This window comes from Clostridium aminobutyricum, from assembly GCF_017255415.1.
Classification (GTDB): Bacteria; Bacillota; Clostridia; order Peptostreptococcales; family Anaerovoracaceae; genus Aminipila; species Aminipila aminobutyrica.
On record NZ_JAFJZZ010000006.1, the window covers coordinates 1 to 115,343 of the forward strand.

General features: G+C 38.6%; 89 protein-coding genes (1 of these 89 running past the window's edge). 8 read left to right on the forward strand and 81 right to left on the reverse strand.

Features of this window, described 5'->3' with window-relative positions; genetic code table 11:
- Positions 1-655 precede the first annotated feature (655 nt).
- The 16 genes from tyrS to JYB65_RS11725 form a co-directional block, all read right to left on the reverse strand.
- Positions 656-1,981 (reverse strand): tyrosine--tRNA ligase, encoded by a 1,326-nt coding sequence (gene tyrS / locus JYB65_RS11650; RefSeq protein ID WP_206582862.1) that lies wholly within the window; start codon positions 1,979-1,981, stop codon positions 656-658.
- A gap of 14 nt (positions 1,982-1,995) precedes the next feature.
- Entirely contained in the window at positions 1,996-2,625 is a 630-nt protein-coding gene (gene upp, locus JYB65_RS11655) for a uracil phosphoribosyltransferase (RefSeq protein WP_206582863.1), read from the reverse strand.
- A gap of 149 nt (positions 2,626-2,774) precedes the next feature.
- Entirely contained in the window at positions 2,775-3,206 is a 432-nt protein-coding gene (gene rpiB / locus JYB65_RS11660) for a ribose 5-phosphate isomerase B (RefSeq protein ID WP_206582864.1), read from the reverse strand.
- A gap of 64 nt (positions 3,207-3,270) precedes the next feature.
- Positions 3,271-4,314 (reverse strand): L-threonylcarbamoyladenylate synthase, encoded by a 1,044-nt coding sequence (locus JYB65_RS11665; protein WP_206582865.1) that lies wholly within the window; start codon positions 4,312-4,314, stop codon positions 3,271-3,273.
- A gap of 57 nt (positions 4,315-4,371) precedes the next feature.
- Positions 4,372-5,433, reverse strand: a complete 1,062-nt coding sequence (gene prfA / locus JYB65_RS11670) for a peptide chain release factor 1 (protein ID WP_206582866.1) — start codon at positions 5,431-5,433, stop codon at positions 4,372-4,374.
- 232 nt (positions 5,434-5,665) lie between these two features.
- Positions 5,666-5,866, reverse strand: coding sequence for a 50S ribosomal protein L31 (gene rpmE, locus JYB65_RS11675; RefSeq protein WP_206582867.1), 201 nt, complete (start codon positions 5,864-5,866; stop codon positions 5,666-5,668).
- Between the two features lie 186 nt (positions 5,867-6,052).
- On the reverse strand, positions 6,053-6,913 hold the full coding sequence (gene prmC, locus JYB65_RS11680; RefSeq protein ID WP_206582868.1) for a peptide chain release factor N(5)-glutamine methyltransferase: 861 nt from the start codon (positions 6,911-6,913) through the stop codon (positions 6,053-6,055).
- A gap of 115 nt (positions 6,914-7,028) precedes the next feature.
- Positions 7,029-8,114, reverse strand: a complete 1,086-nt coding sequence (locus tag JYB65_RS11685; protein ID WP_206582869.1) for a DUF1385 domain-containing protein — start codon at positions 8,112-8,114, stop codon at positions 7,029-7,031.
- A 47-nt stretch (positions 8,115-8,161) separates the two neighbouring features.
- Positions 8,162-9,589: a transcription termination factor Rho gene (gene rho / locus JYB65_RS11690; protein ID WP_206582870.1), complete on the reverse strand. Its 1,428-nt coding sequence runs from the start codon at positions 9,587-9,589 to the stop codon at positions 8,162-8,164.
- 203 nt (positions 9,590-9,792) lie between these two features.
- Positions 9,793-11,016 carry an S-layer homology domain-containing protein gene (locus JYB65_RS11695; protein WP_206582871.1) on the reverse strand — a complete coding sequence of 408 codons (1,224 nt, stop codon included), beginning with the start codon at positions 11,014-11,016 and terminating at the stop codon, positions 9,793-9,795.
- A 92-nt stretch (positions 11,017-11,108) separates the two neighbouring features.
- Complete coding sequence (locus tag JYB65_RS11700; RefSeq protein ID WP_206582872.1) at positions 11,109-12,245, reverse strand: LCP family protein; 1,137 nt, start codon at positions 12,243-12,245, stop codon at positions 11,109-11,111.
- Between the two features lie 468 nt (positions 12,246-12,713).
- Positions 12,714-13,709, reverse strand: a complete 996-nt coding sequence (locus tag JYB65_RS11705; RefSeq protein ID WP_206582873.1) for an LCP family protein — start codon at positions 13,707-13,709, stop codon at positions 12,714-12,716.
- Positions 13,710-13,883: 174 nt separating this feature from the next.
- Positions 13,884-14,732 (reverse strand): 3-hydroxybutyryl-CoA dehydrogenase, encoded by an 849-nt coding sequence (locus tag JYB65_RS11710; protein ID WP_206582874.1) that lies wholly within the window; start codon positions 14,730-14,732, stop codon positions 13,884-13,886.
- A 275-nt stretch (positions 14,733-15,007) separates the two neighbouring features.
- Positions 15,008-16,288, reverse strand: a complete 1,281-nt coding sequence (locus tag JYB65_RS11715; RefSeq protein ID WP_206582875.1) for a glucose-6-phosphate isomerase — start codon at positions 16,286-16,288, stop codon at positions 15,008-15,010.
- 22 nt (positions 16,289-16,310) lie between these two features.
- Positions 16,311-18,224 carry a polysaccharide biosynthesis protein gene (locus tag JYB65_RS11720; RefSeq protein ID WP_206582876.1) on the reverse strand — a complete coding sequence of 638 codons (1,914 nt, stop codon included), beginning with the start codon at positions 18,222-18,224 and terminating at the stop codon, positions 16,311-16,313.
- A gap of 139 nt (positions 18,225-18,363) precedes the next feature.
- A complete protein-coding gene (locus JYB65_RS11725; protein ID WP_206582877.1) occupies positions 18,364-19,266 on the reverse strand; it encodes a hypothetical protein in 903 nt (300 codons plus the stop codon).
- A 129-nt stretch (positions 19,267-19,395) separates the two neighbouring features.
- Here JYB65_RS11725 and JYB65_RS11730 point away from each other — a divergent pair, with 129 nt between their 5' ends.
- The gene (locus tag JYB65_RS11730; RefSeq protein ID WP_206582878.1) at positions 19,396-20,391 is read left to right on the forward strand and encodes a nucleoid-associated protein; all 996 of its coding nucleotides are present in this window, start codon (positions 19,396-19,398) and stop codon (positions 20,389-20,391) included.
- 377 nt (positions 20,392-20,768) lie between these two features.
- Here JYB65_RS11730 and JYB65_RS11735 read toward each other — a convergent pair whose 3' ends face one another.
- On the reverse strand, positions 20,769-23,708 hold the full coding sequence (locus tag JYB65_RS11735; RefSeq protein WP_206582879.1) for an O-antigen ligase family protein: 2,940 nt from the start codon (positions 23,706-23,708) through the stop codon (positions 20,769-20,771).
- Positions 23,709-23,733: 25 nt separating this feature from the next.
- Entirely contained in the window at positions 23,734-25,113 is a 1,380-nt protein-coding gene (locus JYB65_RS11740) for an undecaprenyl-phosphate glucose phosphotransferase (protein ID WP_206582880.1), read from the reverse strand.
- Between the two features lie 321 nt (positions 25,114-25,434).
- Between JYB65_RS11740 and JYB65_RS11745 the strand changes: the two genes are divergently transcribed.
- A complete protein-coding gene (locus JYB65_RS11745) occupies positions 25,435-26,493 on the forward strand; it encodes a stalk domain-containing protein (RefSeq protein WP_206582881.1) in 1,059 nt (352 codons plus the stop codon).
- A 54-nt stretch (positions 26,494-26,547) separates the two neighbouring features.
- On the opposite strand, the gene galE (JYB65_RS11750) is transcribed toward JYB65_RS11745, so the two are convergent.
- From galE (JYB65_RS11750) to JYB65_RS11840, 19 genes are all read right to left on the reverse strand, one after another.
- Entirely contained in the window at positions 26,548-27,549 is a 1,002-nt protein-coding gene (gene galE, locus JYB65_RS11750; protein WP_206582882.1) for a UDP-glucose 4-epimerase GalE, read from the reverse strand.
- A gap of 84 nt (positions 27,550-27,633) precedes the next feature.
- A complete protein-coding gene (locus JYB65_RS11755) occupies positions 27,634-27,933 on the reverse strand; it encodes a DUF4236 domain-containing protein (RefSeq protein WP_206582883.1) in 300 nt (99 codons plus the stop codon).
- Between the two features lie 27 nt (positions 27,934-27,960).
- On the reverse strand, positions 27,961-28,260 hold the full coding sequence (locus JYB65_RS11760) for a hypothetical protein (protein WP_206582884.1): 300 nt from the start codon (positions 28,258-28,260) through the stop codon (positions 27,961-27,963).
- A gap of 39 nt (positions 28,261-28,299) precedes the next feature.
- Positions 28,300-30,372 carry a membrane protein insertase YidC gene (yidC, locus tag JYB65_RS11765; protein ID WP_206582885.1) on the reverse strand — a complete coding sequence of 691 codons (2,073 nt, stop codon included), beginning with the start codon at positions 30,370-30,372 and terminating at the stop codon, positions 28,300-28,302.
- A gap of 11 nt (positions 30,373-30,383) precedes the next feature.
- Positions 30,384-32,879 carry a sulfatase-like hydrolase/transferase gene (locus tag JYB65_RS11770; RefSeq protein ID WP_206582886.1) on the reverse strand — a complete coding sequence of 832 codons (2,496 nt, stop codon included), beginning with the start codon at positions 32,877-32,879 and terminating at the stop codon, positions 30,384-30,386.
- 44 nt (positions 32,880-32,923) lie between these two features.
- Positions 32,924-34,144: a glycosyltransferase family 2 protein gene (locus tag JYB65_RS11775; RefSeq protein WP_206582887.1), complete on the reverse strand. Its 1,221-nt coding sequence runs from the start codon at positions 34,142-34,144 to the stop codon at positions 32,924-32,926.
- A 56-nt stretch (positions 34,145-34,200) separates the two neighbouring features.
- On the reverse strand, positions 34,201-35,529 hold the full coding sequence (locus JYB65_RS11780; protein ID WP_206582888.1) for a glycosyltransferase family 4 protein: 1,329 nt from the start codon (positions 35,527-35,529) through the stop codon (positions 34,201-34,203).
- Between the two features lie 9 nt (positions 35,530-35,538).
- Positions 35,539-36,621 (reverse strand): class I SAM-dependent methyltransferase, encoded by a 1,083-nt coding sequence (locus JYB65_RS11785; RefSeq protein WP_206582889.1) that lies wholly within the window; start codon positions 36,619-36,621, stop codon positions 35,539-35,541.
- Between the two features lie 44 nt (positions 36,622-36,665).
- A complete protein-coding gene (locus JYB65_RS11790) occupies positions 36,666-38,045 on the reverse strand; it encodes a radical SAM/SPASM domain-containing protein (protein WP_206582890.1) in 1,380 nt (459 codons plus the stop codon).
- Positions 38,046-38,074: 29 nt separating this feature from the next.
- A complete protein-coding gene (locus JYB65_RS11795) occupies positions 38,075-39,448 on the reverse strand; it encodes an ABC transporter ATP-binding protein (RefSeq protein WP_206582891.1) in 1,374 nt (457 codons plus the stop codon).
- A gap of 14 nt (positions 39,449-39,462) precedes the next feature.
- Positions 39,463-40,281, reverse strand: a complete 819-nt coding sequence (locus tag JYB65_RS11800) for an ABC transporter permease (protein WP_206582892.1) — start codon at positions 40,279-40,281, stop codon at positions 39,463-39,465.
- A gap of 17 nt (positions 40,282-40,298) precedes the next feature.
- A complete protein-coding gene (locus JYB65_RS11805) occupies positions 40,299-41,240 on the reverse strand; it encodes a GDP-L-fucose synthase family protein (protein WP_206582893.1) in 942 nt (313 codons plus the stop codon).
- Positions 41,237-42,253, reverse strand: coding sequence for a GDP-mannose 4,6-dehydratase (gene gmd / locus JYB65_RS11810; protein WP_206582894.1), 1,017 nt, complete (start codon positions 42,251-42,253; stop codon positions 41,237-41,239). Before gmd ends, JYB65_RS11805 begins: the two co-directional genes overlap by 4 nt.
- Before the next feature lie 36 nt (positions 42,254-42,289).
- The gene (locus JYB65_RS11815) at positions 42,290-43,243 is read right to left on the reverse strand and encodes a glycosyltransferase family 2 protein (RefSeq protein WP_206582895.1); all 954 of its coding nucleotides are present in this window, start codon (positions 43,241-43,243) and stop codon (positions 42,290-42,292) included.
- A gap of 69 nt (positions 43,244-43,312) precedes the next feature.
- On the reverse strand, positions 43,313-44,443 hold the full coding sequence (locus tag JYB65_RS11820) for a glycosyltransferase family 4 protein (RefSeq protein ID WP_206582896.1): 1,131 nt from the start codon (positions 44,441-44,443) through the stop codon (positions 43,313-43,315).
- 3 nt (positions 44,444-44,446) lie between these two features.
- Positions 44,447-45,775, reverse strand: a complete 1,329-nt coding sequence (locus JYB65_RS11825; protein WP_206582897.1) for a sugar phosphate nucleotidyltransferase — start codon at positions 45,773-45,775, stop codon at positions 44,447-44,449.
- Between the two features lie 48 nt (positions 45,776-45,823).
- A complete protein-coding gene (rfbB, locus tag JYB65_RS11830; RefSeq protein ID WP_206582898.1) occupies positions 45,824-46,843 on the reverse strand; it encodes a dTDP-glucose 4,6-dehydratase in 1,020 nt (339 codons plus the stop codon).
- Between the two features lie 59 nt (positions 46,844-46,902).
- On the reverse strand, positions 46,903-47,787 hold the full coding sequence (rfbA, locus tag JYB65_RS11835; RefSeq protein WP_206582899.1) for a glucose-1-phosphate thymidylyltransferase RfbA: 885 nt from the start codon (positions 47,785-47,787) through the stop codon (positions 46,903-46,905).
- 221 nt (positions 47,788-48,008) lie between these two features.
- Positions 48,009-49,313 carry a TolC family protein gene (locus tag JYB65_RS11840; RefSeq protein WP_206582900.1) on the reverse strand — a complete coding sequence of 435 codons (1,305 nt, stop codon included), beginning with the start codon at positions 49,311-49,313 and terminating at the stop codon, positions 48,009-48,011.
- A gap of 220 nt (positions 49,314-49,533) precedes the next feature.
- Here JYB65_RS11840 and JYB65_RS11845 point away from each other — a divergent pair, with 220 nt between their 5' ends.
- Together JYB65_RS11845 and JYB65_RS11850 are read left to right on the forward strand one after the other, a co-directional pair.
- Entirely contained in the window at positions 49,534-50,727 is a 1,194-nt protein-coding gene (locus JYB65_RS11845) for a glycosyltransferase (protein WP_206582901.1), read from the forward strand.
- Between the two features lie 137 nt (positions 50,728-50,864).
- Complete coding sequence (locus tag JYB65_RS11850; protein WP_206582902.1) at positions 50,865-52,862, forward strand: O-antigen ligase family protein; 1,998 nt, start codon at positions 50,865-50,867, stop codon at positions 52,860-52,862.
- Between the two features lie 68 nt (positions 52,863-52,930).
- On the opposite strand, the gene JYB65_RS11855 is transcribed toward JYB65_RS11850, so the two are convergent.
- From JYB65_RS11855 to JYB65_RS11975, 25 genes are all read right to left on the reverse strand, one after another.
- Complete coding sequence (locus JYB65_RS11855; RefSeq protein WP_206582903.1) at positions 52,931-54,109, reverse strand: LegC family aminotransferase; 1,179 nt, start codon at positions 54,107-54,109, stop codon at positions 52,931-52,933.
- 30 nt (positions 54,110-54,139) lie between these two features.
- The gene (locus JYB65_RS11860) at positions 54,140-54,379 is read right to left on the reverse strand and encodes an acyl carrier protein (protein ID WP_206582904.1); all 240 of its coding nucleotides are present in this window, start codon (positions 54,377-54,379) and stop codon (positions 54,140-54,142) included.
- 178 nt (positions 54,380-54,557) lie between these two features.
- Positions 54,558-56,300, reverse strand: a complete 1,743-nt coding sequence (locus JYB65_RS11865) for an HAD-IIIC family phosphatase (RefSeq protein WP_206582905.1) — start codon at positions 56,298-56,300, stop codon at positions 54,558-54,560.
- Between the two features lie 22 nt (positions 56,301-56,322).
- Complete coding sequence (locus JYB65_RS11870) at positions 56,323-57,378, reverse strand: ketoacyl-ACP synthase III (RefSeq protein WP_206582906.1); 1,056 nt, start codon at positions 57,376-57,378, stop codon at positions 56,323-56,325.
- 34 nt (positions 57,379-57,412) lie between these two features.
- Complete coding sequence (locus tag JYB65_RS11875) at positions 57,413-58,156, reverse strand: SDR family NAD(P)-dependent oxidoreductase (protein ID WP_206582907.1); 744 nt, start codon at positions 58,154-58,156, stop codon at positions 57,413-57,415.
- A gap of 29 nt (positions 58,157-58,185) precedes the next feature.
- Complete coding sequence (locus tag JYB65_RS11880) at positions 58,186-58,413, reverse strand: acyl carrier protein (protein WP_206582908.1); 228 nt, start codon at positions 58,411-58,413, stop codon at positions 58,186-58,188.
- A 17-nt stretch (positions 58,414-58,430) separates the two neighbouring features.
- Complete coding sequence (locus tag JYB65_RS11885) at positions 58,431-59,069, reverse strand: NeuD/PglB/VioB family sugar acetyltransferase (protein ID WP_206582909.1); 639 nt, start codon at positions 59,067-59,069, stop codon at positions 58,431-58,433.
- Positions 59,066-59,689, reverse strand: a complete 624-nt coding sequence (locus tag JYB65_RS11890) for a sugar transferase (protein WP_206582910.1) — start codon at positions 59,687-59,689, stop codon at positions 59,066-59,068. Before JYB65_RS11890 ends, JYB65_RS11885 begins: the two co-directional genes overlap by 4 nt.
- A 24-nt stretch (positions 59,690-59,713) precedes the next feature.
- Positions 59,714-60,916, reverse strand: coding sequence for a glycosyltransferase family 4 protein (locus JYB65_RS11895; RefSeq protein WP_206582911.1), 1,203 nt, complete (start codon positions 60,914-60,916; stop codon positions 59,714-59,716).
- A 48-nt stretch (positions 60,917-60,964) separates the two neighbouring features.
- A complete protein-coding gene (gene wecB, locus JYB65_RS11900) occupies positions 60,965-62,089 on the reverse strand; it encodes a non-hydrolyzing UDP-N-acetylglucosamine 2-epimerase (protein WP_206582993.1) in 1,125 nt (374 codons plus the stop codon).
- Positions 62,090-62,106: 17 nt separating this feature from the next.
- Positions 62,107-63,243, reverse strand: coding sequence for a polysaccharide biosynthesis C-terminal domain-containing protein (locus tag JYB65_RS11905; RefSeq protein ID WP_206582912.1), 1,137 nt, complete (start codon positions 63,241-63,243; stop codon positions 62,107-62,109).
- Between the two features lie 20 nt (positions 63,244-63,263).
- On the reverse strand, positions 63,264-64,292 hold the full coding sequence (locus JYB65_RS11910; protein ID WP_206582913.1) for a nucleoside-diphosphate sugar epimerase/dehydratase: 1,029 nt from the start codon (positions 64,290-64,292) through the stop codon (positions 63,264-63,266).
- Positions 64,285-65,352: a UDP-glucose 4-epimerase GalE gene (gene galE, locus JYB65_RS11915; protein WP_206582914.1), complete on the reverse strand. Its 1,068-nt coding sequence runs from the start codon at positions 65,350-65,352 to the stop codon at positions 64,285-64,287. The genes JYB65_RS11910 and galE (JYB65_RS11915) overlap by 8 nt, the downstream gene beginning before the upstream one ends.
- Before the next feature lie 23 nt (positions 65,353-65,375).
- Positions 65,376-66,596 carry a glycosyltransferase gene (locus JYB65_RS15220; RefSeq protein WP_206582915.1) on the reverse strand — a complete coding sequence of 407 codons (1,221 nt, stop codon included), beginning with the start codon at positions 66,594-66,596 and terminating at the stop codon, positions 65,376-65,378.
- Between the two features lie 33 nt (positions 66,597-66,629).
- Positions 66,630-67,718, reverse strand: a complete 1,089-nt coding sequence (locus JYB65_RS11925; protein WP_206582916.1) for a glycosyltransferase family 4 protein — start codon at positions 67,716-67,718, stop codon at positions 66,630-66,632.
- Positions 67,719-67,739: 21 nt separating this feature from the next.
- Positions 67,740-68,843, reverse strand: a complete 1,104-nt coding sequence (locus tag JYB65_RS11930) for a DegT/DnrJ/EryC1/StrS family aminotransferase (RefSeq protein ID WP_206582917.1) — start codon at positions 68,841-68,843, stop codon at positions 67,740-67,742.
- Positions 68,837-69,841, reverse strand: a complete 1,005-nt coding sequence (locus JYB65_RS11935; protein WP_206582918.1) for an NAD-dependent epimerase/dehydratase family protein — start codon at positions 69,839-69,841, stop codon at positions 68,837-68,839. The genes JYB65_RS11930 and JYB65_RS11935 overlap by 7 nt, the downstream gene beginning before the upstream one ends.
- On the reverse strand, positions 69,838-70,806 hold the full coding sequence (locus JYB65_RS11940; protein ID WP_206582919.1) for a hypothetical protein: 969 nt from the start codon (positions 70,804-70,806) through the stop codon (positions 69,838-69,840). The genes JYB65_RS11935 and JYB65_RS11940 overlap by 4 nt, the downstream gene beginning before the upstream one ends.
- Positions 70,807-70,819: 13 nt before the next feature.
- The gene (locus JYB65_RS11945) at positions 70,820-71,524 is read right to left on the reverse strand and encodes a WbqC family protein (RefSeq protein WP_206582920.1); all 705 of its coding nucleotides are present in this window, start codon (positions 71,522-71,524) and stop codon (positions 70,820-70,822) included.
- A gap of 53 nt (positions 71,525-71,577) precedes the next feature.
- Positions 71,578-72,537 (reverse strand): glycosyltransferase, encoded by a 960-nt coding sequence (locus JYB65_RS11950; protein ID WP_206582921.1) that lies wholly within the window; start codon positions 72,535-72,537, stop codon positions 71,578-71,580.
- A gap of 25 nt (positions 72,538-72,562) precedes the next feature.
- Complete coding sequence (gene murJ, locus JYB65_RS11955) at positions 72,563-74,107, reverse strand: murein biosynthesis integral membrane protein MurJ (RefSeq protein ID WP_206582922.1); 1,545 nt, start codon at positions 74,105-74,107, stop codon at positions 72,563-72,565.
- 600 nt (positions 74,108-74,707) lie between these two features.
- Positions 74,708-77,299, reverse strand: a complete 2,592-nt coding sequence (locus JYB65_RS11960; protein WP_206582923.1) for an S-layer homology domain-containing protein — start codon at positions 77,297-77,299, stop codon at positions 74,708-74,710.
- Between the two features lie 319 nt (positions 77,300-77,618).
- Complete coding sequence (locus JYB65_RS11965) at positions 77,619-79,019, reverse strand: S-layer homology domain-containing protein (protein ID WP_206582924.1); 1,401 nt, start codon at positions 79,017-79,019, stop codon at positions 77,619-77,621.
- Positions 79,020-79,037: 18 nt separating this feature from the next.
- Complete coding sequence (locus tag JYB65_RS11970; protein ID WP_206582925.1) at positions 79,038-79,652, reverse strand: S-layer homology domain-containing protein; 615 nt, start codon at positions 79,650-79,652, stop codon at positions 79,038-79,040.
- A 111-nt stretch (positions 79,653-79,763) separates the two neighbouring features.
- Positions 79,764-82,148, reverse strand: a complete 2,385-nt coding sequence (locus JYB65_RS11975) for an S-layer homology domain-containing protein (protein WP_206582926.1) — start codon at positions 82,146-82,148, stop codon at positions 79,764-79,766.
- Positions 82,149-82,423: 275 nt separating this feature from the next.
- Here JYB65_RS11975 and JYB65_RS11980 point away from each other — a divergent pair, with 275 nt between their 5' ends.
- The gene (locus JYB65_RS11980) at positions 82,424-83,647 is read left to right on the forward strand and encodes an acyltransferase (protein WP_206582927.1); all 1,224 of its coding nucleotides are present in this window, start codon (positions 82,424-82,426) and stop codon (positions 83,645-83,647) included.
- 105 nt (positions 83,648-83,752) lie between these two features.
- Positions 83,753-86,878 (forward strand): S-layer homology domain-containing protein, encoded by a 3,126-nt coding sequence (locus tag JYB65_RS11985; protein WP_206582928.1) that lies wholly within the window; start codon positions 83,753-83,755, stop codon positions 86,876-86,878.
- A 117-nt stretch (positions 86,879-86,995) separates the two neighbouring features.
- On the opposite strand, the gene JYB65_RS11990 is transcribed toward JYB65_RS11985, so the two are convergent.
- From JYB65_RS11990 to JYB65_RS12075, 18 genes are all read right to left on the reverse strand, one after another.
- A complete protein-coding gene (locus JYB65_RS11990; RefSeq protein WP_206582929.1) occupies positions 86,996-87,826 on the reverse strand; it encodes an energy-coupling factor transporter transmembrane component T family protein in 831 nt (276 codons plus the stop codon).
- Positions 87,819-89,519: an ABC transporter ATP-binding protein gene (locus JYB65_RS11995; protein WP_209010519.1), complete on the reverse strand. Its 1,701-nt coding sequence runs from the start codon at positions 89,517-89,519 to the stop codon at positions 87,819-87,821. The genes JYB65_RS11990 and JYB65_RS11995 overlap by 8 nt, the downstream gene beginning before the upstream one ends.
- 15 nt (positions 89,520-89,534) lie before the next feature.
- Positions 89,535-90,194 (reverse strand): ECF-type riboflavin transporter substrate-binding protein, encoded by a 660-nt coding sequence (locus tag JYB65_RS12000; protein ID WP_206582930.1) that lies wholly within the window; start codon positions 90,192-90,194, stop codon positions 89,535-89,537.
- A gap of 122 nt (positions 90,195-90,316) precedes the next feature.
- Complete coding sequence (locus JYB65_RS12005) at positions 90,317-91,261, reverse strand: AEC family transporter (protein ID WP_206582931.1); 945 nt, start codon at positions 91,259-91,261, stop codon at positions 90,317-90,319.
- Positions 91,262-91,346: 85 nt separating this feature from the next.
- A complete protein-coding gene (locus JYB65_RS12010; RefSeq protein ID WP_342366666.1) occupies positions 91,347-92,861 on the reverse strand; it encodes a DUF1846 domain-containing protein in 1,515 nt (504 codons plus the stop codon).
- A 333-nt stretch (positions 92,862-93,194) separates the two neighbouring features.
- A complete protein-coding gene (locus tag JYB65_RS12015; protein WP_206582933.1) occupies positions 93,195-94,346 on the reverse strand; it encodes a pyridoxal phosphate-dependent aminotransferase in 1,152 nt (383 codons plus the stop codon).
- Positions 94,347-94,374: 28 nt separating this feature from the next.
- A complete protein-coding gene (locus JYB65_RS12020; RefSeq protein WP_206582934.1) occupies positions 94,375-95,142 on the reverse strand; it encodes an SDR family NAD(P)-dependent oxidoreductase in 768 nt (255 codons plus the stop codon).
- A gap of 130 nt (positions 95,143-95,272) precedes the next feature.
- Positions 95,273-97,033, reverse strand: coding sequence for a cobalamin-dependent protein (locus JYB65_RS12025; RefSeq protein ID WP_206582935.1), 1,761 nt, complete (start codon positions 97,031-97,033; stop codon positions 95,273-95,275).
- A gap of 34 nt (positions 97,034-97,067) precedes the next feature.
- Positions 97,068-98,477 (reverse strand): glutamate mutase L, encoded by a 1,410-nt coding sequence (locus JYB65_RS12030; RefSeq protein WP_206582936.1) that lies wholly within the window; start codon positions 98,475-98,477, stop codon positions 97,068-97,070.
- Between the two features lie 189 nt (positions 98,478-98,666).
- Positions 98,667-99,797 (reverse strand): YkvI family membrane protein, encoded by a 1,131-nt coding sequence (locus JYB65_RS12035; protein WP_206582937.1) that lies wholly within the window; start codon positions 99,795-99,797, stop codon positions 98,667-98,669.
- 727 nt (positions 99,798-100,524) lie between these two features.
- Positions 100,525-101,664, reverse strand: a complete 1,140-nt coding sequence (locus tag JYB65_RS12040) for a YkvI family membrane protein (protein ID WP_206582938.1) — start codon at positions 101,662-101,664, stop codon at positions 100,525-100,527.
- A gap of 750 nt (positions 101,665-102,414) precedes the next feature.
- Positions 102,415-103,182 carry an SDR family NAD(P)-dependent oxidoreductase gene (locus JYB65_RS12045; protein ID WP_206582939.1) on the reverse strand — a complete coding sequence of 256 codons (768 nt, stop codon included), beginning with the start codon at positions 103,180-103,182 and terminating at the stop codon, positions 102,415-102,417.
- A 29-nt stretch (positions 103,183-103,211) separates the two neighbouring features.
- The gene (locus JYB65_RS12050; RefSeq protein ID WP_206582940.1) at positions 103,212-103,415 is read right to left on the reverse strand and encodes a hypothetical protein; all 204 of its coding nucleotides are present in this window, start codon (positions 103,413-103,415) and stop codon (positions 103,212-103,214) included.
- Positions 103,416-103,987: 572 nt separating this feature from the next.
- Positions 103,988-105,169, reverse strand: a complete 1,182-nt coding sequence (locus tag JYB65_RS12055) for a thiolase family protein (protein WP_206582941.1) — start codon at positions 105,167-105,169, stop codon at positions 103,988-103,990.
- An 84-nt stretch (positions 105,170-105,253) separates the two neighbouring features.
- On the reverse strand, positions 105,254-105,991 hold the full coding sequence (locus JYB65_RS12060) for a beta-ketoacyl-ACP reductase (protein ID WP_206582942.1): 738 nt from the start codon (positions 105,989-105,991) through the stop codon (positions 105,254-105,256).
- A 586-nt stretch (positions 105,992-106,577) separates the two neighbouring features.
- The gene (locus tag JYB65_RS12065; protein ID WP_206582943.1) at positions 106,578-107,516 is read right to left on the reverse strand and encodes a glycyl-radical enzyme activating protein; all 939 of its coding nucleotides are present in this window, start codon (positions 107,514-107,516) and stop codon (positions 106,578-106,580) included.
- 74 nt (positions 107,517-107,590) lie between these two features.
- Positions 107,591-109,960 carry a glycyl radical protein gene (locus JYB65_RS12070; protein WP_206582944.1) on the reverse strand — a complete coding sequence of 790 codons (2,370 nt, stop codon included), beginning with the start codon at positions 109,958-109,960 and terminating at the stop codon, positions 107,591-107,593.
- Between the two features lie 358 nt (positions 109,961-110,318).
- Entirely contained in the window at positions 110,319-111,215 is an 897-nt protein-coding gene (locus JYB65_RS12075) for a LysR family transcriptional regulator (RefSeq protein ID WP_206582945.1), read from the reverse strand.
- Between the two features lie 674 nt (positions 111,216-111,889).
- On the opposite strand from JYB65_RS12075, the gene proC reads away from it, so the two are divergent.
- Entirely contained in the window at positions 111,890-112,696 is an 807-nt protein-coding gene (gene proC, locus JYB65_RS12080; RefSeq protein WP_206582946.1) for a pyrroline-5-carboxylate reductase, read from the forward strand.
- Between the two features lie 156 nt (positions 112,697-112,852).
- On the opposite strand, the gene JYB65_RS12085 is transcribed toward proC, so the two are convergent.
- Positions 112,853-114,322 (reverse strand): sigma-54 interaction domain-containing protein, encoded by a 1,470-nt coding sequence (locus JYB65_RS12085; RefSeq protein ID WP_206582947.1) that lies wholly within the window; start codon positions 114,320-114,322, stop codon positions 112,853-112,855.
- Positions 114,323-114,757: 435 nt separating this feature from the next.
- On the opposite strand from JYB65_RS12085, the gene JYB65_RS12090 reads away from it, so the two are divergent.
- Positions 114,758-115,343, forward strand: the 5' end (the start) of a protein-coding gene (locus JYB65_RS12090) for a thiolase family protein (RefSeq protein ID WP_206582948.1). The gene runs 620 nt beyond the window's last position; 586 of the gene's 1,206 nt are visible here — the first part of the coding sequence; it begins with the start codon at positions 114,758-114,760; the stop codon falls past the right edge of the window.

Consider the following 115,343-nt stretch of genomic DNA (forward strand, 5'->3'; position numbering starts at 1 on the left):
TTACCAATCACTTTTGTGATTGCTGTTTGTACTTAATCTAAGAACAATTTAATGTTCTTTTGACTAATTTTCCATACTATGAAGTTTTCAAGGTTCATGTGCTCTTTCGAGCCGTTCCGCGTTAACGGAACTTTTCTATCATATCACCATCTCGTACCTTTGTCAACAACTTTTTTCAAATTTCTACAATTTGTTGTGGTTAACAAGTTAGGCTCACGTTCGTGTTTCACGAGACAGCTTTAATAGATTACCAAACTTTGCTTGCTCTGTCAACACCTTTTTTTGAAATTGTTTCGTGTTTTTTCAGAAAGTCTGCTGCAGGTTCAAATTTCAGCCTGCTGCAAGATTTAAAAGCTTGTCTGCTAAAGAATATTTTACGATTCTTGGAGTCCCGTGTCAACAAGAATTTATGCCGCTTTTTTACTATTTTTGTCGGGTTCAGTCTATTCTCTGCTGCCGATTCGCGGCATCCCCTTATACGGACTTATTTATTACATCAGCGTTGGTTATTTTACTTCGTATGTATGGATATCTTCTATATAAAAAACAACGGCACGTAGTAACGTACCGCTGTCCTCTGCATTTGTTATCCTATTATCTTCTCACAGATACACCATATTATCTATTGTACCTATATCGGGAATTTCAGATACATTTAGATCTGTACCATATGGAAAGTCTTTTTACCCTTCTTAATCAAGAGTTTGCCGTCTTTAAACAGATCTTTTGTAATCATCATCTTTGAGTCTGTAACCTTTTCATCATTGATCACAAGCCCGCCCTGTTCAATCGTACGGAAGCCTTCACTTCTGCTTGGTACCAACTTTAACTGCTGAATAAGAGCGACCACTCCCATTCCTTCTCCGTCAAAGCTTGTAGAATCCATAGTAGTAGTAGGGATGTTCTCCATCGTACCGCCGCCACCAAAGGCTGCACGTGCGCCTTCCTGTGCCTTTATTGCTTCCTCTTCACCGTGAACCAACTTAGTCACTTCAAAGGCAAGCACTTCTTTTGCTTTGTTGATCTCAGCATCCTTCAAATCACCTAAGCGATCCACTTCTTCCATCGGTAAGAAGGTAAGCATTCTTAAGCACTTGTGAACATCAGCATCTTCAACATTTCTCCAGTATTGATAGAACTCAAATGGAGAAGTCTTATTAGCATCCAGCCACAATGCCCCTTTTTGCGTTTTACCCATCTTCTTTCCTTCACTTGTTGTAAGAAGGGAGAAAGTCATACCGTAAACCTGCTTATTTACTTCACGTCTTGTTAAGTCCACACCGTGAAGGATGTTGGACCATTGGTCATTTCCACCAAACTGCATTTTACAGTCGATATCTCTAGCCATTACCATAAAGTCATAGGACTGCATCAGCATATAGTTGAATTCCAAGAAAGACAATCCCTGTTCAAGTCTCTGCTTAAAGCACTCTGCTCGGAGCATGCTATTGACTGAAAAATGTCTGCCGATATCTCGGATAAATTCTACATAATTTAAATTAAGCAGCCATGATGCATTGTTTACACAAATCGCTTTACCTGGTTCCGGTTCCTTATTTGCAGTAGCTTTGCCAACCGTCTTTCCGTCCCCGCCGGTATATACCCACTCATCGTCAAAGTCTAAAAACTTGTCAAAAAGTTTTTTAAAGGCATTGCAGTTGGCGTTAATCGTTTCAGGCGTCATCATTTGACGCATATCCGTTCTTCCGGAAGGATCTCCTACCATTCCGGTCCCTCCACCGATTAAAACGATCGGTGTATGGCCGAACTTCTGCATATACATCATGATGATGACCTGCATGAAGTGACCTACATGCAAGCAATCTGCAGTCGGATCAAATCCGATATAGAATTTAATCTTTTCCTTTCCAAGAAGGTCTCTGATTTCCTCTTCATTGGTCGTCTGCTCAATAAAGCCTCGTTCTTTCAACACATCAAATACGTTATCGTGTTTGCTAATATTATCTGGTATAAAGTTCATTTGCATTCCCTCACTTATTTCGTTCCGTATAATCTATCCCCTGCATCGCCAAGTCCCGGTACGATGTACGCATGCTCATTCAATCGTTCATCTTTTGCTGCAATGAAAATATCTACGTCAGGATGAGCCTGCTGTAATACTTCAATTCCCTCAGGTGCTGCAATTAAGCACATGAAGGTGATATTTTTTGCACCTTTTTCTTTAATGAAATCGATTGCTGCTGCTGCGCTTCCACCGGTAGCCAGCATCGGATCCACTACAAAGACTTGTCTCTTTTCAATATCATTCGGAAGTTTGCAATAATATTCAACCGGCTCGTGTGTCTCAGGGTCCCTGTAAAGTCCTACATGTCCGACTTTCGCATTCGGTACAAGTGCAAGCATCCCGTCAACCATTCCAAGTCCAGCTCTCAGGATAGGAATAATAGCGATATCTTCGCCCTTTAGCATTTTAACGGTTGTTTTACAAATCGGAGTTTCAATATCCACTGCCTCCAACGGTAAATTTCTAGTTGCCTCATATCCCATTAGCATTGCTATTTCTCTAACAAGCTCTCTGAAGTCCTTTACACTCGTTTCCGTTTTCCTTATCATAGCCGTCTTGTGCTGAATCAGCGGATGATCAAATACATATACTTTGCCCATTATTATTCCTCCCTTGCATTGCTTCCATGTTTGATTTTTATTTATAATTCAATTTGCATAAAATCTTTTTTCTAAAATATCCTTTTTCTATTGTGTTCGTTTCCCATTGAAACGGTGCTTCTACTATAAGTGATTGCACCTGGCATTCTTTACATTTGATTCAGCATGTCCACACGCCTTTGATGTCTTCCGCCTTCAAATTCGGTATCCAGCCATTTCTGTGTAATTGCCTTAGCCATCTCCGGATCAGTAGTTCTGCCGCCCATAGCCAACACGTTTGCATCATTATGCTTACGAGTCATCTCCGCCATCGGTACGTCTGTACAAAGCGCACATCGAATACCCTTTACCTTATTCGCTGCGATCGATATGCCGATTCCGGTGCCGCAGAAAACAATTCCCCTATCTGCTTTGCCGGACATCACTGCTTCTCCGCAAGCTTTTCCATACACAGGATAATCTACCGATTCTTCTGAATTGGTTCCAAGATCAAGCACTTCAATTCCTTGTTCTTCCAAGTATTTTTTTATTTGCTCTTTTAATCCCAATCCGCCATGATCGCTCGCCATCGCAATTTTCATTTTTCTTCTCCTTTGTTTCGATCGCACTACTTTATAAGTAAATGCTTCTATTCTTCATTAAAGATTAAAGTTTTATCACATTGTATCCCGCTGATTTCATCATTCGATTCATCACGGCAAATCCAATTCCATCCGAGTCATCCAAGGCTCCTGCTAAAATCAAATCCACCCCTTGTCCATCCAATTCTCGAAGTTTTGCGAAAAAGTCATGAGCTGCCCGTTGCAATTCTGTCTCTGCAAAAATAATCACACCTACTTTTTTGCCGTTGAGCTCATTTTCACTTTGGAGTTTCTCTATTTCAGCTTTTACCTTGCCCATTTCTCCGGAAATAATGATCATTTCTGCTTTTGGCGCGTAGTGCTTGTACTTCATGCCAGGGGCTTTCGGTTTAAAGTCTTCCGTCTCAACTTCCAATAGCTGTCCTTTAGACACATCCCTCGGTCTGTTTATGAATAGCGCCGGATCCATTTCTACTTTTTTACCTAAGCCTCTCACTGCCTGCTGCAATTCTTGTTGTGTTATAATGCCGGGCCTTAATAGGACCACGTTATCGCCTGAAACATCGACTACGGTAGATTCAATACCGACTTGGCAATCTTCACCCATCAGTATGGCATCAATCCGGCCATCTAAATCTTCTACCACATGTTTCGCTTTGGTCGGACTAGGCCGGCCTGATACATTTGCGCTCGGAGCCGCGATAGGGCATGTTGATTTTCTTATTAAATCTCTTGCCGTTTGATTGGAAGGCAGCCGAACGCCGACCGTATCCAGTCCTCCGGTCGTCACATCCGGTATCCCCGGTGCTTTATTTACAACCATCGTAAGGGGCCCCGGCCAAAAATGTTCCATTAATAGATCCATCAGCGGCGTTATCATTGGCGTCAGCTTCTGAAGGTCTTCTTTCTCCGCAATATGGACGATCATCGGATTGTCGCTGGGTCTGCCTTTGGCAGCATACACTTTGCCGACAGCAATGGCATCAAAAGCATTGGCACCTAGACCGTACACCGTCTCCGTCGGAAAGGCTACCAGCCCTCCCTCTTGTAAAATTTGTGCTGCCGTCTCTATATTTTCAGTTGTAACATTCAAATGCTTTGTTACCATTATTGTTTTCCCTACATCTAAAGCACTCCGTTCCTCCGCCGTTTGTTCTCGTCAGCATTAAAGTGCTTTCATTTTATCCGCCTGATCGCTCGTAATCAGTCCATCTATAATTTCATCTAAATCTCCATCCAGAAACGAATCCAGTTTGTAAAGGGTTAATCCAATTCTGTGATCGGATACACGACCTTGCGGATAGTTATAGGTTCTGATCCGCTCACTTCTGTCTCCGCTTCCCACCTGACTCTTTCTTTGATCAGCGATTTCTTTGTTTTGTTCCTGCATCTTTAGGTCATATAATCTGGAGCGCAATACCTTAAATGCTTTTTCTTTATTTTTAATCTGAGACTTCTCATCCTGACAAGTCACAACAAGCCCGGTTGGCACATGGGTCAATCGAACTGCTGAATCTGTCGTGTTTACACACTGTCCGCCATTACCGGAAGCACGGTATACGTCAACACGCACATCATTTGGATTTAAGTCTACTTCTAATTCATCCACTTCCGGCAGTACTGCAATCGTCGCTGCAGAAGTATGAATACGTCCGCTGGATTCTGTTTCAGGAACACGTTGAACTCGATGCGCACCGCTTTCATACTTCAATCTGGAATACGCACCTTTTCCCTTTATCAGCAACACCGCTTCCTTTACGCCGCCGATACCGGTATCATTCATTTCCATCATTTCCGTCTTCCAGCCGCGTCGTTCGGCATATCTCATGTACATTCTCAGAAGATTCGCACCAAACAAGGCCGCTTCTTCGCCTCCCGTTCCGGCACGAACTTCAAGGATAACGTTCTTTTCGTCGTTAGGGTCCTTCGGCAATAAGAGAATATTCAATTCCTGGGAATAAGTTTCAATCTTATCCTCCAGTTCATTGATTTCCGCCTTTGCCATTTCTCGAAGTTCTTCGTCCCCTTCCTCCAACATTTCCTTTGCATCCTGAAGGTCCTCTTTTGCTTTTTTATATTCTTTATACTTATTTACAATAGGCTCCATTTCGCCCATTTCCTTAATATGCTTCTGCCAAACCGGTTGATTGTTAATAACATCCGGATCAGAAACCTTTAAAGAAAGTTCCTCATATTTTTCTAATATAAAGTCTAACTTGTCAAACATTTATTTTTCTCCTATTTTTTATTGGGATCATCTATTAAAAACCACAAATAGGCCGTTTTTAAGCCTTTTCTTTTCTGTCCTAACTATTTAGTATAGCATATTTTGTTAGAAAAAAAAACTGGAAATTAAAATTTCCAGTTTGTTTAAAGCTACTTACTAGCTTGCTTTATTCGTTATGGAAACTGTTAGCAAGCTTTTCGAAAGACTCACAGGGCTGCCCCCGTTCATCTGATTAATCGATGTTGTACTTTGTCTTAAACTTTTCAACACGACCGCCACGGTTAATGAACTTCTGTTGTCCAGTAAAGAACGGATGGCAAGCTGAACAAACTTCAGTCTTGATTTCGTCCTTATTGGATTTTGTCATGAACGTGTTGCCGCATGCGCAAGTAACTTTACATTCCTTATAATCTGGATGGATTCCTTCCCTCATGCTATGCACCTCTCTTTTGCTCTTGGCCCCGCGGCCTCCGCATTATTTCTGTTTAATTTATTTCAAGAAAATCATCAATAGATTTTCCTAAACTACAGTTTTATACTATATCATAACCGTTTGTCTAAATCAATACTTTTTTGTAAGTTGCCTGTTCTTCCTTGGCAACCTCTTTCTTTTAAAGCGTTAGCTTCTGCAAATCGCTACTCGATCCAAGCCGCTATGATCTTTTTTGATTTCGACACTTACAAAAGGTCCTCTGAGGATTGCCAGTTCTTCCACAGCTCTCCCCTGATCATACCCAATCTCGAAGAGAAGCATGCCATGCTCACGAAGGTAGTTCGGTGCTTCCTCAATAATTCGCCGATAAAAGTCCAACCCGTCATTCCCGCCGTCCAATGCTAAATGCGGCTCATATTCCCGAACCTCTTTGTCTAAAGTCGGAATGATTGAACTCTCTATGTAAGGGGGATTGGAAACGATGATGTCAAATCTGGTATTTCCCAGTTTTTTCTTAAACGGTTCAAACAAATCGCCTAAGGCAAAACTGACATTGGATTTTAACAACTTCGCATTCTTTCTCGCCAGTTCGATGGCATCATCACTGATGTCGCAGCAAGTGACCTTCATGTTCTTACAAATTTTATCTAAACTGATACCAATCGCTCCGCTTCCGCAGCACAAGTCCAATAGATGCACTTTTTTCTTAAAATGACTCGAATAGTCCATAGCCGCTTCTGCTAAAATCTCCGTATCCAGCCGAGGTATTAAAACTTTTTCATTGACCATAAAAGGATATCCCATAAATTCCTGTATCCCTGTGATATACTGCAGCGGTAATCTTGTAGCCCGCCGATCAATCAGATCAAAATAGGTGTTGCACTGGCTGTCATCCAACATTCTAGACCAAATCATAAAAAGTCCAGCTTTATCAACATGCAACATATAGCACAGCAATTGCTCCGCATCTACTTTCGCATCATAGATTCCAGCCACTTCGAGAGCCCGTTGGCCTACCTGCAAAAGTTCCTTTACAATCATTGCCATATTCTAATCCTCCAATTTCATAGGTTTATATATTGAATTTTAGGTTCATGCGTAAACTCTTCCAATCATTTGAATCATTATGATATTTTGCAAATGATTCAGTCCTCGGTCTCAATCATTCTTTCCCCAGCAAAACATCCTCTGTATACTCTTCAAAACCAGCTCGGTAAATATTCAGTTCTTCTGTTTCAGACGGTACCATTACCGCTTTCATCGCAACAATAGCTACCTCCAGTTGTTTTTCATTCGGTTCATTCGTTGTCAATTTCTGTAGATATAACCCGGGCAAACTCAGTATTTTTACCAGCCCCGAATCACTGCCCCCAGCCCATTTCAGCAATTCATAAGAAAGCCCTGCGATGAACGGAATCAACAGCAGTCTTGATGTGATACGCCAAAACAAATTAGGCCATCCCAATAAAGAGAATAAGATTAAGCTGATCACCATTACAAACATTAAAAAGCTCGTTCCGCAGCGCGGGTGAAGCGTATAAAAAGGCATGCAATTTTTAGGTTTCAATTCTAATCCGTTTTCAAAGCAGTGAATGGTCTTATGTTCCGCTCCATGGTATTGAAAGACTCTCTTGATATCTTCCATCTTCGAAATCAATACGACATAGATAACAAACAATAGGATTCGCAGAACCCCTTCAATTAAATTCAGTACGATTTCGTTTGTTGTAAATATACTGCACCAGTTTACGGCCACCGTCGGTGCTATGATAAAAATTCCGACAGTAAAGACAAGCGCAAGAATGACCGAGATATAAATCATGATATTCCATGCCGCTTTTTCACCGAAATGTTTTTCAACCCACAAGGTAAGCTTATCTTTTTCGTAATACTCCGGCCCTTTGATAGTTCCGTCATCTGTTCCTGCGTCACGGGCAGCGTCACGCATTTTCTCTAGTTCTTCTTTATGCTCATTTTCATATTTTTCAAGCACTTCAGCGGAATACATGAGCGTCTTAGTGCCTGAAACCAAAGAGGAGCCAAAGGCAACGATGCCTCGAATAATTGGGAACTTCATCCATTTGCTTCTGGCATGCTGCTTCTCTGTTTTTAAATGAATCACACCGTCGGGCATTCGCATTGCTATCGCAGTACGGTCTTCCCCCTTCATCATGATTCCTTCCATGACAGCTTGACCGCCTACTTTAGTGGGGCAAGCCTCCTTTAAAAAAATCTTACTTAAATCCATACTATCTCCTATCGACAGTTTTAGCTATGATCGTTATATAAAATCAGCTATTTCTGCTCCCCTAATTTTGTTTTCTTAATCACTTGAAGGAAATCAGCATTATTTCTAGTATGTGCCAGATTATCGATAATCATCTCCGTCACTTCCTGCGTTCCCATATTCGCCATTGCCCGGCGCATCATCCAAACCGCTTCGATTTCTTCTTGACTCATGAGCAAGTCTTCTCGGCGAGTGCCTGATTTATTTAAATTAATAGCAGGGAATATTCGTTTTTCAGACAGTTTCCTATCCAAATGGAGTTCCATATTTCCCGTTCCTTTAAATTCCTCAAAGATTACATCATCCATTCGGCTTCCGGTTTCTACTAACGCGGTGGCGAGTATCGTTATGCTGCCGCCTTCTTCTAACTTCCTTGCTGCACCAAAGAATTTCTTTGGCTTATGCAGCGCGCCCGGATCCAGCCCTCCGGATAAGGTTCTTCCGGAGGCCGGTACAACCAGATTGTATGCTCTGGCAAGTCTCGTAATACTATCCAGCAAGATTACTACATCTTTGCCGTGCTCTGCCAGCCGCTGTGCTCTTGCTAAAACCATTTCGGCGACTTTAACATGATGCTGAGGCATTTCATCGAATGTCGAATAAATCACTTCTCCGCTTGATAAGGACCTCTTCATGTCCGTCACTTCTTCCGGCCGTTCATCCACCAGAAGAACAATCATTTCCACTTCAGGGTATTTTGCTTCTATTGTATTGGCTATCTTTTTTAGCAGGATCGTCTTACCTGCTTTAGGCGGTGCAACGATGATTCCTCTCTGCCCTTTTCCGATAGGCGCTATCAGGTCAATCAGGCGCATGGCCGTATCTCTGGAACCCGACTCGAGAGAAAGCCTCTGTTTTGGAAAAATCGGCGTCAAATCTTCAAAATCCGGCCGCTTGATTGCAACTCCAGGTTCATCTCCGTTCACTGTCAGGACATAAAGAAGCGCACCAAAACGTTCCCCTTCATTTGGCTTTCTTGAAATTCCCTTTATTTTATCTCCTGTTTTTAAATTAAACCTTCTGATCTGAGAAGGTGATACATAGACGTCTTTATCGCTGGTCAAAAAGTTTGAAAACCGAAGAAAGCCGAACCCCCCGTCTGCCAATTCCAATATGCCCTCTACTTCCGGCCGGTCCTCCCGATGAGTTGTTTCTTCTTCGCACGTTTTGCGCTCCTGAACAGGAGAGGTCGTTGCGGCTTCATGCCGTACATTAGCTGCCATTTCGATTTGAGCAGCAGCTGTCTCTGCTTCTTTCATAATATCCTCGTCCAAATAAACCTCAGCCGCTGGATTTGGTGTTGCTTTTTCATCATTTACGCCTAACACTTCCAGCAATTCCGACTTTTTCATCTTCTCGTAGCCTTCCACGGAAAAGGCCTTGGCAATTTCTTTCAGTTCAGCTATTTTCTTTGTTTTCAAAACATTTTGGTCCATAATAATTCCTTTCAGTATAATGACCGCACGAATACCCCAATCTAAGTTGCATCGATTTAGATTGTTTCCCGGGTTTGGGGTCATCTATTATAAGATAAGTTATTTAGATAAGATTTGCGAAATAGATTTGACTTACATCTCAATTATTTTATTCAATTATTTTATTCAATTTTGTTTGATCATTTCATATTAGATACCGTATCTTAGGTCATTTCAATAAGGTTAATTCCGTCTGCAATAAAAGTAATCGCTGCGCCTTCTTTCACCGTAGCCTTCGAAGTGGTTTTCGCATCCATTATATAATAAATCACCGGTTGAGTCTTATCTTCTCCTATAGCTATTCCAATCATTTTAACAGTAGCACTGACCGTCTTTATGCTTTTAATCGTCCCGGAACACGAAAATGGCTGTGTATCTATGTTTACTTGCTTTATCTCAGTTCCATCTGTTCCGGTCAACGAAGAAACAATTACTGTTTTCCCTGTGATGTCTGCTTTTATTCCAGACAATCCTTTCGTAACCGGTTCTCCATTATACACCAAGGCGGCACTTGAATCTACATAAATGTTCCTTGCTAAACCCGTAGCGGCATCCGTCAGTTGAATCAACTCCTTTGATTCCTCTACAGCAGTCACTTTTCCTCTGATGCTTACGGTTTCTTTCGCTGCATCATAATAGCCGCTGGTTCCTGCAGCTTTTTCACTTGCCACCGATTCATAAACACGATTGCTGATAGCCGCAAACTCCGAACGCTTGATTCCCTCTGCAGGCAAAAATGCAGTAGTACCGTCTGTTTGAAGGGATCCCTTCATGATCCCATGTCGATACAACATGTCAATGTATGGCCTGTCTTCTTCAGAAATAACAGCGGCATCCGAATAAGGAACCGAATACGCGGAAGTCAGCTTCATCCCCATCGCCTTAGCGGTCCAAAGTGCAGTTTGAAGTCTTGGCGCTTTCTGTCCATTCCCCTGGTCATCCGTAAACACCGCCAGCTCACTCGTATCTATAATGCCGAATTTCAAACAATAGGCAACTGTCGGCCTTGCCCATTCTGCAATCTTATTTTCTGTCAGTACGGATTCAAATTCCGATTGAAAATCATCCGTACTCTGAAGATCTCCTGCAGCATTTATGGCCCGATACAGCATCGTTGCCGCCTCTTCATAAGTAACTGCATTCTCCGGTTCAAATAAATAGGTACCGTCATATTGCTGATAACCCTTTATAATGGACTTTTCCGCAGAAAAATGGATATAGTCATATCCCCAATAGTCCTTTGGTACATCTTTAAATGTCACAGTATCAGCTGTATCCGCCACTGCATAACCAAACGTCCCTAGAATGATAGCCCCCACTACCGAAGCTATTAACAATTTGCCGGATATTACCCGCGCCATTCTCTTTAATCTTAATTCTGTTATCATCTTTTTTCCCCTTTTTCCCTTTTTTAAACTAAACTGCACCGTTAATCCCTTTTGTTCGATGCTTTTTTTCATTTATTGAGCAGACGGTTCCCTTACTGTTCTTGCGATACAGCTCCGTCTGTCGTTTGTTCTTCACTTGTCTTCCCGGAATAAATTTGAATAATCATCTCTTCGATTCCGTCCGCATCCGGATATACATAAAATGGCGGATCCGGATCTAAGGTGTTAGGCATAGTGTACGTAGTAATACTATCGGAGCTGATGCCTGCTGCACCCTTTGCAAGGGATAATGCGGTTCCGATGGTGATGTCCGAATCTACATTCTCAAATACCGTTTTTGTAACGGTCGGCAGCTTAAAACTTAAGCATTGCCGAAAGGCACTCTTCATGAACTCTTGTTGTGCCTTCACTCTTCCCATATCGCCTTCGGTATAGCCATGCCTATATCGCAGGAACTGAACGGCATGTTTCCCATCTAACACTTGCTCCCCTTTTTTCAGGTTAATATGGAGCGGCGGTTTATCATACGGATCGTCGTATTTCATATTAAACGGAATGTTCACCGGAACACCGCCCATTGAATCCACGATATTCTCCACGCCCTCATATTTAATAACTGCATAATAATTAATAGGAATCCCGCATAGTATTTTTGAAACTGCTTTTGCCGTGTTGACGGGATTACCTTTGTACGCTGCGTTTAATTTTTTTTCAGCCAGTCCATTATACCCTTCTCTATGATAATACGTATCTCGCGGAATCGATATGACATCCACTTTTTTATTTTCTCTGTCAAAGCTTACCAGCATGATGGTATCGGTTAAATTGCCGTTTACCCCCAGCAGTAACACATTGGCACGATCCGCATCTTTGATTTGATTATAAAGCGGGCTGTTTTCGTCTACAAGGGAGGCCAGTTCCTCTCTGTCATTATCCATCTCATCTACTATAATCGGCGTATATTGATCCTCTTTTTCAAATGGATTGAAATTCATAAATTTTGTATAGACTGAAGTGGCTCCTAGACTAATTGCCGTTAAAACTGCAAATGCAATAACAAATGTTTTGAAAAATATCTGTAGAGCAGAGGCCGGCTTCTTTGTTTTCGTTGTCGCCTTGGATTGAAGTGTTGGTTGGCTGGTATCCTCTGTATATCCATTTTGCATCTCACGCTGTCTTGTTCTTTCTGCTCTTTCTAATGCCCGCTGCTTCTTTTCAGATCTGCTCATTATCCTACTTAAATCCTCTCTACGTTCCACTATCCCGATTTTTCTCTCTGAAATTATATTTTAACCTATTTGTTAACAAAAATAAATAGGTTAAATAAGTAATATTGCGCGTTACAACAGTATTTTTCCAAAATATTGCAGTTTGGACCCTTTGCAAGAATATTTCTCATCGAATTTACTTCTTTTTAGGCATAAAAAATGTGGCTTCGCTCCCTGCTGTCCGGTTTGCCTTGCCAAGCAAGCTTGGGGCAAAAAGGCTATGGTTCCCTTCGGTGCTCTCTTTGTTCGCTGAGCACCCTCCTTCATAGGCAAAGAGGCTTCTGCCCCTCTGCACTTCCTTTTTTATTCAATAGGAAACGATATTTCCTATTGAATAAAAAAGCACCTCCAAATAGTAGGTTTCGTTTCTACCATTTGGGGTGCACTTCAATATTTCTTTTGACGATTCTCTGTCTATTCTGTTTTTTTCTATGAACCGGATTCAGTCTTGTTGTTATCACCCGAGTTGCCCTCATCACTTGATTCATCCGGATCCGCATAAATTTCTTCTATTAAGGCTCCAACCTGTTTCGAATCTATAAACCAGTACGAAGCCCCGTTTACTGTCTTTGGTCCTCCCGGAGCCAAATATGTATTCATATTTTCACTTTTTAAATTTACTGCCTTGGTTGCTATTTTTGCAGCCATGCCAAGTGTAATATCCGAGTCGACCGTTTTCAATCCCAAGGATACCGCCCCCGGCAAACCTGACTTAATCGCTTGTTTCATGGCAGATTTAATAAATTCCTGCTGCGCTTTTACTCGTCCAATATCGCCTTCCGGATATCCTTTTCGGAATCGCAGGAATTGTACGGCGTGCTTGCCGTCTAACGTCTGCTGCCCTGCCGGAATAGCAATTTTTAAAGGAGGCGTATCGTAAGGGTCGTTGTAATACATGCCGCCCTTATTGCTGATATTCGGAATGTTCATAGGCACACCGCCTATTTCATCCACTATGGCTTCCACATCGCTGAATTCAATGACCGCGTAATAGTTAATAGGAATTCCCATCAGGACCTCACTGACGGCTTTTGCCGCGCCTACTGCACCGCCATTCTGATAAACAGCATTGATTTTCTGTGCTGCGGCAGATTTATATTTGCTTCTAGGATAATAGGTATCCCTCGGCACCGAAATAATATCTACCCTCTGATTCTCCGTATCATAACTGGCAAGCATAATGGTATCCGTCAATTTATCATTATCCCCAAGTACTAAAATGTTGATCCTTTTGCTGTTTTTAAATAAATCGTAGTAAGGGCCATCCTTATCTACAAGATAGTCTATATTTTCTGCCAGAGATTCTGTCCCTGTAAAAATTCTTTTATTGGTGAATTGTTCCCATCCAAATTGTACCGGTACAAGAAGTACGGTAAATATGACGAAAAATATGATAAATTGTTTCCCAAATAATTTCAAGTTCATTACTACATTTCTCCCTTTTTCTCATACCCCTACGAATATATACCCTTTTGCTAGACTTTGCAAACCTTTTTTGCCTTATATTAAAAAGTTAAGAAAGTTGAAATAATCAGTAAAGCCACCCGCTTCCGGGTGGCTTTAGCTTATTTGCATGTATTAAGAATTGGTTACAAATCCTTATTTGCTGTAATCGAAGAAACCAACACCAGTCTTTCTTCCTAACTTGTTCGCTCTTACCATCTTTCTTAGCAATACGTGCGGTCTGTATTTTGTATCGCCAAATTCTTTATATAGAGTTTCCATGATTGCTAAGCAAACATCAAGACCGATTAAGTCTCCTAATGCTAGCGGTCCCATTGGATGGTTCGCACCAAGCTTCATCGCTTCGTCAATACCTTCTGCAGAAGCAACGCCATCAGCAAGAATACCGATTGCTTCGTTTACCATTGGGATTAGGATTCTATTTACAACGAATCCTGGAGCTTCTGCAACGTCTACAGGAGTCTTTCCAAGATCTGAAGTTAACTTAAGAATCGTTTCTCTTGTTTCATCGGAAGTGGTAAGGCCCTTAACGATTTCAACTAACTTCATAGCTGGAACTGGGTTAAAGAAGTGCATTCCGATAATCTTGTCCGGTCTGTTTGTTGCAGCTGCGATTTCAGTGATTGAAAGAGCTGATGTGTTTGTAGCGATAATTGTTTCCGGCTTGCAAAGCGCATCTAATTCCTGGAATAAAGCCTTCTTTGATTCCATTTCTTCTGTAGCAGCTTCGATGATTAGGTCAGCATCCTGAACGATGCTGATATCTGTGGAACCATGAACTCTGCTCATGATTTCTTCTTTTGCTTCAGCAGTAATCTTTTCTTTAGCAACTAACTTTTCTAAATTCTTGTTTACTGTAGCAATACCTTTTTCAACTGAAGATTCTCTTCTAGCTCTTAGAACAACTTCATAACCATTCTGTGCAAGAACCTGAATGATTCCAGCTCCCATAGTACCTGTTCCTAAAACACCAATTTTTTTCATTCCTCTTTGTCCTCCTTAAATTTGTAGTAAACTTGTCTCCATGTATAACTACTTATCTCAAACATAAATAGCACTCAACGCCATAGATTATTTTACCATGTTTCGGATTATTTTGTCACGTTTTTTTAGTCATACACAAAAGTCCGAAAGTTCTATCATTTTCTACTTTTTAGTAATTAAATCGATCTGTTTCAGACTTTTTATTGTCAGAATTTTTCGTCGCGCATGTCTTCCAGTATTCAGCTATGCTGTTTTTACTACGGCCAATCCGGTGATTATGCTTTACAAGGTTGAGACTGCTGTAACATTTTCTTCATCTCAGACTTGTACCGTTCCACTCCCGGCTGGTTAAACGGGTTGACACCCATCAGATACGCCGTAATGCTGCAGCTAGTCTCAAAAAAATAAATAAGCTGTCCGAAATAATACGCATTGATCTCAGGAATGTCGATTTTAACCATCGGAACACCGCTCGCTTCATGAGCCGCCAAAACAGCTTCTAAAGCCGCCCGATTCACCTCATTCATACTTTTTCCTTCGAAAAGTCCTCCGGCCTCGTTCGGTATCGGAAGATCCCTTGCCGGTTTCTTCACATTTAATATCGTCTCAAAGAAAATTTGATTTCCTTCCTGTAAAAATTGACCCATACTGTGCAAATCTGTTGTAAGATGAAGGGAGCTCGGAAACAGTCCCTTCCCTTCTTTTCCTTCACTTTCCCCAAACAACTGCTTTAACCATTCCGCAAAGAAATCAAGCTGTGGTTCATAGTATTCAACAATCTCAATCTGCTTCCCCGTCTTCATTAATTCGTATCGGGCAACCGCATAGTCTGTCCCGTTATAATCCCATTCCGTAGAAGAAGCCATAGCTGCTGCGCCAGCCAGCATGGATTTTATATCAATTCCGGCCGCAGCCATCGGCAATAGGCCAACAGAGGTTAAGACCGAGTACCGTCCGCCGATATCATCCGGAATTTCAAAGCTTTCATACCCCTCCCGCTCAGCCTCTTCACGCAACGAACCTGCAGCTTTATCTGTAATGGCATAGATTCTTTTAACTGCCTCTTCTTTACCATATTTTTCGATTAGCGCTGCTTTCAGTATCGCAAACGCAATGCTGGTCTCTGTGGTTGTCCCTGATTTAGAAATAACGCAGAGGCAAACATCTTTCTTTCGAATGTCCTCAAGAAGTTGACTATGATACGTACCGCTGATATTGTTTCCCGCAAACTTGATTTCGGGATAACTCTTAGGCGAAAGACCGCTGCCATAGATTTCATCCGGTCCAACCAGCGCGTGTACCGCTGCCCGGGTTCCAAGATAAGAGCCTCCAACTCCGATGACGATCAAAATCTCACATTGCGTTTGAATCAGTGCCGCCGTATTGAGAAGGTGTTCCAGTTCATCTTGTCCATATTGAAGCGGCAGTTTTACCCAACCGGTATACTCTTCTTGTCCGGACCAGAGTTTCTCCATCGCCTCCTCCACTTTAGGGGCACAATTTTTCAGTTGTTCTTTTGTGACACCGGTTCGAGAGATATCAATTTTTAAATCCATTCCCTTGTCCCTTTCTGAATGATTATTGTTGGGAAGACTGCTGAGGTGAATAGTTCGGAACAATTTCCTGCAGCCATTTTTTTACCTCGGCCTCTGTCATCGCAGAAACTCGTTTGATTTCCTCTTCTATTACAGCATGTCCGTCCGTTTCCTGCAGCATTTCCTTGAGAACGGGATTGGCAGGAAGAGGATGTCCTACATAAATTTTATTATGCCCCGTCTTTTCAATCCCCTCTTCATCCAGCAACAATTCTTCATATAGTTTTTCACCCGGCCGAAGGCCTGTGAGCGCGATATCAATATCCACATAAGGTACATACCCTGAAAGGCGGATTACATTTTCTGCGAGGTCTAAAATCTTCACCGGCTCCCCCATGTCGAGAATGAAAATTTCGCCGCCTTCCGCCATCGCTCCGGTCTGTATCACCAGCTCAACCGCCTCCGGAATCGTCATAAAATATCTCGTAATATCCGGATGGGTTACGGTCACCGGACCGCCCTTTTCAATCTGTTTTCTAAAAATGGGAATCACCGATCCATTGCTCCCTAATACATTGCCAAAACGAACGGCAGCAAAAGTCGTCCTTGCATGCGAACTTTTTTCTTGGAGCATCATCTCACCTACTCGCTTTGTGGCTCCCATTACGTTCGTAGGATTGACCGCCTTGTCCGTTGAAATCATCACAAACCGCTCTACGGCATGCTCTTCCGCCAGATCCAGCATATTTTTTGTTCCCATGATATTGTTGAGCACCGCTTCTTTTGGATTATTCTCCATGAGCGGAACATGCTTATGCGCTGCCGCATGAAAAATCACATGAGGTTTATACTTTCTAAAGACCTCATCCATACGGGTTTTGTCACGAATAGACGCGATGACAATCTCCAATTCTAACTTTGGATGAAGCTCTTTCAGTTCATTTGTCAATTCAAAAACAGAATTTTCATAAATATCTACCGCAATAATCCTTCTCGGCTTAAAACGGCCGATCTGTCTGCAAAGTTCTGAACCGATGGAACCGCCTCCGCCTGTTACCATAACAATTTTTCCTTCGATATAGCTTGAAATCTCCCGAAGATTGACATGCACCGGGTCACGGCCAAGAAAGTCTTCAATATCTACATCTCGAAGCTTACTAATGCTTACCTTTTCATTGATTAAATCAATTAAGCTCGGTAAAATCTTTATTTTGCAGCGAGTCCTCTTGCACTCGTCCATAATACTCTGTATGGCTTTCTTATTCGCAGAAGGAATCGCTATAATGATCTCATCCACCCCGTATTTACGGGCCACCAGGCGGATATCCGCCTTGCCTCCGGCGACTTTTACGCCGCATATCCGGTGCCCCTTCTTTATTGGATCATCATCTATCGCTACCACGACCTTCTTGCCGTATTCGTGATGGCTTTTTATTTCATTGATCATAGAAGCTCCGGCTTCTCCTGCTCCGATGACCATGACTTTTGTCACATGTTCCCCGATTAGATCCTTTCGGCCGATTCTCAGTACAAAACTATTGAAAGATCCCGGCGTACGCAGTCCTCGGACAAAGCGGTAGGACATTCGGAACGCGCCCAACAAAAATACCATAAATAAAAAACTGATGACATAAATTCCTTTCGGCATGTATAGACCCAGAAAGGTTACACAAGCGATGACCATCAACTGAGCGGTTGCAGCCGCTAAAACAATTTTGGTGAGTTCTTCCGTACCGGCATATCGCCACATGCTCGTATATAATCCAAGCAGCCAGAATGCTGCGATGCAAGCGAGGGTAATCGGAAAAATATTGCCAGCATAAATGTAAAACCAGGCATCAAATACTTTCGAATTCACATCAAAATCAAAGCGGAACAAGTATGCCATGATATATGAAAAGTTAACAATACAAATATCAATCAATAATAGTATTGCGATTCTTGAAAATTTAACCATCTATCTAACTCCTACTATCCCTCTTGGAGGAATATTATCCATAACACATAATACCGGGCCATAAAGTGCCCGGTATTATTTTAACCTTTGGAAAGCAATACTTCAAGTTAAGAATAGGTTACAAATAACCCCTTGCTTCTTATTGGAGTTTCCCCGTATTTTTCGCTATGATATAAGACAAATCCAACGGTTCAAGTTTTATGCTTGGCTGATTTGAATCCGTATAATATTGGACCTCTTCTTTCTCTAAAAATTGTTTTATTACATCCGCATGAACACAATGCCCAAAGCTTAAGGATCCGGTACTGCTTTGCATACCATATACGATCCCCTTCGCGTCAAATAATGGGCCTCCGTTTTGCCCTGTAAATCCCGGTGTACTCATCTCAATTCCTGCAATCTGATTGTCTGCCCCTATAAATCGGGTTACCATTCCTTCCGACGGAAATCGTGGGCTGGTTCTGTTTCCTTCATTTGTCCACGCGATTTCATCCCGCTGTGCATCGTACATATAATTCGTGAATTCAGGGAAAGGGAAGCCCAATCTGCACAAGAACTTTCCTTGACGAATTTCTTGTTCTTCTGCTGCAAAGGTAGCATATCCACTATAATTAATCTGATTAAATCCATCCAGTTTCAATATTGCTACGTCTGCTTTCGGATGAAACCTGCACTGAATTCCGGACAATGCGTCCACACAGTCTACAAACCGGATTTTCATTTGGGTGATCGTGTTTTCTTCGTATTCATATTCCTTCTCAAGAGATTTCAGTAGTTCTTCCAGAGCAGTATCCGCTGCCTCTGCCTCTGCCTGCTGCAATAATTGTTTTTTTGCCTCTTTAAATTTAAGATATTTCTCTTCTATCGCGGAGGCATCCATGATCATTTTGGCGGTTCCTTTTGTGGTCACAGCAAAGCCTTCTTCATTGACAAAAAATAAAGTCGACGAGCTAGGTAAAATTTTTGCAGAACCATAGGTTCTCATTATAGAAAAAACAGGACGGGTGAAGTTCCCAACCTTTTCAATCGCATCTTCAAACATGTACATTCCTCCATTTATCCCAAATCTCTTTCAATTTTATTGTACCACTTTCGAGAAGGCCTGTACAAGAATAAAAGGATTTATGACCCGTCCGTTTTGTGGTATACTCCTTTTCGAGGTGAAAATGAAATGAATGATATTATCATAGAAAAAGCAATTCTACATATTTTAGATACCAGTATCACCACTCCCGTCTTAGCGGACAAGCTTATGGCTTATAGTCAGCAAGCCGACGAATTTCTGAAGATTCATATTGCCCGGGCTATAGAGGATGCAGACATTAAGAAAGGTGCCTTTAAAAGTGAAGGGGAAGACATAAAAAAACTTATTTCCAATGTAGAGGATGCTGCTTTTATTCAAGGTTCGCAGCAATTGGCGCAGCAAATTTTTGAACTGGCTCTATCCAACCCCGGCATTCCTGCCGCAGACCTCTTATGCTGCCATTTTCGTTATGATAACGGACTGTATTTCGGGCTTCTTAAATTTAATTACAAGTCCTCCTACATACACCAGTTCAATATGGCAGACGAATTCAAAGAAACACGAATTCTCAAGCAAAATGCGACTATTGCAAGTGAAAATCAAAAGTTGGAGGAATTTGCCTTTATTCGTTTGGATGATTTCAGTGTATTGGTCAAGGAAAAAAAGGTGGAGATCAACGGTGCAAAAGACTATTATCTTTCCAGTCAACTATTGAAAGTTGATACAGACCTCTCCCCCAAAGCGAAGGTAAATATCGTGGAGAAAGCAGCTCAGAAGGTCATTAAGGAATTCTATGGAGAAGACCCGTTAAAAGTATCCCAAGTAAAAACGGAATTGAAAAGCTGCGTGGATGAAAGCAGCATCATAGAAATCGATCGCATTACGAATGCTGTTTTCGATGGAAATTTTTCCGCTCAGCAGCGCTATCGGGAAGAAGTCGCACAAAAAGGAATTTCAGGCAAGGCTTTTGAAGTCACCTCCGAAATTGAGAAGAAAGTGGCCAGAAAGCAAAAGATATTCACTGACAGCGGTATCGAAATCAGTCTGCCGGTTGATTATTTAGAGAACAAGAAGAAAGTGGAGTTTATCATGAATGAAGATGGTACCATGTCGATATTGATTAAGGCAGTGGTGCTCCGATAGAATAAATATAAATAATGTAATATCTGTAAATCCAATGTCATAGCTGCCATCGACGGATATTTTGAAGAATATTTATCTTTTCAAATTTCGTGAGCAAAGCTTTTAGCGAGTATGAAATACGAAGAAAAGAATTGTTTGAGCGTAGCGAGTTTGCTTTTCTATCTAAAAGCAAAGAACGGAATTTATGAAAAGATTTATTCTGAAAATTAATCCTGAGAATGGCAGCTATGACATTGGAATACCGTTTTATTTCTAGATATACAATATTTCGAAACTTCATTGGGACATTTAATAAAGCAATACCCTGCCATTTGGGATGCAGACTCTTTTCTGTTCCAACTGGCAGGGTACTATTTATTTCTTTTGATATATAATTTTTATTTAGTTACTGTTATTTTTTCTATCTGAGCCCCAGTCGGGAAGTTTAGTGTAAAGGTTTCTGAGCTTCCTGCTGTTGCCGTTACTCCATTTGCCTCATCCGCTGCTTGTGCGCCTTTTAATGTTGCTTTTACATAGGCGCCATTTTCGTCATAGTTGACAGATAACGTTTGTCCATCCACGGAAACCGAAAGTTCCTTTACTAAAGCACTTCCGTCTAAGCCTTTTAGCCCTCCTAATCGTAAGGTATATTCTCCGCCTTTTGTGCAATAGGTTTGCAACGTAAAGGAGGTCCCTTTTTCTATTTTGACTGTTCCGTCAAAATCCTTCGTAATCGGTTCTTTCGGATTCTTGGATTCTGCCGTTGTCAGCCCCCACTTCGTGCTTCCGGTAAGCACGATGATATTGTCCGGAATGCCGTCATTATTGACATCTACACCAAAATCCGAATTGAATATGGTATTAGAAAAAATATGAATACCAGTAGAAAGAGTCTGCGTATCTAAGTTTTCAATGCCAAGCATCTTGCCTACAAACACCACGTTACTTGGATCCAGCATCGCATCATCTAAATAGGTCGCATTCCTTTCCTGAAGCTGTCTGTAATACCCTAAAATATTGTCCACATAGTATTCTTTTTTACCGACTAAATGCATCAAAATTTCTATCGGGTTATCCCTTGTTGGATTAATCGCTGTATCAAAGATATTAAAAAGATTATTCCAAGTTTTAGGACTTGATTTCCAATCTTCAGCCGCAATGGATGCAGCCTCAAAAAGTTTGTCATCTTGTCCTGTGTTAAAATAAAACGGTAATACATAATTCAATACGGCATCCGTATTGTTTGTCACTTCTTTCGCGAACTTATTCGCTTGCTCTAAGTTTTCCTGTAATCCGTAGGTACTTACTGTCACTAGATATGATGTTTTATAATCATCCGCTTCAAATCGATCTATCTTTGCCAAGGTCTCTATTTGATCTATCGTACAATTGCCTGTAGATGCCTTATAGTGAGCAAATAAGTTTAATACTAATAATATGCCCATTATCAAAGAAAGTAGGATTATAATAACCTTTGCAATAGCCGGACCGGTAATCTTTAAATTTAAGTCTTCATATATTTCCGCTGCGCATTTTTCTACAAGGTCGGTGGCCTCCTCATCGCGAACTTCTTTCTCAAAAGGTTTTGATTGAGCAATTATCAACAATGACATTATAGCAAAAGTGATAATCAAGAAAGGTCCGGCGGACCATGTGAGATCCGTGATAGCTTGGCCAAATATTTGGAATACACAAGCTATAAACAATGGTAAAGTTGTAAATGCCAGACCTCCCTGCTTTCTTAGCTTTAACATTGACAGAATGCAAGCTACTAATATTCCTATAAATAAACCAAATCCAATCACTCCTAGGTCGCAAAGAGTTTGAATGTAATGATTATGAACATATAATGTTGCATAAAAGAAATTCTGAACCGAGGCCACGCCCTCCTCATATCCACTGATTCCATGACCTATTACAGGACTTTGTCTAAATAGTTTTAGACCATCTTCGAAGAATACTATACGTTGTACCATATTTTGGTTGGCACCTAAGTCTTGAATACGGTTTGCAACATTTTCAGGTAAGAGCTTATACGTTAATTTTACTTCTTCAGAAGTTCCTGTTTTAACGTTTTCGCAGACAACCTGCTTTAAAAGGCTTCCTCCTTCATTCCCGGTGAAATAGAGTTTAACAATTTTAGAGCCTTCCGGAACATTGAAGGAGGCCTTGTCCATCGTCCCGTCGTAAATAGTCGTAAATGTATGAACTTTTAAGTCCGTTTGATCTTGTGAAGTAATTTTTATTGTCGGCGCTTTTTCCGTTTCTGCTTGTAACTGATATTCTCCTGGCTCTAAGTAAGCCGCACGCATAACCGTTTCCGTAGGTTCTAAAGTCATTGGTCCTGTTACATGTATCGCTGCTAGAACGTAACCGCAAATTATAATTAGCACGATAGCTCCAACAGCTAATCCAGCTTTCATATTACCGGCTAATTTCGTAGAAATAGATATTCTACCATAGTTATCTACCGCCCATAATGATGCAGCATTCAAAACGATTGCCATCAGCGGTAAGATAAATGAATTATCAAAAGAACGCATCACTATTGCACCACAAACAAGTGTCACTATAACCGTTTCTGCCATTAGCATAAACAATTGAAGACGCTCGCCTTTTGGGGTCACCAAAATCATCAGAATGCAGGCAATCAAAAACATTACTATGGAACCTAAACTAAATAAAAGCAGGTAGGTCAATGCATGTATTGATAATAAGATAATGCCTAATGTACGTTCTTTAGCGCCTTCGCTACTTACTATCAAATATAAGCAAAGAAAAATGCCTAACGCTATAACCCCTGCAAAAGTATTGGCATTACCGAAAATACCAGTAATACGAATTCCCTGTTCTAGTACGCCAAAGTGCTGCATACTAGAAGTAAATAAGCCCATAAATGCCTTAAAACCTGTTGCAAGTGGGCCATCTGAAGCGGCATCGATGGATACTATTCCAAAAATAGATGTTACAATAGTTAAGGTAGCCGCAACCCTTCCAAAGCCTTTCTTGGTTGGAACCGCCAATACCAAAATAGTAAAAAAAACTGCCGCTGCAATAATCAATTTTGTAAATTCAAAAAGAGCAGCCTTTGGCACATCTGCATAACAAATAGAAATCCCATTCCAAATCAGGTAGGCAAGAATCATAAAGAATAATGGACCTGTATACACTTTTAAGGCATTCTTTGCCTGCTTCGTAAACATTAAAGCAGCTATCAGTATCAGGCCTGCCAAAGCACCCCACTTTTGTACAAGCGAATCAAAAGATCCAGCCGCTGTCGTAAACAACATGAGCAATATAACTGATGCGATAGGAATAATCGTTATTTTTTTTGTCATTTCTCAATACACCTTTCTCTTTCCCCTATATTTTTTCTTCATTTACGATACCCTTAAAAAGGGTACGAAATAGTATTTTTATATCAAATAAAATGGTCCAATTCTCTATGTAATAGATATCATGCTGAATGCGCTTCTCAATCGAAGTATCGCCGCGTAATCCGTTTACCTGTGCCCAACCGGTAATACCCGGCCGAACTTGATGCTTAACCATGTATAGGGGAATAGTTTCTTTAAACTGTTCCACAAAAAACGGTCTCTCCGGCCGTGGCCCAACCAGGCTCATATCCCCCTTCAGTACGTTGAAGAATTGGGGTAATTCATCTATTGAAAATTTACGTATCAATGAGCCGAATTTTGTCTTCCTCGGATCAGCCAGCGTCGTCCATGCAGTGCTTTCAATAGGATTTACTCGCATGGAGCGGAATTTATACATGGTAAAGAGGTCTTTGTTTAGCCCAACCCTCTCTTGTTTAAAGATAATCGGTCCTGGCGAAGAAATCTTGGTTCCTATTGCTGTAACAATCATGACTGGAGAAAGAATCAAAAGTAGACACAAGGATCCCATGATATCTATCGCTCTTTTAACCATAGCGTTTAAAATATTATCTAAGGGAATCCGGCGGATATTAATCAGCGGAATTCCTTCCATATCATCCATATATGGCTTCGAAGGCATATATTTGGAGTAAAACGGAATCACGCAAAGCTTTGTTCCCGCTTTTTCACAGCTATTTATCACTTTCGGCAAAAGTTGAAATTCCGCTGCCTCTAACGCTACTACCACCTCATCGGGGTTAAAGGTCTCAAGCGCAGCATCGATTTGGTCATAATTCCCTAAGTATTTTGCATGCATTAAAACCCTATCAGATGCCAGATAACCTATTGGTGAGAAGCCCAATGCTTTGTTTTTGTTTATCGCTTCCAAGTACTCTTTTGCAAGAGGGCCTGAACCAATGATAAGATTATGTTTTATGTTAAAGCCCTTTTGTCTGTACTTTTTTAACACAAACCGAACGAAATATCTTTTAGTTGCAGTACCCATGGTATTGAACAAGAGAAAGAAGACCAAGGTCCATCGTGATAGATCCAGCCACTTAAAAAAGAACAAGCAGGTTAAGAGAATAACAATACCTAAAAAATTAGCTTGAATAATAAGGGAGAATTCCTTGGAAAAGTCTTTTCGCCGAAACGATTCATATAGTCCAAATCCAGCATAAAGCAGCAAATATAACGGAATTACAATAAAGGCAAGCTGAATATAAATAGCCAGCGTTATATGTCCGGACTCCCCTTCCATAACAAAGAAACGAACAACGTAGGCAAGTGCCATTGCGATTAAAATAGCTACCCCATCCGTTAATATGTTGAAATCGTTGAGTATTTTTTGATTTTCCTTAATCATGTTCGATATACACCCTTTTAAAACATTACCCGCTTTGATTCTATCTATAAACTAAATTTCGATAAAAAATTACCTTAAAATACATTTTTATCACGCTTTAAAACAATAGCTTTTTAATTATAGCATAATGTTCCAAAAAATGAATGTCTTTATGTAATTAATTCTTGGCAATTTGATTTTTAAGGTGGTATAATAGTTAATTAATGGGATTTTATTAGGGGTATCGATGTTCGTATTTGATTAAGTTTCAACGTGTCATTGCACATACTACTTTACTTATTAAAAAACGCTGCCAAATGATTTTACAGGGGAGAACAGATTATGAAAAGGACAAAGAGGATTATAGGGATTGTTTTATCACTTTCTTTGATATTAGGGACGTCAACAGCTGCATTTGCTGCTTCATCAGTTTCAAATGCAGCTAAGCCTGCATCTACCAAAGTACTTGCTTACATTAAGCCTGATCTAAAAGTTCGTTTTAATGATGAGACGTTAACATTTAAGGATTCTAATAATCAAATTATATATCCTCTAGTATATAGAGGGAGTGCTTATTTGCCGATTCGGGCTATTTCCGCTTTGATTGGCGAAGATATTGAATGGGATAATTATAGTCAGACGGTTTTTATTGGTAAAACGCTCAGTAACCCAAGTAAATCAAAGATTAAAATGGGAAATCAAAATGCTTTTCAAATTATTTCTGCGTCAGCAATTTCCTCTATCGCACTGCCTTTTTTAGAAACTGTTTATGTAAAGCCAGATATTAATATTATGTATGACTTTGAATTGAAATCGTTTACGGATAGTAATAATCAAACAGTCTATCCTATTATATATAATGGGAGCACCTATCTTCCAATCCGTTGCCTCTCTAGTTTAATGAATAAACCGATTACTTGGGATAATGTATCTAAAACTATTATCATCGGAAATATCACTAGTGGAACAAGCACCATTTCAAAAAAGAGTCAAGCCATTCTTAACCTTGAGGCGAAATATGAATCAGCTATTGAACTATATGATCAAGCGACTGATAAGATTAAGTACATTCATCAATCTACGGATTCAGAAAAGTTAAACCTTATAGCAGCTGCGGTTACTGAAGATGTTGCTTTAGCGCAGAAACAAACGATTGATATTAAGAATATGAATACTGCGGATTTCACGGAAGATGAACTAAAAGCCAAAGACGTGCTATATGCTTTTGTAGAATCATCCGAGTATTATATCTTAGTTTTGGAAAATATTTCTTACTTAGCAGCTTCTTATTCAGACTATTCTATGCTTGCAGAGACTTTCATGGATTTGGCTTTACAGTCAAGAGATAAAATGGATGATGCTAGAACAGCTATTGAAAAGCTTCAGAAAAATGCACAATAAAATAGATTAGCTACATAAAAATCGCAATATGCTAGGTATTGCGATTTTTTTAATTCATTTATTATGCGTCTGTTTTATCAGTTCCCATTTGTAAGCACTGTTTACAATGTTTGATAAGCTTGAATAGATCGGATTCCAATTGAGCTGAGTAATGGCCTTGCTGTTATCTGCAACAAGAATTGGCGGATCTCCATCCCTACGATTGCAAATTCTCAGTGGAACTTTTTTACCAGTTATTTTTTCCGCCTCAGTAACCAACTCTAATACAGAAATTCCCGCTCCGGTGCCTAAATTAAAAAAGTCAAAACTCCCTATATTGGCCTCCGACCTTTTCTCTAACAGTTTTTCTACTGCCAGTACATGAGCCGTTGCTAAATCCTTCACATGAATATAATCCCTGATGCAACTACCATCAGCTGTATCATAATCTTCACCAAATAATGAAAATGTTTCTCTTTTCCCCGTAAGCGCTTCTAGGATCAGCGGAATCACGTGGCTTTCAGAGTTATGGTCTTCTCCCAGCCTTTCTTCATATGCAGCGCCAGCCGCGTTAAAATATCGAAGCGCAATGGAATTCAATCCGTATGCATTGCCATAATCCTTCAATATTTGCTCAATGATTAACTTCGTCCAGCCATACGGATTAATAGGTGCTTGCTTTTCCTTTTCTGTAATTGGAATCATTTCAGGAATTCCATATGTAGCACAAGTGGAAGAAAAAACAATCTTTTTAACACCTTTTGAAATCAAAACATCAAATAATCTCTTACTGCCAAGCACATTATTTTCATAGTATTTTGATGGATCGATTACCGACTCTCCGACCAGTGAACTCGCTGCAAAATGAATCACCGCCTTGATATTATGCTGATCTAAAACTTTCTCTAGCTGTGTAATATCAGCAATATCGCCTATTATTAATTCGCAATCTTTTACTGCCCATTCATGCCCCGTAGTTAAATTGTCATAAACAATTATGTCATAGCCTTTTCCAATTAGTTCTCTGACAGTATGGCTGCCAATATATCCGGCTCCGCCTGTAACTAGAATTTTCATTCACTTCTCACCTTTGTATCATCCCACTTTATAGAATAAAAGCTACTAAATAATTCTCATCACTCAGTAGCCCTTACGCATTGTTTATCTTAAAATCAAATATACCATTATAACCACCATTGCCATTGCGGCCACAATACTTGCGGTTTTCTTTACCTTGCTTCCTTTCGGAAAGCTTTTTTGTTTGGAATAGGATAATCCACTGCCTGGGATCCCAACACTACCACGAATTCCGTCCTTGTTGATAGACACTCGTGCCCCTTTTTTGCCAACACTTATGCTTGGACCGTTTTTGCTAACGGTAAGTCGTACGTTTTTTGATAAAGCTTTGGTTTTTCTGTAGTTGATTCCCATGTAAACTCCCTTTAATTCTAAAAGAAACATTACCGTTTCGATCACCTATTCTAGTTATTAATTATCTCTTTCTTCTGCCATTTTCAAAATATCTTCAGCTGTTAAAGTTTTTCCTTCTTCCATTGAATCTAAGCGAGATTCTGCCTTCGGTGGGTTGCTTTGCACTTTCTTACCAGTTACTGCTTTTTTAAATTTATGCCAATAAATTCCGATTGCTGTTCCAGCAGCGATTAGTCCCCCTGCAATAAGTTGAATAATATAGGTACTAGTGCTAGGATCTAAGTACGCAAAACTTTCAACTGTTCCAAATAGTATAAAACATAATACAAAATATGTAACTATTAAACCTTTTTTCATTTCCATTTTCCTTTCATTTAAACTTTTAGTATAGTCCTCTTAATTTTTTAATCTTGCTATTATATAGCTTGCACCGATCATTCCACTCCGGCCAAAATTGAAAATATATTTTTCTTCAATCTCTTTAATTTGTTTTTGGTATTCTGTCTTATTTCTTAAAAGCGTTTGTATCGAAGTGAATATCTGATTTGACACCTCACTTTTTTCAAGCTGTATTCCGATTACATTGCGTAGTGTTAAAGATAAAGGTGATAAAGGTATCTGCTCCCAATTCGGATTTGCTATTTTCATTTTAGTATTTATGAAAAGTGATGGTTTCAAAGTCGCTAACGAATATTCATAAGCTATCCCAGACCAATCCGTGATTAAAACATCTGAACTGTAGACTGTTTCATTTGAAGAGAAATCTGTTTCAAGCGTAAAAAGCTCCCCTGTCTTACGACCGTACTTGTCCATTATTTGATTCCAACGCATCGGAAATCTTTTTACATACTCAGGATGCGGCCTTATAATAATGTGAAATCCTTTATCTAGTAAATTATCTAATATCTCATCTAAACAACTGTCCAATATGTTGTCTTCCTGCCAAGATGGTGCGATAAGTATACGTTTTACTTTTTTATTTGAATAACCCTCCTTGTTATTTGCATAATGGATTCTCATGTTTTCAATAACACCATACCCACATTCAACTAGCATTTTAGGTTTCAAATTATATAGTTTTTCGCTTTCTCTTATTTCATGAGCTTGATGAATTCCCGTACAAAAAATCGTATCATAATTATCTAGCGCTTTATCTCTTATCGTCATAATAAAACTTAATGGAGCATGAAACATATAAATATATTCTATGTCTTTTCGTACCATTGACCGTTTTATATGAAAATTATCTAAGTCAGGCATAGTCATCACAACTATATCTGCATCCATTTTCATAAATAGAGGTATCAGCTTTTTTTCACCAACATAATAGGGTAAAATCCTCGGATTGTTCTTATTAAATATCGCATCATAAGGATCACTTGTAATATAATGAATGACTATATTTGATCGATTAATAATTTCATCTATTACATTCTCAAAATATTTATAAAAACCACTTTTTTCTGAGTAAAAAACTAATCTTTTACCTTCCGAATTTAAAAAGCGTTTATAATCTTGTCTTTCTCTTGGCTCATTTTTTTTAATCTCTTGCTGTTTCTGTTTATTTATTTGTTTCAGCACACGATTTGCTTCTTTTGAAGCTTGGAGGTATTCATAATCAATATATTTTTTCGGATTATAAATCCAATTTAATATGTAAATTTGTATTGTAGAAAGCACGTTGCTACAGATCCAGTATAAACCTACACCTGCCGGCACGATAAAAGTAAAATACAAAGAAAAAAGAACCAAAAAGATTGTCATTCCCCATTTACTTAATGCCCCTTGCTCCTGCTGTAATACATTCTCTCTATTTTGAACTAAACAAAGCAGCAAAGCACTTAGCGCAGACAAAATAGGTATTATCATTAAACTGCTCTCAAATGTCGGAGTCAACGATAAATTTAATCCCATAAAAGACGTATCAAATTGTCTTATTAAATTTATAATATTTTCAGAAGTTACTGCACTAAAAAAATGTGTATACTTCTGATTTTGGATTAGTTCTACAACCGTAAGCGTCCCCGAATGACCTAATTCATTAACTCCTAAAATTTTCATTGCTACTGAATTAAGCGCATTTATTGTTGTGGCATTAACACCAAGTAAATATTTTAAGGGATTATAAATTACATATATAATCCCTATTATTATTGGAATTTGAATCAGCATTGGTAAACAGCCTATGCCAGCATTATACTTCTCTTTTTTAAACAGTTCAATTTGTTCTTCCATAAACTGTTCTTTATCCGCTTTGTCAGGATACTTTCTCTTTAACTCATCAATCATTGGTTGCATCTTAACCATTTTAATTGAATTTTTCTGTATCAATACTCCAATAGGAAGAGTAATTAACTTTATTATTAAGGTAAATATTATAATGGTCCAGCCGTAATTTCCTATTAAATTATAACAGAATGCCATAATAGATCCAATCGGGGTCGTTATAATTATATCAATTAATTTCATTTATATTGCTCCTATTTAGTAATCTTAAATGCTATTTTTGTAACAAATATCCCAAGTTTCCGCTGATCCTCACTTAAGCCTAATTCTTTTGGACTCTTAGCATTTAATGTTTCAAAAGTAATTAATTGATTTTTTCCCGCATTTAATAAACCTTTAGGTATCACAATTTTAATAGGACTTGCCTCTTCTCCATTTATTTGTTTGACTTTTTCTCCATTAACATAAATTGTAGTCGAACCGCTTCCCAAAAATTTATTATAATACAAGTTCATTTGTATATCAGAAGCACTTTCTGTGTAGAACGTCATAGTTGATGATTCTGAAGTCCAAATACCATCCTCCTCTTGAGTATACCAATTTTCTAATTGTAATTGAGAACTCTGTCCTCCTGGTTTAAAAGAAATTTCTCCGTTATATTTTATATCTAAAATATCTTGGTATAAATTCTTTTGTGAAAGAACCATTGTTGTATATGCAACTGCTAACACTCGCGTATCAGTACTGGTTCCTAGACTTTGAGGTGATCTAGCATCTGGATATTGAAATACTATTACATTTTGACCTTTTCTGAAAAAATCTTTTGGAATAACAACAGTTAAGATATGTTCTGTACTGTTTATGTCTTTTTCACAAATGTATTTATTGTTAATAAAAAACTTAATTCTTTGTTTCTCTCCTAAAATAAATGGGATATTTAGTATTAGTTTCACATCACCTTTTGGATTTTTATTAATATTAAGCTTAAGCTCTGTTTTTTCTCCTAAAGACCATGCAAAATCTTTTTCAACAGGAGAAATCCCTTTCACTATAGCACTTCTATCATCTTTTTCAAGAAATGAGAACCTTTGTTCCCATTTATATTTACGTGGAATGCACCCATTAACTATTCCATTTTTTGTATATATTTTGCCCGAAAACTCGTTATCCCCTAATTCATTAGTTGTTTTAGTTGTTGTGTATTTCTTTATATCTGGTAAATATTGCTTATCCCAAGAATCATCCCATTCATAATAGTAAAATTCTCTTTTTCTATTATTCCCTTTCTGAATATCCTTAAGGCTTTCGCCATATTTTTTATAATCCCTACAAATTTGGGATATCAACGTCGGCATTAAGTCTGAGTAACTAGCCTCAACATCTGAAATATTAAAATTATGATGCTGCTTAGGATACTTAATCAAAAGGGTTGGTTTTTGGTGCAATTCTGTGGCTCCATGATCGGCCATAACAACTATCATGGAGTTATCATAACAGTTATTCTCTTTTAGTAACTTAATATAATCCTCAACTATTTTTAACGCTCCTTTCGTTTGTTTTACTGCAGATGATTTACTAACCTCATTTAAATTTTCATCAAGTGTAAACGGCAAATGAGAGCCTTCATAATGGTAAACCCTAAATATTTTTTCTTTACAAGGATTGATCCCACTATTTTTTAATAGTTTATAAATATTCCTAGTATCCATGCTATAAACATCTTGGGAACTATCTTTAAGATTATCGAAAGTGTCAAATTCTAAAACGAAGTATTTTTTAAGTATATCTGGAGAGTACTTAAATAAAACTAACTTAGCATACTCTTTATATAAAGTTTCATAAGATTTAATTTGAGGCGTTGACTGTTGCATATTTATCAAATCTGCTGATGTCGATATAAAAGAGCTACTTGTGTAAACTCCGCAATTAAAATTATTCTTCTTTAATTCTAATGCTAAAGGATTATTTCTCCATGCTTTTTCTATATATTCATTGTACGGTAAGCCATTCAAATATTTATCCCCAGTAAGTATATATGGTATGGCCCCCTTTGTTGATGGATACATACCAATTACATTTTTGTAATACGTAAAATCATTAAATGTTTTATTGAGCTCAGGATAAGTTTCTAATGCCTGATTAAAGTAGCTCGTATCCATTGAGTCAACAATAAATACGGCGATGTTTTTAGTAGTCGATACATCAAATATCCCTTCTGTTGTTAAAACAGTTTTATCTTTGCCGCCAACGCCTGATATCGCAATAAGTACGATTAATGCAATAACTTGAACTCCAGAAAGGACGGTTGATACAATAAAGGTAAATTTATTAAATTTTCCATAGATTTTTTTCGTAGCTATAATCGATGCTAAAATACAAAATGTCCACAAAACTAGGCTAATAATCTGCCATATAGTATATTGTTTCCATTCTATGGCTGAACCATCTAGAAGGCCATAATTTATTACTAGAAAATTACCCTGCAAATATGTGGATATTGCTATGCCAAATAGGGTTGCCTTTATATATTTATTAAGACTAGATCTATTACTCATTAAAAAATATAGTGATAGAAAACTTAAAGATCCCCCAATTATAATTATAGGAGTTAAGCTCATTATTCCAAACCATAATTCCTCTTTATTATCAAGATAAAGTTCTAGAGGTCCGAATACAAAAAGAGTAAACGATAAAAAAAAGCTAATCGATGCTTTTTGTTTAGATTCCAAATCATTTATTTTTCCAAACATTTCTCAATCCTTACATTCATTTAAACAACTAATTTTTCTTAATACTATTTATATTTGTTCCTTATTCTCCAATATAAAATCAATAATCCCAACGGGATAAATTGCTTTGTAATATACCTTATCCTTTTTGAGAAAGACTTTTTGTAATTGGTATGCATACAGTCATTTTTTATTTGAGAAATTAGATTTATATCTTTATCCTCCTCTGAGACAGGATACAAGTTATCCTGTAAATTCTCGCCTCCCTTTTTTTCCTCTTGAATTTTCTTTTCTAATGGCCCTAATTCTAAATCTGATTGCCCAATCTCTCGTCCATCAATCCAAACCTGATGTTGAAATTGCCAATGAATTTTTTCAATTAATGCTTCTGCTAGATATACTTTCTGTCTTTCAGTAAAATAGTCTCGTCTCATTAATGACTTTAAATGTACTAGCTGATTTCTATGTATTGGGAATCCCCAAGCTAAATCAATTACCGTTTCTGCTTCTTGAAAAGAAACATTTGGGTTCTGTTCATTAATAAGCTGGACTAGCTCCTGAACATTAAGTTTTGTATTGTTTGCAGACACACCGTCTGTTTCAAAATAGTGAATGACTTGATTTACAGTACAATGTTTAAATCCTTCCTTTATAAGCAGCAATTGCATCTTAAAATCTGCAACAATCCGATACTTCTCATCATAAAGTCCGATTGCCTCAAAGCACTTTCTTGATACAAACATCGTTGCATGTCCACAAGGTTGAATAGAAAATATAGCACGTTCATCAAAATGGGATAAAGGGAGCAACATTGTAGGCCTCCCTTTTATATCAACATATTGTGACAATGCCCCCGAATAATCGGCTCCATTCTCTAAAATTTTTTCGATAGAACACTTAACCGCATTTATATCAAAATAATCATCTGAGTTTACAATGCCGATATATTCACCCCTCGCAAGCTGTAATCCCTTATTCATGGCATTGTAGATTCCCTTATCCTCTTGGGAAATATAGTAATCAATTTTATCTTCATATTCTTTGATAACTTCCAATGTCCCATCGGTGCTTCCACCATCAATCAAAATATATTCAATATTTTGATATGATTGGCCTAATACAGACTCAATCGCCCTTTTCAACTTTTTCCTTCGGTTATACACCACAGTGATTATAGTAACCAAAGGTTGATTTTCTATCGAGCTTTTAAAAATGCTCTTAGTTCGTAGCCCCCCCTGAATAGACGCCTCTGGATATGTTACATATTTACCTATCAATGATTCCATTACAAATTAACCTCTTTTCTTTAACGATGCTATTCATTATTATTTCCAGTATCCCTTTATCGTCCTCTCGGGAATCGTGTTAAATTCTGAATCAAAGTCTCCTTCTCCAAGCATTGCTTTGTGAGCTCTTGAATAACAGCTTCTTTTTCAAGGCATTGCCTATCTAAGTCTTGAATCGTTGTTTCTTTTTCTATGCACTGGTTAGTTAGTTCCCTAATTGCGTTATCTTTCTCAGAACAGTGCTTCGCTAAGTCTTGAATAACAGCCTCTTTTTCTTCTAACCCTTGGAGCAATTGTCTATTTTCCCTTTTAATAAAGTTATTTTCTTCATTCAAAAAATCTGCTAATACTTCTTTTTCTGATTCTTGCAATCTTATCAATCTAACTCTTTCAGTTTGATTTTCGTTGTATTTGCTATTAGCAATATATCTGAGTTTTTTATAAAGTTCTTTTGAATCACTAAATAAGTAGTTAATAATCTCGATAGATTCATCTCTCCATTTTGGGAATCCCTCTTCTATCGTAACTCTAGCATTCCTACACACCGTCGCAATATCTTTAAAAGTTATTTCCCTAGGCTCTTCAACATCATATAAGTATCCGTTTACACCGTCTATGATGTATTCATTCATTGTCCCTAAATTGGGCGCAATAACACATTTTCCCATGGCCATCGCCTCTAAGAAAGACATCCCTATTCCTTCCGAAATTCTAGGTGCAATATATAGAGTCTTGCTTTGAACTTTTTCAATATACTCATTTTTAGTTTCAAACCAATTTGTAAATTCAATGTGATATTTTTCTATATCTTGCGGAGCTATTTCTTCAAGCATGGTTCCGGGGTCATTTGCCATATGAATATGAATGGATTCTAAGTCCAACTTTCCAAGTAAATCCTTTACCATATCCCAATTCACCATGCTTGAGTTTCTCTGCCAGAAAAAGGCTGATTTATTGACCTTATTACTTGCGAAATATTTCTCCGGATTAGGAAAATACTTAACATACTTACTTATTATTCCTATGCTAGACATGGCAACATGCAATGATTTTGAGAAATTTAAAACCTTAAAATTCTTAAGGATCTCCCATTCATTGCTATGCCTATATAATAGATTTTCGCTATCATAAGAATCTAACATGGGAATATATACTAAGTTGAAACAAGTTAAATCAGTATTTTCATCAAATTCAGGGAGTAACTGAAAAAAAATATATACATCAAATTTTCCTAGGTAGTCTGCTAGCCTTATTTTTTCTCCGCCCCGCCAAAAATCATCCCAAATGTATTCAACCTCAAAGTCCTTTTCCACTAACATATCAATTAGAAACTTTGTAGACAAGGTCTGTTTATGATAGGAATGATCAAAATATGCAATTTTCATATTTTTTAACTATCTCCTTTTAAATATTTTCTCTAGACCAACACCAATTGCATTTCGTTTTGTGAGGTTCTTAACATTATCAGCTGACTCTTTTTTTAATATATCATTCTCAGCTCTAAGCCTCTCAATTTCTGCTACTAAGCCATTGATAACATCTAAGCGATCTGCTCTATCTTTTTCACAAATTTCAAGATACCTACCTGCCTCTGCCAGTTGACTTCGTAAAGATATTTCACTTTCTCGAAGTGAAATCATTGCCTTTGTAAGCCTTCCAGTACCAAGGTTATTTAATATATTTTCAATGTCAATATCGCTGTTAAAATTAAATGGTGATTTACTTGCAAACAGAAACATATCATAATCATCCCCAAAAATTGGTGTTTCAAAGTTTATGTATTTAAAACCCCATTTATTTAATAAAAGTTTCATGGATTTTTTGCTGAACAAGTATAGATGTTCACCATCAATTAAGAGAGATTTAAATCGGGGCTTATCTCTTAACATTTCTTCATAATTCAGTTCCTCATCGTAAACAGGTGTCTGTAAACAGATTATTCCGTCTTGGGTAAGTTTTTTGCTTAAATCAAATATAAATTTTTCTGGTTCAATGATATGTTCTATTACATCAAATGCAACAATTGCATTAAATTTTTGACTTGAATTGCTTAATTCCCCGCAAACCACATTCACTTGCAAAGTAGTTCTTATATACTGGCAAATATCAGGGCTCAATTCAAAAGCAATTTGTTGAAAATCCATTTGTTTAAGTAGATATGAAAATGCTCCTATTCCGCAACCTATTTCCGCAATAGAATTACCCGCCTTCACATATTTTAATAGGTATTTAAACCAGTAAATTGCTCTCTCCTTTAAATATGCATCAATAACTTCGGAAAGATTTTTCACTCCAAAAAGCTGAACCATTTTTTCTTCCCAATAGCTCTTCCCGTATAAATCTTTTTCTTCATTTGAAACAATATAAATATCTTTTGGCACATCTTGATTGCATACCAAAGTCCCACATACGTTACACTTATGATAATCTCTCGAATAAATTTCTAATTCAGTATTACCACACCAACATTTTTTCATATTTTCCTCTTGGGTGCCTTCCCCATTTATTAAAATTCACTAAATCAAAACGCGCTTACACCATATACGGCTATACCTAATTCTCTGTTATCTGTTGACTCTGATATATCAGAAGGCTTCCAAACGTAGTTTGTTTTTAAAGTTACCTCTACAATTTCTTCTGCCTTATATTCATTTTTAAGCGGCAATCTCGCCTCATTTACCCCTAATTGGCACTGCATCGTTCCGCATAATTCATCATTAGCATATACACTCAAAATTAGCGGTTCCATTCCAATGCTTGAATCAATAAAGTTCATATATTTGAGATAAAGATCACCAGCACCCTCTGAATTGATTTTTAAGAAAACTTTTGCTTCTTTTGACTTTGTCCACCTAAAGCTCTCGCCCTCATACCATTCCAACAATTGCCACGACTGATTATCAATTGAAATCTCTTCTAGATGGCTCGCATTACCGAGCTTGTTTTTGATTGTTATAATCTCTTCTTTTGTTATTTTTGTAGACAAACCAAAGTGGTCAACTTCCCGCTCAGCGTCTCGGGGTAGCAAACACCCTTTGCAATTGGCAACCACTTTTTCGCATACTTCATACTTTTTTGCCGAGTTATAAACTTGGTCAAATCCATTTAAAATGCTACCGACTCTATAATCCTTAGGCTCTTTAGAATAAAAGCCACCATAGCAAGCATAGAAGTCTCCATTTGAATCTATTAACCAAGAATTTATTCCTGCATGGCAGTTTTTAATTATAAAATTACCTTTAGATAATAGATATTTGCGTTCTCTGGGATGTCGTACATAGTCAATAACTTTCGCAATATCAATATCTTCAAATTCAAAAGGCTCCCCTTCACCCAGAATTTTAGGGATAAACGAATATTCAATCGCCTTACTTTCAAAAAGGTCTTTTAATGTAGAAATCTGATTAATGTTTGATTTCTGAACAACTGTATTTATATGAACTTTGCAGCCACTTTCTTTAATCTTTATAGCCGATTCTAAAGCTCTTGAATAGGCACCAAGGCATCTTCTTATTGTGTCATGAGTTTGTTCATTTCCGTCTATTGAAACAGCGAAACGAACAATGTCTTTGCGTTTTAAGCGCTGAATTAAGCGCTCTATTCGATCTACAAAATAACCGTTCGTGGAAATCACACAAGGGATTTCTTTTTTCTCGAGATATAAAATATATTCATCCAAATCATCTTTTAAAAATGGTTCTCCACCAGCCACGGATACCGAGTTATATGGTAATACCACTGAGTTTTCGTATATTTTAATGAATGTCTCACTTGACATTTCATTTTCTTTTCCTGTATACAAATCAGATATACAGTGGCTGCATCGACAATTGCACCGTGTAGTTGCTAAGTATAAGAACTCGCAAAGCTTTGTCCCATTAGGGGCTACATTGTTAAACATATTCTTCTCTCTTTTTCAGTAAAATTACTTTAAAATCTAACTTCAAATTTATTTGGTAAGTCACAAAGCCCATGGTTTCTTAACCATGTAGGGACATTTTCCTTTTTATTAGTTAAAGAAAACTTGCCTACATTGTTTCTTAAGTTTATTCTATGCAACTTTGCATTGTTCATCTCTTGTGGCACACTCCCTCTACAGCGGTAGTCTTCTTTGTTCATGCATGAGAATCCAACTTCAAAAGTATACTCGCCAGCACATAAATTCATTTCCATGCACTGAACTATCTCAAGTATCGTTCCCGCCTCTACTACATTCGGAACATCCACATACGTTTGAGAAGTATCCTTACCATGCACAATTATATTTTGTTGATTAAAAATAATTGTTCCCAAAATAGGTACACCTATTTTTTTTAACATTTCTATTTCATAATAAAAATATACTTTATCACCAACATAAAAATTAGTCTTCGCATATCCATGCTCGTCAAACATCCCTATACGCAGAAATGTTGCTACTCCATTCGAGTGTTCAACAGATTCCTCTAAATTAAAGAAAACATCATCTCTTCGGTTCCACTCACCATTAAAAAAACTTGTCTCTTTGATTGAACCCGTGGAGTGTTTTTCAACTGTCGACGTATGCTCTAAAACTTCTAATGAATTGTTATGTTCAAGTTGCTCCATCATGTAATACTTTTTCACAACGTCAGGACTACGATCAAGCATTATCATTTTGCCTTTATTTAATAGCAATGTCCTATCACAATACTGCTCAATCTCATTTAATGCGTGGCTTACTAATATTATGGTAGTCCCATTTTCTTTAAGTCTGTTAAGTCGTTCATAGCATTTTTGTCTAAAAAACACATCACCAACTGCCAATGCTTCATCAACAATTAGTATTTCTGGTTCGATGCTTGTAGAAACGGCGAAGGCTAGCCTTACAAACATTCCACTCGAATAATTTTTTACAGGTTGATTGATAAATTCACCAATGCCAGCAAATTGAAGGATAGACTCAACTTTATCTTGCATCTGTTCACGGGAATACCCCATAATAGTTCCGTTTAAAAAAATATTTTCCAAGCCTGTCATTTCGGGATTAAATCCTGCCCCTAATTCCAAAAGAGCTGCTACTTTCCCTGATACTTCAACGTTGCCAGAAGTCGGGGTAAGAATTCCTGATAAAATTTTTAGTAATGTGGATTTGCCCGACCCATTTTTTCCTATAATGCCGAAGCTCTCTCCTTTAATAATATTAAAGCTAACTTCGTTCAGCGCATAAAATTCTTCATGATATTTTTTACGCGATAGGCTGAATGTTTCTTTTAACCGATCCGTTTTTTTGTTAAATATCGGATATATCTTTGTCAGTCTGTCAACTTTAACTGATAGTTCCATCTAAGCTCCTATTTCTATAATACATCCGCAAAATGTGGTCGCAATTTTTGGAATACATAAGCCCCAGTTATAAATGTAGCAAGCGTTACACCCCAAAACCAAACGGTCGTCTCTGGTCTTTGCCAAAACCATTCACCGGTGATAAAGCAATCCCTATAGCCGCTAGTTATATAATACATTGGATTTATCTTAACAATGAAATTTACCCATGCTGGAGGATGCATCGCTTCAATTGACCAGAAAATAGGAGTCAACCAAAAACCAATCTGAAGAAATACATTCACCAATTGAGATAAATCCTTGAAAAATGGAGCTAGTGAAGAGGTTAACCACCCCAACCCAATCAGTAATATCAGCATTGCAAACATATAATAAAACACTTGGAAATACTGCAACATTAGCCTATGCTCCATAAAAATATAAACTAAGAATACGAATCCTATAAAAAACATATGTATATATACCGCTGAAAGCAATTTTACCATCGGTAGTACACTTACTCTAAACTTTACTTTCTTAACTAAAAATTCATATTCAAATAGCGTATTGGTAGTAGCAGTCATTGCATCAGCAAAGAAGGTCCACGCTATGTATGCCGGAATAAACCATAAAATAAAAGGTACATTTTCCATTGGTAGAGATTTAAATCCTGCTTCAAAAACAAACCAAAAAACTAATATAGTCAATAATGGCGTTGCAAACGCCCATAAAACTCCCAAGTACGAACCCACAAACTTTGATTTGAAGTCATTATTTGCAAGATTAATAATTGTTTTTCGATTTTGCACGGTCTCTGTAACAAAATTTATAAATTGCTTCGCTTTGGTATACATCAAATTGGTTCCCATTTCTACAGTTCTTTATTTTCAATGTACCATTGAATTGTGTTTTTAAGTCCTTCTTCAAAGTCTGTTTTAGATTTAAATCCAAATTCCTTTTCCGCTTTTTGCGTGTCTAAGCATCGTCTAGGCTGTCCATCTGGTTTTGTAGAATCCCAAATAACTTCGCCAACAAATCCTGTTAGCTCAGTTAAAATTCCAACTAAATCTTTTATAGATATTTCTCTTCCTGCACCGATATTAATTGGTGCAGATTTTTCATATTTTTCTGTAGCAAGCACGATTGCTTCAGCGCAATCATCAACATATAAAAATTCCCTTGTTGCTGCCCCTGTGCCCCAAACTTCAATATTGTCGTCACCTTTTTCTACAGCTTCAACACATTTTTTAATTAATGCAGGTATCACGTGTGATGAATTTGGGTCAAAATTGTCATGTGGCCCATATAAATTTACAGGAAGCAGATAAATTGAATTAAATCCGTACTGTTCTCTATATGCCTGAGACTGAACCAGCATCATTTTTTTAGCAAGTCCATAAGGAGCATTTGTTTCTTCTGGATATCCATTCCAAATTTCATCTTCGTTAAATGGAACCGGAGTGTATTTCGGATATGCACAAATGGTTCCTATAGCAACAAACTTTTCTACCCCAAATAAACGGCTCTGTTCCATCAGCTGTGTTCCCATCATGATATTTTCATAGAAAAATCTGCCGGGGTTTTCTCGGTTTGCACCAATTCCACCAACGACTGCAGCTAAATGAATAATGATTTGAGGCTTAAAATCATGAAGCATTCGGATAATATCCGCCTCATGAATCAGATTATAGTCCTTACTTCTAGGTATAAAAATATCCTTGCATCCTTTTTCTTCTAACTTCTTTACCACATGTTTTCCTAAAAAACCTGCTCCACCAGTTACAACAATTCGTTTATTTTTAATGTCTATCATTTTTCTTCCCCCACCAATCTGATATCGTTTTCTACCATCCTAGAAACTAACTGTTCAAAAGAAACTTCACGTTTCCAGCCGAGGTTTGTCTCAGCTTTCGTGGGATCCCCAATCAAGAGATCAACTTCTGCTGGTCTAAAGAATTTAGGATTTACCTTCACAACTACTTTTCCATTTTGCTTATTCGTTGCGGTTTCATTGACCCCGCTTCCCTTCCATGCTAATTCAATCCCTGCTTTCTTAAACGCAATATCAACAAATTCTCGAACTGTTCGTGTTTCATTTGTGGCGATAACATAATCATCAGGGGTATCTTGCTGAAGCATTAACCACATCGCTTTAACGTAATCCGCAGAATGTCCCCAATCTCTCTTTGAATCCATATTCCCTAGTTCTAGGTATTGCTGCTTGCCAAGCTTAATTCTAGCAGCAGCATCGGTAATTTTTCTTGTTACAAATTCTTTACCACGTCTCTCCGATTCATGATTAAAAAGAATACCAGAACATGCAAAAAGATTATAGCTTTCTCTATAATTCTTTGTAATCCAATGTCCATATAACTTTGCAACCCCATAAGGACTTCTTGGATAAAATGGAGTTGTTTCCTTTTGTGGAATTTCTTGAACTAATCCAAACATCTCGCTTGTAGATGCTTGATAAAACTTTGCTTCAGGCCTAACAATCCTAACAGCTTCAAGGATGTTAATTGCTCCAACAGCATCAATATCAGCGGTTGCCAAAGGTTGTTCCCAACTTGTTGCTACAAATGATTGTGCTGCTAAATTGAAGATTTCATCAGCCTGTGAAATCTTCATCGCACTAATTAGGGAAACTACGTCTGTCATATCTGCATATATAAATTTAATTTTATCTTTTAGATGTTCTACATTTCCATAATCTACAACACTTTTTCGTCTCATAATGCCATATACTTCATAACCTTTATCTAACAAAAGTTCTGATAGATATGAACCATCTTGTCCAGTAACCCCTGTAATTAATGCTCTTTTCATTCATTCATCTCCTTTGAAATACTAATCATCTCTATACTATTGTGTTTTGGTTTTACCCGATTCTATAACTCCGGCAATCGTTCTACGTAAAAGCTTTATATCGTTAGCTTCTTTGGTTTTTCTATAAACTTCATCAAGTGCTTTGTAAACTGCAAAAGGCAATCTACGATAATTGAATTTGATAAATAAAAGCCCTAAATAAATATACCTTATAAACTTAATTTGTCGCTGTTTCTTTTGTAGCTCCTTGCTATATCCATATATCCAACCTATTGGTACATATCTATAATATTTATAGATAAGCCCACAAGCCTCTCTACAACTATCAATTTGCCTTGTACTTGTCTTGTTTTCTTTATAAGTCCTTGAAGTTGCTATATAATCAGCCACGCACTTAACCTTCACGCCTTTGTTTACCATTCGTAACCACAAATCATAGTCCATACACATATCACAGTTAACATCAAGTAGCCCGCAACGTATAGCCGCCTCTTTCTTAAAAAATGCTGTCGGCTGACAAATATAACATATCTCAGCTAAGCGAGCCTCACTAAAATCTTCGGTAGGATAGTCACATATTTTATCCCCCTTTTTATCCGTGTAAACTCCCTGTCCATAAATCATTTGTACAGATGGATCATCTAAGAAATACTGCACCATAAGGCTAATAGAATTTCCAATATAAGTGTCATCCGAATTTAACCAACCTATGATATCTCCATTTGCACTACTTATTCCCTTATTAACAGCATCCGCTTGTCCTTTATCTGGTTCAGAAACCCACTTAATCTTATCCCCATACTCTTTTAAAATTTCAAGAGTTTCATCCGTAGAACCACCATCTACAACTATGTATTCTATATTTGTATAATCTTGATTCAAGACACTATCTATCGTAGCCCTTATAAATTTACCTTGATTGTAGGAGGGTGTAACGATTGAAACAAGAGGCAATTCACTATAACTATTATTATTCTGAGTCAAAAACATATATAAATGCGCCTTTCCCACGTTTCTGTAAACGTTTGCTTTCTTCTTTATTGTAGCATAAAAAACTTATTATAAATTTTTTATGCTTTGATTTAACTTCATTCCAGAATACTTCCAATTGAATCTTCCCGCATTCTCAAATCCTTTACCAATTAAATCCGCTCCACTCTTTGTATATAAAAGTTTGCGCATCACATCTGCCATTTCATCGATATTATGTGGGTCCACTAAAATCGCTCCCTCTCCTGCTACCTCAGGCATTGCAGAGACATTTGAAGTAATAACCGGCGTACCACATTTTTGTGCTTCAACAATGGGAATACCAAAACCCTCATACAATGTAGGAAATAGAAATAGGTCAGCCATACTATAAATCGCTGGCATGTCTGCACTATCAATATAATCGGTAAAGACGATATCTTTTGTATACTTTACTACGCCAAGTGCTTCTTCCTTGTTAAATTTCCAGCCATATTCTCCAACTATAAGAAACTTTAATTGTTCAATCTCCGCAATATTGTCTTCTTTAGCTTGAGCCTTCATCTGATTAAATGCTAAAATCGAACGCTCCAAATTTTTTCTAGGATTAAAATTCCCTACAAATAGCACATATCTATCTGGCAAGTGATATTTTTCCCTTGCATCACACAAAATGTCAACATCTGCCTCTTTTTTCATTCCCTCATCACAAGCACAGTAAACAACATCAATTATATCGGCAGGAATACTAAGTATTGAGACCATCTCTTCTTTTGTAAATTCTGAAATAGCTACATATCGCTCAGCCTTTTTCTTTAGAAAAAGATATTGCAATTTCCAGTAAAGTTCTCTCGTGGTCTTATAAACTTTGCCCATACGAAATACCGCCAAATCGGTTATAACGGGTAGGACTTTGCAGCTCTTGGGTAAAATCAAAGGAATTTTAGCATCTGTTGTAATGAAAATGCTATCCTTGCAATATTTTTCTCCCATTATAAAGGATTGAAATACGTTTCTCTTGATATTCTGTCTTTTGTCATATGGCAATCGAATAATTTTTGTTTTTCCGTTATCAAATGGAAAATCAGGGCTGTCTTTTGATAAAAGCACAAGAACCTCAAGTTCAGTTTGCAAAATCAGATTGCCAAATAAATAATAAGACAACACGCCAATTCCGGAACTATTCTGTTTAAATTGTGTCGCGTTAATCACAATCTTCATTATTTACCATTCCATTTCCAGACGTATAATATCCTCTTCAACTAAATTCTTGCCAAGTTGCACTTCAATCAATTCTAATTCAGTCAAGGCTTTCATTCCATGCTTTACTCCTGTCGCAATTTGAATAACATCACCGGGTTTTACAGCCTTCTTTTTATTATCTATGTAAACAATTCCTTGACCTGCAACAATTGTCCAAACTTCGCTACGGCAATTATGATACTGATAACTTATCTGTTTTCCTTCATTCAAAATAATTCTTTTCGTTAAAGACTCAAAGCCGTCCACATTTGTATGGTCAAGCACCATATATTGTCCCCATCTACGTTCTTCATACATTGGTCTATTTTTTATTGATGTTGTAATCTCCTTTAACTTAGCAGTCTTTCCTTTTGAAGCAACTAATATCCCGTCTAGGCTCGCTACGATTACTGCATCTTCGATTCCCATGGCTACGACTGGAAGTTCCTGTTCATTGATAATATGGGTATTCCTACAAGTTGTATCAATTACTACATTCCCAGAAATTGCGTCCTCAATCTCTTCAGTAAAGGTCTCCCAAGTTCCTAGGTCTTTCCATGGACCATCATACTGTATCACTCGAATTTTATCCGCTTTCTCTACCACTTCATAGTCAAAGCTAGTCTTATTGAGCTGCACAAAAAAATCTTTCATTATTGAATATTCAAAATAATCCCTATTATATTTTTGACTTAATATTTTCTGAATATACCCCAGCTTCAATCCAAAAACGCCGCAATTCCACAATGCACCTTGTTCTATCAGTTGTTTGGAGGTTTCCCAATCCGGCTTTTCTTTAAAACTTTTTACGTTTCCACCTGTTCCATCTGGAACTATGTAACCATATTTTTCTGAAGGGAATAATGGTTTTGCACCTAAAAGAACCAAGTCCGCATCTGTTTTTTCAAATTCCGACTCAATTTGTTGAACGGCTTCAAAAAACGTTTCTTCAACATAAGGATCCACAGGTAAAACTGCTATGGTTTCTTTCGGCGTTACTCCACATTCACTATATAAAAATGAGGCGGCTAATGCAATAGCGGGAAACGTATCCCTTCTCTCCGGTTCTATTACTAAATTCACGTTTTCTCCAAGCTGAGATTCAATCTGATCTTTTTGTGATGCACCTGCCGCCACAGTAATTGAGTCCCAACCACCAACCTCTCGCAGTTGACGGTACACCCTCTGTACCATAGACTCAGGTTCTCCATTCGGAGCTTTGAGCAATTTTAAAAACTGTTTAGATCTTACATCATTGGATAATGGCCAGAGTCTCTTGCCAGAACCACCAGATAGTAATATTAAGTGCATGCTTGCTCCCCTTTCTCCTTTTTAGTTATATTACTTCAAGAAGCTCTATTACCTATTTTGATACATCTTCTGATAATATTCTTTATATGCTCCACTGATAATGTTTGTCCACCACTTTTCATTCTCTAGATACCAGTTGATGGTCTTTTTAATGCCTTCATCAAAACTTGTCTTAGGGAACCACCCAAGCTCATCATGCATCTTAGTTGGGTCAATAGCATATCTTAAATCGTGTCCAGCACGATCTGTAACATAGGTAATCAATTTTTCTGTTTTATTTAATTCTCTTAAGATTGTCTTTACTACTTGAAGATTAGTTCGTTCATTATGTCCGCCTATATTGTAGACTTCTCCTATTCGTCCATGATGAATAATTAAATCTATTGCACTGCAATGATCCTCTACATAAAGCCAATCTCTAACATTCTCTCCCTTCCCATAAACCGAAAGCGGCTTATCATGTAAGGCATTCACAATCATTAGTGGTATCAATTTTTCTGGAAAATGGTATGGTCCGTAGTTATTGGAACATCTTGAAATTGTTGCGGGCAATCCATAGGTTCGGTGGTATGCCTGTACTAATAAATCCGCACCTGCCTTCGAGGCCGAATACGGGCTTGAAGTATGGATCGGAGTATCCTCAGTAAAAAACAAGTCTTTGCGATCGAGTGGAAGGTCTCCATATACTTCATCCGTAGATACCTGGTGGTAGCGTTGAATTCCATATTTTCGACAGACGTCAAGGAGTACTTGAGTTCCCATCAAATTCGTCTTTAAAAAAAGTTCTGGTGCTTCAATGGAACGATCTACATGGCTCTCCGCAGCAAAGTTTACAACAATATCTGGTTTCTCTTCTTCAAATATATTGTAGATACTGCTTCTATCCGATATATCGGCTTTGAAAAATTTAAAGTTTGGATCTGCTAAGGCTTCTTCCAGCGTTTCTAAATTTCCAGCGTAAGTCAAAGCGTCAATACAAATAATTTCATACTGCCTATATTTTTCTAACATGTAGTTTACAAAGTTGCCGCCTATAAATCCGGCGCCTCCTGTTATGATTACTTTCATTCTCTTTCCCCGACTATGCAATCTAAAATTGGTTATCTTTAAAATCCCTAAAATCTTCTTTAGAAAACCTTACCCTCTGCCACTCTTTTTAAATGCTGACCATATTCACCTTTACCATACAGTTCAGCACTTTCAAGTAATTGAATTTTGTTTATCCACTTATTTCTATAGGCAATTTCTTCTAAACATGCAATTTTAAGCCCTTGTCTTGTTTCAATTACCTTTACATATTCTGCTGCTTCCGTAAGGCTATCTACTGTTCCAGTATCAAGCCAGCCATATCCTCTTCCAAGGGTTATAACATTTAACTTATTCTGTTCCAGATAAATTCTATTCAAATCTGTGATTTCAAGCTCTCCTCTTAATGAAGGCCGTAATTTTTTTGTGTATTCACAAACATTTCTATCATAGAAATATAATCCTGTTACCGCATAGTTTGACTTTGGCTGTAGGGGTTTCTCTTCAATTGAGACGGCCTTCCTTTTTTCATTAAATTCAACTACACCAAAACGCTCCGGATCATTCACATAGTATCCGAATATCGCAGCTCCTCCACCGTTATCAATATAGTCTACTGCCATTTTTAATTCAGCAGTCAATCCATTTCCATGAAATATGTTATCTCCCAATATCATCGCACAATTATCGCCGTCGATAAATTCTTCACCTAATATAAAGGCTTGTGCAAGGCCATCTGGTGAAGGCTGCACTTTATACGATAGATGAATACCGTACTTGCTTCCGTCTCCAAGCAATCTCTCAAAGTTCGGCAAATCCTGTGGGGTAGAGATAATTAATATCTCTTTAACCCCTGCTAACATCAACGTTGATAGGGGGTAATATATCATCGGTTTATCATAAACCGGTAACAATTGCTTTGATGTAACCATTGTCAGTGGGTACAATCTAGTCCCGCTTCCTCCGGCCAAAATAATCCCTTTCATTATTCTCTCTCCCATAATGTAATCATATTATTTAATATGGACCTAGCCATTTCTAATTATAACCAAAGTCTATATATTATATCATATTATTTTCTTATTTACGACGTATTTTTATATAATATACCTTTTTATGCCTATGATAAAAAATACCCTGACAAGTCGGTTGAAAAAATTCTTCAACGTTCTGACAGGGTATTATTATTTATGATATCATGCCTAATTTATTTAATTGTAGCTGTTGCTGTACCCACACCACTCGCTAGATTATACTGATCTACTGCCAAATTATAGTCCAGCATTGCTTTGTAATATTCCTGCTGTGTCTGAAATGCATTTAGCATAATGCCAGATAAATCCGTAATTGTAATCACACCACTGTCATATTGCAGCTGTCCAAGTCGAACTGTTTCTTTAGAGTTATCATAAGAAACTTTGCCGGATTTTACTGCTTCATGCTTCTGCACCATATCCATATATTTTGTACGCACATCGATTTCTATTTTTGATGGCTCCGTTTTTTGTGCTTCTTGTGCCATCATTAATGCAACTTTTGCATTTTGATAAGTCGCCGATGAGCTAGGATAATCTTTAACATTATTTAAAGCTAATTGAGTCATCTGAACATTATAATTTGCTTCACTGATTTCATTTCTGTTCGTTAAAGCCTCTTGAATGGAAGTGTCTAACGTTTTGCTAGGAAGCGCTATATCACTGAGAGAATCTGTCAGGGTCAATTTTTGGTGAATATTGTAACCCATAAACAGGTTGAAATTAAGTTTTACTTGTTCTAATCCGTTGACTGCAAGGTTATATTGATCCTTTGCTGTGTTTAAAGTAGTCTCAGCATTTAGTGTATCTAATTTAGATACAGTTCCCAACTTATATTTCAGCATTGTGCTGTTATAAACGGCCTGACTTCTGTCCAAATTATCTTTCGCTACTTGTACCTGCGCCTCTGTGTATTTATAAGTATAATACATCTCATAAGCCTTTGCTTTTATGCTATTAATAGTCGCTTCATAATTCTTAGGGGCTTGAACAAGTCCATAGGCTTTATTTGCCTGCAACATAGGCTTGCTGGAAGTATCTACTCCCCAACCTGAGGTATCTTTTTCTGCCTGATGCAATGCTGATAATTTCTCACTATATCCCTTCGCTGCAGCAATTTCGTTATCCAGCGTTAGCTGTGCCAATTTTACATTTGGACTTTCCGCAAGAAGTTTTTTATATGCATCATCAAGGGAAATGCTAATCATTGTGCCGGTGTCCGCTATTGCAGACAAACTTGTATTTATTGCTGGAACTGTCGTAATTGCGGAATCTGTTGTCGTGATTGCAGAGTCAGCGCTTATAGCGGTCCCGGTTGCAATAGCCGAACCACTTGTAACGGCAGATTGCGTCGTTATTGCTGAACTGCTAGTCGAGGTGCTTGAATCACTTGTTCCAGTAGCCGCAAACGCAGCCGCGTGAACAGAGGTTACTACTATAGCAAATGCTAGCAGCACTATCCATATTTGTTTTCTCATCTCTATTTCTTCCTCCTTTTATTTTCCATGCTCGGCGATATCCGACTCATGGGTCGGTTTTAATTTTACCGCTTTTTCTGCAATACTGTCAATACACAAACCCCTTAAATTTGTGATATAAATATTAACAATTTATTACGAATTAAAGTCATCTTATGTTAAACTTATTAAAGATGTATGATCTTAGATATAATTTAGATATAAAATGAAAGGTTCTTAAATGAAGAAAATATTATATGTTGCTTCCACCTATGGGCATATTGCCAGTTTCCATATACCTTATATTAAAAAATTGCAGGAAAATGGTTTTCTCGTGGACGTAGCAGCTGCAAACTCAAACGAAGAGGCAAAAAATTTATTAATGAAAGAGCTGCCTGAATCAGGCTTTATCGATATCTCTTTTGAGAAGAAAATGTTTTCTTATAAAAATGCTAAAGCTGTTAAACAAATTAGAAAAAAAATTTCTAATCGAGCTTATGATATCATTAGCGTGCACACTTCCCTTGCTAGCTTTTATGTTAGATTGGCCGTCCTTCTTTTAATCTCACAGAAAAGTTTACGTCCAATTCTCATAAATACGGTCCATGGTTACCTATTTGATAATAAAACGTCTTTTTTGAAGCGAAGTTTATTACTATTTGCAGAAAAAATCACCAGATCGGTGACAAACCATTTACTAGTCATGAACTGTGACGATTATGAAATAGCTCAAAAATATCATTTATATCAAGACACGCTATCCATGATTCCTGGAATGGGGATTGATACTATCCGTTTCAGCCAAGAGAACTTTGCTTTGTTAGACCGCAACGAAGAACGAAAAAAGTTAAATTTGAATCAATCTGATATTGTGATGATATATGCCGCTGAATTTTCAAAACGTAAAAACCAAAAAATGCTTATATCTGCAATACAACAACTTCCTCCCAATGTTAAACTAATTCTGGCAGGACAAGGGGATCAACTTGAAAAATGCAAGAAATTATCTTGCCAGGTGAATTTAACGCATTCAACCTCTTCAAGAGAAAAAAACTCTGTCGTGCGATCCGCTAAAGAAGAACGAATTATCTTTTTGGGCCATGTAGGGAACTTAGAATACTATTATTTTATTTCTGATATTTGTGTTTCTTCTAGTAGCAGCGAAGGGCTTCCATTTAATATCATGGAAGCGATGTCTATGGGTCTGCCTGTTGTTGCGACAGATGTTAAAGGTCATAAGGATCTAATTGAAGAGAGCATCAATGGATTTTTATATGAATTTGATTCTATGGAAGGATTTCGAAATACACTCATGCGTCTAATTGAGCTTCCATCCATTGCATTAAGACAAATAGGTGAAAATAATACTGATAAAGCTTCTCTCTACAGTCTTCAAGAAGTACTTGAAAAAGGATTGAGTATATTCAACAAATAAACCATTAGTAGCATCATTATTTCATTAATTAGTAATTTTATTGTCAGGTCTTGGATTTGCAATTTAACATTTTTTGGTGTATAATATTATGGTTTCTAAATAGATACATTTACAAAAATTATTGGGGGTTTTTACACATGGGAAAAACGAATAAACAAACAAAGAAAGCCACAATGCCAGAACCGAATCAGAAACACAGTAAATTAAGCTCAGCATCTAAAACTAAAAATGAAGACTTTATTTGGTCTATGAGTATGGCCCCACGTCTTCAAGAAAGTTTTCACTGGTTCCAGATGGTACCCGTTATTTTATTTACTGCCTGCGTTATTACGATAGTAAGACTGCATTCATATACACGACCTATGTCACAATTTTATTGGACAAACAGTGGTAATGATTTAACAGACTTCTTCAGCTTTTATAAGATGGAAGCTATCATACTCTGTGCAGTACTTGCATTGGTAATATTGCTATACCGAATCTTTTCACAGTCAATGGCCATCAAACGAACACCTTACTATATTCCAATTACAGTTTATTCCTTATTTGTATTATTCTCCTATTTTATGTCTGATTACAAGGAATTTGCACTTTGGGGATGGAATGACAGATTTGAAGGGACAGTAACTTTGCTCACCTATATGTTTATGTTATTTTATATCATCAATACTGTAAACAACGAAAAAAACGTAAAATGTATTATTTATATATTAGGCATCGTTAGCACGCTTCTTTCATTATTAGGCATTACTCAAGCTTCAGGTCATGATTTTTTTAAGACATTGATAGGAAAAAAACTTATCACACCAAGTTCCTATTGGAATAATCTAGATCAGTTGACTTTTACTTTTCATAAAGAAATTTACCAGACAGTATATAATATCAATTATGTCTCTTTCTATTTAACTCTCTTGCTACCGCTTTTTGGCTTATTATTTATTTATTCTATGACAAAAGGAAAAGCGGAACCTGTTTATAAAAAACTGTCTTGGGGCGTTTTATTTGCACTAACGATTTATAATCTCATCGGTTCTCAGTCCTCTGGGGGATTCCTAGGTATGGGAATTGTCGTGCTGATTAGTTTAGTCATTCTGAATAAAAAAATTATTAACTGGTGGAGACCTGTCTCAATACTAATTGTTATAACGCTATTAGTAGGAGGAATCACGTACAATCGTTGGATGCCAGAGATTTCAGGAGCTAGCAAAAGTGTCTTAGGAATAGATACTCAAAGTTCTACTAATTCAGAAGTGCCAGGCTCACCTAAATCAAATGATTTAGGTGTATCTACTACGACTTCCAAAGGCTACATTGATTATATTGTGACAAAAGGTAGTGATATTATATTTAATTATAAAGGAAATGAATTAACCTTTACTACTTATCCAGAAAATCCTGTTGCTATAAAATTAACAGACGCGCAGGGAAAAGATCTTGATATAAAAAACATTGAAGGCTCCCAGATGTTCACCATCGCAGATGATCGTTTTGCCTCTTTTGTAATTGGGCCTGCTGAAGATTCTGCCGGGACAAATTATTTTATTATTAATGTTGACGATTCGGAGTGGGATTTTGCAATTATACCTGGAAAAGATGTTCAATACAGAAATACACTAGGGAACCTTGTTTCCCTCACTAAAGTTCCTGCTATCGGTTGGGAAGATAATCAAAATTTTGGTTCCGGACGAGGCTATATATGGTCCAGAACTATACCGATGTTCAAAGATACAATCTTACTGGGACATGGAGCAGATACCTATTGCATTTACTTCCCTCAGAACGACTACGTGGGAAAATATAACGCAGATTGGGGATTAAATCTTATTGTTGACAAGCCACACAATATGTATTTTGCGACAATAGTCAATACCGGAATGATTTCACTACTTGCGTTGATGGTGTTATGGTTTACTTACATCTTCCAAAGCATCAAAATCTACGGGCGAAGAGACTTAAATAGCTTTATAGACTATGCCGGAATTGGTGTCTTCTTAGGAATATGCGGATTTTTAGTATCTGCTTTTGTTGATGATTCTTCCGTATCTGTAATGCCAATGTTTTATGGATTACTTGGTACGGGTATCGCTATTAATATCATGCTGAAAAAGCAAATGAAGGAAACGCAGAATAATTAGTTCTGAATCAAATTGGATATTTTGAATCAAAAATGCCACGGATTTGCATGATTCCGTGGCATTTTTCTTTATCTTAATTTAATTTGTTCGCAAACATATTTAACATCTTCTGCAGAAAGATTGGTTGAGCAAGGCACATTTAAAATGTGATCAGCGTAGTCAATGGCTTTCTCAACTTGATAGCTTTGAGCATCCTTATATGGATCTAATATATGAATCAGTTTCCAAATCGGTCTGCATTGTATCCCTCTATCAATAAGCCTGTGCATCAAATCATCTCTGCTTTCTCCAAATCCGTTCTCATCGATATAAAGCGAATAGAACCAATGATTGGCTCTAATACCAGATTCAAAAGGCAATATAGTAATTCCATTTACATCAGAAAGTTCTTTTTTATATAGTTCATAATTTGACATCTTTGTTTGAATGAAAGATTCCAGTTGATCCATCTGGCTTACTCCTAGCGCTGCCTGCAAATTCAGCATACGATAATTATATCCCACTTCCCCATGCACGAAATACAGCGCATCTTCAGGTGTTGTATTTTTCGCAGTTATGGTCAAATATCTTGCTTGGTCTAGGTAATCCTGATTATTGGAGACAATCATTCCGCCCCCACCGGTAGTAATAATCTTATTTGCATTAAATGAATAAACACCCATATCCGAAATCGTTCCGGAAAATTTGCCTGCATACCTTCCTGTTGTATAATAGCTTCCTAGGGCTTCAGTTGCATCTTCTAAGACCTTTAGGCGGTACTTTGCAGCAATGTCCATAACTTGCTCCATCTTCGCTAAATTCCCAAATATATGTACCACAATGATAACTGCAACTCGTTTCCCAGTTTTCTTATTTACAAGACCCTTCTCATCAAGCTCACACTCTTCACGGCAGAATTTCTCAAGCTTTACAGCATCCATGCAAAGAGAATCATCGCAGTCCATAAAAATCGGCTCTGCGCCAAGATACTTTACTGGATTAACTGCTGCTACAAATGTTAAAGTGGGAACGATTACTTCCTCTCCCGATTTTACACCTAAAATACGAAGCGCAACATGTAGGCCCGCAGTTCCGCTTTGTGCAGACACAGCATCCTTTAGGCCCACATATTTTGCTATTTTCTGTTCGAATTCTGTGATAAATCTTCCTCCGGTCGAAATCCAACCTGTTTCAATACATTCTCGGAGATTGTCTACTATATCCATATTTAAATTAGGAACACTTAGCTGTATCTGTTTTTTCTCCATACCCTTTCCCCTCTTGATCTATATAATCGATTACATCATTATCTCAGTGTTTTGGACAATGCTTTCAATGCTCTTCATTTCACCAATTGTCTCAGCTTCAAACTGTATATCAAATGCAGCTTCTAGTTCAAAAACCAACTGTATATGTGCAACTGAATCCCAATCTTCTATGTCTTCAGCTGTCGTCTCCAAGGTAATTGTAAGGTCCTTATTGTCAAAAAACTCTTTAAATACTTCTGTTACTTTATTCAAAACTTCATCTCTAGTCATAATTTAACTCCTTTCTTACTTCATTACTACTTTCCATCAGCTCTATCATAAATCAATATCTCTCTTGCTGATCATAGAAAATCTCTTCGAACAAGCTATATCTAATTCCTCAAACGCTTCAATTGATTTTTCTATTTTCTTAACTAAATATCCAATGTGATGTATTTTCATCTAATTATTATCCTTTTTCACAAAAAGTCTTTTTCGAGATATATTCTGAAACACATAGCGTCCACCGTGTGCTGACGGATGATTTTTGCTCGTTTTCTATTTCTGTAAATCCATATTGTTTAAACAATCCGGAAACCATGGCGTTTTTATTGGTAGGAATATATTCTCCCTCCAATTTTAAAAAGCCTTTCCCTTGGGCTAACCGAACCATTTCGTTAAACAAGAATTCTTCCACTGTCCTTTTCAAGACTCGGCAGCTCATCAATAACGTATCAATAAATAACGTATCTTCTGAAATTTTTTCCAAAATAACGACTCCGATTATGCCGTAATCACCAAATCTGTCTTGTACCGTAACTGCCATCGTCAAGAACTGTTCCGAATGCTTTAGCATGACTTGCAGCTCATTTTCAGAATACCGTTTTGTTCTCAAATTGAACTGATTCGATCGTTGAGTCAGCTGTGCTATCCTAGGAATGGAAAATGGGTCAAAAGACTTTACCTCCGCAACCATTTCTAAATCACGTAAATAAGCTTCTAAGCTGGTCATAGTATCCCGCATCACAACACGTTTTGCTTCCTCACGATACTGTTTTGTCCTCTCGCGGTCTACGTCTGATAATTGAACTGTTTCAAACAAATTCAGACTCTTTAAATAAGCTGCATACTCTGTCGGCTCTTTCGGAAGATCAGGAACCGCGACCTCTGGAAGAAGTGTCTGAACCAATTCTCTCTCAAATGGGTTATCATCTATAAAAACGATTGAGTCTAGACCAATATTTAGTATGTCACGTATCTTTTTAATATTGGTTGCCTTATCTTTCCAATTTGCCACAAATACGGAGATATCCTCTGGCCTCAAAATCATGTCAGGATGTTGTAAAAATGGTTGCATCGCAGTATCTTGATTATTCTTACTACATATAGCTATCGCGATACCACGTCTAGAAAGTTCCTTTATCCAGAGCTGCAGGTCAGAAAAAACTTTTCCAATCCCTAATTCTCCGATTTGAATACCTTCCAGTCCATCATCTCCAATAATCCCACCCCATAAAGTATTATCTAGGTCGGTAATCAAACATTTTTTTATCTTTCCTAAAAGCACCGAGATCACATCGCAAATTTGCTTAGCAATTAATACTAGTGTGTCCATGGAAAATACCGTTTTTGATATGTAATACAACCGATTATCTACCATGTTTGCTCTGCCTAGTAAGTTTTGCAGCGTGCATATATCTACTAGATAACAATTTTCTTCAGCGGCAATATCCCCCAGTTCAATATTCATCTTTCTAGTGGAATAAAGCAGTGATTTTTTATAACTACCGGCAAAGTTCCCGTAGATTCCATCATCTATTTCACAATAGTTGCATATTAACACGTTTGAGTCTGCATGCTTATTAGCCTGCTTACATAGTTGCCTTATTCTAAAAATTTGATGTTCAACAACTTCAGCTCGCTCTCCTTCCGACGTATTATAAAATTTCTCTTGAAATTTTTCTATACATGGAAAGATCAATATATAGTTGGGCTGAAACCGATATAGCTCAGAGGTCTCATCCAGCAATTCCACTTCCATTTGATCATATGCTGCCTCATAAATATGAATGTCCAATCCGAACTCATAGCCATATCCTCTAATCGCTTGTGCCAGCATTGGAACCGACCAATCAGCAACAATCGCCATTTTTACTGTTCTAAAAGTAGAATAATCTTTTTTTAAATTTTTTCTTAACTCTGTAAACTTCATCGCTACCCCTGTGTCAATTGGTTTAAATTCTTATTATCTCTGCACATTCTAATTTTTCCAGTTCGCAAGCCACAGCTCCCCATGACAATCCGATTCCAAAACCAGCCAGTACCACATTTTTTCTGTTTTGCCATTTATCTTTAAGATCACATATTAAAAATGGAATCGTCGATCCATTCGTATTTCCAAATTTACCAATATTAATCGGAATTTTATTTTCATCAATTTTTGCTCTTTTGGCTATATATTTGACCATATAGGAATTTGCCTGATGGAGAAGAAACAAATCCACGTCTGCCCTATTCCACGGATGTTCTTCTAAAATTTGATTAAGCACATTAGGTACTTGCTTGATTGCAAATGTGAAGACATTCATACCGTTCATATAGAAATTTTCTTTGGATCTTTTGCTTCCGTCTTTATCTTCATATAACTGCTTCGTTTCTTCAGAACAGTGCAGACGCTCGCCGCCTGCTTCTATGATTAAATCTTCATAGCCATTGCCATCTGTTTTCATGATAAACGTCATGGGGGTTGGATGTTTCGAATATTCAACAGCCGTTGCTGCGCCGCCATCGCTTATAATGAAAGATATGCCTTTATCTTGCGGGGATATATGTCTTCTAAGCGTATCCCCAGTCATCACTAATATTCGCTTGCAGGCTCCGCTTTGAATAAACTGACTGGCTAAGAACAATCCATGTACAAACCCGGAGCATCCCAAATTGATATCAAGAGCAATGCAATCACTTTTTAGCCCTAATCGTCCGTGTAAAACACAGGAAGTTGCCGGCATTTTGTAATCCGGTGTTTGAGAAACAAATAATAACCCGTCAATCGTATCTTTCTCCCACTTCAAAGTTTCTATTAATTTTTCTGCGGCAGCATAGCAAAAATCAGCTGCCGTCTGATCTTTCTCCGCAACAAATAATTCTTTCACGCCTACCGAGTGAGTTGCCTTTTCAATCTCGTCTTTACTAAAATATCCGTCACCAATTTCATAAATAGATTTGGCATTTTGCGGCAGTGCGCAACATATTCCTGTTAGTTCTACGTTTACTGTTTTTAAAATGGGCATGATCTTTTCCCTTACCTTATCTTCAAATTTCGCGTTAACACTTTCTGACTGTATGTCCGCCATCCACTACTATCGTTTGTCCGGTTATCCACCGAGATTTTTCGCTTAACAAAAATACTGCCATTTCCGCAACATCTTCCGGTTGTCCTAAACCTAAAGGATAAGCTCCAAGGGTAGCTTGCTTCTGTTCTTTAGTAAGCTGTGCGAAATATTGTTCAACCATTCTTGTTTGCACAACTCCCGGAGCAACGGCATTGATACGAATCTTTTTCTCAGCTAATTCCGGAGCTGACGCTTTTACAAATCCTTCCAATGCCCCTTTTGATGCGGCGTACATAGCCTTTCCGAAAGCCCCTTCATGGGCCGCCAAAGAAGATACCATCACGAATGAAGCTCCTTCTTCATCAACCATTCCTTTTTTAGAAAACTGGCTTACCAACATCATTGCCGCAAAGGTATTAATATAAAAAATTTCTTGCAACTTCTCTGTCTTCATCAAATGAATCGGGGTAGTTGCTTGTATTCCCGCACAATGCAACAATCCGCTCACTGCGGCGTGTTCCTTTACCAATTTTGAATAATCCTTAATGGTTGCCACATCAGATAAGTCCCATGGAATGATTTTTACGTCCTCCTGATTCCTATATAACACCTCTAATGCTTGTACTTCACGAGCGGTTGCAATAATACCAAACCCTGACTCTAGCAACTTACACACCGTACTTTTGCCGATACCGCTTGATGCTCCTGTAACAATGATCCATTTTTTATCACCCATATCCTCTTATCCTCTTACAGTTAGAAATGCTATTGATTTACTTGTATGTAATCGAACAAATCCCGTATTGTTTTTGCCTCAATAAAATCATCTACTGGCATTTCTATCCCAAATTCTTCTTCCAGCATCACGAGCATTGCATATCCCTTTAAAGAATCCCAGTCATATTTGTCCGCTTTAAAAGCTGTATCCAACAATAGCTCCTCTTGCTCCACTTCCAGTATTTCAGCCATATGTTCTATTAACTTACCGTCCATTTTTTCACCTCTCCATCTTATCTTATACGTTTGGCAGGATATCCGATGACTTGGGCATCGTCCTCAACATCCTTTAATACCACAGAACCTGCACTAATAAACGCATTTTTCCCAATCACCACTTGCGGCACTATAGCTACGCTTGTTGCTAAATAGGCACCTTCTTTAATCAACACTCCGCCAGTGATATCACACATGCTCATAGCAGAGACAAAATTCCCTACTTTAGCATCATGTCCCATATTGGTATGCAAATTAAACATACAATGATTGCCTATCTTTGTATTCGGACCAATTACTACAAATGGCTGTATAATATTCCCCACACCCATTTCTGCATATGACGAAATAAGCGCAGATGGATCAACAATATTTTCCCACTGGACAAAATCATTCAAGTAATCTGCCAAGCTTCGTTTTACCGCTGCATTCGCTATCGCCATAACCGCAAAAATGTCATGCTCTTTTGAAAACTGCTTTAGCCAATCCTTACCACCTAACACCTTTAATCCGTTTACCTTGTTATCCCAAAGCTCTTGATCGTCATCTACATAGCCTAACAGATCATATCTCTGTTCAGTATTATTGATTCTTTTTATAGTATCCGCGACTTCTCTTCCAAAGCCGCCGGCACCAACTATAACCAGCTGTTTCACTTTATTCCCCCTTTATTCTCCGTTCCCATGAATTCTTCCATTGTCGCATGATCTGCTGCTTGGATTCCTTCTCTTCTGAAAACTTTAATAAATGTCATCCATAATATTTTAAAATCAAGCCATAAATTCCAATGATCTACATACCATACATCTAGCTTAAATTTATCTTCCCATGAAATAGCGTTTCGCCCATTTACTTGCGCCCATCCGGTCAGTCCCGGCCTAACATCATGTCTCCGAGCCTGCTCCGCTGTATATCGGTCCAAATACCGCACCAATAATGGTCTAGGGCCTACGAAACTCATGTCTCCCCTTAATATGTTAAACAATTCCGGCAACTCATCCAAGGAAGAAGCTCTGAGCAGCTTACCAAACGTCGTCAAACGCACAGCATCTGGCAACAGCTCTCCGTTTCCATCCCGTTCGTCTGCCATGCTTCGGAATTTGTACATCGTAAAAACATTACCCTGTAATCCTGGTCGTTCTTGCTTAAATACTGCCGGCCTACCCAACTTATTTTGAACTAAAACATATACAAGGATCAATATTGGAGACAAAAGTATAATCATCACAAGGGAAAGTACAAAGTCTATTAGTCTCTTTATCCATTTTTTAAACATATTCAACCACTTCTATATCAAAATTTAACCGTTAAAATGTCGCATAATTGTATTATATGCCTTTGTAACCGATAAATACTCTTTCAGATAATTTTTACCGTTTCGGCCCATTTGCTTTGTTTCCTCTGGATGCTCCATAAAATATAGCAAATTTTTCTTATATGTTTCCAAGTCACCTGTTACAGACCACAAACCTGCTTTTGCCTCATCTAAAATTTTTCCATAATCCGTATTGGCGTCTATAGAAGCTAAAATTGGAATACCTGCTTTAAAGTAACCGGTTGTCTTTGATGGGATGTTAGGTATTGTAAATCGCCTATCTAAGTTAATGAGGCCGACATCGCACTGGGCTACCAATCCATCGTAGTCTTCCTTTGGTAAGTAATCTCTTAGATAAACATTCGTTAAATTTTCCGTTTGAATGATCTTTTCAATTTTAGGCTTCATAATGCCCTTACCTACAATCAGAAACACAATCTCCTTGCGCTCTTTTACAGCCATTACAAGTTCCAATAAAAACTCCAATTCCTGCGGCCATCCGATATTGCCTCCAAAAATACATACAAACTTACCCTCAATCCCATATTTCGCCTTATAATCTATTTTCAGATCTGTTTTGTCCTCTTCAGGGCTAAACTTACTCCAATTTGGCAGTAGCTCCAATTTGCTTTTGTCCACTTCTGGGTTGTGTCTAAGCACATAATCAATATTTCCTTGACTCATGCAACCTATAAAATCTGAAACTTTGTACATGGCTTTTTCTTTTGTTCGGAAAAATTGAAAAAGCAGTTCGTTGTTCATCAGGTTTAAATCTTTTGCATTTTGAGGGAAGATGTCCCGCAAAATCAAATAGGCTTTTGCGCCATCTCTTTTTTTAATATAGTCCATGGCAGGCGCGAACGTAATCGGAGGCGTTGGCATCATAACCAGATCAAATTTTACCTGACTATAATATTCTCTCAGCCCTTTTCTAAAGAGTCCGCCAAGAGAGAGGGTTGTTAGGCCCTTTTCAATCGGATTCACGTTAAATAAATTGCCCGTTCTGATATGCAGAATTCTAATTCCTTTTTCCATTGAAATTCTAGTCTGTCTGCCATTCTTTTTCTCATCAATAGCAGCAACATAGACTTCATGGCCCTCGTCACGAAATTCTTCCATTAATTCCGTATAAAGATTCGGATTGGCTTCTATTTGAGGAGATATTATCATTAAAAACAGTATGTTCATTTTCATCCCAATCCGGCAGAAAAAAGTCTCTGCCCCTATTCTATCATTCTATTTATTCCAAATTACTTTATTAATAATTTTGGTATAGCTTTGAATAATTTTTACTACTTTCGTCGCTACATTGCGGTCTTCATAATCCCACACCGTTTCCACTACGATGTCATCCTGCCACAATCGCACAGCTAATTCGATTGCTTGTTCAACTTCTGGCCCGGTGATTCCCCCTATTACCATTGTCCCTTTATCTAATACTTCCGGACGTTCTGTGGATGTTCGAATTAAAACCGCAGGAAATCCTAACATGGCACTTTCTTCCGAAAGGGTTCCGCTGTCCGACAATACGCAATAGGATTCTAGTTGTAGTTTATTATAATCAAAAAAACCTAAAGGTTTGATATTTTTTACAAGGGGGTGGAATTGAAAACTTCTCTCTTCAATTCTCTTTTGGCTTCTTGGATGCGTGGAATAGATCACCGGCATCTGATACTTTTCAGCGACATTATTCACCGCATTCATCAACGACAGGAAGTTTGCCTCATCATCAATGTTTTCTTCCCGATGTGCAGAAAGCAAAATATATTTACCTTCTTGAAGCTCCATTCGTCCTAGCACGTCGCTTGCCTCAATCTCATCAAAATTTGATTCAAGTACTTCCCTCATAGGTGATCCGGTTACAAAAATATGTTCTTTTCGAAAACCTTCACTCAACAAATATCTTCTGCTGTGCTCTGTATATGGCAAATTAATATCTGATATATGGTCGACAATTTTTCGATTAATCTCCTCCGGAACATTTTGATCAAAACAGCGATTTCCTGCCTCCATGTGGAATACGGGAATTTTTAGTCGCTTCGCAGAAATGGCAGAGAGGGCAGAATTTGTGTCTCCTAATATCAGCAATGCGTCTGGTTTCACCTGCTGCATGACTTCATACGACTTGGCAATAATGTTGCCCATTGTGGAGCCCAAATGATCGCCTACACTGTCTAAATAGAAATTCGGCTCCCGTAGCTTCAAATCTTCAAAAAACACCTTATTTAAGGTGTAATCCCAGTTCTGGCCGGTATGGACTAAAATATGCTCAAAATAACGGTCACACGCCTTAATTACTTCGGATAGTCGGATAATCTCAGGCCTTGTACCTATAATCGTCATTACTTTTAATTTATCTATTGTTTTACCTTGCATTTCTATACCTCCAGAAAATAGGTATCGGGTTTGTCCTGATTAAAGCTTTCATTGGCCCACATGATTGTGACTAGGTCACTTGTCCCTATATTTGTAATGTTATGAGTATATCCCGGCGGTATATCAATGACCTCCAGCTTTTCACCACTTACATAATATTCGAGAATCTGTTGTTCTTCTTCTGTACAATCATCAGTCACTAATTTTCTAAATCGAATAATCCCCTGCCCGCTGACCACTAAAAATTTTTCTGTTTTCGTATGATGCCAGTGATTTCCTTTAGTAATGCCAGGTTTAGAGATATTAACCGATACTTGTCCAAAGCTGTCCGCCTTTAAAATTTCTGTAAAAGAGCCTCGCTGATCCACGTTCATTTTTAATGGATAAGAAAACTCTTCTTCCGGTAAATAAGTTAAATACGTGCTATATAGCTTTTTAACCAATGCATCTGACATATCCGATGCTTGTAAGTTTCGCCTGCTTTCTTTAAAGCTTTCTATGATCTCTGCTAATTTACCTAAAGTCGTTTGATGAATGGTATGGATATAATATCTGTGGTCCAGAGCTGGTCTGATTGTGACACCTTCCAACAGGGATATCCACTCTTCTATAATATCATCTATATAAATCAGATTTAACTCACTTGACTCATTGTGAATTTGTATCGATAAATCATGGGCAATATTGTGACAAAAAGTTGCTACAACAGAATTATAATTTGGTTTACACCACTTACCGAACACGTTAGAAAGACGATAAATAAATACCTTATCAGGTGCTTCCTTTTCATATTCCAGTAATGCTTGTTCTGCCGACAATTTGCTTTTACCGTACGCATTCTCCTGCATTGCTTGTTTGGAGGACGCGAAAATGATTGGGGCTTTATTGTTTTGCTTCTTCAGGAGCTGCAAAAGCGTTTCAGTAAACTGCACATTGCCTGTGTGGAATTCTTCCTCCGTGAGGGGACGGTTAATCCCAGCTAAATGAAATACAAAATCACAATCAGACGTATATTGTTCTAATTCTGCCGCTGTTGTATTCCTAGCGCATAAATATAAGTCCTGATACCCTTTATTTTTTAGCTCTACTATTAAATTTTTCCCGATAAATCCGTTGGCTCCAGTAATTAAAATTTTCATATTGAAGAAACCCCTTAATATTAAAGTTGCTCTTTATTCCACAGAGCAAGCTCCTGCTGTATATAGTCCAATTGAAGAAGCTTTTCTTTGATTTGTTCCACAGTCAATAATTGAGTGTTTTTAGAATTAAATTCTGACAAGGAATTTCTTTCTGTTTCACCATCTACGAAGTACTTATCATAATTTAAATCACGTTTGTCAGCGGGCACACGATAAAATTCTCCTAGGTCAATGGCATGTGCACACTCCTCATTAGTTAGTAATGTTTCATACATCTTTTCTCCGTGTCTGATACCGATTATTTCAATTGGATTGTCCACCTGAAATAATTCAATCACGGCCTTTGCCAAATCTCCGATAGTAGAGGCCGGTGCCTTCTGCACCATGATATCTCCGCTATCCGCATGCTGAAATGCAAATAAGACAAGTTCCACAGCTTCTTCAAGGCTCATGATAAATCTCGTCATTTCCGAATCGGTAATGGTCAGCGGCTTACCTGCCTTAATTTGCTCGATAAAAAGTGGAATGACCGAGCCTCTTGAGCACATCACATTACCATATCTTGTCCCACAAATCATGGTTTTTTTTGGGCTTACAGTTCTTGCCTTAGCAATCAAAACCTTTTCCATCATAGCTTTTGAAGTTCCCATAGCATTAACTGGGTACGCAGCTTTATCCGTAGATAAGCAGATGACCTTTGAAACCCCTGCATCAATTGCAGCCGCCAATACGTTGTCAGTACCGATTACGTTGGTTTTAACGGCCTCCATTGGAAAGAATTCGCAAGAAGGCACCTGTTTTAATGCGGCTGCATGAAAAATATAGTCTACCTCATGAAGAGCATTTCTGACGCTTGCTAAATCCCGAACATCACCAATGTAGAATTTTAACTTCTCATTGTGATACTCCTGTCTCATGTCATCCTGTTTTTTTTCATCTCTTGAAAAAATACGAATTTCTCCTATATTGGTTTTTAAAAAGCGGTCTAAAACAGCATGTCCAAAAGAACCTGTACCGCCTGTTATTAATAATGTTTTATCTTTAAACATTCTCTTCATCTCCGTTAAATGACAAATTCTTTACTGTCGCCCATTTCCATGCGCTTCTGCACATGTCTTCTAGCGAATAATTTGCCTTCCATCTGAGTTCCTTTTCCGCTTTTGAAGGATTAGCATAACAGCTAGCAATATCTCCAAGCCTTCTACCTGTTATTCTATAAGGAATATCCACACCAGATACTTTTTTAAAAGTATTTACCAATTCTAATACACTATAGCCTTTCCCTGTACCCAGATTATATGTTTTTAGACCGCACCTTGACTCCATATGCTCCAATGCTTTTACGTGACCATCAGCTAAATCCATCACGTGGATATAATCCCGTACACCTGTCCCATCTTTAGTCGGATAATCATTACCAAAAATATTCAGATAAGGCCTTTTCTTTTTTGCAACTTCTAAGATGTACGGCATCAAATTGTTGGGAATGCCATTAGGGTCTTCACCGATTAAGCCACTTTCATGGGCCCCTATTGGGTTAAAATATCTTAATATTACGATATCCCATTGATTATCCGACATATAAATATCTCTCAAGACTTGTTCAATCATTAATTTTGTCATGCCATATGGATTTGTTGCGTTTAGTGGAAAGTCTTCAGAAATTGCTTTTCCTTCAATAATTCCAGTTCCAATTTGTTCAGGCAATACAGTTTTCGCATCTTGATAAACGGTTGCTGATGAACTAAAAACCAACCGCTTACAATGATATTCATCCATAACTGCCAACAAAGACAATGTGGACATGATATTATTATGATAATAGATTAACGGCTTTTCTACAGATTCTCCCACCGCTTTTAGCCCTGCAAAGTGAACGACGCTCTTTATGTTATGTCTCATAAAGATATCTCGAATCATTTGACGGTTACAAACATCTCCACAATAAAAATTTACTTTTTTTTGAGTTATTTTTTCTATGCTTTCTATAACGGATAACTTACTGTTAAATAAATTATCAATAATCACAATTTCTTGTTCTTTTTCTAAGAGACGAATAACTGTATGAGAGCCGATGTATCCCGTCCCACCTGTAACTAATATTGCCATTTTTATCCTCGACTTAAAAGATTTTACCTTTTTAAAATTTGTTTATATAAGGAATAGTATTCTCTATATTTATCTTCTTTTCTAAATAAATTTGCTCTATTTAAACATTCTTCAGCGCCAATAGGGTATCTTTTCAATTTATATATTGCTTCACATAACTCATGGATGTTGCCTTTTTCAACGATAATGCCGCAGCTTTCATCTAATATTTCAGGACTTCCCCCTGTATTGTATGTAACAATTGGTGTTCCGCAAGCCAGAGCCTCAATATTTGTAGTAGGGAATGTATCCTCCAGTGTTGGATTTACAAATACATCCGCTACCGCATAATATTTTGCTAGCTCTTGAATGTTATTTGTTCTTGTCACACCTATCATATTGGAGGGTAATGCCTTTCTTTGTGTTTCAGATAATCCTACTAGAATAATTTGATATTCCGGTGTAAGAATCTTGCCTAAGGCCAAGAATTCATTCAATCCCTTCCGTTCTCCCCAAACGCTGGCAATTCCTAAGGCTATAAATTTCCCTTGGCATCCAAGCTTTTGTAAGATTTTATCTTTCTCTTCGATATCTTGTATTGGTTTAAAAATGGTCAGATCAATTCCATTATTAATTAAATGTACAGGATATTTTGATAAGTATGACTTCTTTACCAAGCCCTGCAGCCACAAAGAAGGGGCGACAATATTCATACTGCTTACAGAAGTAAACAGTTCTTTCTTTTTTTTATAATTAAATCGACTGTTATCCAGCCACTTGCTGCTCGGGTATTCTCCCTTTTGAGGGCATGTATAGCAACCAGTCTTCCATTTTGGGCAGTTTATATAATCAAAATGGGCACAATGTCCTGTAAAACTCCAGCAATCATGCAATGTCCAGATAACGGGCTTATGATATTCCTCTAGGAATTTAAATAAGACATTAATGTTAACATAATATCCATGTATATTATGCAAATGAATAATATCAGGCTCATATTTTATAATAACCTCTATCAATCTTTGAGTAGCTTTTAGCGAACCAAACCCGTGCATATCAAATACTCGTGTTAAAATACCATGAATCTTAATATCTAAACGAGAACCAATTTTATAAGCATTTACAGATTCATTCTTTATTTGCTCGTCTCGTCCAAAACAAACAAAATATTCATCTCCTTGCTCAGTCAATGTACTCCCTAAATCCTCTACGATTCTTCCAGTACTTCCAACTCCGTAAACAGAATTTATTTGAAGAACTTTCACTACCTTACTCCTGACTTTTAGATTCTAAGAATTTTAATTATTTAAGAATATTTTGTAATGGATTCTAGCCATATTTTCTATTGTATAAATACCTGCAGTCTGCATCGCTCTTTCGCCCATAACTGTTCTTAAATTTCGATCCTTAGCTAATAGGTTTATCTTGTCTGCTAAAATTTGTTCATCTTTTATTGGAATAATAAAGCCATTTTGACCTTCACTAATCATGGTTAACCCTGCAATACATTTATCAGTCGTAATTGTAGGTAATCCATGTGACATCGCCTCATTAACTACTAAACCCCAAATGTCTTCTCTTGTAGGTAGAACGAAAATGTCAGCACAATGATAGAAATCTATTAATTCAGTTTTAGTTTTAAAACCAATAAAATGGACATTTTCCAAGTTATATTTCTTTACAATGTTTTTATAGGTATCTGTAGGAGATCCGCCAATAATATAAACACTTATGTTTTCCGCTAATAAGGAACAGGCTTTAAGTAAATCTTCAAACCCTTTCCTTTGAATAAATTGCCCAACTGATAGAACCATAATATTGTTTGTAATATCTAACTGTATCCTTAATCGTTCTTTTTTATCCTGTGAAACTTTTTCAACTTCACATAGTTTAAGTGAAGAAAAAGGATATTCAAAGATATTTTCACTTCTTGCTCCATAGTGAACTAAATATTCCTTTGTTCTTTTTCCCGTACATAACCAATAAGTTGCACTTCCTATTAAATACCGTTTTAGTCTATACTTCAATAACTTTTCATTTGCTATAAATCCACCATCTGCATTTATGTAGAACTTGGCCCTTTTTATTTTAAGAATTAAAATAGCTAATATCCCTGTAGGGGTTGCATACCCTCCCACTACAATTTTATCCCATCTTTTTAAGAGAATAGGAAGTATGTTAAAGCATAAAGCACTTTCATCTTTATTAAAAATACCTCTTGAAAAAATTTGTTTGAACTTTCTACTATCTTTATTTTCCCACTTAGTATCTCTATTTGACGCTACATCTTTTTCGTAAAAAACAGTTAAGTCGCAGTAATCTGATAATTCATTAAAAAAATCAACCCTATATGGACTAGGAACATTTGTAATATATAAAACTTTCATTATTGGCCCTCTACCTCATTCTTAAGCATTTAATATAATGCTGCAGATACGATCCACTTCACATAATTCTAAATCAGCATAAATAGGTAGCGTCAGAACTCGTTCAGAAATATACTTTGCAATAGGTGTCTCTTCAACATTAAACTTGTCTTTATAACAATCATAAGTATTAGTGAGTGGGTAAAAGTATTTACGCACATGTATATCTTCACTCTTAAGTTTTTCAAACACTTGATCACGATTTAATTTATACTGATCAAATATTACCGGAAAATACGCATAATTACGCTTAACCTCCTTTCTTTCTTTAGGCAACCTGATTCCGGCGATATTGTTTAATTGTAGCATATATCTATTAAATACAACTTTCCTTTTTTCGATCTCCCCGTCAATATGTCTTAGATTACAAATGCCCATAGCTGCTTGAAACTCATTCATTTTTGCATTTCCACCTACATATTCAACAGTTTCTGGCCCTGTTATTCCAAAATTCTTTATATCATACAATATCCTAGATAAATTCTCATTATTATATGATACTGCTCCACCTTCTATGGTATTAAATACCTTTGTTGCATGGAAACTGAATATCGATGCATCTCCAAAATTTGCACTACTTATTCCATTAACAGTAACACCAAAAGCATGGGCTGCATCATAAATAACTTTTAATTTATACTTATTAGCAATTCGTTCAATCTTTTCAACATTACATATATTCCCATAGACATGAACTGGAATAATTGCTGTTGTTTTATCGGTTATTAATTCTTCCAACTTATCCGCATCTATCGTAAAATCCTCTAAATTAATATCACAGAAAACTGGCTTTAGACCATTTCTTACTATTGCATGAGTTGTTGATGCAAAGGTAAAAGGAGTTGTTATCACTTCTCCTGTAAGAGCAAATGCTGCTATAATGCATTCTAAGGCAAGATGCCCATTTGTGAAAAGCTCAATATTAGGAGTATCTAAATACTTCAATAATCCTATTTGGAGTTGTTTATGTTTTGTCCCCATATTTGTTAACCAGTGACTTTCCCATAAATCTTTTATTTCCTCAATATACTCTTCTAATTCTGGCATAGAAGAGCGTGTTACTAATATTCTCTTTTTATTTAACATCTCAAATTCTCTCTTAGTTCTTTAAATCTATCAACCTGCATTTCAGCTTTATAGTCTTCAAATAGCCTTAAGCAATCATACTGGGGTTCGTATCCCAATTCTCTCTTTGCATTTTCAATATCCATTAAGAAGCCTCCGCCAGCCTTCTTATCTAATCGATAGATTATTTCTGATGGATGTTCAACAGGAGAAAATACTTTAATAATTGTTTCAATTTGTTCCTGCAGCGTAACTGGTCTGCCCGTTCCCACATTATAAAAACCTTTTTCAAGATTAGCTTCAACTGTTTTACATATCATTTGAGCACAGTCATAAACGTGAACCATATCCTTTGCATAGTTAGGATCCCCCCAAAGTTCAATTGGCTCACCTTTCATCGCTTTATCAATCATTAAATATATAGGCCTAATTGTTTTAATCCCGTTAGGATGATAATAATGATAAGGACTGTAACTATAAATCGTAGGAAATCTGAAAACAAATTTCTTAATATCATATTCCTGATGATAATGTTCTATAAGTTCAATCGCAGTATTCTTTGAAATAACATAAACCGAATGATCTCCCTTGTAGCTAAAATTATATGGAAGATCAGGTTTTAAAACAACATCATCTTTGGCGCATAATGAAATATCAAAAACTGTAGTTGAATATAGAATACGGTCAGCTTTAACTTTTCGACAATACTCTAGCACATTATATGCACCTAGAATATTAGACTCAATATATTTTTCAGGATGATATCCTTCCATGTATGAAGGAATTTGTGCTGCTAAGAACACAACTGCATATACATCTTCCTTAGGAAGTTTATCAAAATCTTCACTTTTAGAAATATCAACAGAATAATATGGAATATCCATACTAGAAAAAAAGTCTGTTTCACGACGACCAGTTGCAATCACTTCATATTTATTAGCATCAAAATATTCTTTAGCATACTTCAATACATAAGATCCAACATTACCTGTAGCACCAAAAATAATAATTTTTTTCATCGTAACAAGCCTCCATTATATTTCTTTATTGTCTTAATTATAATATCCATTTCCTTAAAATCATATCTTTGATCGCAAGGAATACAAGCTAGATTCTTCGTGAGTTTCCACTCAAAAGAATCCACCTTACATAATTTTAATATATTAGGCCAAAGCGTTGGAACATAAATATTTTCTTTTATTAATGTCTTTTTTAAGTCTTCTCCACCATTCTTTAATAATAATGGATACATATATGGCCCAGGGACTTCTTTTACCTTTAGACAATTTATTGGATCAAGGTTTTTATGCAAATAAGAAAAGTTTTTTTCTCGTCGCTCCTTAATTTGTTTATAATCAAGGTTTCCTAACAACGTCTTCGTAAGTAACGAAATCATTCGCAATGGCACATTTTGTAAAGCTTCTTCATTTTCTTGATATAGTTGAAAATACTCAGAAGCGGTGTTTTCTAGACGTCCTAATATATGCGATATTCGATTTGCTGACTTATCTCTTGGCAATACTGAATCTTCTATCTGATCAGTTATAAGGTACGCACCATCTGGGACTCCAAAAAATTTTCGACAAGTATAAATAGTATCAACATTTTTTTCAGGTTCGGTGAAAAATGCCTGAGCATTATCAACTATTATACTTTTATATTTATCTTTGAATAATCTTATTGTTTCATTATCAACTTGTCCAAAATAATTAACAATATAGAGCCATTCTCCATCTGCTAGTTTTTTATTAAAGCTAGGCAAAAGGTTATTATTAATATGATAGAATTCAATCTCACATCTTTCTTCTTGGACCGCTTTCGTAACGACATCGCAAATATAATATGGTATATACAATTTTTTAATATTTTTAAATCGAATAATATATTTTAAGCAACTACGCCCAAGATTTAATTCGACCGACTCTCTGTAATATGGTAACACGCCTACATTACTTAACTCGAAATAACCACCAATTTCTTTCATTTGAATAACCTCATTATTTTGCCACTAAAGTGTAAGTGTTCAATATTTTATCAATTTCTTCCTTTGAGTTAAACATTATCACGTCTATAATCGAAAGATTTGGCACAAATTGATTATTAAATTGTTTATATTGAATTTCTTCAGTTTTTATAAAATTAAGTTCTAAAAAATTCTTAGAGAAATTTTCATAACTATATAGCTTTTGTCCCCCTATTGCATTTAAATATTCTTTTGCTCCTAATAGTTTACAAATTTCTATAACTTTATTTTCTCCTTTTAAATTTTCATTCTTATTTATTGAAGAAGAAATAACTATTTCCGTATCTATTGACAGATAATTTGAGACTTTTTGTATTGCATACTCTAAATATTTTGCTAAATTTTTTTCACCTTGACTTATTATATCTTCTATAACTTCAAAAGCCTGTAAATAGTAAGGTGCGTTTTTATAACAACTTTCAATTTTCTTTAACAATTTTTTATTATATACTGGATCGACAGATAGCTCTACTTCTTTGATAAGTTTATTAGGGCTTGCACCCCTCATCTGTAAATTTATGTATTTCGCTTCTCCATCCATTAATATTTGGTTTCTATTTATCCATCCACCTTTAATAAAGTTGACATCATCATAAATTACATATTTATCCACGGCATTGATTAATTGCCAATATCCTATATATGGGAAAAAGTATGGTTGCATTATACCTAACTTCATCTTACACCCCTTTATTAATTAAAAAACGATCATTTCTGTTACATTTAAACAGTTCAAACCCAACCCATGAAGTGTTTTTTATAAATTCTATAAATCACAGGCAAATTACATTTTAAATTGCTTTTTAGCTGCTCTTTTCTGCTTAGTTTATCATAGAACCTTTTACATTCTTCATTATTTTTAATTGCCCTGCCGTCATATTCTAACAAATAATAGAAAGTCCTTTTTACTTTCATTTCCTTGAAATAATCTGTAAACCGCTCATTTGAATACGCATCTGCTTCATCTAGCATTTTATTTATCTTAACTAAAACTTGAATAGCTCTTTCTTTATTAAACAAGTTTGTTGCTGACAATGATCCTTTTGCAACAATTCGATATGCCGACAATTCTTCGTTTATATAATAAACTTGTCCATTTAACGACAGAAATATAGTTAGGGGGTAATCTCCAACTGGTAATCCAAAATAGAAAGCTGGCAATGACTTACCCAACTCACTTTTAAACATCATTGAATTAGTTGAAAAGAAACCTCCATCTCCCATAATAATATCTCTAACGTTGCAAACTCTGCTTTCAGTATAAGGTTGTATTTTTCTACGCAATTTGTGTCCATTATGATTCACCATAATTGCAGCATGTGTAATAAGAGTGCAATCAGGATTCGACTCCAAATATTCTACTTGCTTTTGCAATTTATATGGATCTATCCAGAAGTCATCTCCTTCGCATATAGCAATATATTTTCCTAAAGCTCTTTTCATATTTAAAGCTAAAACCGATATTCCCTTCGAATACTGGTTTTCCGTTTGGTATATTGGCTTAATTAGATGTGGGTATTTTTCCTGATATTCTTTAATAATCAGTGGGGTAGCATCAGTTGATGCATCATCATGAATTAATATTTCATATTTAAATTTAGCTTCTTGCATTAAAAAGCTTTCTATTGTTTGCCTAATATAGCTTTCTTGATTATAGGCAATACAACAGATACTTACCATTATCTCATTCATAAACGTTACTCCTAGAACAATTAACCTATTTAAATAAACTTCTTATGGCTTTTATTTCATCAATTTTCAAACTGTATAATATTATGATGTATATAATACACGCGAATAAAAAGCAAACAAATAATTGTATTATTTCAATAATTGTCCCCCTATTTGAGCAGTCTGCAAATAATTCCTTTACAAATAAAGATCCTGAAATTGCTAATACCGCCGCAATCACTATTTTAATTATTTTAAATTTTGATTCAATAAAATATATATTTGGATATTTCTTTCTTGCTCCAAAGATCAAAAGCAATGTATTTACTGAAAAAGCGATGCTTGTCGCTAATGCTAAGCCATTATGTTGCATAAATCTAACTAAAATTAAACAGAGCACTATATTAACTACTGTACTAATTCCAGCAAAAATCATCGGAGTCTTCATATCATGCATGGAATAATAAACACGCATTAGAAGCTCATTTAAAGCCAAAAAACACATTCCTAAGCCATAAAAAGTAAACGCGCTTGCCGTAAGACCTGTCGCCGTTGAATCAAAAGCTCCTCTTTCATAAACAAGCTTAACTACTTGCGTTCCATAAAAAACAATTCCTAATGAAAAGGGAATCGTAACAATAAGGATTAAATTAACTCCCTTACTAGAAATTTGTGAAAGCTTTGAAATATCATTATTTGTACTTGCTTGTGCAATTTTCGGATAAAATATTGTTGAAATTATGCTAGCGCTCAAACCAGTAATTAATGTGACCAACAACATAGAATAGTATAAAGCAGAAACACTTCCCAATTTTAACTGGGAAGCCAGAGCTTTATCTATAAAAGTATTAATCTGATATACATATGAGCTAATAAATACAGGCACTGCAAGAACAATAATTTTATTAACAACATCAGTAGTTCTAAATGAAATATGATATTTAAACCCAATTTTTCTAGCTTTTAGAAAGACAATAGTAAACCTTACAGCTTGCCCTAACAATATGCCAAAAGCCAAATAATAATAGCTTGTATATTTACTAAAAATGATAGTTGAAATTGCCATTATATTTAATGCATAGCCAGCTAATATTTGAGTTAAGAAAAAGCCTTTATATTGAAGATATGCATCTATAATAGACGCTGTTGATGAAAATAAAGTATATATAAATGTAATCTTTAAAAAGGTACTTGTTAATTCAATACGCTGCTGATCAAATCCGTTCGCTAATAACTCTACTAATTGCCGAGAAAATAAAAGACCGATTACGCTAGCCACAATAGAAAATACTATCAGCAAATTAATAACTCTACTTGTAAAAAGATCCCCTTCTCTATTTCCTGCCTTTTTTATAGTCTGAGAGAATAATGGTATAAACGTTGTAGAAACTGCAGCGAATATCCCTCCAGTTAGAATTCCAGGAATACTTTGAGCCATCACATATGAATCTGTAATATATCCTGCACCAAAAAAATTTGCCATAACAGTTTCTCGTACAAAGCCAAAACATTTTGATATTAGCGTAAGAATAGCCATCATCATTGCTATCTTTGCAGTAGATTCTATTATTTTACTATCTTGTTCTATCATTTAAAACTTGTCCACCTCATACCTATTTGTATTTAATTATACTATCTTTGCCTTTTGTTTACAATAACAAAAGGCGCCTATTGCTGAGAGTACAAAATCTAAGTTGTTAACGGTCATCATAGATTCACAAAATAATAATCCTGGACTCATTCCGCCGATGAGGTTTTTCTTATGCATCTTTTCTCACTAGACTGACCGAATAAGAGCTTGCGAAGCTTTTCGAAGTTCTCATTTAAAACAGTATCACCTTTTTTAATTTTTCATAATCTAATTGCTTCCTTTAAAGCCCTGTTTCAAGTTCTGGATATATTCAATTGATTCTTCACTAGTAAAGGTCATTCATCTGTTTTTCATATTAAATGATATCATAAAAAAACGAAAAAATCCAGGTTCTCCAATGCTTTCTTCCGATAGGTTCTTTGCAGTCCTTCTTTTCCTCACTTATTTACCGACATGCTGCTTTCCTGACAATTCTGCTCCATCTTCTCCAATTTTTATATTTCTGCATATTCAGTTTTCTAAATAAAAAAACTGGTGAGCAACCGTAGCTACTCACCAGAAAAACTTAACATTTTATTTTATTGTGTTTTGCAGTTAATACTATTGTCTGCCGAATATAACTACATCATATCCGTCTGCATCGTCATCAATTTCATATAGAGCTACTGCATCGCCATCTTTAAGATCGCCAGTATAAAGCTTATACTCGCCTTTATCTACTCTGTAGATTACAACCTTGTCAGCAAGTGCAAATCTAACGCCATCAATAACAACTGAATTTCTCTTATCAGCTTCTACAGTTTTAGCTGTAGAGTCAAGCGCAAGCGCAGTCTTATACTTTCCGCTATTTCCACCGGCAGTTACTATTGTAGTTGATGTAACCACACCATTAGCATCAGTCTTCACTTCGTATAAAGCAACGCTTGATAAACCATATCCTGTCCCTGATCTGTAAGCTGGAGCAGTCCAACCGTTAAATAAGGAGTCGCTATTATCATCAGTTAGAGTGTTTAACTTAGCTCCATCCTTGAAACCAACTACATTCCAAACTTTATCGCCATCATCATTTGAATCCTTGTTCTTTTCGTTAAGAACTGCAAATGATTTGTCTCCAGATTTAGCCATTGCTTCAGGCACAATCAACGCAACGATCTTCGCTGTGTCTACAGTATTGTTGTTCTTCTTTTCAAACAATATTGTTGCGCCTGTAATTAGCTTATCAATTTCTACCTTATCAATAGTAGTTGTGTCGTATTCGTCAGCAACGCTATCGTAAGTAAATACTACACAATCAGAAGCAATCTTAGCATTTGTCATAGATATAGATATAGCAGTTAATGAAGAGAAGTTAGCAGCCTGGATACCTCCAGCTGATATACTGATATAGTCAGCAACAGTCTTGCTGGATAGATTGATAGAAGCGCCAGTTGCATAGAACTTGTTAGCTTCTGTGATTTCTCCAGACTTATTTAATCCGTATCCGATTAGAGTATCAGCTGCGAGATATCCAACATCACCCTTCTTGTAAACGAATGTCTTTTCAGTTCCGTCTGCAAGCATCAATTTAGCCTGATAATCAATACCGCTGTCAACTCTTTCAACTACTGCAAAATTGTTAGCAGATGTTAAATTCGTGAAGTCATATACAAATCCTCTTGCATCTAGGAATGCCTTTACATCGTCAGAAACTCTATCTTCTGTAATGGAATCTCCACCATTAACACCATTTAATGTTTCTGCAGCATTCTTATAAGTGTTTGCACCGATAGCAAACTTAGTTGTGTATTCAGTGTCTTTCGCGTTTTTGAAGCTCTTTACAGTGCCTTCAGCAGTTGCAGTACCAACTTCAATCTTTCTGATACCGGTGGTAGTCTCATATACGTAAACTACGTTGTCTGCCTTAAGGTCAGAAATGCTTGAAATACCAGCTAACTGGAACTGAGTGTAGTCAATATTGTCATTGTCATCTTCTACAAAGTCACAACTTAATAAAGAATGATCGTCTGCAATATCTGCAATGTTTGTAGCAGAAACCTGATCGGAACCATTAGCTACCCATTTGTTCACTGACCAAACGTTCTTAATAGTATTTCCTGAAACATCAGCGTTAAGAACATATTCAGGAGTTGTCATACCAGTGGCAATTGCACCTACTGTAGTAACATCTGCTGTGTAGTCAGAAGAATCATCATCTCCATTTAGTAAAACAGCACCTACAGTTAATGTCTGGCTGTTAAAGCTATATTCTTTTTCAGCATCTGTAGTAACAAACTTTACATTTGAACCACTCTGGATGAATCTACCAGTTAACTGAGTGTTATCTTTTGCAATAAATGCAACGATTTCATCATCATCGTTCCTATAAACATTACCACGCTGACCAAGATACTTAGCAGCATTGATAAGAGATTCAGAGATAGTGGAATCTTTAACAATAACTTTTTCATCAACTGTGCAGTTTAAACCAGAAGTAAGAAGGGATACAGCTACACCATCTTTTTTAACTACTTCAGTTTTACCGTCAGAGTTTACAGAAACCTTATCTACTGTTAAAGTGTTGTAGATAATCTGAGCAGCATTCGCCTTATCAACGCCAGTAGCATCCTTAGCTACGTCATCATAAAGCTTTAATTCCTGAGCCTTAGTAACGTAGTTGGAAGGCCAAACACCAGTTAATTCAGCACTGTTTGCAGTGTATCCAACAGCTCTTAAAGCCATAGTTACTGCTTCGTTTACAGTGATTGTCTTACCAGGCATAGCATTTCCAGCTCCGTCTCCAAGCATGATGCCTTTGGAGTTACAGAATGCTAGGTAAGGAACAGCCCAGCTATATCCTGTTGTATCTTTAAAGCTTGTGCTTGCATATCCTGCAAGTGCACTGTCCGGAATAGCTAAAGCTCTTGTAATTAAAGCAGCAAACTCTGCTCTCGTTACTGCCTTAGTAGGCTGATATGTGCCATCCGGGTTACCGGTTACGATACCAAGATCGTATGCTACTTCAATAGCAGATTCGTTAGTGCTTCCACTGATGTCGCTTAAAGATTTAAGCTCTGTGGATGAACCAGCAAATGCCATTGAGAAGCTGGATAGTACTAGTGCTAAAATTAGCACAAATGAAAGTACTTTTCTCATTTTCAATATTCCTCCTTTAGAATGTTCTTCGAAGGGGTCTTTGATTTTTTCTGTGAGCAAATCATCTTCCCCTTCCGAAGATAATTTGACGTTTCTAATAGTCTGTGCTGGTAGAAAGCTCTACACACACATCCCATCTTAGTGAATTATACCCTCTTGGAAACAACATCGTCAACTGAAACAAGCAAATGTAACAGAACTGTAACACATACATCGTTTTAGTCTTTTTAGTCTTTCCTAAGGTTTTCTTTTAACGTTATCATTATATCAATTGTCCGCTAAAAGTCCATTACAGCAATGTTACAGGATTATTAATGTTTGACGTATAGGCTCTTTTTCAGTGAAAAAAGACGCCCCATGTCCGGGGCGTTAACTTTTCTTATTCTTTTACAATAACAACATCTGCTTGAGTCACATCGTCATCACTCACATCATAAACTCTGACAAATTTTCCTGACTTCAAACTAGATAGGTTACCAGCTCTATATTCATCCTTTTTATCATCCCATACATAGATGGACGCGTTACTCCTTACACCAATCATTTTCCCATCTGCACAGGTAATAACCTCTTCTCCATAATCTTGGACCAGTGTCCACGTATTCGAAGTAGTCAATTCATTGAAAACTTTTCCTCTGTAACTCGTTAAATTCGTGTGTACACTCTGTACTTCACCATTTGAAGTGTGAAGCTCATAAAGCTGACCGTCTCCATTTGTCAAACTAGGAACGGACAACCCTTTCTTACCAAACCATGTGATTTTCTTCGTCGCCGTTAGCGTTTCGAACCCTGTAACGGATTCATTATTTACATTAACAGTCGTTAGTGTTCCATTGATAACGCCATAGGCATTTCCAGAAAATCCAACATTTCTCGGAAGAATCATGGAAGTTATTTTTCCGTCTTCTACAAGGTACCACGCTGGAGTTTTCGCTGAATTATATTTATAAAGAGTATCTAAACGATAATCGTCTGCCTTATTGGAGAAAGTCATCTCTTTATTGTAATCTTCCTTTGCTCCGTATGTATAAATTTTGACGGTTTTAGACACAAGTGTTCCCGAAAAATTAGTCATATCACTGTCAAAGCTTCCGGTTGTAAAAGTCATCCCTTTCGCAGACGGAATACTCGTTGCTTTATCCGAATCAGTTCCCTGCGGCGTTTCTGTAACACTAGGAACCATTGCTTTTAACTGCTTTATTTGATTATAAGTCATCTGAGCAGCCATCCCTTTTGTTGCATAAACAGGATAATCTTCTGCTATACCTTTAAAAATATCAACATCTTTCGCTTTTGCAATGTAGTCATCAGGCCAAGTTGTGCCGATTTGTGCTTCCGTATAACCGGCGGCTCTTAGGATCATTGTCAGCATTTCGTTGGTTGACACTTTTTCTCCGGGTTTAAAGGTCCCGTCGGGATATCCCTTTACAATACCGGCCTCAACCGCATATCCGATATACCCGGCCGCCCATTTGTATCCGCTTAAATCAGAAAAATTCGTTTTCACGGCAGACTGAGTTGCTGTTCCATTCACCATAGATGCGATCGGATCAATTGTTTTCACAAGAATAACACAAGCCTGTGCTCTTGTCAGATTGTTTTCCGGATGAAACAGTCCATCCGTATCCCCTGTAATCGCGCCCGCTTCGATCAGCGCAATGGCTGCGTCCTTGCAGGTTGCTCCTTCCAAATCTGTCGGCACGGTCGCCGCAAATGCAGTACTGGTAACCATTAACATCAATGCCAGTATTACTGATCCTATTTTTAATAGTTTTTTCATTTGTTTTCTACTCCCCCTTTAATTTTTTGGCATACTTCGATATAACATCATTGCCACATCACCTTTTGACGCCGGAGCGTTCCAATCAGTTATGTTGCGATCGCCAATCATGCTATTCATATTCATTTGAGCATACTGAATATAATTATCCGGCCACGTTCCTGTTGTTACAGCAGACGAATTCTTACTTCTTATAATAATAGTAATTACTTCTGCATAAGTAACATTACTGCCGGGTTCAAATTTCTGATCTCCTTTTCCGTTAATCAAAGCAGCTTTTGCGCAAGCGTTTATATAACCCTTTGCCCAAGTATATCCGTCCAAATCTTTAAAATATGTTAACTTTTCCATTGATGCAAGATCTGCAGTGTTATTGGTCGCTTTTGCCATCATGGTAGCAAATTCTGCTCTCGTAATACTTTTATCCGGATGAAACAGTCCATCTGAATCTCCAGTAATAACTTTTTTATCCATCAGAAATTTCACCGGAGCGAGCAATGATGTGTTCATCACATCCGAAGGATAAACAGTACCCGCATCCCAATCGCCATAATCTGCAGCAAAAGCAACGCTGAAACTGCTCAATGTCATCACCAGCACGGCAATAATCGATATTACTTTTCTCCCTTTCATATACAACCCTCTTTCTTCATCTCATCATATTACAGCTTTAAACCATTTACATTATTTATTATTACTATATACCAAGACTTGTCATAAAGTCCATTACATCGATATTACAAATTACTTTCGTTCTACGTTGATTAAGCTTGGATACAAATAGACCGAATTCAAATCCGAGGGATGAATGGTATTTCCTGTGGAATCTGTAGAGGCCAATTCAATTGGCTTCACTACCCCGCCGCCATCTGAAATAACAGTAGTGCTTGAGTCCGAAGCCGCTTGCACTGCTTGATATAAAAATTCCCAGACCTGTTCTCCTGCTTTTTCATTCAAGTAACCTGTAATTAGCTGATATCCGTTATCAAGCTTGACCTTCACCTGTCCCGAAAGTTCTTCTTCAGAAACTTGCATGACAATTTTTCGGGATGAGGAAACATACTCTGTTCCGATATCCTTATCACTCGTATTCTTCAGCCAAAAACAATTCATTAATCCGGCTCGGTTGCCTCCCACTAAAGCGCCTCCGCTGTTGGAGCAATTCACTTCTCCCGCATTGTAAGACATCTGTATGCTGGCATAGTTAAGCCCTACCAGTCCGCCTGCGAAACTGCTTCCTTTTACTTTACCGATGTTGTAACTGCTATAGATTTTGTCCTTGCTCAATCCGGCGAGACCGCCTACATTGGTATTGGCTGTTATTGCACCGTCATTATAGCATTTTGATAGCCGGCCCTCTCCGGTATTTTGATACCCTACAATACCGCCTGCTTCCGAATCGGCCACTACTTTGCCTTTATTATAGCAGCGTTCTATGCTTCCTTCATTACTGCCTGCGATGCCACCCGAGGCTTTCCCCGTGATTTGGCCTGTATTATAGCAATCATAAATTTTCGTTTTACTTCCTTTAGCGTATCCGGCAATTCCTCCATTGCTCCCCTCACCGGAAAGCGTTCCTGTATTGTAACAAGATTTTATGTAAAGGGAATAAGCATCTCCATCTGCATAGCCGACAATCCCTCCCGCATAATCCCCAAGACTGCTGACCTCACCTGTATTGCTGCACCCATCTATATTTACAGTCATGCTGGAAGTTGCTAAATATCCAATGATACCGCCCGTTCTTGCTTTGCCCGACACATTGCCCTTATTGGCACACCCCTTCACTGCATCACCTTCAAGACTTGCACTGCCTACAATTCCTCCGACATTGGAGCCACTGCCGGTTACTTTTCCTTTATTCACGTTGCTTTTTAAAGTTTTTGTCGTATAGCCAACAATCCCTCCAACATTAGTAGACCCACTTACATCTGAACTTGAACCCAAAACGCAATTGATCACTTCTCCTGAGTTATACCCGACAATACCACCAACATAGACTCCTCCCTTTATGGAAGAACTCTCTAACGTTAGATCCTCTACACTGCCGCTCGCATCCACATTGCCAAACAAACCCACATATTCGGCAGTGTCACTCTTAGGCCCATACACGCCCGAAATGGTAAAACCGCTTATCGTATGTCCATCCCCGTCAAAAATACCGTCAAAGGGTTTATCCTTTGTTCCGATTGGTACAAAGTTTCCCTCACTCCAATTTGTTTCGCTCGTCGTCTTACTTGGCACAACGGTTGCAAAGTCCGATTTTATTTTGATATCGCTCGTTAAAATAAAGCAGCTCCCATCTGTCGCATGCTCCCTCACATGGTTGAGCTGTGCTTCTGTATTGATCTGATACGGATCGTTTCTGGTGCCCGTTCCAAATGTGAACGCTCCTTCTGAAACGGAATGCACCTTCTGACAGCCGGCATCACCGATCGCCACCGCAGGGGATGTGGTAGTTGCCGTGGTCGATTTCCCCGGTCCTGCAATCACGCTTTCTTTCTTTTTTACATTTAATAGCAAGGTCGCGGCTTCTGCTCTGGTAAGCGCCATGGTCGGCCTAAAGTTCCCTTCCGTGTCTCCTTGCATGTATCCTTTCTGGAACATCAGATTGACATAAGGCAGTGCCCAGTCCCCTATTTCCGCTGCATCTTTCGCGGATTGAGCCGTTTTAGTCGTATCCAGATCGCTTGCTGGAATGACCGAAGCCACCACCTTTGCAGCTTCCTGTCTTGAAATCATTTGGCCGATTCCGAAGGTTCCGTCTTGATACCCTGACGTAATTCCTGCCTCCACGGCGGTTTTAATGGTCGGTACATACCATTCAATGGGATCTACATCCTTAAAAGAAATCACCGTATTGGCGGTGTCGGGAACTGTAGTCAACACATTAGAAATCAGTTTATAGAATTCTTCCCGTTTCATCAGATTATCCGGCAAGAAATACCCCTCCGGATAACCACCGACAATCCCAAGCCCCGCAGCCTCATTAATAATGGCTTCTCCCCAATGCCCACCGGTATCCGTAAACTTGTCCGTCGCGGCCTCCGCTGTCCCACCATTTACAAGTACAGTGGTCATAACCATCACCGCCGAAACGAAGACAGGCAATATTTTTTTCTTCATCATCTTCCAATCCTCCCTCTACATGATGTAAAAGTCGATACTTTTCTTTCCTTCTGTATTCCGTTCTTTCTTATTTCCATCATTTTGTAAATGAATTCATATTAATTATAGCTTCAATAAGGCCAAGTGTCTATTGTTATTGTACTCCCGGTCTTCTGATGGTAATATATACCTATAGTTCTAAATGCCCGCGATTCTGTCTTTAGCTTTGTGCAACCGTTTGGCAATTTTGGGGAAGACTATATATTATTTTAAAATCTGAGGTGTGTGAGAAACCTATGAAGAAGCGATTAATTCATTATGATTTATTACGTATATTTGCAGCTTATTTGATTGTCATGCTGCATCTTTCTGTCCAATATATCCGGCAGGCCCCTGCTTCCTTTGAAGCATACACGCAATGGGAGTATGCCATTGCCTTTTCTGCCTTTTCCAGAATCGGTGTTCCGATTTTCATCATGCTCAGTGGTCTATTTTTATTAAATCCAGATAAAAATATTTCTATTTCGGCGATTTTTACGAAATATTTGCCCAAAATAGTTCTGCTGTTCATCGCTTGGTCTTTTTTTTATGCATTTGCCGAGCAAGATTTCTACCGTCAGGTTTGGGCTTCCGATTTTCACTTTCAGAAGTGCTGGCATGACATGGACCAACAACTCTTTTGGCATTCTGTCCTGCGGGGGAATTATCACATGTGGTATCTCTACATGCTTGCGGGGCTTTACCTGATCACCCCTTTCGTCCGCATTATTGCTGCCCATGCGACGAAGCGGCAATTCTGCTATTTTATGGGGTTATGCATATTGATTACGTTCGTCACTAAATTCAATGATAGTTTATGGAAGTTAAAGCCGCTGTCTGAAACCTTAGACACACTTTCTCTTACGTTTGCCTTTGGCTATGTCGGCTACTTTCTCGCAGGCTATTTTTTAGATAAGATATTCTCAGACTCCGCATCTGATTTGGCGGTTTCTCAATCAACAGAGGCGGCTGCTCTACACGATTGGAAAACCTTTTGTCAGGTTATTTTCAATAAACTTAAACAAAAACTAGATAAGCTGAATAAATACGCAATACTCATTTACCTTTTAGGGGCGGGGGCTTTTTTCTTTACAGTTGCCTGGACGGTTCATGCCAATCCTATGTTTGGCTTCCGTTTTCCAGAGTTGATTTTATTCAGCAATTATTCTCCTACTGTATTTTTAATGAGTTTTGCTGTTTTTACGTTTACAGCCAGATTGAAGCATCTTCAATTTCCGCGGTTTTTGCGGATTATAGCGAAGAAGCTTCCTAAATATATGCTGTTGGTCTATATGATCCATCCTTTTTTTATAGTGGAAGCACGCAGAGGAGGACTTTTACTGGATAGCACTTCTGCCTTCTCACTTCCTTTTAATGCGTTTATTGTTTTTTTGATTAGTTTGGTAATCAGCATCGTGTTACAGCAAATTTATGAAGGATTTCGGCGTATCAGTAAATGGATTATTAAATACATCCGCTAGCAGCTTGTCTTCTTGTTGTATTTTGTTGAATTCCCTGAAATTAGATGATAAAATATAGTTGATTACTAAAATTTTCATGTGTATTTACAAGAGGGGGAAATTAATATGAGAATCTCAGGCTGCAATTCGCTTATGCGATGTCTAGTCTTCTTTTTGGCATTCATACTTGCCATTCCGATCATTTCAGTGCCTACAGCCGTTCATGCTGCAAGCCTCAGTGATATAAGAGATCATTGGGCAGAACAGTATATAAAAACAGCTGTCTCAAAGGGTTTTGTATCCGGTTATCCGGATGCCACTTTTCGTCCTGACAAGGATGTCTCGCGTGCGGAATTTACCAGCATGATTAACAAGGCCTTAGAAAATACCGGTACTGCATCCATCTCCTTTACCGATGTTCCTTCCAACGAATGGTATTATAAAGATATACAAAAGGGGATGTCTGCGTCTTTCGTAGGGGGCTATGATGATAATACGTTTCGTCCAAATTCGCCTGTTACCAGACAGGAAGCGGCGGTGATGTTATCACGAATTATTCCTACTTACGGCAACTCGGCCAATCTCCAAACTTATTCTGACTCTACTTCTGTATCCGATTGGGCAACGACAGCCATGTCCAAGGTATGCTCGAAAGGATACATGGGGGCCTATAAAGACGGAAAGCTTCACCCGTTGGACAATTTAACCCGGGCTCAAACGGCAAAAATACTGTGCGATATTTTAAATTCGGAAACGATTGCTTCCGGCACAACAACAGTACGTTCTACCGGCACAACTCTGTCGAACCGCATTTATACCAATGATGTTGTCCTTCACTCAGATTTAGGGGATGGGGAAGCAACTCTTTCGAACTGTGTTGTGCTCGGTACTCTCTATGTGTACGGAGGGGGAGCTAATACGGTCACCGTTAAAAATTCACGAATTGCCAACGCCATAGTGGAAAAAAGTTCTTCCTCCGTTCGGCTTTTAGCATCAGGGGAATCTGTTATTGCAAACGCGACAACAGGAAAAACCGCTATTCTGGAAACATCAAGTTTGACCGGCGGAATCTATGGAACCGGTTATAATTTGGTTAATATAAAAGGCTCCGCAGATACCACTTTAAAGGGCAGTTTCGTACGAGTGAACGTCATCGGGACTTCCGCTAATGTGGAGCTGGCGTCTGGCGCAATCACCACTTTAACGGTGGACTCTTCCGGTAAAAACTCTGATATTACCATCGGGAGCAACGCCCGTGTAACAACGGCAAATGTCAACGGTGCTGCCGCTTTTCATGGGTCGGGAACCATTAACACCATGAATGCCAACACAGCCGACATCACTTATGAAACGAAACCTACAAGTATAAAAGGTTCCTATAATCCTGGACTCGGAAGCGGCACTCTGAGTAACAGCAGTGTCAGTATTACTCCGAAAAACGGGGCCACCAATGTGGATGTGGATGAACAGATTGTTCTGACATTCAACGCTGCTATTACAAAGTATAACGGTACCGCTTTGACGAGCAGCAATATTGACGATGTTATTAAAGTACGCAAAAAAACCTCTGCCGGCTCGGAAATAGACTTTAGTGCTTCTATCAACAGTGCAAAAAAAGTAATTACTATTACACCGGATGATGATCTTGATGAAGATACAAAGTATTACGTCACCATCGATAAAAATGCATTAAAGATCGGCAGCAGCGCAAATTCTGCTTTTTCTTCCTATTTCACAACAGGAGACGGTTCCGGAGGTTCCTCTACGATAAACGGTATTACTATCTCTCCGAAAAAGGGAGCGACTAATATTGATGTGGATACCAAGATAACACTGACGTTTGACAGTGCAGTGACTAAATATAATGGAAGTGCTTTATCCAGCAGCAATATCCCGGATATAGTAGAACTGCATAAAAAAACCGAATCGGGTACGGAAATTGACTGTTCAGCCTCCATCAACAGCTCAAAGAAAACCATTACCCTAACACCAAAGGATAATTTGGATGAGGATACAAAATATTATGTAACCATTGATAAGAATACCCTTAAAATTGATGGCACAGGGAATAGTGCATTTTCTTCTTACTTTACAACCGATGATGAGTCCAATAGCAGCGTCACCTATTCTCCAAAAAATGGTGCAACAGGTGTGAGCAGTAACATCAATCCAACCATTTCATTTTCCAAGGCTGTTGAGACTTATGCTGGTAAGACGGTTGCCAATTCCTATTTGGACAGCGATGTGATTATCTTTCGGGAAGGAAGCTCCAGCGGCACAAAAGTACCGTTCGACGCAATTATTAATTCCTCAAAAAAGACGATTACTATTGAACCAAAATCCAAACTGAAAGAAGGTCAAAAATATTATCTGGCCATTGTCAGTAAGCAATTTCGAACACAGTCGGGGCAAACCAATATTGCAGCGAGCAGCGTGACTTGGACGACGGCCACCAACATGGATACCAGTGCCATTGATACAGCGATTACCCGTGCCAACAACGCCAAATCCGGAGTGGTTGTCAGCAACGACGGTTCGGAGTATTTTTCAACTGTTTATTGGGTGACCCAAGCGCAGATGAATGCTTTAAATTCGGCGATTTCGACAGCGACATCTGCGAAATCTACCGCAACGACTACGGCGCAGGTCCAAAATGCCGTAACGGCTCTGGATACGGCCACGGCAGCCTTTACGAGCAGTAAAAAGCCGGGGATAAAAGCTCAAGTAAATACGACCATTCTGCAGTCGGCGATTTCAAATGCAAAAAATGCCAAAGAGGGCATCGAGATCAGCGCAGACGGATTTGAATTGGCTCCCGATAAAAAATGGGTAACGCAGCAGATCATGAATGACTTGAACAATGCCATAAGTACGGCCGAAGCACAGATCAAGACGGTGGATAAGGCCACTGATGTCAGTGCCTATACGATAACGTTGAACACTGCGGTAGATACTTTTAAAACAAAAATTTCTTACGGGAATAAGGCCAATAAAGCGAGCCTGCAAAACGCAATAAATGAGGCAAATCAGATGCTTAGCACGGTGGACGCCCTCGCCGATAGTGCCGCTCAGGTTCCTCAGGGGAAAAAGTGGGTGACACAAGCAGAATATAATGCATTGGGAACGGCCATCAGTTCTGCCGAAGCTGTGAATAACAAGAAAACCGCTACTCAGGCAGAAGTGGATACTATGACCACAACGTTAAAAGCTGCTACGCAGTCTTTCCCTATTAAAGAGGGTACGGCCATATAAAGAATTGATCCCTTAAGCGGAACTTTCTTACGATACAAAAAATAAAAGGGTACGCCCAGTATGGATTCAACTCCATAGTAGGCGTACCTATTTTCATGTCCTTCAGGTCTTTTTCCTTTAAAACGGATACCAAAATACCGCGCCGATGCTTGTCTTGAGTGCGACTCCGTAAACGAAAACCAGTATCGATAAGACAGCAAACAGCATATCCGTCTTTGACAACGGTTTTCTGTGATACCAGGTTCTTTTCTTATTTTTCCCAAAGCCTCTCAAATCCATCGCATTGGATATGGCCTCAATTCTGCTGAGTGAAGAAAGCAGCAGCGGGATCATTACCGTTCCGTAATTTTTCAGTCTTACAAAGATGTTTGCATCTCCTTTTTGAAACGCCACCCCTCTTGCTTCCTGCGCTTGAATAATATGGTCCACTTCTGCCTTCACATCCGGGATGTACCGCAGTGCGATACTGACCGCATAGGCGATTTTATAAGACACCCCAAGCCGATTGATGCTGCAGGCAAAGCTGCTCGGGTGAGTTGTAAAAATAAACAGGATCGTCATCGGGATCATGCATACGTATTTCAGCGCTAAGGTCATGCAATAAAACAAGGTTTCATAGGTAATCGAATAAACGCCGCCCAATGAAAACAGATCGGTATGGCTTCCTGCCAACTTGGAGCCGAACTCCGGCGTTACAATCATTAAGAAAATCGAGTTGAAAATTGTGAACACCAAGATGAAGGCAAAAAACGGCCAGATTGCTTTATTGGGAAGCTTCGATGCTTTCAGCATGGCAAGACCTAAAAGCAGCACGCCGATGAATACCCTCGCATCCATAAACGCGAAAACAAAAGCAGTCCATGCGACCAGCATCAACAGCTTTATACTGCCATCCAACCGGTGAAAAATCGAATTCCGCTCAATATATAGTGCACCGCTTTTACTCATAGGCTGCACCTCCTGTTACCCGTCGCGTAAAATAAGCAATAAACGAGCTTAAATCCTCTACGCCGAATAATCGGCCCATTTTTTCGATGGAAGTGTGTTTTAAGTTTGCTCTTTCAATCAGGTCCTGATCGGATAGGATGTTGTCCATGGTATCCTGCCTCACCACTCTTCCGCCGGAAAGGACCACCCCTCTGTCTGCATATTCCAGCGCGAGGTGCATATCGTGAGTAATCAGCAGGATGGATACGCCGCTTGCCTTAATGTTGGATAAATATTGCATGAACTCACGGTAACTGGTATAGTCCTGCCCGGCCGTCGGCTCGTCTAGGATGATAATGTTCGGCCCCATCGCCAAAATAGAAGCAATCGTCAATCGCTTCTTCTGTCCGTAACTGAGCGAAGCAACCGGCCAATTTCGATAGTCTTCTAATCCGCAGATGCGCAGGGCTTCGTTTACGGCCTCTTCCACCTTCGCCTCTGAAAATCCAATATTCCTAGGGCCAAAAGCAATTTCATCAAAGATCATCGTTTTCGTAATCATATGATTGGGATTTTGCATTACATAGCCTATTGTCGATGCACGTTTTTTAATGGACCAACCATCGATACATTCCCCTTGATAATACATATGCCCCTCTTGATACTTTGCAAGTCCCGAGATGGCTTTGAGCAGCGTTGATTTGCCGGCACCGTTGTTTCCGACGACAGCAATCATCTCTCCTTTCTTCACATCAAAGGTGATGTCCTGTATTGTATAGGGGTCTTCTTTATAATATTTATAGGACACTTTTTCTATTTTAAGCAGCTCCTCCGTTGGGTTTACTTTTTCATCGAAAGAGTCGTCCATGAAGCAGGTTAGGACTTGATCTCTAAACTTGATCGTATGCTCGATTTCCGATATTTTATCTTCAAGCTTCAGCTCTGCACCGCAAAATTTAAGCATCTCAACATAAAGCGGCTGCCGCAGTCCCATCTGGGGAAGTTTCCCGCTTGCAAGCAATTCGTCAGGCGTACCGTTAAAGGCTATTCTACCTTCATCCATGATAACCACCCGATCAAATCCATGCTCCAAGACGTCTTCAATTCGGTGCTCAATAACCAGAATGGTTTTTTTCTCTTTATCGCGAAGCATACTGATGGTCTCCATCGCCTTCTTGCCGCTGGCCGGGTCTAAATTCGCCAAAGGTTCGTCAAATAACAAAATAGGCGCCTTCATTGCGAGGATTCCCGCAATAGCCACCTTTTGTTTCTGTCCCCCGCTTAGACTGTCGGGAGGAGTATTCTTTTGTGCAAGCATATCTACCAAATCCAGTGCCATATCAGACAACCGATGCATTTCTTTCGTTGGGACGCAGTCATTTTCCAGTGCGAAGGCTGCATCTTCTCCTGCGGACAGGCCTACAAACTGGCAGTCTTGGTCTTGCAGGATCGTCCCCACGTGACTGCCCATCTCGAAGAGCGAATGGTCCGACGGCACCTCTCCATTTACCTGTATCTCACCGCTTAAATCGCCCTTATAGGTATACGGAATCAGCCCATTGATACAATGAGCTAATGTGGACTTGCCGCTTCCGCTCCTGCCGGTGATTAACACCTTTTCGCCTTCTTCAATTGCCAAATCGATATGGTTCAGCGTATATTCACTCAAGTTATTATATTTAAATGAAAAATCGTTCAATGAAATAATCTTCATAGATCTATTCGTCCTTTATTTTCCCTTCGTCAAGCCGCTATTCTTCGTTCGGCTTTTGGCGATAATCGCAATGGCAGGCACACCGATGACAAAAACCACTACCAAATTGGAGATATTGGCTAGTGTGATCTGAATGAACAGCTTCTCTGCAGGCTCCCCATATAAATGGACATCTCCGAAATACGCCATCATGCTGCCGACAAACATTCCTACTGCCGACCAGATATATAAACTGAGAATATTGAGTTTCGTGCAAACGCCGTTCAATGGGTCAAACCGCTTGTCCATGCGAACAAATCCGCCGAAGAAGCCCAGCATAGCCGACATAAATACCCAGCTCCACCAAACGCTTCCGTACATAAACGCATCGTTTAAAGCATGCCCGATAAATCCGATCAAAAATCCGGCTGCGGGTCCAAAAAATGCACCGAAGATAGGAAGCAATACGATGGCAATTCGAAAAGACGTGTTCGGGCCGATCGGTATCGCGACTGCCGATAAGGCTGCGTACAGTGCCGCTCCGATTCCAACTGCAACCACCGTCTTTGTGCTCATGCTTTTTCCTCTTTTTTTACTGATAAGAAATATGATGATGCAAAGAACAACGGCTATGCCAACTGCTATAAGTCCCTGAAGCGTTATGATTGATGTGAAAAAACCTTTGATCCCTTCCATGATACTTTCTCCTTTTCTTTTTTCGTCCTTTTTAAACAATATAGCTAAAAATATGACAGATGAATTCAATCAAAGTATATCACTTGCATCCTTTTAATTCCAGCAAAACTTGCCGCCTTCTTTTAAATAAAGAGGCCCAGCAACTGAATCGCAAGGGGTATGGTTAAGGCAGATAAGGCTGTGCTTAAGAAAAGAATTCGGCTCCCGAGCACGGGGTCTTGTCCTGCTTGTTCGGCTAGTATAGGTACCATCGCGGCTGTCGGATAACACGCACCTACGATGCAAGTAATCTTGATGAGATCACTCAGCGGTAACGGCAATACGATCAAAAAGGTGAGAACCGGTAACCATACCAGCTTTACAAGACTGCTTTCTATAATTAATTTGTCTTTCAGAATATCAAAGAGATTGCTTTTGGATAAAGAGGTACCGATATAAATCATCGCCATCGGGGTCGCAACATTTCCGATATACAGCAAATAGTCATTTAACGGCTGCGGCATGGATACATGAAGTCCGCAAAGCAGAAGGCCTGTAATCAATGCGACAATGTTCGGATTCAGCATCAATTTCGCCAGAAACTTACTGACGCTAAGGAAGCCGAATTGCGTCTTGTCCTTTTGATTTCTTTTCAGCATTGTAACGCCTAACGTATAGAAATAAAGATTTAACGCAGCATTGTGAGCGAGCATAAACAGAAGTCCTTTTTCGCCATAAAACAGCAGGGCAATAGGGAACCCCATAAATCCATCATTCGGGCTGGTCATGGCAAACTCAGCCACATTGGCATTTTCTCTTGGAAATTTTCTTGCCTTACCATATAAATAGGAAATGGCATGATAAAGATACAGAAGCGCCGTGGACAAAACCACAGTAATCAAGAAGTCCATAAATAAGGTTTTTTCCATCTCCAATGTACTTATTTTCTGCACCACTAAGCAAGGGTAAGCAAAATAAACAACGAACTTATTCATCGCATGGCTTGTTTCATCGTTGAATATCCGTCTCTTTGCCAAGAAATACCCTGTCGCCATCAACGCAAATAATACTAAAAAACTTCCGTACATGTTTCATCCCTTCATTCTGAGTCTTTTTTCTTTATAAAATGTCGAGGTAAATTAGTCGGGACTGTCCTTAGACAGTCCCATGATTTCACCCAAAATATAAATTTGTTGTAACATACTCCGGATCACAAGTCACATCCAGACCTAAGGAATTAAGTACTTGTTCATCTTTGTCACTTAAAATCGCCGTACAATGTACCCGGCATCCTTTCAACAGCAATAATTTCTGCATTGCCATTTGTGCCGCCGGATTTGTTGTGGCAGAGATCGTCAATGCACTCAAAATCTCTTCACAGTTTAAGCTGGAACGATCTTGATTCAAAATATCCGTGCGAAGATACTGAATGGCTTGCAAGGCGGTATAAGGAATCAACGGCATATCATCTCCGATTCCTGCCAGATTCTTAATCGCATTCAAGATCGCCGCAGCAGAGGCCACCATTCTTCTGGAACTTCTTCCGGTAACAAAGCTTCCGTCCGGCATCTCGATAGCCATTACCACGACATTCTCATATCGTTTATCGCAATTGCGCTTTTTCTCTGCATAATCTCTAGCGGGTTGAACGACAGCACGGTCAGAAGGCTTTACACCGATTTCATCCATCAGCAATTTACACCGCTCCAGCGCATCGCCTTCGATCTTACCCTTTTTATAATTGCATTCCGCAATAAAGTATCTTCGAATGATTTCCTGTTTTGCCGCTTCCCTACAGACCTCATCCTCCGTAATACCGAATCCTGCTCTATTAACGCCCATATCGGTAGGGGATTGATACTCGGATTCTTCTCCTGTAATTTTTTCGATAATCCTTTTTACGATAGGGAATACTTCTAAATCCCGATTATAGTTTACCGCTTTTTCGCCGTAGGCTTCCAAATGGAAAGAGTCAATCATGTTAACGTCCTTTAAATCTGCGGTGGCGGCTTCATACGCCACATTGACCGGATGCTTTAACGGCAGGTTCCAAATAGGGAAGGTTTCAAACTTTGCATAGCGAACCTTTGCCCCAAGTCTGTAATCGTGATAGAGCTGAGAAAGACACGTTGCCAATTTGCCGCTTCCTCCTCCGGGTCCCGTTACAACCACAAGGGGTTTTGTTACTTCTATGTAGGGATTGGCACCGTACCCTTCTTCGCTTACAATCAAGTCTACATCCGTCGGATATCCCTTTGTGACTTTATGCTTGTACGTTCTTATATCTCTGCGGTTTAATTTATTAATAAACATATCAACAGCCGGCTGCTCTTCATATCGGGTAACGACTACGCTGTTAATGGCTAAATCATACTTTCTGAATGTATCGATCAAGCGAAGGACTTCTAAATCATAGGTAATCCCAAAATCCTGACGCGTTTTATTCGTTGTGATGTCCCCCGCATAGATACATATAATAATCTCTGCGTGGTCACTCATTTTCTGCAATAGCTTTATCTTTGCATTTTCATCAAATCCGGGCAGTACTCTCATTGCATGCTTATCATGTACTAATTTTCCGCCGAACTCAAGATACAGCCGTTCGCTCTCTCCTGAGTCAATTCGCTCCAAAATGTGCTTCGATTGTTCCTCAATATACTTTTCTGCACTAAATCCAATTTTATTCACGATCATTACCTCTTTCTATCCTCCATCGAGACCCTCTCTTGTCCCACTTTGGAGCTTCTTTCTTTTAAACAACAGCGATTATTATATCAGATGTGATAAGCTAAAACAATAGGATATTAGCAAGTCGGCAACACATATTACAGGATTATAATACAGGTGCCAAATAACTGAGATACAATCAATTAAAAACTACCGGCAAGCGGTAGTTTTTAATTAGTATGAGGTTAGTGTAATAATGTTGAGAAATTTTAATATATGTGCTTTGTTACACAAAAGAACTGTATGGTGAAATGGTTCATACAACTCTTTCGTCTCTTTAAGTTACTTATTCTGTTATTTATTTAATACTTTTTTCATTCGGTTAATGCCTTCTTGCAGCTTTTCCTCACTGGATGCATAAGAAATTCGGATATACCCTTCTCCGAAGTCTCCGAATGCACTGCCCGGTGTCAATACGACCTGAGCTTCTTCAATCAGCTTAGTTGCAAGTTCCACAGAGGTCAATCCGGTGCCTTTGATGTTGACAAAGGCATAAAATGCGCCTTCCGGCACAATACAGGAAATGCCCTTGATTTCATTCAGTCCTTTTACGAGCAGGTTTCTTCTCTTTTCATATTCAGCAGTCATATAGGCCGTCGTTTCCTGCTGACCCTTCAGTGCCTGCGCTGCCGCGTATTGAGCCGCTGCATTGACGCTGGACGATAAACTTTCCTGAATCAATATCATAGCATCAATAACATTCTTTGGTGCTACCGCATAGCCTACACGCCAGCCAGTCATTGCATGGCTTTTTGAGAAGCTGTTTATTGTAATGGTATGTTCGAACATTCCCGGAAAAGAAGCAATACTGCAAGCTGTTTTGCCATCAAACACAATTGTGTCATATGGCTCATCAGAAATTACAATCAAATCATGCTTTTTTACTACCTCTGCAATTTCTTTAAGTTCACTTTCTGATAATACCGCTCCAGTAGGGTTACATGGTGAATTTAACACGATTGCCTTTGTTCTAGGAGTAATTGCTTTTTCTATGTCTTCAGCTTTAATATGGAAAGCATTTTCCTCTAAACATCCAACCATTACAGCTTTCGCTCCTACTAACATTATCTGACCTATATAGTTTGGAAAACATGGGTCCGGAAGGATAATTTCATCTCCTGCATCCATTATAACTTGCATAGCAGACATGAGTGACTGGCATGCGCCATTGTTAATCATCACATTTTCTGCCTTTACATCTATGCCATTTTCCCTTCTCATCTTCTCGGCAATGGCTTCTCTAAGCTCTGGAATACCGGAATTAGGAACATATTTGGTATATCCGTTTTCCAGTGCGAATTTCCCTGCCTCGATGACGTTCTGAGGGGTCTCAAAATCCGGCTCCCCAATGCAGAAGCTCACTACGTCGTCATACTTAGCGGCAAGATCAAACATCGCTCTGATTCCGGAAGCCGGCATCGCTTCTACATGTTTGCTAATATTCATACTCTTTTTTCCTCTTTCTTTTCTCTTTTTAGCACCAGCCACCGAATGCAGTCCAGCCGCCGTCTACTTCATAACAGGTTCCTGTCACATAGCTTGCCTCATCCGAAGCAAGGAATAAAACAACATTGGCCACTTCTCGGCCTGTTCCGTAACGGGCCATCGGTGTTCTTCTGCAAATATCCGCTTCAGAATATCCGCCTGCAATTTGATCTTGATCATCCATAGCGGAACGAATATATGCAGGAGCTACACTGTTTACACGAACATTATGCTTTCCCCATTCCACGCCAAGAACTTTAGTTAATCCAATAAGACCGGATTTAGAGGAGCTGTAGGCTGCTCTCATTTCCGTGCAAACAAGTCCGAAGACAGAAGCTATATTGACAATGGATCCCGACTTCTGTTCAATCATATATTTGGCGGCTTCCTGTGCGCAATATAATGAGCCACAAAGGTTTGTATCAAGCACCGCTTTATAGTCTTCTGCCGATAACTCCGTAGAAGGGGCGATTCGGTTGATTCCTGCGTTATTTACCACAACGTCGATTCTGCCATACTTTGCAGTAATATCCGCCATCATGGCTGCCACTGCATCCTTCTTTGAAATGTCACAAGGAAATCCATCTACATCCGCAAACCCCTTTGCTTTAAGTGCCTCTACCACTCCATTTGTTCTCTCAGCACTTCTGGAATTGATTAATACGATTGCTCCTTCTTCAGCAAAACGCTCTGCAATTGCTTCTCCGATTCCCATACTTGAGCCTGTGATCAGACACACTTTCTTTTCTAAACGCATAATTTTACCTCCCGTAATATTAAGTGTTATTAAGTAATAAAATTTATGATTAAAATCAGGCAGGCGGCGGCACCTATATCGGGTACCGGTCTGCGCCAAATTTTAAATCCAGCCATCATACGAAAACCTTTTAGTTTGCACAGATGCAGCTCTTCACAACCTTCACTACATCCTGCGCGACATTATCTGCATGAATTCCCATTGCCTTCAGTTCTTTTGAAACGTCTTCTGCCAATTCGTCTCCATCCAGGTCCTCATTGAGCAGGCCTCCCATAATGATGCCTACATCCTTCATTCCTCTCTTTTCCATGCCCTCAAGAAGCTCTTTGCCATAGCTGTAGGCAATTCCGTTATAGGTACTGATGAGAACGACTTTACTTTCCGTCTCTACAATAGCATCCAGGACTTCAGCTGTAGCCACCGTTGATCCAAGGTCAAAGACTGTCGTTCCTGCTTCCAGCAAGATTTCTTTAATCACCTGTTTTCCGAATTCATGAACATCGGTGGTCGCTGTAATTACCTTAATGCCTGACAAGGAGTCTCTTAATCCGTCGATTTGGCATTTGATGGAGTCTGCTTTTGCGGATAAATCCTTAAAGGAGTCCGTCGGTTTTACCGGTATTCTTCCTCTAAGTGCCTCTTTATCGGCTTTTCCAACACCAAAGTATTCTTCAATCTGTGCCGGACCGATGGACTTTATCGCGCCCATTATTTCACCCGGATGCTCCGTATCCACGCCGAGTCCGTCTAATCCATTCATGACTCTTTCAAAGAACAGGTTTCCGCAGGCTACCAGCAGATCCTTTTCCGCATTGATTCGATCCCAGTCAAGGTACTCGGCAAAGCAAGGTGCTGCCTTTAACATCAACTTATCCACGTGCAAATGCGCCGATACCATTTCTTCAACAGTCGGGATTCGAACCGCTTCGCTGACAGGAATCGGTACAACCGCATGACCGGTAGGAGCGGTCATCTGCGTGATGATATCGCCTAGAACAAAGCTGCCTAATGCGCCTGCATTCACTTCAAAATCATGTCCGAATTCAGTTGTGTTTCCATAGGCCATGGAGCCTGGGGTCTTGTATTTATTCAGTTCCCAAATCGCCCGGTTGAAGATGATTCGGTTGATCGGGTTACTGAACAGGTTGCCGTAACAGTGGGCAAGTCTGCCGCCCATCAGTTCTTCGCAGTAGTACCGTTCTACCTTTGACCAGCCCGCCAAGTTCGCCAGGTCGTTTAACTGACCGCCATACCCATCATCCAGATTGGAATGTATCAGTACCCCTATGTCGCTGAACTTACCCATGATGCCCATTGCCTTAATGGTATCAATGGTACGCATTTCTTCTTTGTCCACGCCCGGCCATTCGTAAGTATAATAGTGGGAGGCATTTCCTATCGTCGTTACCCCGGCCTTTAATGCATTGAGACAGTTCTCCACACCATTTAGGGTGGTAATCATGTTATCCCCGCAATGCGGCTGTACCGGTACAATCTGTCCGATTTCTTTCCATTCATCCTCGTTCCGCATCATCAGCCCTGTTCCAACCAACTGACCTACTCTCATTTCCTCCGGAAGGCCCATCAGCGTATCCAGGCAGAAGCCGAACCGGTCAATGTAGCTGCCTCGCTTTTTCAGTTCCAGGTAAACCTTTTCCGCACATTCTTTGGTTGTATCCCAGGTATTGTAGCCGATATGAGAATGCTTCATGATGTGGCCGTTTTCCATACATCGCTTCTTGTATTCCCCCTCTGTCTTACATCCCTGTTCTTTTAAAAATAAGGTTTGCCCTAGTTGGAGATCTTTTGTAAGCTTATCGACTTCCTGTCTAATCGTCTTCATATCAGGCAGATTTTTAATCTCAAACCGCTTGTTCATCTTAATGTCCATAAATTACCTCCTTATGGCCCTCTCTATCTTGACTTTAAATATTCACTAGACTGTTCTTCATGATTTTCAGTGCTGCTTTAGGGTTTATTTGTCTCAACATTCCCGCTGCGTAGAACACATAATCTCTATCTATCATTAAACGAGCTGTTTCGGGTAATAAGATTTTCAGCTTATCATCTTGCTCCGTTTTGAACGCTTGCTCCAATATCTCTCTCGGGTGGTGGCTGTTTACAATCGGTCCCCCTGTTCCGATAATCGTTTCAATCGGTATCAAATTTTTCCCTCGTTGTATTTTCGTGCATATTTTAGAATGTACATTCTCAATATTTCCCGTATGCCTTCTAGTGGCAAACCGGCAGGCGTATTTGGCAATTTGCTGATCGAATTTCAACTCAGCGTCGCAGGTTTCAGGATCATCCTTAGGCAAAAACTCAATATTTTCAAGCCTCCTGCTAATGGAAACGTTTACGTCCTCTTCCGTGATGTGAAGATCAGAAGCTGCATTGGATATGCCTGCCTCCTGAATCGTCAGTCCGCAGGATTCCCTCATTCCAAGGTCCCCTTCCACCGTACGCTTTGCAAAAGGTTCTTGGACACCGATCATTTTTGCGCCGTCAACAGCTGTAGAAATACAATAAGTATGAATGTCCGTAGTAGCTCCGCCTATATCTACTATCATAAGCGGCCCCAGTCCCGGCTCTTCTTCACAACCCAGAGACAAAAGTTCTCCGGCTTCAAGAACGGCTGCCGGAGTGGGCATCACGATGGAATCAAGCTCGGATTTAACTTGTTCCAGACCTTTCATGTTGATTATTCTCTCCAAAAAAATGTTTCGGATTAAGTCCACCGTAGCCTGTGACTCGACGAGTCCGACATTCGGAATGATATTATTTACAACAAACAGCTCTTTATGCTTTTGATAAAATATAATTTTTATTTCCTTCATGAGCTCACTATTGCCTGCATAAATAATCGGAATGGCGGTATTAGTCTGTATTCCTCCCAGCATAGCTGCGTTATGCCGTACGATTTGCGTATTGCCTCCTTCATATCCACCGCAAAATAGGATAATTTCCATGTTCATGGATTCCATCTCTCTTATATCTGCTTCTGTTAATGCTCCGCTATAAGATTTCAGGATTTTTGCACCTGCGCCAAAGGCCGCATTTCTGCCTGCCGTGATGCTCAGCGTCTCTGTCAGTCCGACCACCACCATCCGAAGTCCGCCTGCTGCACTGCTCGTAGCCAGCTTTTTGGAATGTTCAAACTGCTTTGTGCCAATCTTTTCTCTGATTTTGTCGTAACAAATATCTAAACCGATCTTTGCATCTGTAGAAACCGTAGAAGGTGTTTTAAACGTATAGATAATCCGCCCCTTCTCTAAATCTGCCACCGCGGCTTTTGTAAAAGTACTGCCAAAATCGATTAAAATTGCTGTATCCATGTTATGTCTCCTTCTTAAAAAGTACTGCTATTTATCTTTTCCAATCTTTCATCAACCGATAAAATGCAGTTCGTCTGGTGCTACAATGGATTCGTATAGACAGGAGCGGAGGCAGTTGATGCTTTCATCAACCGCCTCACACTCCTGTATGTATTGTTTGACACTAGATGGAATCCAGTGTCCTACTTATTATGCTTCCGCTTCTTTTGTTTTGTCCGTAGCTTTTTCGAACGGGAAGGCATTCTTATTTATAAATTCTTTATAAGCCATGAATAACACAAGAATGATTCCTGCGTATCCGGATAGCGGATAGATGATATTTACTAACTGGTCAAATGGCAGCAATGTACCGGTGAACATACCGATTGCTGTTAGTACAACTGCGATGATATTAAATTTCTTTGTCTTATCCACAGCAAATTTTCTGGTACAAACCAAAAGAATGGAAGCTACTGCAGAGTAGATGCAGATTATCAGTATTGGTGCAAAAGCTGCCGCCAATGCCGGCGCAACCTCTTTCGCAATAGCCAGCGTTAGAACTTGCTGACCTTTGATAATATCTAGGTAAACAATTTCAGCAATGATTAACACTATTATTACAAAGAACATTACAATAACTCCAATTGCGCCGCCCAGTCTTGCTTCCTTTACGCTCTTACAAGTCGCTCCGCTCATAACGAAGAATGTCGCACCGAACATCAAGCCTAAAAATGCCCATAGAAGTGCAGACCAGAACCAGTTTCCGGAAGCTGTAGGGAATCCTGCCGGCATAAGCGCACTGTTTGCTGCCAATAAACCCGGATCATGTGCAAGGGTAGCAATAGCCGCAATACAGATAGCTGCGATGAATAAAATCTTAATAGGGCCAATAACGCCGATGAAATCCAATAGCTTCTCAACACCCAATAGTGCTGTGGCTAATGCAGCAAGGGCAACACCATAGGTGCCTGCGGTTATAGGAATTCCATAGTACTGATTGATTGTAGCACCTGCGCCTGCAAGCATTACTACATAGATAGCGTACATCAGCACAAGACTGAACCAAGTGTATACTTGACCTACATACTTACCGCAATAATACACAAAGAGATCATACGGATTGTCAAATTGCATTTTTTGACCCACGCCATAAAGGCAGTAAACAAACCACAATAATAAAATTGTATAAATAGAAGCTCCGATAATACCCTTTGTTACTCCGCTTGTCGTTAAGAACTGCATAACTTCTTGACCTGTTGCAAATCCGGATCCGATCCAAAAGGCACAGAACGCTCCTGCAGTAAGTATAACCTTTTTTATATTGATTGTTTGATTTTCCACGTTAATTCCTCCTTTTTCTGTTTAAGGTTTTTACTAGCTATTTTAGTTAATATTTAGATGTTGTTTTTATGTTTCTTAACAGCTTTGACGAATTCCGACATCGTACCGACCATTTTGTACTATGTACAATACGATGCTGTAAATTGCACTCGCAATCTACGTTCCGACCGACCTATTGTTTACCTTCCTTTCCATGAGAAATAGCATTCACCTAATGGCGTAAACTGATAGATAGAATATAAAGTAAAATAATTTCTGGTCCCTAGGTTAGTCTGTCTATCAATTAAATTTGATGATTTAGCGCTAATCATATCACTTATATATCGCAAGCATTATGCCATGTTTGTCGTAAAAACCTTTATTTTTAAAATCTTTTTCTTGAATTTTACGGAACCCAACAAATATCAACAGGTATATATATATCAGGATAGATCATTTTTCAGAAAATTTGAAATTTTTTTCCATTTATTTTACATAGAAAAAGCATATGACTGCATCATCAAATTTTATAATCGCAGCGTTATGTATACAGTATGAAGCGAATCATGTACAAAAAATGTAGCTAAATAGCTACATTTTTTGTTTAAAATTTATATAAAGGGTTAACGTAGACCACTTGTGTAGCTTCAATTCTTCTATTATGGCCTTGACTCAACAGGTAGATACGGGGAAGCCTTTATTATTTTCTATGGCTCTCCTCTTTAAACGGTAGCTAGTTTTTTTAAAATTATACTGCAACATCTACGTCCTTATTTTCATCATTACTTTTTCTGAAAGGGAAAGCATTCTTGTTTATAAACTCTTTATAGATCATAAAACCTGTCAATACAATTCCTGAGTATGCTGCAATAACATATAAAAGGTTTACCATTTTATCAAAAGGTAACACCATACCACCAAACATCCCTACTACAGTTAATACTGTTGCCAAAATGTTAAACTTTTTAGTTTTGTCAACAGCAAAGTTTCTGGTAACAACCTGAAGAATGGATGATACAGCTGAATAAATACATAATACTATTATTAAAGCAAAAATCAAACCTAAGGCAGGTGATATGTGATTAGCAATTGCTAATGTAGGTACTTGCTGGCCTTCAATAACATCTAAATAAACATTTTCAGCAATAATAAGTAAAATAACTGCACCTGCTAAGGCAATAGCTCCAATCACACCGCCAAGTCTTGCTTCTCTTAGATTCTTTGCAGTCTGACCGTTCATAACGAAAAATGCATTACCAAACACAAGACCAAGGAAAGCGTATAGTATTCCTGACCATAACCAGTTACCAGAAGCCTGCTGGAATCCTACTGTTTGAATAAGCGCACTATTCTCTGATAATAAATTCGGTTGTGATGCCATTGTTATAAAAGCGGAGACACCTACTACTATCATGAATACGATTTTAATAGGTCCGATAACACCTATGATGTTAATAAGTTTCTCAACTCCTAACAATGCTGTAAGCAATGCAAGAATAGCTACACCATAACCACCTATATAGGCTGGTATTCCAAAATACTGATTAATGGTCGCACCTGCACCTGCCAGCATTACTACATAGATACCGTACAGCAATACAACACTATACCATGTATAAAATTTACCTATGTATTTCCCGCAATAATATTCGAAAACATCATACGGATTACTAAACTGCATTTTTTGACCTGTTCCATATAAGGTGTAAATAAGCCATATCGTTATTGCCGCATACACTAATGTAGATATAATTCCCTTTGCCACTCCGTAAACTGAAAAGAATTGTAAAACCTCTTGTCCGGTTGAAAATCCTGATCCAATCATATACGCACAGAATGCTCCCGCAAGGATTGTGACCTTTTTTATACTGATCGATTGCTTTTCCATATAAACTCCTCCTTGTACTCCTAAAAATTTTTACTAACTATTGTAGTAGTATTCGATATGATTCCTTTTTTCTTAATGGCCTTGACGTTCCATTCATTACCATATCAAGCTTCATTAAGAATTCTTCCCATAGCGTTCCGGTATCGTACCGGCTATTGTGCACCTTCCTTTCCATCATTAATTTTAAAATTAATCAATAAGTTTCTTGTGAGAAATCACAAATCTTATTATCGCAATATTACCAAAATTCCAACTGATTAGTACAGTGCCTCTTTCTTATATTGATTATTAGTTTTTCTCATGTCAGCTATTTTTACAGTAACTACACTTATTCTTCCATAAAAATTTTGAGAAGCTGATCCGAGATCAGAAGACAATGAATCTATCAAAAAAAAAGGAGGCTCTCTTTAATTTCATTTGAAATCATTTTGAGATGCCCCCTTAATTAGTATGAAGGTTCATGTAATAATGTTAAGAATATTAATATATGCTCTGTTGCGCAAAGAAACTGTATCATGAAATGATCCATACAACTCTTTCGTCTGTTTAAGTTACTTGTTTGTTTATTTATTCAATACTTCTTTCATTCGGTTAATGCCTTCTTGCAGCTTTTCTTCACTGGAAGCATAGGAAAGCAGAAGCTAACTACGTTGTCTTATTTAGCCGCAAGGTCAAACATCGCTCTAATCCCAGAAGCTGGCATCGCTTCTACATGTTTGCTCATATTCATACTCTTTCTTCTCCCATTTTCTAGCACCAGCCGCCGAATGCTACCCAGCCGCCGTCTACTTCATAACAAGTTCCTGTAACATAACTTGCCTCATCTGAAGCAAGGAATAACACAACATTCGCCACTTCTCTACCTGTTCCGTAACGGGCCATCGGAGTTCTTCTGCAAATATCCGCTTCCGTATATCCTCCTGCTGCTTGGTCCTGATCGTCCATAGCAGAACGAATATAAGCAGGGGCCACGCTGTTTACTCTTACATTATCTTTTCCCCATTCAACAGCTAACACTTTAGTTAAGCCAATGACTCCGGATTTTGAAGAGCTGTAGGCTGCTCTCATTCCCGTACACACAAGTCCGAAGACAGAAGCAACATTGACGATGGAACCAGATTTCTGATTTATCATGAATTTTGCCGCTTCCTGTGCACAATATAATGAGCCGCAAAGATTTGTATCCAAAACCGCCTTGTAGTCTTCTGCGGATAACTCCGTAGAAGGCGCAATCTTATTGATTCCTGCGTTATTTACTACAACATCGATTCTCCCGTACTTTGCAACGATATCCTTCATCATTGCCGCAACCGCATCCTTCTTTGAGATGTCACAAGGAAACCCGTCTACATCCGTAAATCCCTTTGCCTTCAAGGATTCCACTACTCCATTGGTTCTCTCTGAGCTTCTGGAATTGATCAGTACGATTGCTCCTTCTTCTGCAAAACGTTCTGCAATTGATTCCCCAATTCCCATGCTTGAGCCTGTGATCAGGCACACTTTCTTTTCCAAACGCATAATTTTACCTCCTGTAATATTAAGTGCTATTAAGTAATAAAATGTATGATTAAAATCAGTATCAGTGCAAAAATCATTCCCAAAACCGGTGAAACGTGCTTGGAAATCGCTAAGGTAGGTACTTGCTGCCCTCTGATCACATCTAAAAATGCACTCTCACCTACTAGCATTGAAACCACCACCACAGCGATTCCGGCTACGCCGACTACCCCTGCAATTTTTGCTTCCTTCACTGCCGCCTGCCATCATAGCCACATAGATGCCATACAGCAGAACAACACTAAACCATATATCATATCGCCTTTATATAACGCAAGCCTTATGCCATGTTTTCTGCGGTAACGACCTCTCTGTCCACAGCCATTCTCTCTGCTGCCGCAAAATTCAAGGATTAGCAACCGTTACACGTAAATCGGAGGGATTGTTTTTTAGGGAAATCCCGCTGTTTCTTTTTTATTTTCCCTAGTTAAACCCCATGATTTTTATTTGTATCATTTATAAGTGTAGTGATACATACACTTACTGTATCACCATGTATACAGTAGTAGCATATTCCATACAATCTGTAGTTCTATGTATACACTTGTCCGGTTTTGAATATAAATATATTCATTGTATACATTCTGTGAAGCGTTATTTGTACAAAATGTGTATACTTTTATCTACATATCCTGTGTCATTATGGGAGTACAACCGGAAAACAGAGCAACTGAAAAATGAGAATTAAAAAACCTCTTATGGTAGAATCAACAATAATGAATCTACCAGAGGAGGTTTTTCATTTTCTTTCCTATTGAATTAAAAGCTATTCAAGATTTTCTATCACCGCTGCCATTGCCGGACCACCGCCAACGCAAAGAGAAGCAACTCCATAACGACCTTTGCTTCTTTTTAGTTCGTGTATCAAACTAACGATAATTCTAGCCCCTGTTGCACCAACCGGATGCCCAAGTGCAATACCCGATCCATTTACATTAACTTTATCCATATCGATACCCAATTCCTTATTGCAGGCTAAGAACTGCGCAGCAAATGCTTCATTGATTTCAAAGCAATTGATATCTTGCATTGTTAAGCCTGCATAATCTAAGGCTTTAGGAATTGCATACACAGGTCCTATCCCCATATAATGTGGATCTACCCCATAGGATGCTGTTGAGACCAGTTTTGCTATTGGTTTTACCCCATACTTATTAACCGCCTCTCCACTCATTAAAAGAACTGCTGCTGCTCCATCATTAAGGCTAGAAGCATTGCCTGCGGTTACTGTTCCATCTTTCTTAAACGCAGGGCGAAGTTTACCAAATGCATCAAAAGTAGTCGGTTTAGGATGTTCATCCGTGTCAATTATTTTCACATTCCCTTTTCTGTCCGTGATAGATACCGGAATAATTTCATCGATAAATTTACCTTCATGTTGTGCTTTAAGAGCTCGTTCATGGCTTAAAGCAGCATGTTGATCCTGGTCTTCTCTCGTTATGCCATATTTTTCGGCAAGATTTTCTGCCGTAAGTCCCATATGGTATCCGCACATTGCACAATTTAAAGCATCATAGGTTAAGCTATCAACCATATTGATATCACCCAGCCGTTGTCCTTCTCTGGAATTTAACAATAAATGAGGTGCCTGAGACATGTTTTCAATACCTACAGCTACACCAACCTCTGTTTTACCAAGTAATATTTGCTGAGACAGCAACTCTATGGCTTTCATGCTTGAGCTGCATTGCTGATCAATTGTTGATGCATAACCTTTATCGGGGAATCCAGCTCCAAGCTGAATTTGACGTGCCGGATTACCTTTAACACCCTCTTTATACACCATGCCGCAGACTACTTCTTCGATTGAGTCGGGGCTAATACCCGCTGTTTCCACAACAGTCTTTGCAACAAGGATTCCAAGGTCAACTGCGCCAACCTTACTCAATGCTCCCATGAAATCACCAATCGGCGTTCTTTTGGCTGATACGATATAAACTTCCTTCATAACTTCTTACCTCCAGAGTAAAAACTTTCTTACACAAAATCATGCATACAGATTTAGTTAGTAATAAGCAGTACAAGCTCTTCCTTAAAGCACTGCTGCTCCATCAACAGAAAGAACAGCACCATTGATATATTTCGCTTCATCCGATGCTAGGAAAGCGAATGCAGAAGCAATTTCTTCTGGCTCACCTAAACGACCGGCTGGGATCTTCACTAGAATTTTTTCCTTCAACACATCTTCTGGAATTTTTCCCACCATTTCGGTTCCAATGAATCCAGGGGCCACGCAGTTAAATCGCAATCCTTTTTTGGCCATTTCTTTTGCCCAAGTCTTCGTCATGCCAATAACTCCCCATTTCGTCGCAGCATAATTGGTTTGTCCTTGATTTCCAAAAAGGCCGACTACTGAAGATGTATTGATTACAACACCAGAGCTTTGCTCAAGCATCGTCGGCAATACTGCTGATGTACAATTAAATGTACCAGTGAGATTGATAGCAATAACATCATCCCACTGCTCTTGCGTCATTTTCTTCATTGTTGCATCCTTTGTAACACCTGCATTGTTAATTAGCACGTCGATTCTTCCATATTTATCGATAACTTGCTTCGCTAGAAGCTTGCAGCTTTCTAAATCAGAAACATCGACTTTCATATAACAAACATCCCCCTGATCTTTCATCGCATCAGCAACTGCAGTTCCATCGGCACGTCCTGTAATAATTACTTTGGAACCCTCTTCAGCAAATCTCAACGCGGTTGCCTTGCCAATCCCTTTGGTTCCTCCTGTGATAATAACAACTTTTTCATTTAAACCTTTCATAATCTACCTCTATCATTTCCTTTTCGTAAAACATTTTTCAGTCCTAAAAGTGAGGTATTCCTTCTGATTATTATTAAAATACTTTTGGATGAATTTCATAGTTTATATGCTTTATGCAAATGAAAAATCCCCAACATTCATACCCTTTAGGAAGGTATGCGCGCTAATAACATCACGGAAAACCCTCTCACTTATGACCTTTAACAACTACTATTCATGCTTTCAGTGCATTACATCCCTATTTAAACGCAAGTACTATGCCATATTTGATGCTTGTCCTTCACATTTACAAAACAGTGTGCTCCATTCCAAAGAATTCAATGGAAGTCAGCAATTGAATCTTCTATCTTACTTACTCACTTGTTAGTGAAAGTCTTACACAGCAGTAACGTTATAACTTATTATTGTAGCGGTACATACACTTATGTGAAGCGAAATATATACTATATACGATATACGTATCATTATCGCTACTCATGAAGGATTGTTGAAAAAGTCTCCGGAGATATTTTGTAATCTTCGCTGGACTGCATTAGTATATAAAACCCTCCAGATTAAGCCGTGAATTAATCTGGAGGGTTCGCTTTTACGATTCTGCCTTCCCCATGATAGAAATTTCAATTCCATGATCTTTATAGATTTTTTCAAGTTTCATCAGTTGTCCGTCTTCCGGCGTCTCAAATTCTTCCGGTGCATTGCCCAATTTTCTAGACTTAGAAACTCCCATTGAATGGTACGGCAGTATATTCGCTTCCTGCAGTCCCAGTTCATTCATCAATACGCATACTTTTTCAGCTGTCTCCGGTTGATCATTGATACCTTTTAGCATCGGCAACCGTATAATGATTTTTCTCCGATTCTCCGGATCGCTTGCAAGCCCCCTCAAATTGTCACGGATAACATCCATATCCACTCCTGTTAGTTCTTTATGCGTCATTGAATCCATTGACTTGATATCAAATAATATCGTATCTGCCAATTTCGCAAGTTCTTTAAAGTCTTCCAAATCTCCGAATCCACTGGTATCCAGCGCAACGCTTAAATCATATTTCTTACAGGCTTCAGCAATTTCTTTCGCATAAGCTGCTTGGGCGAGGATTTCTCCTCCCGACAAGGTGATTCCGCCTCCCGTACTATCATAAAATTCTTTATCACGTACCAGTACGTTCATCAGATCTTCCAAGGAACGGTGTTCCCCTGCCGCACGTAAAGCTTCAGAACAGCAATTTTCTGCACAGAGACCGCAATGGATACATTTATCTCTGTCAATATGGATATCTTCCTCGGCTCCTGTGATAGCTCCCACAGGACAGACTTTAATGCATTCTCCGCATCGAATACACTTAGCCAGAGAATATAGAATATCGATATCGGAAGACAATAGTTCAGGATTGTGGCACCATTTGCAAGATAATGGACATCCTTTCAGAAATACTGTGGTACGAATACCGGGGCCGTCTTCTGTAGAAAACCTCTGAATGCCTCCTAAGAGCCCCTTTTTCTTGTCTTTCAAATTATTCACCATGCCTTTTTACTGCTCCTCTTTCAACAATGTTGCATTGCCGAATGGCAATGCAACATTATGTCATTGTTCAATCATTATTCAGCACTATGGGCCGTTCTTGATATGATGGCATCCTGAACACCCTTATCCAACTCTGTAAAGTACGCCATGTATCCAGCTACGCGGACAAGTAAATCTCTGTAGTCTTCCGGTTTTTCTTGAGCTGCTCTCAGAGTTTCATCAGATACTACGTTAATCTGGATATGCTCTCCTAAGTGATTGAAATATGTCTTGATGACACCTCCTATCACATCGTGCCCTTTCTTTCCTGCAATGCTTCTCGAATCAAATCTCAGGTTAAACAACGCACCGTCATTACAATTGATCTGGTCTAGATGAGCAACTGAAAGTACTGCTGCCGTAGGACCATTTACGTCTCTTCCCATTGCCGGAGAAACATTGTCCGCAAGCGGCGCCCCTGCTGGTCTGCCGTCCGGTGTAGCTCCTACGCTTTTTCCTTGAACTACGTTCATGGACTGAGATTCAATGTCATAAGTGTATCTTCCGCCTCTGCTGTCTCTGTACTGATCAATAAATATTCTAACGTGAGCAACAATTTTTCGTCCGATTTCATCAACTTCGGTGATATCATTACCGAATTTAGGCGCTTTATTTAATAAGGTCAGTCTGAGTGCTTCATTTCCTTCATAGTTCGTTTCAATTGCATGCATCAGCTCTTTTGGAGAAACACCCTTGTCATCATAAACAAACTTCTTTACTGCAGCAAGAGAGTCCATTGCATTCGCAAGCCCTGTTCCAAGAACACCGGATTCACTGTATTTAGCACCACCCTGCTGTAACGATTTTCCTTTCTCAATGCAATTGTCAATCAACAATGATGAAAAAGGCATATTCTGACGAACCGCATGCAGAGAGGTTACTGCAGTATATCCAGTAAGCGTGAGATGATACATATAATCCAGCTGGCTGTAGAAGGCTTCAAGGAATTGTTCATATGTCTCAAAATCTTCAAATCTGCCGCATTTTACACCAATCATTTTCTTAGAAACAGGATCACATCCGTCATTCATTGCAAGTTCAATACATTTTATGTAGTTTACATACCCAACCTGAGGTCTTCCATCTGTAAATCCTGCAATATTCGGCTGTACACAACCCGTAATGGACCAGTTTCTTGCCTCTTCAATCGTACAACCTTCGAACTTGTTCATCACCATCGGGATGACCAGCTTATCATTGAAGAACGCCGGTGTTGACAGTCCCTGCTGAATCATTGACACACCCATATCAAACACTTCTTTGGACAGATTGTCATGATGTCTCAAGGATACCGTCGGTTGCGATGTTTGAACGTCCGCATTGGCTTTCAGAACCAGCATCGTTGTCTCGTTGCAGCCATCCTTCCCATCGGCACCTATGCCGCCGATAATCATGTTCTGCCATACCGGGTATGCCGCAAAACTCTCACTATAGAATCTGTTCTTCAGCTTAATAATATCGGTCATCTTAATAAAGAGGCACTCCAGCATTTCTTTTGCTTCATCTTCTGTGATCTTGCCAGCTTTCAGATCCGTCACATAATAATCGTTCATATATCTGTCAAAAGGACCTAAGCTGTTTCCGTGTCCGTTGTTTTCGATGGTTACAATGATATGCATAAACCAAACGAACTGTACTGCTTCAAAGAATGAAGATGGTCCCTTTTCCGGAACATTGTTACAATTTTGGCTAATGGTAAGCAATTCCCTTTTCCTTGTTTCATTCTGCTCTTTTTCAGCCAGCTCTTCCGCCAGTTTTGAAAACCGGTTGGCGTATTTGATTGCTGCCTTTGCGGTGATGATCCCAGCTTGCCAAAAGTCCACTTTTTCCTGCTCTTCTCTGCACGTTACAGGCTTTTGCTTCACAATATTCTCTTCACACTCTTCGATGATCCTTGTCATACCGCCGTCAAACAGTCTCCAGTAATTCGGGATGATATGTCCTGTCGCACAGTCACGGGCACCTACCGTCATGGCATCGGCTTTCTCCGCCTCAATACTTTCTATCGGAAGAACGTCTGCTGTGACCTCATCAAATGACTTGCCTTCCCATCTTTTAAGAACATCTATAACCGCCTGTTTTTCTTCATCGCTTACAACCATCCGGTCAACCGGTCTAGTCGTGAATTCGTCTATTTCGTCCAGAATCCATTTAGCGGCAAATTCCGGATAAATTGGAGCACACCGCTGTTTATCGGTATGATTGCCGACAATCAGCTCGCCGTCCAGGATGTAAATGGTCATATTCTCCAAGATATAATCCAACGACTTTGCCTTAAGGAGAATGTTAGGCTCGGAACCGAATTTTTCGTACGCTTCAGTAACAAGTCTTGCCCTCTCTGAACTAAAGGTATGTTTAGCTTCGATTTGTTGTTTTTTCAATTTTTCTACACGCTTTGTCATCATAATAAAAATCCCTCCTCTTAGTTAAAACCCATAAAGACAGAAATCTTGTTTTCTTCCTTATTGCTTATTTTATCCGTCTCTATCCTAACATTAAAAAAATTTTGTCTATTAGTAAAGCACATATATTTAATATAGATATTAACCATTTGTAATACTGAGTTTGTAGCTCTTTTTCAGTATTTAAAAATAAAAGCAGCATTGATACGTGAAGATTGAGTTCTACAACTATGAGCGAATACAATTAAAAAGCGAGAAGACACCTGTTGAAACGAGGTATCAACTCGCAAGTTAACGTTTGATTTATCAGTCAGAGGTTTTTCATTTTCCGTCCTGTTTTCCGACCGCACTCTACTTTTTCCTATTCTCCGCTCAATAAAATTTCCTTGGTACATTTGATAAACCGTTCCATTGCAGGAGAGACACCTTGTAAAGAACGAACCGCCATCCCCAGCTGACGATACGCCGGAGGATATAAAGGTTTTATTACTAAGCCCTTGAAATAACTGCCAAGAACTTTATTCAGAATCAGTTCCGGCAACAAGCTGATTCCTAAATTCTGTTCCACCATAAACAAAATGGTGTAATCTGAATTAGAAGCAAACGTGGCTTTCTCCTGAATTCCCATCTGTTCAAAATATCTGCTAATATCCATGTCCGGTCCGTCCAAAGACCTACACATGATAAACGGTTCTTTCATAAGCATTTCCGCCGGCACCTGATCGTATTCCGTCAAAGGATGATGTTCAGGCAAGACTACCAGATACAGGTCTCTTTTAAGGTCGATCCATTCAAAAGTATGATGCGGCTGCCTACTGATAAAGCAAAGTTCGATAAAACCGTCAGACAACCATTCCTCTAGACGCCACATGCTGTCTTCTTCCACAAGTTCGATTTGAATGGCTGGATATCTTTCATGAAAAGACCGGATCACATGAGGCAACCAAACCCCTGCCATTGTAGGAAAACTGCCAATTCGCACCTTGCCAGTCTCCAGCCCCCGTATCAAATCAAATTCTTGATTCAGTTTATCACTGATCCTCACTAGCTCTTTTATGGTAGGAAGCACCTGCTGCCCTTCCTGTGTTAGCAGTACACCTTTATTGCTTCTCCTTAAAAGTCGAAACCCGATTTCCCTTTCAAGACTGTTCATCATATGGGAGATTCCGGCCTGAGTATATCCTACCTCATCACAAACTTTAATAAAGCTGCCTTTACCAATGGTGTCAAGTAATACCTCATACTTCTTTATATCCAATTTTATTCCTCTCATTCCCTCTTTAACTCTAATGCATTAACTAAAGAGGTCTATCATAAATGACAAAGCGAGCTAAAAAAGCTTCCTCTGAACATCTATTGGGTATCCTAATTCTAAGCCTCTAAATCATTCTTCTTGTTATTTTTTTGACGAACAAGGACATAAATATATATCTAAAAATGATGGCTGGCGCTTCATTCGTAGATATATCCATTACTTTTATTTTCTATCCAAAACAGTGCCACTAAATTTACGACTTAGCGCTAATCATTTTATGTTAATACAAAGCAAGTATCATGCCATTTTTACTTAATGGCTTTTTGAATATTTAAAAAATTTGTGCTATTCCACCGAATTCAATAAAAGTTGAGGGTTGAAGTCTATTTTATCTGAGTCAAACTTTGTATCCAAAATTCACATAACTTCATTTTCATCCTTTGAATCGTAGTATCATATTTACATAAAGAAGCGAAATATACACAAAGTTGTAGCAAAAACAAACAAGTGATGTATCTATATCACTACGAACCAATTTGACTCTATTTGAATGAGGCCAACAGATATTTTAAAAAGCACGAATAAATATTGACTTTATTTTAACAATATAGTAGTATGATTCCGCAGGCGACATCATACACCTGCTTATACTTATTAAGTTTGAAAGGAAGAATATAATGACGAATCCTAAGATCGCTTTTATTGGCGGAGGTAATATGGCAGAAGGAATTGTCCGCGGTATGATAGGCGACGATCGTTTTAATGCTAGACAGGTTCATGTTTATGATATCAACCCTCAGCGGGTAGAATATCTTCAGAAAGAGTATGGTATTATAGGCGAGGTTTCCATGCAGAACGCAGTTAAAAATGCTGATATTGTAATATTCGCCGTTCGCCCCCAAGAGGCGCATACAGTTGGTGTTCAATTAAAAGATTTTATGCCTAAAAACTGTATTTTTGTTTCCATCTGTGCTAGTGTGAGTATTGCCACTCTTGAACAGATGTTGGGCAGATCCAGCAAGATCGTTCGGATCATGCCTAACACTCTTACTCAGGCCCATTATGGATACAGCTCCCTGTGCCGTAACGCTAACACTACCGCCGAAGAGGCAAAGACAGTTATAGAGATTATGGAGGCCATTGGCCGGGTGATGGAGATTCCCGAGGATATGTTTGATGCGTTTACGGCCTACAGCTGCGCCGGTCCTGCTTATCTACTGTATATTATGAGATCCATGATCGATGCCGGCGTGCATGCGGGTTTTTCCCGACAACAAGCCCGTTCCATTACCATTGAAAATATGATCGGAACTGCTATCAAGTTGAATCAGACCGATATGCATCCTTATGAGATATTGGATACTATGACGTCCCCCGGCGGAGTTGGCATTGAGGCTATCTACACCATGGAACAGGAGGGTATCGGAGGCTCTATCATGCGCAGTTTTCAGGAGGCCGCCCGCCGCGTCAAAGAGCTGAGCTGATTGATTTTAGAAGAGGTGGAATAGTAAGAATGAGATCCATAATCTAAGAGTAATTCAGAGAAAAGATTTAAGAAAGCCCATAGATCAAAGAAAATCCCATCACTAGCATTCGCTTGTTGATGGGATTTGTCTTCGGTCTGATGTGTAGACAAAAGTCTACATATTAACCCTGTTTAACGTTTTATATAAGTTGGTACGATGTATGCCGAGCTGTTTAGCCGCAGCACTTATATTTCCGCCGCATTGTGCTATCACTTTGTTGATATACTCCCTTTCAAAGGCTTTCACCGCTTCTTTCAACGTAGCGCCTTCCGCGATGTCATCCCTAAAAGAAGCCGTCTCGTTTTGTTCAGATTGCGAAAGCGATTCCGCGCCATGCCCGTCAGCCGGTCTTTTATAGTAATCTGCAGCGGCCATCGTATCAGATAAGATAAAGTTTTTTCTTATATCCAGTTCGTTTCCGTTAGAGACAACCGTCATCTGCTCTATCACATTCCGCAGTTCACGAATATTGCCCGGCCAAAAATACCGTATAAAATGGTCGATTGTTAAAGATGTCAAATATTTTTTAGCTTTATACTTTTTATTGTACTTATCGATAAAATAGTTCGCCAAAGGAAGAACATCCTCCGGCCGTTCCCTAAGGGGCGGGATTGTAATAGGGATCACATTCAATCGGTAGAATAAGTCTTCCCGGAATTCACCGCGGCGTACCATTTCCCGCAAGTTTCTGTTGGTCGCAGCAATTACTCGAACATTTAACTTTTTCTCCGTTTGAGCCCCTACTTTACGTATTTCTCCGGATTCCAACACCCTCAATAGCTTCGATTGCATAGCAAACGGCATTTCGCCTATTTCATCTAAAAAGATCGTGCCGTCATTTGCCACTTCGAATAGCCCCGATTTTCCTTTCTTGGTTGCTCCTGTAAAAGCACCTTCTACATAGCCGAACAATTCCGCTTCCATGAGCTCCTGAGGGATGGTCGCACAATTGACAGGTACAAAGATGGCTTTGGAGCGTCCGCTGTTTTTATGAATATAATGGGCCATAATTTCTTTACCCACGCCGGATTCTCCGTTGATAGAGATGGTGCTGTCGGATTTGGCTGCTTTTAAAGCCAAGGCATAAACCTCCTGCATTTTAAAATTCCTTGATTCCAGGAACCATTCTTCTTGACGCGCACTTTGAAGAAATTCTATGGCATTTTCCAAATGAGCTTTTTCAGAATCTATTTTGTCCACAAATTCAAAAAAGGCAGATTCTACAAAAGTTGAAGCGACAGACATTTCCAATTCGTTATTTTCATTAAATACAGGGGTCCCGTGGATCAGCATGCCGACACCGTTCCCTGTTCTGATAAATCGGACTACCTTGCTTTGCAGGTTCAGCACTTCGGCAGAAGCGGAAATCCGATCTGTAAAACCTTTTTTATGCAAATCATGTACATTTGTAGAATAGAGCTCTTCCATCGTACATTGAAAAGTCTCTGCACAACTTTCATTGCAAAATATAATGTTTCCGTCTTTATCGCACACATACAGGTTCCCCAGTACATTATTACAAATCTTAGTAAACAATTCTTCTGTTATTTCCATTTTCGGTTTAATAATCGTGTTAAATCCCATGATCATCCTCCTTCAACTAACAGTGGACCGTGAATTCGGTATTAAAATCTTCTCCGTTCACCTAGAAATACTAACAGTTTAGTGTATATTACCCCTATTTTTACATAATGTCAAGCGAGTTATGTAGCCTATACGCAGCATGTGTATAAAAAACAATACAGTGTAGTATTTTTTATACAGTTTATTTGTAGCTTCCGATATTTTATCTTACGTTCAAATAACTCTTATCATCTCTTTCTTTTATAATTTTATTTCCTAATTCCACTGAATTTTAAGGCTTTCTCGTATTTTCTACAAATAGTTCCATACACGGGACGCCTATTGGCACAATTATTGCGCTATATAGGAAACATAGAAATGAAGCCATACGGAAATTTCTATTTTTATACTAATTAAATTTATTAAATGCAAAAGGATTAAGGAGAAAAGTCTACTATGGATAAGTGTGTTATTACAGGAGCGGTCCGAACTGCCGTCGGAACATATTTAGGAAGTCTAAAAACCGTACCCGCCTATCAATTGGGCGCTTACGTCATTGAGCAGGCCATAAAAAAAGGTGGTATTAAAAATTCAGATGTTGATCAGGTGATTATGGGAGATGTACTCAGTAAAACGCCGAATCTTGCGAGAGTATCTCTTTTGCTTGCAGGACTTGACAATGAAGTGCCCGGCTTTTCAGTTGACAGGCAGTGCGGTTCAGCACTTCAGGCTGTGCAAAGTGCGAATCAATCAATCCTCTCAGGGGACTGTGAGATCGTCGTTGCGGGCGGTGCGGAAAATATGTCAAGAGCCCCTTACTATCTTCCTTCCGATGTACGATTCCAAGGTTTTCGAATTAACAATATCGAACTGGAGGATAGCTTTAGTTATGCCTCTTCTCACGCACACCCAACGGAACTGCTGCCGAATGTAAACATGGGCATTACCGCTGAAAACATCGCTGAAAAATATGGCATCACAAGAGAAGCGCAGGATGCATTTGCCTATGACAGCCAAATGAAAGCAGCGAAAGCTCAGGCAG

Excerpts from the sequence above, each read along its gene's own strand:
- JYB65_RS11780 (WP_206582888.1), bottom strand. The coding sequence starts at position 35,529 with ATGAAAATTGCATATTTTGATCATTCCTATCATAAACAGACCTTGTCT.
- JYB65_RS11755 (WP_206582883.1), bottom strand. The coding sequence starts at position 27,933 with ATGTTTCTTTTAGAATTAAAGGGAGTTTACATGGGAATCAACTACAGA.
- JYB65_RS11700 (WP_206582872.1), bottom strand. The coding sequence starts at position 12,245 with ATGAGCAGATCTGAAAAGAAGCAGCGGGCATTAGAAAGAGCAGAAAGA.
- JYB65_RS11880 (WP_206582908.1), bottom strand. The coding sequence starts at position 58,413 with ATGGACGGTAAGTTAATAGAACATATGGCTGAAATACTGGAAGTGGAG.
- JYB65_RS11705 (WP_206582873.1), bottom strand. The coding sequence starts at position 13,709 with ATGAACTTGAAATTATTTGGGAAACAATTTATCATATTTTTCGTCATA.
- JYB65_RS11970 (WP_206582925.1), bottom strand. The coding sequence starts at position 79,652 with ATGAAAGGGAGAAAAGTAATATCGATTATTGCCGTGCTGGTGATGACA.
- JYB65_RS11935 (WP_206582918.1), bottom strand. The coding sequence starts at position 69,841 with ATGAAAAAAATTATTATTTTTGGTGCTACAGGTAATGTTGGATCTTAT.
- JYB65_RS12045 (WP_206582939.1), bottom strand. The coding sequence starts at position 103,182 with ATGCGTTTGGAAAAGAAAGTGTGCCTGATCACAGGCTCAAGCATGGGA.
- JYB65_RS11715 (WP_206582875.1), bottom strand. The coding sequence starts at position 16,288 with ATGGATTTAAAAATTGATATCTCTCGAACCGGTGTCACAAAAGAACAA.
- JYB65_RS11665 (WP_206582865.1), bottom strand. The coding sequence starts at position 4,314 with ATGGTAACAAAGCATTTGAATGTTACAACTGAAAATATAGAGACGGCA.
- rfbB (WP_206582898.1), bottom strand. The coding sequence starts at position 46,843 with ATGAAAGTAATCATAACAGGAGGCGCCGGATTTATAGGCGGCAACTTT.
- JYB65_RS11720 (WP_206582876.1), bottom strand. The coding sequence starts at position 18,224 with ATGGTTAAATTTTCAAGAATCGCAATACTATTATTGATTGATATTTGT.
- JYB65_RS11845 (WP_206582901.1), top strand. The coding sequence starts at position 49,534 with ATGAAGAAAATATTATATGTTGCTTCCACCTATGGGCATATTGCCAGT.
- JYB65_RS11905 (WP_206582912.1), bottom strand. The coding sequence starts at position 63,243 with ATGAAAATTTTAATTACTGGAGCCAACGGATTTATCGGGAAAAATTTA.
- JYB65_RS11910 (WP_206582913.1), bottom strand. The coding sequence starts at position 64,292 with ATGTTTAAAGATAAAACATTATTAATAACAGGCGGTACAGGTTCTTTT.
- JYB65_RS11950 (WP_206582921.1), bottom strand. The coding sequence starts at position 72,537 with ATGAATGAGATAATGGTAAGTATCTGTTGTATTGCCTATAATCAAGAA.
- JYB65_RS11895 (WP_206582911.1), bottom strand. The coding sequence starts at position 60,916 with ATGAACATACTGTTTTTAATGATAATATCTCCTCAAATAGAAGCCAAT.
- rfbA (WP_206582899.1), bottom strand. The coding sequence starts at position 47,787 with ATGAAAGGGATTATTTTGGCCGGAGGAAGCGGGACTAGATTGTACCCA.
- JYB65_RS11890 (WP_206582910.1), bottom strand. The coding sequence starts at position 59,689 with ATGTTTAAAAAATGGATAAAGAGACTAATAGACTTTGTACTTTCCCTT.
- yidC (WP_206582885.1), bottom strand. The coding sequence starts at position 30,372 with ATGAAATTAATTGATATAATTATAACGACCCCGATTGGATCTATTATG.
- JYB65_RS11820 (WP_206582896.1), bottom strand. The coding sequence starts at position 44,443 with ATGAAGATTGTGATTAACGCGACACAATTTAAACAGAATAGTTCCGGA.
- JYB65_RS11840 (WP_206582900.1), bottom strand. The coding sequence starts at position 49,313 with ATGAGAAAACAAATATGGATAGTGCTGCTAGCATTTGCTATAGTAGTA.
- JYB65_RS11775 (WP_206582887.1), bottom strand. The coding sequence starts at position 34,144 with ATGGAATCATTGATAGGTAAATATGTAACATATCCAGAGGCGTCTATT.
- JYB65_RS12070 (WP_206582944.1), bottom strand. The coding sequence starts at position 109,960 with ATGATGACAAAGCGTGTAGAAAAATTGAAAAAACAACAAATCGAAGCT.
- JYB65_RS11740 (WP_206582880.1), bottom strand. The coding sequence starts at position 25,113 with ATGATTAAGGAAAATCAAAAAATACTCAACGATTTCAACATATTAACG.
- JYB65_RS11875 (WP_206582907.1), bottom strand. The coding sequence starts at position 58,156 with ATGGGTGATAAAAAATGGATCATTGTTACAGGAGCATCAAGCGGTATC.
- JYB65_RS12025 (WP_206582935.1), bottom strand. The coding sequence starts at position 97,033 with ATGGACATTAAGATGAACAAGCGGTTTGAGATTAAAAATCTGCCTGAT.
- JYB65_RS12065 (WP_206582943.1), bottom strand. The coding sequence starts at position 107,516 with ATGGTGAATAATTTGAAAGACAAGAAAAAGGGGCTCTTAGGAGGCATT.
- rpiB (WP_206582864.1), bottom strand. The coding sequence starts at position 3,206 with ATGAAAATTGCGATGGCGAGCGATCATGGCGGATTGGGATTAAAAGAG.
- JYB65_RS11790 (WP_206582890.1), bottom strand. The coding sequence starts at position 38,045 with ATGTTTAACAATGTAGCCCCTAATGGGACAAAGCTTTGCGAGTTCTTA.
- JYB65_RS11850 (WP_206582902.1), top strand. The coding sequence starts at position 50,865 with ATGGGAAAAACGAATAAACAAACAAAGAAAGCCACAATGCCAGAACCG.
- JYB65_RS11965 (WP_206582924.1), bottom strand. The coding sequence starts at position 79,019 with ATGAAAAAACTATTAAAAATAGGATCAGTAATACTGGCATTGATGTTA.
- JYB65_RS11945 (WP_206582920.1), bottom strand. The coding sequence starts at position 71,524 with ATGAAGTTAGGTATAATGCAACCATACTTTTTCCCATATATAGGATAT.
- JYB65_RS11980 (WP_206582927.1), top strand. The coding sequence starts at position 82,424 with ATGAAGAAGCGATTAATTCATTATGATTTATTACGTATATTTGCAGCT.
- JYB65_RS11860 (WP_206582904.1), bottom strand. The coding sequence starts at position 54,379 with ATGACTAGAGATGAAGTTTTGAATAAAGTAACAGAAGTATTTAAAGAG.
- JYB65_RS11710 (WP_206582874.1), bottom strand. The coding sequence starts at position 14,732 with ATGAAAAAAATTGGTGTTTTAGGAACAGGTACTATGGGAGCTGGAATC.
- proC (WP_206582946.1), top strand. The coding sequence starts at position 111,890 with ATGACGAATCCTAAGATCGCTTTTATTGGCGGAGGTAATATGGCAGAA.
- JYB65_RS11985 (WP_206582928.1), top strand. The coding sequence starts at position 83,753 with ATGAGAATCTCAGGCTGCAATTCGCTTATGCGATGTCTAGTCTTCTTT.
- JYB65_RS11855 (WP_206582903.1), bottom strand. The coding sequence starts at position 54,109 with ATGGAGAAAAAACAGATACAGCTAAGTGTTCCTAATTTAAATATGGAT.
- JYB65_RS12060 (WP_206582942.1), bottom strand. The coding sequence starts at position 105,991 with ATGAAAGGTTTAAATGAAAAAGTTGTTATTATCACAGGAGGAACCAAA.
- JYB65_RS11815 (WP_206582895.1), bottom strand. The coding sequence starts at position 43,243 with ATGTTTTTGACTCAGAATAATAATAGTTATAGTGAATTGCCTCTTGTT.
- JYB65_RS11805 (WP_206582893.1), bottom strand. The coding sequence starts at position 41,240 with ATGATAGACATTAAAAATAAACGAATTGTTGTAACTGGTGGAGCAGGT.
- JYB65_RS11825 (WP_206582897.1), bottom strand. The coding sequence starts at position 45,775 with ATGCACTTAATATTACTATCTGGTGGTTCTGGCAAGAGACTCTGGCCA.
- JYB65_RS11940 (WP_206582919.1), bottom strand. The coding sequence starts at position 70,806 with ATGAAAGAAATTGGTGGTTATTTCGAGTTAAGTAATGTAGGCGTGTTA.
- JYB65_RS12085 (WP_206582947.1), bottom strand. The coding sequence starts at position 114,322 with ATGGGATTTAACACGATTATTAAACCGAAAATGGAAATAACAGAAGAA.
- JYB65_RS12020 (WP_206582934.1), bottom strand. The coding sequence starts at position 95,142 with ATGCGTTTAGAAAAGAAAGTGTGTCTGATCACAGGCTCAAGTATGGGA.
- JYB65_RS12000 (WP_206582930.1), bottom strand. The coding sequence starts at position 90,194 with ATGGAAGGGATCAAAGGTTTTTTCACATCAATCATAACGCTTCAGGGA.
- JYB65_RS11925 (WP_206582916.1), bottom strand. The coding sequence starts at position 67,718 with ATGAAAGTTTTATATATTACAAATGTTCCTAGTCCATATAGGGTTGAT.
- JYB65_RS11725 (WP_206582877.1), bottom strand. The coding sequence starts at position 19,266 with ATGTTTGAAGATGCGATTGAAAAGGTTGGGAACTTCACCCGTCCTGTT.
- JYB65_RS11770 (WP_206582886.1), bottom strand. The coding sequence starts at position 32,879 with ATGTTTGGAAAAATAAATGATTTGGAATCTAAACAAAAAGCATCGATT.
- upp (WP_206582863.1), bottom strand. The coding sequence starts at position 2,625 with ATGGGCAAAGTATATGTATTTGATCATCCGCTGATTCAGCACAAGACG.
- JYB65_RS11735 (WP_206582879.1), bottom strand. The coding sequence starts at position 23,708 with ATGACAAAAAAAATAACGATTATTCCTATCGCATCAGTTATATTGCTC.
- JYB65_RS12005 (WP_206582931.1), bottom strand. The coding sequence starts at position 91,261 with ATGTACGGAAGTTTTTTAGTATTATTTGCGTTGATGGCGACAGGGTAT.
- JYB65_RS11800 (WP_206582892.1), bottom strand. The coding sequence starts at position 40,281 with ATGTATACCAAAGCGAAGCAATTTATAAATTTTGTTACAGAGACCGTG.
- JYB65_RS12040 (WP_206582938.1), bottom strand. The coding sequence starts at position 101,664 with ATGGAAAAGCAATCGATCAGTATAAAAAAGGTCACAATCCTTGCGGGA.
- galE (WP_206582882.1), bottom strand. The coding sequence starts at position 27,549 with ATGAAAATTCTAGTTACAGGCGGAGCCGGATATATTGGCAGCCATACT.
- galE (WP_206582914.1), bottom strand. The coding sequence starts at position 65,352 with ATGGCAATATTAGTTACAGGTGGGACGGGATACATCGGCTCTCATACA.
- JYB65_RS11865 (WP_206582905.1), bottom strand. The coding sequence starts at position 56,300 with ATGAAGTTTACAGAGTTAAGAAAAAATTTAAAAAAAGATTATTCTACT.
- JYB65_RS11760 (WP_206582884.1), bottom strand. The coding sequence starts at position 28,260 with ATGAAAAAAGGTTTAATAGTTACATATTTTGTATTATGTTTTATACTA.
- JYB65_RS11730 (WP_206582878.1), top strand. The coding sequence starts at position 19,396 with ATGAATGATATTATCATAGAAAAAGCAATTCTACATATTTTAGATACC.
- prfA (WP_206582866.1), bottom strand. The coding sequence starts at position 5,433 with ATGTTTGACAAGTTAGACTTTATATTAGAAAAATATGAGGAACTTTCT.
- JYB65_RS11870 (WP_206582906.1), bottom strand. The coding sequence starts at position 57,378 with ATGCCCATTTTAAAAACAGTAAACGTAGAACTAACAGGAATATGTTGC.
- murJ (WP_206582922.1), bottom strand. The coding sequence starts at position 74,107 with ATGATAGAACAAGATAGTAAAATAATAGAATCTACTGCAAAGATAGCA.
- rho (WP_206582870.1), bottom strand. The coding sequence starts at position 9,589 with ATGGACCAAAATGTTTTGAAAACAAAGAAAATAGCTGAACTGAAAGAA.
- JYB65_RS11695 (WP_206582871.1), bottom strand. The coding sequence starts at position 11,016 with ATGATAACAGAATTAAGATTAAAGAGAATGGCGCGGGTAATATCCGGC.
- tyrS (WP_206582862.1), bottom strand. The coding sequence starts at position 1,981 with ATGAACTTTATACCAGATAATATTAGCAAACACGATAACGTATTTGAT.
- JYB65_RS12055 (WP_206582941.1), bottom strand. The coding sequence starts at position 105,169 with ATGAAGGAAGTTTATATCGTATCAGCCAAAAGAACGCCGATTGGTGAT.
- JYB65_RS12015 (WP_206582933.1), bottom strand. The coding sequence starts at position 94,346 with ATGAATATTAGCAAACATGTAGAAGCGATGCCGGCTTCCGGAATCAGA.
- JYB65_RS11785 (WP_206582889.1), bottom strand. The coding sequence starts at position 36,621 with ATGAAAAAATGTTGGTGTGGTAATACTGAATTAGAAATTTATTCGAGA.
- JYB65_RS11745 (WP_206582881.1), top strand. The coding sequence starts at position 25,435 with ATGAAAAGGACAAAGAGGATTATAGGGATTGTTTTATCACTTTCTTTG.
- gmd (WP_206582894.1), bottom strand. The coding sequence starts at position 42,253 with ATGAAAAGAGCATTAATTACAGGGGTTACTGGACAAGATGGTTCATAT.
- JYB65_RS11990 (WP_206582929.1), bottom strand. The coding sequence starts at position 87,826 with ATGAGTAAAAGCGGTGCACTATATATTGAGCGGAATTCGATTTTTCAC.
- JYB65_RS11975 (WP_206582926.1), bottom strand. The coding sequence starts at position 82,148 with ATGATGAAGAAAAAAATATTGCCTGTCTTCGTTTCGGCGGTGATGGTT.
- rpmE (WP_206582867.1), bottom strand. The coding sequence starts at position 5,866 with ATGAGGGAAGGAATCCATCCAGATTATAAGGAATGTAAAGTTACTTGC.
- JYB65_RS11930 (WP_206582917.1), bottom strand. The coding sequence starts at position 68,843 with ATGTTAAATAAAAAGAGAATATTAGTAACACGCTCTTCTATGCCAGAA.
- JYB65_RS11685 (WP_206582869.1), bottom strand. The coding sequence starts at position 8,114 with ATGGATTTAAGTAAGATTTTTTTAAAGGAGGCTTGCCCCACTAAAGTA.
- JYB65_RS11795 (WP_206582891.1), bottom strand. The coding sequence starts at position 39,448 with ATGGAACTATCAGTTAAAGTTGACAGACTGACAAAGATATATCCGATA.
- prmC (WP_206582868.1), bottom strand. The coding sequence starts at position 6,913 with ATGGCAATGATTGTAAAGGAACTTTTGCAGGTAGGCCAACGGGCTCTC.
- JYB65_RS12030 (WP_206582936.1), bottom strand. The coding sequence starts at position 98,477 with ATGGATACAGCAATTTTAATCGATTTTGGCAGTACTTTTACAAAAGCC.
- JYB65_RS11995 (WP_209010519.1), bottom strand. The coding sequence starts at position 89,519 with ATGAAGATTATTTCATTGAACGATTTTTCATTTAAATATAATAACTTG.